The following is a 114515-nucleotide window of genomic DNA, read 5'->3' on the forward strand; positions in this document are numbered from 1 at the left end:
ATACAAAACCTTCACTTCCGCACGTCTCGCATATCCTTGTACCAAGTTTCAATTCCTTATAGGTACGATACAAACTCCAGGGTCGCGTGATTGATGATGCGAAGAAAGGAACGGGTTTCAATTCCTTATAGGTACGATACAAACTACGAGAGCTTGAAGAGCTCCATACCTATGACCTTGGTTTCAATTCCTTATAGGTACGATACAAACTAATCCCTTCCGCCATCGCCAACTCATAAGCTAACCGTGGTTTCAATTCCTTATAGGTACGATACAAACGGGAACTTGGATTCCCTCATCGACCAAATCACAGAAGTTGGTTTCAATTCCTTATAGGTACGATACAAACCCACGCAGATGGCAGACATTAACATACCAATACATCAGGTTTCAATTCCTTATAGGTACGATACAAACCCCCAAAAAGTGTTGATAAATCAATGTGTGGAAAAGCTATATAACAACATTATACATACATCCGAAAATTCAGTCAATAGTCTCCATGCGTTGATACGTCTAAAAAACTTGCAAAAAGCAAACTGTCGTCGATCCCCCGGGGTTTTTGCAAGATTGGAGGTCGACGACAGTTGTGAAATAATACACAAATTACTTATTCCTTCTCTAACAACTTCTGTATTTCTTCTTCCTCAAGGTCTGTGACGTTCGCGATATCTTTGACGCTCATTCCTTTTCTTTTCATCGTCTGTACGAGATGCTTCATACCTTGTATCATCCCTTGTTTGATCCCTTGTTTCATTCCTTCTTCTCTTCCTTTTTCCAACGCCTTTTGTTCATACGAAATCATGAGTTCCAACACTTGTTCTTTTTCTTTCGTCTCCATTTCATTCACCTCGCTTCGTAGTCTTCGTTCTTCTTCATCTGATAGTTTCACATATGTTTCAAAAAAGCCAAACAACAACCGTTGTTTCGCTTCGTCTAATTCCATCCGCACAAGCATGCGTAAAAATTGCTTTTTCAATTCTACCCGTTCACTTTCAGTATACCCCATTTTACTGAGCAGTGCAGCGGCGATCGGGTTGTCTTGGCGAATGTAGTTGCGCCAGTTTTGTTTACGAAGTTCCACGGTGAAAAAATGAAAATCAAGCACATGACCAAACGGAAATTGGAGGGTAAATGTCGATGGTTCATCGCGGATCGTATCGTAGCTAAAGACGGCAATCGGTACGATGTGTTTACGGTGTTTTTCAAACAAACGGCTAAAGTAAATAAACATTCGTTCGGGAAACGACGGTTGGACGTAGCTTTGATTTTCGATATGAACGATAATTAAGCTATCCTCCCCTCTCAGTTTCGTTTCGACCAACAAATCAACGCGATATTTCTCCCCTGCCACTACATCGGTAAATAGCTCCTCCGATAAAAACGATACGTGGTGAAAGTCGATATGCTCATGCATCGTCGGGAAAAAGAGAACGATAAACTCCTCAAAAAACGTCTGAATCAACTATTTAAACAACCGATCGTGGTCAATGGACATACATTCACCTCGCGTACAATAGTTTTAATGTTTTTATTCGACAACATCGATCATTTTCCTGCATACGGAAACATTTGCGCCAGTCGAGAAAAGATGCTGAATACAACGAAAAACCCCGAGCTCTCTAAAAGAACTCGGGGTTTTTGATGATTCCGACTGGGCTCGAACCAGCGACCTCCACCCTGTCAAGGTGGCGCTCTCCCAGCTGAGCTACGGAATCGCGTGTTGTCCTATCGAACACATTTTTTATTATACTGACGGCCATCCACATTGTCAAATACTTTTTTAAAAAATTTTTTAGCCATCGCATACGCAATGGCTAATGGCGAATAAAATCGATGTGCGTGCCTTGGAATAGGCCGTCTTTATATTCATATGTGACGATTAAGCTGCCGATGTATTCGCCTTTTTTCCTTTCAAGCAATAAAACGGCCTTCAGCTTTTGTTTGTCGATCGCATACTTTACAAAGCGATCGAATGTCACTTTTATTCCTCTTTCGCCTTGACGATTGTACGGAATGAGGGCGTGAACATGATCGATGACAAGCTCTGTTCCTTCGTCTGTCTCTTTCATTTTCACACTTTTTAATACAATGGTGCGCGGATCTTCGACGATGACTTCTTCCATGCCGCTTTGGCTATGGGTGAATACGTGCACTTCGTTTTTATATGTTCCGTTGCCGCGCGCTTTCACGAGAAAAACAACGACATCTTCTTTTCCATCTTCCGTCACGTCAATGGAATATAATTGCGGAATGGCTTTTGGGTCGTTCACGTGTTCCCATTCTGGAAACGCATACGTCTCTTTGCCGACGTGCAACATAAAATGGCGCACCCAATCTCCATCTTCTTTTCCACACAATTGCACGTTTGCTTCATCCAATTTTTTCGTGCAAGCATGCCCATTGAACGAAAACGCTGTCATCATTGATAACAATAATGATAAAAACATATGCGTCCTCCAAACCTTTTTTCACTTAGTATGAAGGAAAAACAGAAAAAATATGTATTGCCTTTTATAAAGAAGACATGATATGATAATTAGAAAAACATTCGAAAGGGATGGTGAGCTATGAGACGTGTCACATTAACTGACATCTTCCTTCACCCCATCACCCAAAAATATTTAAAACGCTCAGGCGTCGCGCACGCCATTGCGACCGCATATCATGCGTATCGCCTCGCCTTGCAGTATGGAGTAAACGTCGATTTGGCGACGAAAGCGGCATTGCTTCACGATATCGGTCATTACGAATGGTATTCAAACGGAACATGGGACTATGAAACATACAAACAAAACGACATTCATGCGATCAAAGGGGCAGAGCGAGCGCATAAACTGCTTATTCGACTCGGAGAACATCCTCAGCACGCGAAAGAAATTGCCCTCGCTATTTTGCTTCATACCGACTCGTATCTTCCAGAAGGAGAATTAAAACGAAAGCCGCTCCAGACGATCGTCAAACTTGCTGATGAGGCAGATGAAGAACCGGGTGGCAAACATCATTATCGCCAAATCGATGATGAACTGGCCTTAAAAAAAATCCAACAACTCGATCGCATGGTCGAGCAACAACTACAACGACATGCCCTCGACCAAATTAGCTAAGGCTAGGTACTGACCTAGCCTATACATATGATAACGCCTGTTCAAAGTCGGCAATTAAATCATCAATGGCTTCAAGTCCAACACTCATGCGCAACAAGCCGTCGGTAATGCCGCGGCGGTGGCGCTCCGCTTTCGGCATCGCTGCGTGCGACATTTTTGCCGGATACGATAAAATCGACTCAACTGCTCCTAAACTGACCGCAAATACCGGAACGTGCGCATGTTTGACAAACGTCCGCACCGCTTGTTCATCTTCCAACTCAAACGACAACACCGCACCAAACCCTCGCGCTTGTTCACGATGAATGACGTGCCCGTCATGATGCGAAAGCCCCGGATAATACACGTGTGCCACTTTCGGATGACGATGTAAAAACTGCGCGAGTTGTATGGCTGAACGAGACGAATGTTCTAACCGAACATGAAGCGTTTTTAGCCCACGCAACACAAGCCACGCATCTTGCACGCCGAGCACCGCACCAAACGAATACTGCAGTTTCCGAAGCTCTTTTGCGAGCCGCTCGTCTTTCACGACCGCTAACCCGGCCACAACATCGCTATGCCCCGCTAAAAATTTCGTTGCGCTATGCAAAACGACATCGACACCGAGATCAAGCGGCCGCTGCAAAATAGGCGTCGCAAACGTATTATCTAAAAACGTCAAACAGCCATGTGCTTTGGCGAGCTTCACAACCCCACGAATATCTGTAATTTTCAAGAGCGGGTTCGATGGCGTTTCTATATAAATGACTTTCGTATTCGGACGAATGTGGCGCGCTACCGCATCTAAATCGGTCATATCGACAAACGTATGTTCAATGCCAAATCGGCTTAATACATCGGTGATGATGCGATACGTTCCGCCATATACGTCATCAGTAACGAGCACATGATCACCTTTCGACAACAATAAAAATGCCGTAGAAATCGCCGCCATGCCGGAGGCGAACGCAAAGCCACTGACGCCCCCCTCTAGTTCTGCAATCGTTTCTTCTAACGCCTCGCGCGTCGGATTGCCCGAACGGCTATAATCGTACTTTCCGAACGTATCAAAATCAAACTGATGAAACGTTGACGCATGATGAATCGGGACGCTCACCGCGCCCGTTTGCGCATCAATTTGCCATTTATTATGAACGAGTTGCGTTTGCACATCCATCCTCTACACCTCTTTCATGCGTTGAAACGCTTGTGTTAAATCAGCAATTAAATCGTCAACATGTTCGATACCGACCGAAAAACGCAACAGTCGATTACATACCCCGTTGGCGATACGAACGTCTTCTGGAATATCCATATGCGTTTGCGTCGCTGGATACGTAATAAAACTTTCGACACCGCCTAAACTTTCCGCAAACGTAATAAGCTTTAAGCTTCGTAAAAAGGTATTCACCCACCGTTCGTCGCCCACGCGAAACGACAACATGCCTCCTTTTCCCGGATAAAGCACATCGGTCACGTCTTCATGTTGCGCTAAAAATTCATAAATCGCTTTTGCGTTTTGTTCATGTTGGCGCATGCGAAGCGCGAGCGTTTTCATGCCGCGAATTAACAACCATGAATCAAACGGCGACAACACCGCACCGATCGCGTTATGATACATTGCCAATTGCTCGCACAACGCTTTTCCTTTTGCGACAATGAGCCCAGCAAGCACATCGTTATGCCCGCCTAAATATTTCGTCGCGCTATGAATGACGATGTCTGCTCCTTTTGTTAATGGCTTTTGTAACATAGGTGTGTAAAATGTATTATCGACAATGAGAAGGAGATGATGTTGTTTCGCAAACGCTGCCACCGCTTCAATGTCCGCTTCTTGCATGAGCGGATTTGTCGGCGTCTCTAAAAAAATCCCTTTCGTTTTGTCCGTCACATGTGCCTTCACCGCATCGAGATCGCGAAAATCGACGTATGTAAACGACAGCCCGTATTTCTTCCACCCTTTTTCAAATAGTCGATACGTTCCACCATATAAATCCGCGGAAACGAGAAAATGATCGCCGCTTTCAAACAACGCAAACAACGTTTGAATGGCAGCCATCCCCGAGCTACATGCGAAGCCTTGATCCCCTTCTTCTAGCTCGGCGATCGCTTCTTCGACAATACGTCTCGTCGGGTTTCCTGTCCGAATGTAATCGTACCCTGTCGATTGTCCGATCCCTTCATGACGATATGCTGTTGAAAAATACACAGGCGGGTTGACCGTTCCTGTCGTCGTTTCGCTTCGATTGCCGATTTGCGCTAATACCGTTTCGATATGACTCATGCCCTCTCTCCCTTTCCGAAAAAATAAAAAGCCTTCTAAGAAGAAGGCTTTTTGTCCATAGACAACGACTTCTTCTTATCTTCCGAATTGAACACCAATTCGCTGGATTTAGCACCTGACCGTTTTCGGCTGGTTGCTGAAGGTTCATCGGGCCAGTCCCTCCCCTTCTCTCGATAAGAATGCACAAGTATTGAATTTTCTGATTTTTAATTAATGTACCGTATTTCCAAAAAAATTGCAACTGTTTTTTATCGTCTAAACATGACAAACTTGCTGTACATCGAGGGAGACTCATTCCTTTTCTAACAACTCACGCACTTTTTCTTCGGAAAGATCGGTAACGTTCGCAATATCTTTGACGCTCATTCCTTTTCTCGCCATCGTTTGTATAAGATGTTTCATACCTTGTTTTATTCCTTGCTTCACTCCTTCTTCTCTTCCCTTTTCTAACGCCTTTTGTTCATACGAAATCATGAGTTCCAACACTTGTTCTTTTTCCTTTGTCTCCATTTCATTCACCTCGCTTCGCAGTTTTCGTTCTTCTTCATCTGATAGTTTTACATATGTTTCAAAAAAGCCAAACAGCAACCGTTGTTTCGCTTCGTCTAATTCCATCCGCACAAGCATGCGTAAAAATTGCTTTTTCAATTCTACTCGTTCACTTTCAGTATACCCCATTTTACTGAGCAGTGCAGCGGCGATCGGGTTATCTTGGCGGATGTAGTCGCGCCAGTTTTGTTTACGAAGTTCCACAGTGAAAAAATGAAAGTCGAGAACATGACCAAACGGAAATTGGAGGGTAAATGTCGATGGTTCATCGCGGATCGTGTCGTAGCTAAAGACGGCAATCGGTACGATATGTTTACGGTATTTCTCAAACAAGCGGCTAAAGTAAATAAACATTCGTTCAGGAAACGATGGTTGGACGTAGCTTTGATTTTCGATATGAACGATAATTAAGCTATCCTCCCCTCTCAGTTTCGTTTCCACAAGCAAATCAACGCGATATTTCTCCCCTGCCACTACATCGGTAAATAGCTCCTCCGACAAAAACGATACGTGGCGAAAGTCGATATGCTCATGCATCGTCGGGAAAAAGAGAACGATAAACTCCTCAAAAAACGTCTGAATTAACTGTTTAAACAAACGGTCGTGGTCAATAGACATACATTCACCTCGCATACAGTTATTTCGACGTTTTTATTCGACAACATCGATCATTTTCCTGCATCATTGAAGTGCATCAAAAAGCTACACTTAAATTTTCATGCATTCAAAAAGACTTGAGGATCTCCCCCCAAGTCTTTCATCGTTCAGCCGCAAGCGCATCGGCTTTTGTTGGATGGACGGTTCCAGCAGGATGTTGTGGCGGCGCATAAATAGAATATAGCTTGAGCGGAATATTTCCGGTGTTGATTACATTATGCCACGTTCCGGCAGGCACAAAAATGGCAAAGCCATCGCTGACTCGTCGTTCAAACGTCCATTCATTTTTCCTCTTCCCCATCCGTACGATGCCTTCGCCTTGTTCAATACGTAAAAATTGATCGACACCGCGATGAATTTCTACACCAATATCTTCCCCGACACGAAGGCTCATTAACGTCACTTGTAAATGCGGTCCTGTCCATAACGTCGTACGAAACATGTCGTTTCGTTTCGTCGCGTCTTCCATTTGGACAACAAACGGGTTCGGTCCGTAATCTTTCGTGTTTTCTCGCGGAAGCGGATACATCGGATACGGATACATCGGCACATACACATAAGTCGGATAGTAATAATACATGTTCCCACCTCTTTCTTTATCGTCATCGCTATGTTATGCATGAACCATAAAAAATGCGCCTATGTGTAAACAGAACGATCCGTCAACCGATTGACTTTTGCTTATCGGGAGACTTTGTTATACTAAAACATAAACATCGCATACGGAGGTTTGTTATGTGGCACGAGTTTAAAAAATTTGCGGTACGTGGCAACGTCATCGATTTGGCTGTCGGGGTCATTATCGGCGGAGCGTTCGGGAAAATTGTCTCTTCTCTCGTCAACGACATCATTATGCCGCTTGTCGGTTTGCTTTTAGGGGGCATTAACTTTAGCAATTTATCATGGAAAGTTGGCGAAGCCGAAGTAAAATATGGCGCGTTTATTCAAACTGTCGTAGATTTTTTCATCATCGCCTTTTCCATTTTTTTATTCGTCAAACTTTTGAACAACTTATACGAACGCGTCAAAAAACAAGAAGAAGCAAAAGAAACCGCACAAACGCTCACGAAAGAAGAACAATTGCTGATAGAAATTCGCGATCTATTGAAACAACAAAAAGACATGTTGTAACCCTTCACTCCTTGAAAAAGTGGAGGGTTTTTTATGTTCACAAACCATTTATTGGGATATAATATATATCATCATTTTAATTTTATTTTAACTTTATTTTCATTTCATTTGAACTTTTTATCCCATCCTTATACAATAAAGACAAGGAGAAAGACAAGGAGGTGGTTCAGGTGACAACCGTTATGGACCGCGAAAAAGCAAAATGTTGGGTAGAACGAATGAAAGCACAACTACATGACGAAAAAGTAGAGGAACTTGCTTCTTTTTTGAAGTATTTAACAAACGTCTTAGAACGAGTGGAACCTCACAAAACTGAACAGCTTATGTCACGCCTTCATCAACCGCAAAACGTAGACGAACTTGCTTCTTGTTTTGAACAGCTTTGTGAATTAGTCATCGATGTAGGGGAAAATCATCATTTAACAAAAGTATATAAAACGAGCGAAGTAGCGAAGTTTATGGGGGTCACCGTCGCCACTGTGAACAATTGGATTAAAGAAGGAAAAATTAAAGGCGCGCATAAGGCGGGGAAAAACGCGCATGCCAAAATACCTGAAACAGCACTCTATATTACCTCATCGAACGAAGTTATGACGATTAAAGAAATTGCCTACCTTTATGAAAAAGAACAAAAACAACATCTTCCACAAGTAGAAAATGAACTGCTAGAAACCATTCAATTTTTCAATAAAAAATATAACGGCACTTACTTTGAAACGTTGGCTAAAAAAGATGTTTTAACGCCTGAAGAACAACGAGATGCTTCAGAGTGGACATATGCCTTAAAAAAGGTCGGTTTGTTTGATGAGTAAAGAACGGAAAAGAACCTCTGTTGCGAACAAACAAAGGCGAGGAAAAGGGAAAACAAAGCGATCATACCCTAATCCACGCCAACCAGCCAGCGTTTTTTCTTTTCTCGAGCGAGACTTTGCCGACATCATTTTAGAAATCCGAGAAGGCGGCGCTGACGGGCGCCCTTCCACCAAAAATTGCGCTCGAAAAACGATCATCTTTCGCAATGACACGAAATTATACGTTATCGAATACAAAACTTCTGACGGTTGGATCGACTACTATTACTACGATTGGGTCACTTCAGATGGGAAAACCATTTTAAAATGGCATTCGGAGCCTCACAATGCAGATGAGCGGTATCAAACAACGACTGAGCCATACCATATTCATCTTCCTGCATCCGAGACGTTACATAACATGTATCGACTAGCAAACTTTGAACACCAAACATTACGAAGTATTATTGAATTTATTTTGTTATTCGACAAAGCCCTTCCTTCTTTTCAAAACTATACAACAAAAAAGCCGTAAACCCATCCGGATTTACGGTCTCCTTTTTACGCATTCAACGCAGCTTCTTCCTCGTCGCGCAAGTTATGGGCAAGACGACCGGAGGCGCTTGCGGCAACGCTTGCGACTAAATCGTCTAAAAACGTATGCACGCCTTTGCCACGTTTTGTATCGAGCTGCTTAATGATTCCGACTTTATTTTTATCGAGATGACCAAATGTGGTTACCGCAATGCTTCCGTATCCGAGCACTGCCCCTAACGCTAACGTTTCATCGACGCCAAACAATCCTTCATCCGTTTCAACAATCGTTTGAAGCGGTTCGGAAAGCATGTTTTGTTCTGCTAGTTTATCAAGTTCAATGCCAACTAAAATCGCATGTTGTACTTCGCGCTTTTGAAGCACTTTTTCGACACTTTCAATACACTCCGTCATCGTTAAATCCGAATTGTACGGACTTTGCATTTCATATACAATCTCAGCGATCGCTGGAATCGTCACACCACGTTCCGTCAATAGCTGCAACGTTCTTTCATACACTTCTTTACTTGATATACGCTTCATGTGTCATTCCCCCTCTCGTTCTCTCATTATATCACGCAACGACAAAAAATGCAGAAATGTGGTACGATAAAAAAGAACAACGTCGAAAGCGGAGGGCATCACACCGACAGTCCTTCGCCTCGAAAAAGACATATATAAGGATGGGAGAACATGCAAGAGTTAAAACTTCACAGCCAACATTTAGACGAGGAACTAGCGCTACCTGTATATTGTTCAAAACCTGTCACGCCGCTTTATAAACATCTCGTCATTATCGCGCAAGACGGACAAGATTATTTTATGTTTGGCAAAATCGGACGCGTCATCGACGAGCTTGGTGTGCGTGCTGTCGTCATCGGCGTACCGTATCGCGATGTATTCGATCGCTATGAAAAATATCATCCGAACGGAAAAAAACGCGAAGCGTACATGCGCTTCCTCGCCAACGAACTCGCGCCACTTGTCGACGAGCAATTTTCAACATATCAAATGGGGACCACTCGCATTCTCATCGGCGATTCGCTTGCAGGTACGGTTTCGCTACTTACCGCGATGACATATCCGCATACGTTCGGAAAAGTCGTCATGCAGTCGCCATACGTCAACGACGAGGTCATGGCACATGTCCAATCATTTACCGATTGGCATTTGCTTGCGCTGTATCATTCGATCGGCATACATGAGACAGAAGTGAAAACGACAGACGGAGCTGTCCGTAACTTTATTGAACCAAATCGTGCGCTATCTCACGTCCTTCAAACAAAACAAGTTCGCTACCATTATCACGAGTTTGACGGCGATCATTCATGGACATACTGGCAGCCAGATTTACCAATCGGATTAAAAAAAGTTATTGAAATGTAACAGTATTTTCCGAAAATTTGTTATAATATATAAATATAATGATGAAAGGAGGAAACGTCGCATGAAATGTGGCATCGCGATTTTTCCATCGAAAAAAATTCAAGATTTTGCAAATGCGTATCGCAAACGGTATGACTCTCATTACGCTTTAATCCCACCGCACATCACGTTAAAATATGCGTTTGATGTGGAAGAAGACAAACTTGAGGAACTCGTTCAACAACTGCGCAACGTCGCTCGCGAAACAGAGCCATTCACGTTGCGCGTCACGAAATTTAGCTCGTTTTATCCGGTCAACAACGTCATTTATTTAAAAGTAGAAAAAACAGAGCCACTCGTTACGCTACATGAAAAATTACATCGTCCACCGTTCGTCGAACAAACAGACTATGCGTTCGTACCGCACATTACGATCGCACGTGATTTGTCAAACGACGAATATTCCGACGTATTCGGACGGTTCAAGATGCAATCTGTCCATTTTGAAGAACAAGTCGATCGCTTCCATCTGTTATATCAGCTTGAAAACGGATCATGGTCCGCATATGAAACATTTCATCTCGGAAAGGAATAATCATATGGACGTAAAACTTGGACAAGATGAAGCGCTTTGGCACGATGCCCTTTTCGTTCGTCGTGCTGTCTTTATTAACGAACAAGGCGTATCAGAAGAAGAAGAAATTGACGCATTTGAAAATGAGTCCGTTCATTTCGTCATATATGATAACGACAAACCGATTGCGGCAGGTCGCTTTCGAACGATTGATGGCATCGGTAAAATCGAACGCATTTGCGTCCTTCCAGCTTATCGCGGACGTGGCATCGGCAAGCGCATCATGGAAGCGATTGAACAATACGCCAAACAGCACGTCTCAAAAGTAAAACTAAACGCTCAAACACATGCTGAACCGTTTTACAAACAGCTTGGCTATGAAACGATATCCGACGTCTTTCTCGACGCAGGCATTCCACATGTGACGATGATGAAAACAATCGACATGCGATCATAACGGTCGCATGTTTTCTTTTTCGCTTGGCATACTAACACAAGAAGCGAAAAAAGAAAGGATATCGTTATGAACGCATTCGGACAAATTGCGCTCGAATTAGTTATCGGTTATATCGCTTTATTTATTATGGCGAAAATACTAGGGCGAACGCAAATTACGCAAATTACACCGTTTGATTTTATTTCCGCCCTCGTGCTCGGCGAACTCGTCGGCAACGGGCTGTACGATGCGGACGTCGGGCTTTCGAAAGTGCTATTTGCGATCGCACTTTGGGGGCTGTTAATTTACGCAACGGAAATGATTACGCAAAAGAAAAAAGAACTGCGCGAATTGTTAGAAGGAAAACCGGTCATCGTCATTTCGAAAGGGAAAATTTTGTATGAAGCATTAAAACAAACGAAGCTCGACCTAAATCAACTACAACATTTACTTCGCGCTCGCAACGTCTTTTCCGTTCGCGAAGTCGAATACGCCATTTTAGAAACAGACGGAACGGTGAGCGTCATGAAAAAATCCCCATACGAACAACCGACGCGCCAAGACCACAACATATCTGCATCTGAAGCGGTATTGCCTGTGACGGTCATTATCGATGGGGAAGTCGTTTGGGATAATTTACGCGAAAACGGTTGGGACGAACAATGGTTAAAAAAACATATTCGCCACGCTGGTTTTGAAAACTATACAGACATTTTATACGCCGAATGGCAAGATGGAAAAGGAATGCATGTACAGGCATATTAACGTTTTTTCAACGAACGATCTTGAGGTCGTTTTTTCTTTTGTGGCGTTTGTTGTTTTTTCTCGTTTGTTGCTCGTTGTATGCTCGTTATGCGCGGAACGGTGAGTGAAGTTGGACGAATCATATAGTCTCCCCCTTTGTTTATATATTCGCTCGTCAATAAAAAACTCCTTTTCTCTTATTGTATGATTTGTTAACATAGACGTTGACGTTAGACGAAGGAGTTTGACCGATGAACAAAGCACGATATAACGGCAAGTTATTTGATATTCATACGTTACCACGAGAAAAATATGAGCTCGTTTACGAACAAAGTTTACGGAATAAATGGACGTGCCCGATGTGCGGTGGAATCGTTCGCTTTCATTTAGCGATTGAACATGCCCCGCACTTTTATCATGTTTCGAATGCTTGTATAAAAGAAGAACGAAAACAAGCCGACATCATCTCGATCCAACCGAAACAACCATTTCAAACGAAAGACAAAAAACAATTGACCGTATGCGGCGTTTCGCTCGATGCCGACCAATACGAAGCGGTGCGCCACGTCGATGGACCGCTTCTCGTTCTAGCAGGTGCCGGAAGCGGGAAAACACGCACGTTAACGACGCGCGCCGCAGCAATGGTCACAACCCATCACATCAAAGCGACAAACATCATGATCGTCACGTTTACGACAAAAGCAGCGAAAGAGCTATCCGAAAGACTTCAGTCGTACAACCTTGCGGGGATACCGACAATCGGAACGTTTCACAGCTTATTTTATCGCATGTTACAACATGCCGATCCGTTCCGTTGGCGTCATGAGCGGCTCATTCGCGACTGGCAGAAGGAAAAGATGATGAAAGAAATCGGGCGCGACATCGGCATTGATGAACGCGATTTTCCGTACGATGAAGCGATGCAGCGCATTTCATATTGGAAAAACACGCTCACCTCCCTTGACGACATCACAATTGAAAACGAATGGGACGAGCGCGTTGTACAATTGTATGTGCAATATGAAGAACGAAAACGACAACTCGATGTATTTGATTTTGATGATATGTTATATGCGTGCTATGACATGTTGCGAACGGATGAAAAACGATTACGACAATATCACGAACGATTTCATTATTTTCTTATCGACGAGTTTCAAGACATTAACCATGTACAATACGAAACGATGAAACTGCTTGCGTCCCACACGCATCACATTTGTGCCGTTGGCGATGACGACCAAGCGATTTATGCGTTTCGCGGCTCCGATCCATCATTCATTGACCAATTTCAAAAAGATTTTCCGAATACGAAAATCGTCAAGCTGACGGAAAATTATCGCTCATCGCATCCGATCGTCTCGCTCGCCAACCGCATCATTTCGAAAAGTCGCACGCGCATTCCAAAACAAATGAACGCTCAAACCGACAGCATGCATTGTCCGACGTTTTTCTTTCCGTACGATGAAGAAGAAGAAGCGACGATGATTGCCTGTGACATTGAAGAGCGATTGAAACAAGGCGTCAAACCGAGCGATATCGCCATTTTATGCCGAACGAACGCATCCGCGCGTGCCGTATTTGAACGGCTTTCACAACTTCGTTTTCCTGTCACAACAGACGGCGACTCGTTTTACAACCGGCGCATCGTACGCTATATATTAAGCTTTTTTCAACTTGCGATCGATCCAAACGATGAACAAGCGCTTGCGGATGTCGCAGCCGTATTGTTTTTGAAGCAGACGGTCATGAACGACTTAAAAGCGATCTCGATTTTACAAGATTGTTCGCTCGTTGAAGCGCTTGCCAAACTTGACGGCATTCAACCGTTTCAAAAACAAAAATTGCGCACGATCGCTCCGCTTTTTGCGAAAGTGAAAAACATGAAACCCATCGACGCTATTGACTTCATCGAAAAAGAGATGGGCTTTGGCGACTTTTTAAAAAAACGTGGCAACGAAGGGAATGCGATCGAAAAAGGATCGGACGATGTGCGCGATGTCAAAGTTGTCGCGCGGAAATTTAAAACGATTCAAGCGTTTCTATCTCACGTCAAACGCGTTCAAGCATACGCCAACCAAACGTGCGCAGACGGCATTCAACTCATGACCATTCACCGTTCCAAAGGGTTAGAGTTTCCGATCGTCTATATCATCGGAGCCGTCGACGGACTATTGCCACATGACTATGCGCTTGAGGCGTACCGAAACGGCGATGTCGCTCCTCTTGAAGAAGAACGCCGCCTTCTTTACGTCGCGATCACTCGCGCAAAAGAACGTCTGTTTATTTCCGTTCCGTCCATGCGCCGATTAAAAAAAGCAAACGCCTCGCGCTTGCTCCCTCTCCTTGAAACAAAAGCGAAAAGCCTCGTCTAAGACTTTTCGCTTTTTCATTATTTTTTATTCAACATGTTGGCAATCGTATTAAAATCAATTTGTTTTCCGTTATTGACGATCGACTGCACAATTTTATCTTCTAACTCTTTCGGCACGTTGCGATTCGCAATTTGAGCGACGCGTTTAACGATGCCACGCACCGTTTTTTCGTCTTTAAAGTTCGCATGTTGTAAAGAATTCGCAAGGGCAAAAATATCTTGCATATTGACGCCCGTTTTCTTTTCGATGTTTTTAAAAAAATGTTGATCCATCTTTCCCCGCCTCCTTCGCTTTTCTTTTTCAGCATATGAAAAAGAAAAAAAAACGTTCCAAAGGTATGCCCTTTGGAACGCCTCTTCTTAGTGAACGAACGCTGCACCAACGATAATCAATAAGATGAACAACACAACGATTAACACGAATGTTGAACCGTATCCGCCGCCGTAGCCGTAGCCACCGTAACCATATCCGCAATATCCGAAGCCCATGAGACTCCACCTCCTTGAACGTTGTCGCTTACATCATATGCGCAAAAATGCATTTGGTATGGGCGCTTATAAAAAATGCTGAAACATCCGCGCGAACTGCTTTTCTTTTTTCGCAAAAAACGCTTCAGCATCGCCCATGTTTGCTTCAAATTGTTGAAATAGCTTACCGTTTATGTTTTCGAGTTTGCTTAGCGTTGCTTCTACTTCTTTCCCCCATGCTTCAAACGCTTTCATGAGCGCATCGTGCTTTGCGTGTTTGGCGCGCGCGTACGATTGCAATTCTTTTTCCAAACGATCCATCCTCTTCCCCCCTTGCTTTTTCATACGTAACGAACGTAAAAATGTGCTAAAATAAAACACGAAACAAAAAGAAAGGACGTGTCATATGAAACGACTACAAGACGCACAACAATTTGAACAAGCGATCGCATCAAGCACACCTGTTATCGTAAAATTTTTTACAACATGGTGCCCCGACTGCGTGCGCATGGATCAATTTATCGACGAAGTGATCGCCGCTTATCCACAATTTACATGGTATGACATTAATCGCGACGATGTGCCAGACATCGCCGAAACGTACAACGTCATGGGCATTCCGAGCTTACTTGTGTTCCAAAACGGCGAAAAAATCGCCCACTTACATAGCGCCAACGCCAAAACACGCGAACAAGTCGAGGAGTTTCTGCAAACGATAAAAGGCTGACAAAGGATGTCAGCCTCTTGTTATGGCATCTCGACTTTTCCTGTACGCTTCACACCGTCTAATATAACAAACAACCGTGAATAACAGTCTTGGATCGTCTTTTTATGTTTCATGTTGTTGTATTCATCTTTCACAGAAGAAATGGCTGTAAGTTTTGAATAAGCTGCTGCATTTGTTTTGCTTGTTGTTCGTACATTTGTTTGGCTTCGGCATCATTTGTTTGCAAGGCGAATAGTTCGAAGTCCGCTTCTGCTTTTTTCATCGATGCGAGCAATAGTTGCTTTTGTTGCGGCTCTGGTACTTGAATGCGGTCGTCGTATAAATCGACGGTCAGTTGACCGTACGAATCGACTTGCGCTAAAAAGACGTTTTCGACAGCAACACCCATTTGATCGAGTTGCTGCTTTAACCACCCGCGGTTTAAACGGGCTGTCGCAAGCGGTTCATCTAAAATTTCACCGTCCATAATGACCGTTTGTGGTTCTTTTTCCTCTGGAACATATCGCTGAATGTCCCCGATCGTGAGAGGCTGTTTGTCGCGTTTTAATAAAACGCTTAAGTCGCCGTTTGCTTCGAGCGTCGCAAATTCGACGTCGGCGACGCGAAAGACATCTTTTTTCCGCAACTGTTCGAGCAATTCATCGGCTGTATATTTTTCTTTTTTCAAATTATCTTCTAAAATTTTTCCGTTTTTAATAAAGACGGTGGAATTGCCTTCAACGAAATCGCGAAATTTTTTACTGCGAAGCGAAATAATCGAAATGGCGACAGGGAAAAGCGACCAAATTAAAATGCTCGTTATCCCTTCCGTTAACCGAATATCTAAATCCATCGACATCGAGCCGGCAATATCCCCGATCGTAATGCCGACGATATATTCAAAAAATGATAGCTTCGACAACTGTTTTTTCCCTAATAATTTTGTAATAACAAACAGTCCAATTAAAATACAAATCGAGCGAATCGCAACTTCTAACCATGCTGGCATACTTACATCCCCTTATATTGCGGCTCTTCGCGCTCAAGCGTTGCAATGCGCCCTTTGAGCGCCGCAATCATTTGTTCCGTTTCAAGCATCGCTTCATGAAACGCACGCTGCGCCTCGTCGTTCGATGAAGTAAGCGCAAACTCTTGTAACGTCGCATGAATCGCTTTCATATTCGCTAAACTTTGTTTTACTTGTGAACCGATCGTCATGTTCCTCTATCCTTTCGGTTTGAATAATAATGCTCCGATAAAACCGAACACAATGGCGGCCGAAATGCCGGCGCTTGTCACTTCAAACATGCCCGTTAACACCCCGACGATGCCGTGTTTTTCTGCTTCTTGCATCGCCCCATGCACGAGTGCGTTGCCGAAACTTGTAATCGGAATCGTTGCCCCAGCACCGGCAAAATCGATCAGCGGCTCGTACAATCCAAATCCGTCTAAAATCGCACCAGCAACAACGAGTGCGCTTAACGTATGCGCAGGTGTCAACTTAAATACATCAAACATCACTTGTCCGATGACGCAAATAAGCCCTCCGACGACAAACGCCCAAAAAAACATCGCCATCATAAATGATCGCCTCCATACTCAATCGCTACCGCATGCGCGATGCACGGGATCGTCTCTCCTTGTTGAAACGTCAGCGGCGATAAAAGCGCCCCTGTTGCTACGACGAGCATGCGTTTAAATTCTCCACGTTTCATTCGATTGAACAAATGCCCGTATACAACGGTCGCCGAACATCCTGCCCCACTTCCGCCCGACAACACCGGTTGCCCTTCGCGGTAAATGAGTAATCCGCAATCTTGATACCTCTCCTCTTCAATCTCCATCCCGTTTTTTCGTAACAAATCGAGCGAGACGGTGCGCCCGATTTTTCCTAAATCACCTGTCACGATCAAATCGTAATACGACGCATCGATTTGCATATCGCGTAAATGGGCTTCAATCGTATCGACAGCCGCTGGCGCCATCGCTCCGCCCATATTAAACGGGTCAGTTAATCCCATATCGACGACGCGCCCAATCGTTGCGGAAGTAATGCGTGGGCCATCTCCTTCATTCCCGACGACCGCCACACCCGCTCCTGTCACCGTCCATTGCGCCGTCGGTGGCTTTTGCCCTCCGTATTCGGTCGGGTAGCGAAATTGCTTTTCAACCGCAGCATTATGGCTCGCAGCACCTGTTAATATGTACTTCGCCCCACCATAGTTGACGATAAATGCGCTTAACGCGAGCGCTTCCATCGACGTCGAGCAGGCGCCAAATACGCCGAGATACGGCGTGCTAAGCGTGCGCGCCGCAAAGCTTGACGGCGTCATTTGATTAATCAAATCTCCTGCAATAATAAACTGCACTTGTTCTTTTTCGATGCACGCTTTTTTCATCGCCTGAAAAAACGCTTCTTCAAACAGCACTTTATGCGCTTTTTCGTACGAATCTTCTCCGAGCCAAAGGTCTTCATGCAATAAGTCAAAATCATCAGCAATGTTGCCGTTCGCTTCAAACGGTCCGCCGACTGTCGCAGTGGCGACGATGATCGGACGGTTTTCAAATACCCACGTACGATGTCCTTTCATCATCCGAGTCCACCCCATTTGATCGCAATCGTTTTAATGAGCGCCACGACAAAGGCAGAAAACGTGCCGAATAAAATGACTGAACCTGCTAGTTTAAACATATTCCCGCCAACACCGAGCACAAATCCTTCCGTCCGATGTTCAATCGCAGCCGAAATGACAGCGTTACCAAACCCGGTGACAGGCACCGCGCTCCCTGCCCCAGCAAATTGTGCCAATCGGTCGTACACACCAAAACCAGTTAACAACATTGCAAGAAACACCATGGTAGCCACCGTTGGATTGCCGACTGTTTTTTCCGTAAAGTCGAAAAAGTACATATAAAAATAGGAAATGGCTTGACCAATCGCGCAAATGAATCCACCAACAAAAAAGGCACGCACACAGTTTTTCAACACCGGGCGCTTCGTTTCCCGCGCTTGTTCAAACTGATGATACTCTTGTTGAACGGGTGTTAAATTTTTTCGTTTTTCGTTTGCCATCCTCTCACCTCACTACGTTTGTTCTTCACTTAATTTTTGAATGACCGTCACTTCTTTTTCGATCGCTTGTTCACTTATGTTTTTCGTTTCGATTTTTTGTTTTAACGCTTTCGTTTTCCAAAAAATTTTTAAATCGTGCGATGCGATCACTTTTTCGCGAAATTGTTCATTCAGCGCTTTGCCTACCTCTTTTTCAATTTGTTTCATGCGAAAGCGATGCAAATGTTTCACTTGATACGCAACTAACAATCGACCGTTTGCTTGAACGGCAACCGCATCTTTCACATCTTCGCGTGCCTTTAACATCTGTACTGCTTTTTCGGCATGTTGTTGGTCGCTTCGTTTCGCGCTTCCATCATGGCTGACGTTTGTGATGTTTTCTTGTTGAAGCGATTGTTGTTGTTCTTTTTGTTCATGCGCACAACTCATGAGTAAAAAAACGGAAATGAGTACAAACCATTTTTTCATGGCGTTCACCTTTCTATTCATGTAACGAAAGGGCGTCCGCATGGGACACCCGATTCACTTATTGTTTATATTGTGGCTCTTCTTGTTCAATTTCTTGCAGGCGTGGCGATAATAAATCAACGATAGCTTGCGTTTGTTGTGCTGCTTGTTGATACAATTGCTTCGCTTTTTCATTTTCTGTTTGCAACGCAAACGTTTCAAAGCTTGCTTGCGCCGATTTTAATCCCGCTAACGTTTGTTTCACAGAACTGGCGACAGTCATAATGACAACCTCCTTTGTTTTTTCACACCATAGCATGCACCTATGCGAAAAAGTTATACAAAAAAAATAGCCCCTAAAAGGAGCTACGGTTTATCACGAAATCCATTTCCGATCGACGGATTATTCAAAATCCCAGCCATCACTAAAATACTTAAAAACGCATTCCATAATTGCTCATATTTTCCTAAATCTAAATCGACCCCAAACGTTTGAAGCAAAAGTGGAATAAATGAACCGATCGCAAGCCATAACCCATAATTTTTAAAACGCTCCATGTTTCTCTCCCCTATGCTATTGTTTTTTCATCTTTTTCCCACATCCGCAACCACCTGTTTTTTTCACAGGTGCTGGTGAGGACGTATATACTTTCGCTGTTTGCGATCCACCGAGGACAATCGGTTTTTTCTTTTCCATTTGCAACCCCTCCACATGTGTAAGATACAATAGCATATGAAAAAGATGGAGCGCACGACTATGCGTTTTCCCTATTTCTTTTTTTCCGCAAATGAAAATGGAGTCGCCATCGGCAATTGTCCGCTATGCTTTAACGTTTGTTGTCGCTTAATATTGTGCATAAACCATGAATCTGTTCCTTGTGCAAATACTTGTTTTGTTATTTGTTCGAGCTGCTTTTTTAACTCTTCGTTTTCTTTTTTTAACCGTTTAATTTCTTGATAACGTTGTTCGCTTAACGCTGCTAATTCTTTTAACAACACATTTTCCGCCCGCAACACGTCTAGCTCATTTTGCATATGCCCACCCCTTTCTACTACATAACAATTCAACATGGCGCTCATTTATGACAAAAAAATTCCGCACATATCCCTGCACACTTACCTACCTTTCTCATACTATACAGTAGTCCCGATACATGCGACGGGAAAAACTGAAATAGGAGGAACGAGGCATGACGCATCATAAAGAGCGTAAAGAAAAAGTGTGTATTAAAACACGCAAAGTGTATGACTGGGTTACTCGTCAAGTCGATGTGCCGTTGCGTAGTTTTTCAAATGGGGATTTGGAAAATATTTTTCCTGAAAGCAAATGTCCACGCCATGGGCAATCGGTTTGCGACTTTTTCGCATCAAACGGCTTAAGTGCTGGCGATTTCTCGATTCGCTGCTTCTTAACAGACGATGAAGGAAACCGCATCGACCAAACAGTTGACAACAATGCACTCATTTGCCAAGAAATTTTACAACCAAATGGACGCCAACCTGTTCACGTCACACTTCCATCAGGCGATACAGTGACATTACAAAAAGTGAAAGTGCTTGTGAAAGGTCACGTTGTCGTGCAAGTTGTCAATGCGAACGGTCACGTCGTTTGCGAATCTTCTCCAATCCCATTTGCGACGGCACAAACGTTTATCTTATGCGCACCAGAAGGCACAATGCTCGATTGCCACATTTCGTTTTTCGAATGTGACGCAAGTTTAATTTGCACTGACAACTTCTCACAGCTTGATGTATCCATTACATTATGCTTAGAGGTGCAAATGGAAGCAGACGTGAAACTTGAAGTCGAAGCACGCTACTGCCAACCGCGCGAAGAAATTTTAGAAGCAACACTTTGCCCAACAGACAAATTCCCACCACAATGCCCAGAAGTATTCCCAGCACATTAATGAATGAAGCAGGCTCACATACAGCCTGCTTCTTTTATATGTTCAACATGTAGCTGATTACCGTATATGTGCAAGCCATCCAAAAGGAATAAGAACGATAGCACGTATTTTTCACTTCTTCTGAAGACCTATTCCACATATATCCACTTCCATGTATATAAAAAAGAAAACTTGTGGCCATCACACCGACGAGAAACGTCCATTCCATATATGGCACGCCTGTTTTTTCACTTGCTGCATATGGAACAAAAAATAAAAATACGATTGTAGTCAAAATAGAAAACGATGTTCTCATTCAATCACACCTTTATTTTGGTATATATGACATATGATAAAATAAAATGAATATTGAAACAACAAAAGGAGAGGATGACATGAAATGACGAAAAAAATATGGGTCGTATTTTTCATTTGTTCGATGTTTATCGTTCCACCAAGTCATATGACTCCAAATGGTTGGCAAGGATGTCCAGAATGCTTATAGGGGGGAGGAGATGAACAACCAACATATTCAACTGCAACAAAAAATTATTCATTATCGCTCGGAAGTAGCAAAATATAAGCAACTATTGCAGCTTGTCGAAACCGAACTAAAACGCGAGCAGCTACGCAATCAATACGTCCAAAAGCAGCTCGAACAACTAGACGAATACGAACGAACGATGGAGCATCTGAAGCAGCAACTTCTTTTTTACGAAGTGGCGCTTGAAGAAGAAAAAAAACGAAAAAAAGAAACAAAAAAAGAAGACATCGTGCGCGCCAACGCCTATTTTGCATATGCGGTCATGATCCCAGAAGAAAAAGAAGAACATGTGACGATTATTGGCGATTTCGTCATTGACAATGCCGGCAATATGCCACTCCATGACCCGATCATTTGCCTTCGTCTCCGCCCTGCCGATCACGCTCAATTAAGCGGAAAATTTTCATTTCGCCAACTGCAAGAGGAAGATGGCTGGACGTTTGCGGTCGAAGATTGGCGCCAGAAAATAAAAGACGGGGAATATTGGCTAAAACCGATCGATGAAACGACGCTTTTACCAAATGAACAACTGCGTTTTCCGTCATTTGAATTGCGCGTCGTACAAACAGTTGTCGTCGAAGGGTTCGTTTATTTCCGCCAACTGAAACAAGGGGTATCATCTTTTAATCATATCGTTATTAATAAATAAGCAGGCATTCGCCCGCTTTTTTTATTGGCTCGATTTTTGAACAACGACCTCAATAAACGCCGCACATCCTGCAATGGCTAACACGGAAACAATCGGCATGACGATCGGCGCCATATATGTCGCTCCGACATACAATGCCGTTGCACACCATATGCCTGTGCACCAATGACAGCTTAACAACTCCCCGATCCACTTTTTTAGCCCCGTTCCTTTCACGACAATATACGTCTCTCCATCTTGTTCGAACTCATCATGAAACGGCGCACGCAAAAACGATGTAATGCGATCATATACGAGTAAGCGCGTCAAACGAAATGAAGCGATACATAAAAGAAAAAAGTGAAAAACATCCATTTTTTCGCCTCCTCGCTTCACTTTATGTTGCTTATGTAAAAAACATGCAGTACGTTCGCCTATTCCGTTTTTTATTGTTTCACATATAATGCAATGAGTCATTTCACAAAAAAGGATGTGAAACTGTGTATAACATTTTTTTCAGCAAAGACTTTTTAGCTCGCCAACGTCACGTACAACATATATGCGCTACGCTTACGACATTAAGCGAAGGAACAGAACTGCACGTGCATACGAACAAAGAAACATACTATAACGCTCAACTCGTTCAACTAGACACAACATCGAAAACATTAACCATCATCGTTGACCCATTTTACGAAAGCGGTGGAAAATCAATGATCATCAACTGCCGTGACATCGTCGCAGTGGAGTTTCCAACCGAAGCGCTCGTTGCGGCAACTGAACAAACAACAACAATTGGAACGAAAAAAACAGAAGACGAAGACGAATAAAGGAAGTGAACTTATGAACGTTTGTATGATTGGTGCCGGTTATGTCGGATTAACAACAGCAGCTGTTCTTGCTAAACTTGGGCATACCGTTCATTGCATCGATGAAAATGAACAAAAAATTGCCGCCTTACAGCGCGGGAATGTTCCGATTTACGAGCCGGGTTTAGCTGAGTTGTTAACCGACTATAAAAGTCGGCTTTTTTTTCATCACAACGAACAACATATAAAAGAAGCAGACGTCATTTTTATTTGCGTCGGCACACCGCCTGACTTAAAAGGAAAACCAGACGTCTCGTACGTCCATCGCGCCATGGATACGCTTACTCCATATATAAGCGATCATCAAACACTTGTCATGAAAAGTACTGTCCCGATCGGAACGAACGAACGCATATATAAACGCTTAAAAAATGAAGGAAAACATGTGCGCATCGTCTCGAACCCTGAATTTTTGCGCGAAGGCTCTGCCATTTACGATTCGTTACATCCCGACCGTATCGTCATCGGCTTACGTGACGATGATGATCGTTCCCTTTCCGTTATGCAAACATTATATGCCGGCATTCACGCGCCATATGTCGTCACAAGTTTAAATGGTGCTGAAATGATAAAATATGCCGCCAACGCCTTTCTAGCAACGAAAATTTCGTTTATAAACGAAATGGCACGCCTTTGTGAAGCGTACGGCGTCGACGTTGTCGATGTCGCAAAAGGCATCGGGCTTGACGAACGCATCGGGCGACATTTTTTACAAGCGGGTATTGGGTACGGTGGCTCTTGTTTCCCGAAAGATGTGACAGCCCTCATACAAATGGCATATGAACAAATGGTGCGCCCGTATATGTTAGAAGCGACAAAAACGATTAACGACACGCAAATCCATTGGTACATTCAAAAAATGAAACGAACGTTAGGTGCACTTGCCGGCAAACGGATTGCCGTCCTTGGCATCGCCTTTAAACCGAACACAGACGATATTCGTGAATCGCCTGCTTTGTCGTTTATAAAAAAATTGCACGCCCTCGGTGCCGATGTCATCGCCCATGATCCGAAAGCTGTTGTTCCAAACGACGTCGCTGTAAAACAAGCAAAAACGATACAAAAAGCCATTCAACAAGCCGATGCGCTTATCGTTGCGACCGATTGGGATGCGTACAAACAACTAAACTGGGAAGAAGTAAAAGGAATGATGAACGGAAACGTCGTCATCGATGGACGAAATAGCTTGCCTCGTGAGGCGATCATGAACGCAGGACTAAACTATATAGGGGTGGGGCGCGGATGAACATACTTGTTACCGGAGCAGCTGGCTTTATCGGCTCGCACGTATGCGAAGCATTGCTACAGCATCATCACGTCATCGGCATCGACTCATTCACCGGCCCGACGCCAAAAGAATGGAAAGAAAAAACGATCGACACGTTAAAAAAACATGACCGTTTTACATGGCTCGAAGGCGATTTGTTGTCGTTGCCGCTTGACGACATCGTCAAACAAGTCGACGTCATTTATCATTTGGCTGGCATGCCGGGGGTGCGCACAAGCTGGGGAACGTCATTTGATTTATATACGACACATAACATATTAGCGACACAACGATTGCTTGAAGCGTGTAAACAACACCGCCCAAAACAGTTCATTTATACGTCAACGTCATCCGTTTATGGCGAAAAACATGGGCGCGTGCATGAAAACATGACTCCGACTCCGCTTTCACCGTACGGCATAACGAAGCTTGCTGGTGAACATTTATGCCACGTATATGGCTCGGAGTTTGGCGTGCCGACGACGATTTTGCGTTATTTTACCGTGTACGGTCCACGCCAGCGAACTGATATGGCGTTTCATCGTTTTATTCGCCAAATGCTGTTTGATGAGCCGATGACAATTTTCGGAGACGGCACACAAACGCGCGACTTTACGTACATTTCCGATTGCGTCAATGGCACGCTCGCTGTGCTTGGCAACGACAAAGCGATTGGCGAAACGTTCAATATTGGTGGAAAAGAGCGCGCATCTATTAACGACGTCATCGCCACCCTTGAAGAAATGATCGGTAAACAAGCAAACAAACAATATATGAATCAAGCGATCGGTGAACCGAAACATACGTGGGCGGACATTTCGAAAGCGGAACGCATCCTTTCGTACGCTCCAAACGTATCATTGCAAGAAGGATTACGCCGCGAAGTCGAATATATTCGCTCGCTTTATGGGAGGTAGTTATGCGCATCGCCTTCATTTGTACAGAAAAATTGCCGTCGCCTGCAGTGAAAGGGGGCGCCATTCAACTTATGATTGATGGCATCGCCCCGTTTTTTGCCGAAAAACGTTCGCTCACCATTTTTTCCATTACCGACCCTTCGCTTCCGATATACGAAATACGTGATGGCATCGAATACGTACGTGTACCAAAAGAACAGTACGAACAACATATCGTAAACGAACTAAAAAAGCGCACGTTTGACGTCATTCACGTGTTTAACCGTCCCGCAAACGTGTTATTTTACAAACAAGCGGCACCAAACAGCCGCTTTGTCACAAGTTTGCATAACGATATGTTTTCACCGATGAAAATGAAACGTGACGTTGCCGAACGAGTCATTGCGGAAGTGGATCTCATCACAACCGTCAGCGCGTATATGAAACGCACCGTCACAAAACGATACGATGTGCCAGACGATAAAATTCAAGTCGTCTACTCCGGCGTTGATGTGACGCGCTACACGCCGCCATGGACAGACGAAGGAAAACAAATGCGCACCACTATGCGACAACGCTTTATTGCCGAAGACGATGACGTCATTTTATTTATCGGACGATTAAGTGAAACAAAAGGGGTACATGTACTCATTGAAAGCATGAATCACGTATTAATCCACCATCCAAAAGCAAAACTCATCATCGTCGGCGGGAAATGGTTTAGCGACAACCGCCCGAACGAATACGTTCGCTTTCTTCATCGGCTCGCCAAACCTTACAAAGACCGCATTCAATTTACGAACTATATTCCGTCTGAACATATTCCACACATATTCACGATGGGCGATGTGTTCGTTTGCAGTTCGCAATGGCACGAGCCGCTCGCTCGCGTGCATTATGAAGCAATGGCCGCAGGCGTTCCGATCATTACGACAAACCGCGGCGGAAATAGCGAAGTGATTGAACATCACAAAAACGGGCTCGTCATTGACGACTATGCGTCGCCAAAAGCGTTCGCCCGCGCCATAAACGAACTATTGCACGACAAAGAAAAAGCGCTCGCCCTTGCTTACGAAGGACGAAAACGAGCAGAAACGATGTTTTCCTTCGCAAACACAGCCGAGCAGCTTGAACGTTTATATATTACGATTTGCCAATAAGCGATACCGATACGATATGTTCGAGCGGGATCGTGATCGTTTTTTCTTGATCGTTTAATGCAAAAACGACTTTTTTCTTATCGCACGTTTGAATAATGCCCTCATACGTGCGGTTTTTCGTTTTCAACTCACACGTCACCGGTCGAAGTTCATTCGGAAGCGTCGCTAAAAATTCAATACGCTCAGTCGTATCCATCTCGCGAAAATTCGCAAATGACGGCGGCGGATACGACGGCTTTTCTTTTTTCGTTCGAAACGTTTGTTGCATATAGCACGTTTTTGGACCTAAATTTGGCTGAACGATATACAACAACGGCGCATTTTCCACACGTTTTTTCATTCCCACACCCCTCCTTTTTACGACTACTATATGCGCAAAAAGAAACGGGCATGCTAAAAGCTTGATTCCGCCAGTCGAAAAAATGAAATTAACCATTCAAGTTGTCGCTATAGAAGCACAACGAGCTGTGATTAATCTTTCTTCCTCTGTTCTGTTAATAAGTGAATAATCTGTTCATTTTGTTTAATGCGTATATCGCTATTTTTCTTTAGATGGTACAAACATTTCAAAATAAAAAATAATGAAAATACAATAATGATAATAACTACAAGAGAAAAGTAACCCATTAGAAATCATCCTCAATCTATTCGTTTTAAGTAGTAAATTTCACATTCTTGTGCTTATAGTAAGCAAGTTCCCAGACAAAGTTGCCTTGACATAAACATTTGCACCACCAAGTCCACCCAACCATGATACATCAGCAGAAAACTTAGCTGTTTTTTCTGTATAGCTTAAAGAAATATTATTGAGAGTTCCACCGATAATCCAGTAATCATAAGAATACGCTTTAATAATTCTAGATTCTTCAATATTGTTAGGAACATTTACATCAATAAAATAACTAATTCCCATATATGGAGTCGCTGCTTTTACTTGATAAGTTGATTTCCCGTACGGAAAAAGATGCTGATATGAGGGTCGATTTATTCTTCCATAATCCTCTCTTTCGGATAACATAATCGGTTCAATAGTAATAGTCATTTCTTTTCCAGATTCATCGACAACTATGATTTCGTGTTTTTCTTGATCCTTCAAATCAAACTGAACTGTAATTTCTTTAGCATCTTCTGTTGCGTTTTTTTGGACAGGCAGTTCTGAAGCATGTGAGAAAGATTCATAAAATCCAAATACAAAAATGTTAGTGAGTAATACTGTGAGAATCCAAATTTTTCTCAATTAACATTCCTCCCTTCTCCTCCATTTCTAATAAATACTAATCGTATTATAATAAATAACAGTGTATAATTCTATAAATTTCATATAATTGTAAAAAAATTAAAAGCTGTTTGGCAAATGCCAAACAGCTTTTAAATTATCGCGCTAAAATGTGATAGCCGGAGTCGACGTGAATAATTTCGCCTGTGACACCGCGCGATAAGTCGCTAAATAAAAATAGTGCCGTATCGCCAACTTCTTCTTGTGTCGTTGTGCGACGCAGTGGTGCGCGCTCTTCAATTTCTTTTAAAATCGAATTAAAGTCGCCGACGCCTTTCGCAGATAACGTGCGAATTGGACCGGCGGAAATGGCGTTGACGCGAATGCCGTATTTTCCTAAGTCGTTCGCTAAATATTTCACGCTCGCTTCTAACGACGCTTTCGCCACACCCATGACGTTATAGTTTTGCACGACGCGCTCGCCGCCTAAATACGTTAATGTGACGATGCTGCCACCTTCTGTCATTAACTCTTTCGCCGCTTTCGCCACAGCTGTTAACGAATACGCGCTAATATTGTGCGCAAGTAAAAATCCTTCGCGATCGACGTTCATGTACTCGCCTTCTAAATGTTCTTTATTCGCAAATGCGATACAATGGGCAAGACCGTGAATGACGCCAACTTGCTCTTTGATTTGCGCAAAGCATGCCTCAATTTCGTCATCTTTCGTCACATCGCAAGGTAACACAAGCGCTCTGTCATCTTCTAACGTCGCAACTAATTTTTTTACCTCATTTTCAAAACGCTCACCTGCATATGTAAAAATTAACCGCGCCCCTGCCGCATGAAGCGCGCGTGCAATGCCCCAAGCGATGCTTCGTTTATTCGCCACACCCATCACGACGTACGTTTTCCCTTGTAATGATAATTGCATATTCGTTCATCCCCTTAATTTTATGATTTGTTATTAGAACCTAGTATTAATATGATTATAACAAAAAATTCCCTACTTTCAAATAGGGAATTTATAATAAATAGTCCATAAACATCGTCGCTAAACCGAAATAAATGAGAATGCTAATTAAATCGTTAATCGTCGTAATAAACGGACCAGAGGCAACAGCAGGGTCGATGCGCAGTTTATGCATAAAAAGCGGAATGAGCGCCCCCGCAACTGTCGCAACCGTCAACGTTGCAAATAACGCTAATCCGACGAGCACACCTAAGAAAAACTGTTGTTTCCATACATACACGACAATCGTAATGACGACGCCACACGATAGCCCAATAAGCAATCCTGTCAACGCCTCGCGCGCAATCATACTCCACTTTCCTTCTTTTTCTAAATCGCCCATCGCAAGACGACGTACAGCGACCGCTAACGACTGCGTCCCTGTATTTCCTGACATGCCGGCAATGAGCGGAATAAACACGGCTAAAATCGCTACTTTTTGTAGTGTATCTTCAAAACGGCTAATTAAATTCGCGGTCATCATCCCTAAAAACAATAAAATAATCAGCCATGGCAACCGTTTTTTCGCCGCTTCGAACGGGGTGTATTGAATATCGACATCAGGAACTCCTGCCAGTTTTGAATAGTCGTCTGTTGCTTCTTCCGAAATGACGTCAACAATGTCATCAACGGTAATAATACCGAGTAAATGATTGTTTGCATCGACGACAGGAAGGGCTAAAAAGTTGTAATTTTGCATTTTACGGGCCACATCTTCTTGATCTTCATCAACAAATACGGACACGACACGGTCGTTCATAATGTCGACAATCATTTCATCATCATCCGATGTCAATAGTTCACGAAGCGACAATACGCCGACGAGCTGACGCTGTTCATTCACGACGTACAAATAATAAATCGTCTCCGCTTGCGCTGCTTCTTTTTTTAAAATTTGCATCGCCGAACGCACCGTTTGATTGGCATGAATGGCGATATATTCCGTTGTCATAATGCTTCCGGCCGTATATTCTTTATAATGAAGCAACCCTTGAATATCTTTCGCCGCTTCATCATCCATAATTGTTAAATAATTCGCCACTTCTTTTTTATCGAGCTCATTTAATACGTCCGCGGCATTGTCCGCATACATGTGCGCGAGCATTTGCGCGACAAATAGCGGATCCATTTCCGATAAATAAATTTTATATTCATCTTCTTCAATGTCGAGATGGTCAAAAATTTCCGCCATTTCCGCTGGTGATAAATATTCATACATCCGCTTTCTTACTTCTGGGCTTTGTTCGACGTAAAACTTCGCCCGATCATACGGATGCAATTTTAAAAACTGTCGGCGAAACTCTTCCATCTTTTCATCATATAACGCCTGTAACATAATACCCCTCCTCTCGACAAAAATCGCTTTTTTTATTATGCGCGAATCTTTGCCAACTTGCAACTGACAATGTAAAATGATAATGCACGATGAAATGCAGGGGGAACAACAATGGAAAATGAAAAAACGTCTCAAACGAAAATAGATTATCATTTATTGTTTATTTTATTTTTAATCGCAGTTGTGAGCGCCATCGCCATCGAAAGTGCGCGCGAGACGCTTCCTGTTAAACTGCAACATATTAACTTTGCGCAAAAGCAGCTCATGTGGTACGTCATTGGTGCCGTCGTCATTGCTGTAACGATGCTTTTCGATTACGATCGACTATTTAAAATCGCTTGGTATTTATATGGCTTCGGAATCATTCTTTTACTTGGATTAGAATTAAACGTCCCGGGTACAGTAACGATTAAAGGGGCAACGAGCTGGTACAGCCTGCCGGGCGGAAACTTTCAGCCGTCTGAGCTGATGAAAATTTTTATGATTATCGTCATTAGCCGTATGATCGTCAACCATCGCGAGAAGTACCATGATCCGACGTTACAAGACGATTTAAAATTGCTTGGTAAAATCGTATTATCGCTCGTGCCGCCACTTTTTTTACTTGCGCGTCAACCAGACATGGGGATGTCGATGGTGTTTATGGCGATTGCTGGTTCGCTCATTCTCGTGTCCGGCATTCGGCTGCGCATTATCGCTGCCATCGTCGGTCTCGCTGTACTCGGAGCGACAGCGTTTATCGTGGCGTTTTTATATTTCCCAGATGTGTTAAAAATTCAACAATATCAATTAAACCGTTTTTACGGTTGGCTGAATCCGTATGAATATTCAAGCGATCAAGGGTTTCAGCTCATTAAATCGCTGCTTGCAATCGGCTCAGGAGAGTTATATGGAAAAGGATATAAAAATTTAGACGTCTATTTGCCAGAGTCGCATACCGATTTCATTTTTAGCATCATCGGAGAACAATTCGGCTTTATTGGCGCAAGCATCGTCGTATCGCTCTTTTTCTTATTAATTTACCGCATGATTCAAATTGCGTTAGAATGCCACGACCCATTTGGGAGTTATTTATGCGCCGGTGTCATCGGCATGATTACGTTCCAAGTGTTCCAAAACGTCGGCATGACGATCGGGTTACTACCCATCACAGGCCTTCCGCTTCCGTTCGTCAGCTACGGCGGAAGCTCGCTTGCCACATACATGCTTGCGATCGGGCTTGTCTTAAACGTCCGTTCTCGCACACAAAAATTTATGTTTTCTGCTGAACAATAGGGGAGGTTTAGAATTTGTCACCTCCCCTATCGTTTTTGTCCCCCCTCAAATATACGATGACGCACTAACACAATTACGGTAAATAATACCTATTGAAACAATTTTTACTTACATGTTAAAATTATTCTTGATTTATAAAATTTTCTTTTAGAAAAAAAGGAGGTTTCCATATGAGAAATATTTTCATCTCCACTCTTTTTATTTTGCTTTTCTTTTCCATTCACCCTGTTTCCGCTACTTTTGCCCATAACAACAATATAAGCGAGCAAGAGAAAAATAAAGTTGTTCAAGAAGCTTTAAAAGTTATTGAAAAGAGATACAACTCTCTTATTTCTCAACAACAAGAAGAAAGTAAAATACTTCAACTGAAAAACACTAAGTCGCAATTGAGATTGGAAAGTATTATAAAGAGAGATAAAAGTTATATAAATGAATTAGGTGCATCATACAAAAAAATAGAAATTTTAAACGTGGATGATGTGCAAATAGATAAAATGAATGAAGCAATCAAATTGAGCTTACGTGTGGAAGTAGCTAAATACTACCAGTACAAAAATAAAAAACGGATGGAGGAACATCCATGGCTCGAGACAAGAACACATGAGTTTGTTTTCTCTTTTAACGAAAACAAAAGAAGCGATTCATATTTATTAGTTGACTACAAATTCGAGGATGAAATGGACTACTTAGACGAACAATTTCCAAACCACAACTTACCTACAATCGAAGAGATGGCTAAACAGCACACTGCTGTTAAAACATTTAACGATATAAGTATCATGTCCACACAGCATTTGTACGATCGATCAGGTGCTAAATCATACGCATACAATTGGTATAACAAAAATAACCCTGACTTTAGAGTCTTTGCAAACAACTGCACGAACTTTATTTCACAAGCAATTAACCGTGGTGGTGGGGTAAATATGGATTGGTGGGGTGATTTGCGTTGGTGGTATCAAGGTAATCAAAACACTACAAGTTGGTCTGTTGCCCATGATTATGTATATTATGCAAGAAGAAACGATGATGCAGGCGGATTAGGTGCTTATTATATAAGTAATGTAAAAGATTTGAAAGTAGGCAGCCTTGTTGGATATGACTTTGACAACGATGGTTATTTCGATCACCTTTCTATTGTAGTGAATTATGATAGCAACGGAGAACCTTTAACTGCTCAACATACTCCAAGTGACTATAATCGCCCTTGGAAGTCAGTCAATCCGTCAGCAAAACATTACTTTATTCAAACAAATGATTACTGGTGTTCTAATTAGTGAAGTTTAAAGTGAGGAGAAAACATTGAAGAAGTGTATATTGTTATTTATCTTGTTAAGTTTGTTGATAGGATGCAATAATAAAGAGATCCCTATGTATAATGGATTTCCAATTCCTGAAGGAGCAAAAGTTATAAAAATAGATAGCGATAAAAGGAAGGTACATCCTGTCTTCATCGAACAAGCTATGTTCCAATTAAAAGAACCTATGTCACCTGACTTAATACCGTCTCATCCTTTCTATCAGATAATTGTGAATGAGGGTTGGAAAGATGAAGAAGCGATAAAGAAGATTGGTGAAAATCGTTATATGTTTAGTAAGGATGATCGACTTATTCAAGTAAGTATTTATAACGACAAAATGACAATTACGGAATATGATCCAAAAATCTTTTGGCAAAAAAATGAGTAGTCCCCAGCGCGTATTGCCCTGGGGATTTGTTGTACATAATGAATAGTAAAAAAGGAAGATCAATAGATGATATACGACATTATCGGCGATATTCACGGCTGTTTTCACGAATTGATGTTATTAACAAAAAAGCTTGGCTACGTCTGGGAAAATGATGTCCCGATTCATCCGAACGGGCGAAAGCTCGCCTTCGTCGGCGATTTAGCTGATCGCGGTCCGCAGTCGTTACGAGTCATCGATACAGTCGTTTCACTCGTTAAACAGCACGGGGCGGTGTACGTCCCGGGCAATCATTGCGACAAATTGTATCGTTTTTTTCTCGGACGAAATGTGCAAGTGACACATGGGCTTGAAACGACGGTTGCTGAATGGGAACGAGCCGATGAAAAAACGAAAGCACGCATTCGCACACAGTTTATGAACTTATACGAAAACGCACCGCTTTACGCCGTATTAGACGATCGCAAACTCGTCATCGCTCATGCGGGCATCCGGGAAGACTATATTGGCAAATCGAATCAAAAAGTAAAAACGTTCGTCTTATACGGCGATATTACAGGAGAAAAACATCCAGACGGCTCCCCCGTTCGTCGCGATTGGGCAAAACATTACCGAGGAGATGCGCTCATCGTATATGGGCATACGCCCGTTAAAGAACCGCGCTGGCTAAATAACACGGTCAACATCGACACCGGCTGCGTATTCGGCGGACAACTCACAGCCCTTCGCTATCCAGAAATGGAGACCGTTTCTGTTCCATCAACGATGCCATATGTTGCAGAAAAATTTCGCCCGTTTGACTAAAGCAAACGGGCCATGTCATGAGGGAGCGGCGCATGAAACGTCATCGTTTTTTCGAGAAACGGATGAAAAAACGCCAGCTCACAACTATGCAACGCTTGGCGGTCGATTTGCTCCCGAAAACCGCCATATAAATCATCGCCGACGAGCGGATGACCGAGATAAGAAAAATGGACGCGAATTTGATGCGTGCGCCCCGTTTCTAATTGAATCGACACGTGCGACATCTCGTTTTTATATTGTAATACGGCGTAGTGTGTCACGGCGCGCTGACCGTCTGGTCGCACTTCCCGCTCAATAATGCTTTCTCCTTTTCGCCCAATCGGCGCATCAATCGTCCCAACAAGCGGGGTCACATACCCATGACAAATCGCTTCGTAGCGCCGCTTCACTCCACCTTGTTTTTGTTGTTCGCTTAATATATGATGCACGTGGCGATGTTTTGCGACAAGCACAAGTCCAGATGTGTCGCGGTCAAGCCTTGTGACGACATGCACCGTCGCTTGCAAATGTTGTCGTTCATAATGATACAATAGCGCATTCGCAAGCGTCCCTTGCGGATGTTCACGCGACGGAATCGTTGCCATATGTGGCGGTTTATTAATAACAATCACGTAATCATCTTCATACACAATCGAAAGCGGAATCGGCTGAGCGACCATATGGGCACTTTTTTGTTCTGGGGGAAACGAAACGCACACTTCATCGCCTGCTTTTAGCACGTAACGAACAGTCACAGGCATATCGTTCACTTCTATTCTTCCCCCTTGAAATTTAATATCGGTGAGCGCTGTTTTTGAAATATGTTGTTGTTTTAAAAATTCACGAACGAGCATGCCGTCTTGTTGTTGTGTAACGATCCAACGAAGTTGAAACATACAAATCCCTTTCTACTGAATAAATGATTCGCGTACACGCTTCCAAAACGGGAACGGACGAAAACGAGCAAAGCGAATTTTTTCATCGGCGACGCGGCATTGAATCGACTTCACATCTTTATGCAATAGCGATAAATGATCAATCGTAATTTGAAAATCGACGTCATTGACCGGCTTTAACATACACGTATGATGCGCTGGCAAAATAAGCGGTGAGCCGATCGTCCGGAAAATGCGGTTGTTTATGGACGCCATTTCCGCCACTTGAATCGCTTCCAGCGACGGATGTAAAATGGCACCGCCAAGCGCTTTATTGTATGCTGTGCTTCCCGATGGCGTCGAAATGCATAACCCATCCCCGCGAAACGTTTCAAACAATTCTCCCCGAATTTCAACATCCATCACAAGCGTGCCGCCCACACTTTTTACTGTACATTCATTGAGCGCTAAATATTTTGCCTCACGTCCGCCGCTCACATATCGAATCGTTACCTCAAGAAGCGGATATTCGACGACTTGATACGGCGTTTTCGCAATGGCGATGACGAGCTTTTCAATTTCATCAGGCACCCAATCCGCATAAAATCCTAAATGCCCCGTATGTACCCCGACAAACGCTGTTTGCTCCAACCGACTTCGATAACGATGAAACGCATACAATAACGTCCCATCCCCTCCGACCGAAATAACGATATCCGGTTCATCTTCATCATACGTCAGGCGAAAATCGGTTAAATATGTACGAATTTTATACATACATTCGTTTGATATCGCATCCCCTTTTGATATGACCGCAAACTTCACGCGCCTCACCCCTCATTATCTTTTACTTCTTGCTTGCGCGAAAACGCCGCTTGTGCCTCTTGAATTTCAAAACGAATTTTCGACATTTCTTCGTCTAGCAAATATGCGGCTTCCGCAGCCCGCTGTAATCGCTGTCGAATATCTTCTGGAAACTTGCCGCTATACTTATAGTTTAACGAATGTTCGATCGTCGCCCAAAAGTTCATCGCCAGCGTGCGAATTTGAATTTCGACTAAAATGTTTTTCTCACCATAAATCATTTGCACCGGATAACGAATGACGACATGATACGAACGATAACCGCTATCTTTTTTTTGCGTAATATAATCACGTTCTTCGACAATGGTAAAATCGTTTCGCTTGCGCAACAGTTCGACAACCGTTTGAATGTCGTCAACAAATTGGCACATCATACGCAATCCCGCAATATCTTGCATTTGTTGTTCGAGTTGATCGAGCGGAATATTTTTCTTTTGTGCCTTATCTAAAATGCTCGCAATCGGCTTCACTCTTCCTGTCACAAATTCAATCGGTGAATGAATGCCTTGCATTTCAAATTGAGTACGCATCCCCTTGAGCTTTACTTTCAACTCTTCAACCGCTTGTTTGTACGGTGCTAAAAAAAACTCCCAATGTCTTTCCATTCAACCACCTACTTATGCGAAAAATGCCGTTACCGCCTGTTCCATTTCTTCACCGTAATTTGCATTTCCTTCAATATTTTCAATTAAGTACGCCACTTCTTCATGAATGCCTTCTAGCTCGATCGTTGCATCACTCCCGACAAGAAACATCGGCTCGTTTGTACGAAGCGCTTCTTTCATCGCCCCCCATACGTCTTTAGGCATGACGACATAAACGAACGCATCACTCGCTTCTAATATGTATACAAACGCACACGCATCAGAATCAACAAGCATATGTTGTTTTGGCTTTAAGCCTTGAAGCGACGCCTCACATGTGACGTACCATCCATGTTCTTTTTTTTCTGCTGTATGCACATATATTTTCATTTTCTGTCCTCCGTCCATCTATGATGTCCGCCTTTATTTTACCACATTTCGCCTAGCGATGTTCACTAGTTGCACTTTTTCGCGTACATGTTGATAATAAAAGTAGAATGACGTGAGGAGAAGAAAACATGAAACACGAATTTGAAATTGAATTTAAAAATATGTTAACGGCTGAAGAATTTTCTCGGTTCACCCATTCGTTTGCGGTGCGTGATGATGAATGGGACGTGCAACAAAATTATTATTTCGACACCCCCGACTTTCAATTGAAGCAACAAAAAAGCGCATTACGCATTCGTTTGAAAAACGGCACATATACATTAACATTAAAACAACCATATGAAGACGGGCTGTTAGAAACGCACGAACCATTATCAACCGAAACAGCGACAGCACTTATTTCGGGCGCAAAGTCACTTGAAGGCGACATCGCAAACATATTGCAGTCGCTTCATATTGATCCGACAGCGATCGTCTGTTTTGGTGCACTAACAACTCGCCGCGTCGAACGACCTTATAAAAACGGCACGCTCGTCCTTGACTATAGCGAATATATGAACGTGTCGGACTATGAAGTCGAATACGAAGCAAGCGAGCGAACAGAAGGAGAAAAGGTGTTTTCAGCGCTGTTACAGTCGTTTCATATTCCAAAGCGACAAACGAAAAATAAAATTGAACGATTTTACGAAGCGAAATACGAAACGGAGCGATCGTCATGAACGTGCAACAAATCAAATTGCTTTTAGAACTACAAGCGTTGCAACATTTACAAGGAAAAAAAGAAGAAGCGACAACATCGTTTCACGATCTTTTTCGCGAGTTAGTCACAGCTGAAGAGAATGAACAAACTGACATTCGTTCGTCACTTCCCATAATGACAAGCGACAAAACGAACGTACCAACATATAAAACAAATGAAACGAGCGCACCTCTGCAAACACATACCATTCATCAATGGATTGACGAAGCTGCTACCAAATATGATGTCGATCCGAAACTCATTTATGCGATCATTCGTCATGAGTCTAATTTTAATCCGCAAGCAAAAAGTCGCGTCGGCGCGATGGGGCTTATGCAGTTAATGCCGAGCACGGCGCGCATGTTAGGGGTAAAAGATGCCTTCGATCCACAACAAAACATTGAAGGTGGGACGAAATATTTACGTCAACTTCTCGATCGGTATGACGGCAATATCGCGCTGGCGCTTGCCGCATATAACGCAGGACCAGGCAATGTCGAAAAACATGGAGGCATTCCACCGTTTCGTGAAACGATGAACTATGTAAAAAAAGTGATGCAAACGTACTATTCCACAAGTCACATCGTTTGAGATGAAACAAAGTCATTGTTACAATATTGATATATTTCGGCAAAGGAGTTTTTCATATGTTTCAATCCCCTTATGAAGCGATTGGAGGCGAACAAGTTATCGCCAAGCTCGTCGATGCATTTTATGAACGGGTAGCGAAACATCCCGACTTGTCGCCTATTTTCCCAAAAGATTTAACAGAGACGGCGCGAAAACAAAAGCAATTTTTAACGCAATATTTAGGCGGACCACCGCTTTATACAGCTGAACACGGACATCCGATGTTGCGTGCGCGCCATTTGCCTTTTCCGATTACGCCAACGCGCGCAAAAGCATGGCTTGCCTGTATGCATGAGGCGATGGATGAAATCGGACTAAACGGGCCTGTTCGTGATGAATTGTATCAACGGCTCATTTTAACTGCTCAACATATGATTAATACACCAGAGGACGAGCGAAAGGAGCATGAAGGTGAATGGTAAGCAAGAAGGAACGACAAAACAACTAGAAATTTATTTATTTGTCGATCCTCTCTGCCCAGACTGCTGGGCGCTTGAGCCTGTGTTAAAAAAGTTATGGATCGAATACGGACAATATTTTACGTTACGTCACGTCTTAACCGGCCAACTCGATCGACTCAATGGCGTAAATTACAAACGAATTGATCGACATGCATCGCGCATCGGCATTGCTTGTGAAGACCGGGTGTTTCTTGAAACACCGCTACCGATTCCATATGTTGCATCGCTCGCTGTGAAAGCAGCGGAATTGCAAGGGCGACAAGCAAGCATTCGCTTTTTACGTCAACTACAAGAAATTGTATTTATTCAAGGCAAAACGATTACAGAGACGGACACGCTCATTCAATGCGCTATTGCTGCTGGTTTAGATGTGCAAGAATTTATGAATGACTTATCTTCACCAAGTGCAGTCAAGGCGCTTCAATGCGACTTAAAAATTCGTGCGGAAATGGACGTTCGGGAAGTTCCGACGCTCGTCTTTTTCAACGAAAATATTGAAGATGAAGGCATTAAAATTTCAGGCTGTTATCCGTACGACGTATATGTCGACTTAATCCATGAAATGCTCGGGTTTCATCCTCAACCATCTCCGCTTCCACCAATTGAACAGTTTTTACATCACGCTCAATTCGTTACAACCGATGATATTGCGATGGTGTACAACATCCCGCACAGCAAAGCTGAATGTGAATTAAAAAAATTGCGTTTAAAACAAAAAGTGGAGAAAATCGGCTCATTTTGGCGCTGGATCGGATAAAGAAAAAGGACTCGGGGGATGCCGAGTCCTTTTTCTTTGTCATAAAGACAACAAAGGGGATGGGAGAAATTTTTCACGGTCAAACAAAGGGGTATAAGTTTGTTTGATTGTGATTCACTTCACGTTTATATATTAACAAATCCCTTCATGTCTTGACAAGTGTTTTGTTTACTTGTTCACACATTTGTCATAATTATTTTCTCTCTTGCTTACTATGAATAAATAAGGGGGGATTCGATGTTTGTCGCACATATCATTTGGATTATTGTCGCACTTATCATTCACTTTTTCGCATTAATGCGCTTATTTCCGTTATTCATATCTATTCCGTTTTTATTTCTTTCTTTTTTTTCCTTTTTCACTTATTTGAACAACCGCCATCGCTTTCGCGGATTTCATTAAAAAAAGGCGACGCACGGTCGCCTTTTACAATAGTTGCTCAAGCTGTTGTAATTTTTGTTCAAACACTTGACACGCCTGTTCGATTGGCTCTGGAGATGTCATATCGACCCCTGCTTTTTTCAACACTTCAATCGGATAATCAGAGCTTCCTGCTTTTAAAAACTCAATGTAACGCTCGACCGCCGGTGTACCTTCTTCTAAAATTTGTTTGCTTAATGCGGTCGCTGCGCTAAATCCTGTCGCATATTGATACACATAATAGTTGTAATAAAAATGCGGAATGCGCGCCCATTCTAAACCGATTTCCTCATCGATGACAATGCCATCGCCGAAATATGTTTTGTTTAGCTCATAATATTTTTCCGTCAATACTTGCGCTGTGAGCGCCTCACCGTTTTGCACCATCTCGTGAATCATATGTTCAAACTCCGCAAACATCGTTTGACGAAACACAGTGCCACGGAATGTTTCTAAATAATGGTTTAATAAATATAACCGCTTTTTCTCATCATCGATCGTTTGTAATAAATAATCGTTCAATAGCGCCTCGTTGCACGTCGATGCAACTTCAGCGACGAAAATCGAGTAGTTTCCGTACGGATACGGTTGATATTTGCGCGTATAATAACTATGCACGGAATGACCAAACTCATGCGCAAGCGTAAATAGGTTGTTCACATTATCTTGCCAGTTCATTAAAATGTATGGATTCGTTCCATACGAACCAGACGAATACGCTCCGCTCCGTTTGCCGCGCGTTTCTTGCACATCGACCCAACGGTTATCAAATCCTTCTTTGACAATCGAAATATATTCATCACCTAGTGGCGTAAGCCCTTTTAACAATATGTCTTTCGCTTCTTCATACGTCACTTTCATATCGGCTTGTTTCACAAGCGGTGTATACAAATCGTACATATGCAACTCATCTAGCCCTAACACGCGCTTGCGCAATTGAACGTAACGATGCAAAAGCGGCAAATAACGATGAATCGTTTCAATTAAATTGTCGTACACCGCTTCAGGAATTTGATTTTTACTTAATGCAGCTTCACGCGCTGAGCGATAATTGCGAACGCGCGCAAAAAAAGTATTGCGCTTCACCGCTCCACTTAACGTGCTAGCAAACGTATTTTCATATTTGCGATATGTATCGTATACCGCTTTAAACGCATCGCGACGAACACGACGATCTTCGCTTTCAAGAAAACGAATGTAACGACCGTGCGTCACTTCCACTTCTTCTCCGTTTTCATCTGTAATCGTCGGAAAGCGCAAATCGGCATTATTTAACGCTCCAAACGTATTGCTGGACGCATTCATGACATCTGCCGCTTGCGCAAGGATCGCTTCTTCTTTTTCCGATAACACGTGCGGACGTTGGCGATTCATTTCATCTAATTCGTGCTCATACAGCCGAAGCGGTTCGTATTGTTGTAAAAACGTGCGCACGACCGATTCATCAAGCGCTAAAATTTCTGGCACGATAAACGCCATCACTTGACCAGCTTCAGCATATAAACTTTCCGCTCTCGTTTCAAGCGCTTGATAAAATGCATTCGCTGTATCTTCATCATGGCGCATATGCGCATACGCATATAATTTCCCTAGTCGCATCAACACATGGTCGCGATATTGCAACGCTTCGTATAACGTTTGTGCGCTTTCCCCTAATCTTCCTTTATACTCCGAAAATTTCGGAAGAAGTGCTTGAATTGCTTGAAATTCTTGTTCCCAATGTTCATCTGTCGCAAAAATATCTTCAAGACGCCACGTATACTCTACCGGAACGTCTTTACGTGTCGGCAACGTTTTTGCCATGTTCATCACCTCTTACATAAAAATGTTTACTTATATATTATTCTCGTTTTGTGAAAAAATCCTCTTTTTTGCTTACAATTCGCTCAAGTACTTGTTGATCTCCTTTCATCGCCTCCTCTATCGTACGTGGGAGCGACCATGACCGAATGCGCTGAAACGTACTTTTTCCGACTTTTTTCAACAATTGAAGCGACACGAGCGCATGTAAATAGTCCATGAACGCATACGAATAATGGCTTTTTGTCATAAGTGGCAATCGGCGAATATGAACGAGGTTTTGACGAATGAAATGTTGCATTCGCTCATATAATTGATGAAACGAAAACGTCATATGAGATGGAATACGCATGATCTCAAGCAACATATACGTTTGCCAAATAAACGGAGGCGTCTTTAACCAATACGAATGTCGAAGCGGAATGCCGGCTTCATGCGGAAATAACGATGGGGGCATATGCTCATTATAAACGATGCGACAAAAGGAGCGATTCGTTCGATAATACAACGGAGACAGCCGCCATTGTTTCTTTTTCATTTGCCATGCATGAAACAAACCATCGTGTTGTCGTTGAGGCGTTTGTTGGAAAGAAGAAAATGACATCGTATCGAGCGGAATCGTCGTCCATTCTCCGTATGCCATCGTTGCGGATAGCGGGATGAGATGATGAAGAAACCATACTTCGCGACGTTCGGGGCAATAAAGCGGAATCATCTCGTAACTATTGAAAAAAAGCCAAGAAAATGAAGATAGTTGAAAAAACAAACCGCGGCGCTGCACATGTGATGAATGAAGCAACCAAATTGGGACAATATGTGCGTTTACGTACGCGTTCGTTCGTTTCACGAATAAAGAAGATGGAATGATAGAACATTGATATTCGACTGCGTACATCTTTTTTTCATGCATGACAAATACATCCGGACGTTGACGAATATGCGGTAAATACTTTTCGACTTCCGCTTCGATCTTCTCGTTGATGAGCCATTCATATAGCTGTTGTTTCCCTTGTAAATGGGCGATTGTTTCGCGCTCTGTTTCGATCGTGCATGTCGTTTCGTGTGCAAAATGCGACATTCGTTTTTTTCCAATTTTCAATTGCACTCGCTTCAAACAAACAGGGCAAAAAAACGACTGCGTCGCTCGCAATACATGTAGCTGTTCAACCGTCCAATCGTCTAATAACGAACATGTTTCTCCATTTTTCAATAATGCAACAAACATGCAACCTCCCCTTTCTCCACATATTTTTTTCACCAACATCGCCTTTTTTCCTGCAACAAATACAAAAAATAGGGGAACAACTAAATTTATTGAATTAGGCGTTTTTTATTTCCCTTCTTTCACATTTTGTCATACAATAGAAGTACAAGATGTGGAATGATGGGCGAACGCTCAGGGGTAAATTCCCTTCCTGAATGGATAATCATAGAAGGGAGATGAAAAACATGGAAATCGAACGCATCAATGAATATACGTTAAAGCTATATATATCGTACGGAGATATTGAGGAACGCGGCTTTGATCGCGAAGAAATTTGGTACAATCGCGAGCGAAGCGAAGAATTGTTTTGGGAAATGATGGACGAAATCAATCAAGAAGTGGAAATTTATTTAGAAGGACCGCTTTGGATTCAAGTGCATGCGCTTGAAAAAGGATTAGAAGTGTTCGTCACAAAAGCCCAAATTTCAAAAGACGGAAGCAAACTGGAGTTACCTATTCTCGATGAACGATTCAAAGACTTACCGGTCGATGAAAAAATTGAACATATATTAGACCAACATTTTAACATTATTAAATCGTCGTCGACACAAGCGCCTGATAATCCGCTCCAGTTCGTCATCCGCTTTAAAAACATTGAGGACGTCATCGCTCTTGCTCATCGTCGCGATTTTTCAACATTACACAACAAGTTATTCGCATTGGAGAATAACTATTACTTGTACGTCGAATTTACAGAAGAAGATACCGATCGCGACATTGATAATATGTTAAGCATATTACTTGAATACGGGCAAGATTCTCAAATGACGATTCATCGCCTTGAAGAATATGGGAAAATCGTCATCGCAGAACAAGCATTAACGATGATCGCAAAACACTTTCCAAACTCATAACGCCGATTTCAACCCATTGAAATCGGCTTTTTTCTCGCGAGGTCAGGTGAACAACAAATGAGAAATGCGTTAAAAGTTGCACTATTTATACTTGCTTTCATCGGCTTTTTAGCAGTGACAAAAGATTATTGGGAAGGCTGGCTACTCGGAACGTTCAGCTTATTCGTCACATTGTCAGTTATTTTTATTTCGTTTGTCATCTTTTTAGAAAATCGCCACCCGACGAAAACGCTCACATGGCTCGTTTTATTTAGTAGCTTTCCGCTCATCGGCTTTATTTTTTATTTTTTACTCGGTCAAAACTATCGGAAAAAACGATTATTTCGAAAAAAAGCGCTACTCGATGAACAAACGTTTCGCAAACTAGAACGGAATGACGCGAATCATGAACGAAAATTATATATGAAACCACATCAACAGCCGTTGTTACAACTAGCTAGACGAATGACGAAAGAATCGATTTCAACCGCGACAAAAACGCGCGTGTTAACAAACGGGGAAGAAACGTTCGCTGCCATTTTTGCGGAATTAGAAAAAGCAGAGCATCACATTCATCTTGAATATTACATCGTACGTGATGACGATATCGGCGAACGGCTAAAACAAATATTAATCGCCAAAGCAAAAAAAGGGGTACACGTCCGCTTTTTATATGATGCAGTCGGAAGTTGGAAACTGTCGAAAACGTACATACAAGATATGCGCGAAGCAGGCGTCGATATGATCCCGTTCTCTCCTGTTCGCTTGCCGTTTTTAAACAATACCATCAACTTCCGTAACCATCGCAAAATTATCGTCATTGACGGAAAAGTCGGTTTTGTTGGCGGCTTAAATATTGGCGATGAATATTTAGGGAAAAATGAATATTTCGGATTTTGGCGCGATACGCATTTACTCGTGTATGGCGAAGCGGTGCGCACGCTGCAACTAATTTTTTTACAAGACTGGTATTACATGACTGGTCAACAATGGTTGACAATGAACTATTTACACGCGCCGACCGTTGAGGATGAGACGCTCGGAGGGGTCCAGCTTGTCGCTGGTGGACCAGATACGAAATGGGAAGTCATTAAACATTTATTTTTTGCGATGATTACATCAGCCCAGCAATCGATTTGGATCGCCTCACCGTATTTCATTCCAGATGAAGATATTTTAACGGCATTGAAAGTAGCCGCATTAAGCGGTATTGATGTACGACTTCTCGTTCCGAAGCGACCGGATAAAAAAATTGTGTTTTACGCTTCCCGCTCTTATTTTCCTGAACTACTCGAAGCAGGAGCGACCATTTACGAATACGAAAAAGGGTTTATGCACAGCAAAATTATCGTCGTAGATGGGGAACTCGCTTCGATCGGCACGGCGAACATGGACATGCGCAGCTTTCATTTGAATTTTGAAGTGAATGCGTTTTTATATCAAACGCCAAGCGTACAAACGCTAGTCGATGACTTTATAAACGACTTCGAGCATTCATCAAAAATTGATATGCATCAATTCAAACGCCGGCCACTTTGGATGCGCATCGCTGAATCGACAGCGCGCCTTCTTTCACCACTACTATAAAAGGCTTAGCATTTACGCTAAGCCTTTATTGTTGACGAGCTGTTGTGCTTGACGCAATTGATACGTCCGCACTTTTCTCGGTAAAAAGCGACGAATTTCATCTTCGTTGTAACCAACTTGCAGACGCTTTTCGTCCATAATAATTGGACGACGCAACAAGCCTGGATGTTGGCGAATAATTTCATATAAATCTTGCAGCGGTAACGAATCCACTTGAATATTTAACTTTTGAAAAATTTTCGAACGAGTTGAAATAATTTCGTCCGTTCCGTTTTCCGTCATACGCAAAATGCTTTTAATTTCTTCAATCGTTAACGGCTCGGCAAAAATATTGCGCTCTTTATACGGAATGTTATGCTCTTCTAACCACGCTTTTGCTTTTCGGCAAGACGTACAACTTGGCGATGAATATACGATCACCATATGTGAATCACTCCCTTATGGGTTGCTTTATTCGCTTTCTGTATTAAAACACATCTTATTTTAAAATGACTTTAAAAAACTCTACAACGTACATTATACAACAAAAAAGTTTAGAAAGATACACCTTTTTTCAATTTTACCCAACATATTATACGGTTGTCCGATCAAAATGGTTTCATTTTTCGTTGCTTTCGTTTCGAATTTTCTCTACAATAAAAAGAGACATGGCAAACAAAGGGGGAGACGTATGGCACAATTTTTTATCGACTTTACGATCGTCGCCGTTTTCGTGATTGGCATCACAGCGCTTATGGGCGTCATTTTAAACGGTATTGGTGAAAACATATTTGGCGGACGGAAAAAGCGATTACATACTGCAATGAGCGAACAGGTGCAAACGGGCTGGAAAGCGGTTGGTGGAAAAAAAGCTTCGAGATAATCTCGAGGCTTTTTTTAAAAACGAAATAGTCAAACGAATCAAAATATTGTATAATACTTTAGTACATCAAACGAAAAAAGCTAATCTCTCGTTCGAGAGATTAGCTGTACATCGCCTTATATTTTTCGTACTCTGCTTCGGAGCAGTAAACGAAATGACCTGGCGTAATTTCGCGCATGCGCACATCTTCGCCTTCTTTATAATTATGTTGCGATGGATCGTAAATGATACGTTTGCGCGTCCGTTCTGTTTCTGGGTCTGGATGTGGAATCGCTGAAAGAAGCGATTTCGTGTACGGATGAATTGGATTGCGGTACAACTCTTCCGCATCCGCAAGCTCAACCATTTTTCCGAAATACATGACGCCAATTCGGTCGCTAATGTATTTGACCATTGACAAATCGTGGGCGATAAATAAATACGTCAATCCTTTTTCACGTTGCAACTTTTTCATTAAGTTGACAACTTGTGCTTGGATCGATACGTCAAGTGCCGAAATTGGCTCGTCCGCGATAATAAATTCCGGCTCAACCGCAAGCGCGCGTGCAATGCCGATCCGTTGACGCTGTCCGCCAGAAAACTCATGCGGATAACGGTTCGCGTGTTCACGGTTCAGTCCGACCGTCTCAAGCAATTCATACACGCGATTCATGCGCTCTTCTCTCGACGACGCTAATCCGTGAATATCGATACCTTCCGCAATAATATCTGCAACCGTCATACGCGGGTTTAACGATGCATACGGGTCTTGGAAAATCATTTGCATTTTCCGTTTTAATTCTTTCGCTTCTTTCGCAGACTTTTTCCGATGCACACTTAAACCGTTAAACAACACTTCGCCGCCTGTTGCTTCATATAATCCAATAATCGTACGTCCTGTCGTTGACTTTCCGCATCCTGACTCACCAACAAGACCGAGCGTTTCGCCTTTATAAATGTCGAACGTCACATCGTCAACCGCTTTGACAACTTGACCTTTCCCGACTTTAAAATATTGTTTTAAGTTTTTCACTTCGACAAGTTTTTGTTTTTCGCTCATCACTTATTCCCTCCTTTGTTGTTCGTTAGTGTAACGAATTTTTTCATCCGTTCACGAACGACTTTCGGAGGTTCGACTTTCGGTGCATTCGGATGAAGCAACCATGTAGCAGCATAATGCGTATCAGAAACTTTGAACATTGGCGGTTCCATTTCATAGTCAATCTTTAACGCATACGCATTACGAGGCGCAAACGCATCTCCTTTTGGCGGATTTAACAAATCAGGAGGCGTTCCTGGAATCGAGTACAATTCTTCATCACCATGTTCTAGGCTCGGCATTGACGCAAGTAAGCCCCACGTATACGGATGTTTCGGATTGTAGAAAATTTCATCGACCGTTCCTTTTTCAACAATTTTCCCTGCATACATGACCGCAACGCGATCCGCCACATTTGCAACGACGCCGAGGTCGTGGGTAATGAAAATAATGGATGTTCCCGTCTTTTTCTGAATATCTTTAATTAATTCTAAAATTTGCGCTTGAATTGTCACGTCTAACGCCGTCGTCGGCTCATCGGCAATTAACACTTTCGGATTGCATGCAAGCGCAATCGCAATAACGATACGTTGACGCATTCCGCCTGATAGTTGATGCGGATATTGTTTAAAACGAAGCGCTGGCTCCTTAATGCCGACGAGGTCAAGTAGCTCAATGGCGCGCGCTTTTGCCTCTTCTTTTGTCATTTGTTGATGCTTTAACAACACTTCTGTAATTTGCTTTCCGATTGTCATCGTTGGATTTAACGCTGTCATCGGGTCTTGGAAAATCATCGAAATTTCCGCACCGCGTACACGCTGCATTTCTTTTTCCGAAAGCTTTGTGAGATCGCGACCTTCTAGTAAAATTTGTCCTTGCTTAATTTTTGCAGGTGGCATCGGTAGTAAACGCATAAGCGCTTTAGACGTGACCGATTTTCCTGAACCAGACTCTCCAACGATCGCCAGCGTCTCCCCTTTATATAAATCAAACGATACACCACGTACAGCTTGTACTTCACCGCCGTATACGTCAAACGAAATATGCAAATCTTTTACCTCTAGTACCTTTTCCATCATTCCACCCCTTTCACCCGTTATTTACGCATTTTTGGATCGAGCGCATCGCGCAATCCGTCCGCTAATAAGTTAAAGCTTAAAATGAGTAAGCTGATCACAAACGCAGGAATCATCATTAAATGAGGGAACGTTTGGATCGATTTGTAACCGTCGTTGACGAGTGAACCGAGCGATGCTTGAGGTGGACGAATACCGAGTCCGATGAAGCTTAAAAATGCCTCTGTAAAAATCGCACTCGGAATCGTAAACATCGTCGTAATAATAATTGGACCAACGACGTTTGGTAATAAATGTTTAGCGATAATACGAGAGTCAGATGCACCGAGCGTACGAGCAGCTAAAACGTATTCCATATTTTTTAATTTTAAAATTTGTCCCCGCACAATACGCGCCATCGTCACCCAGCCAGTAATAACCATTGCGACAGTAATCGAAATAATTCCTGGCTCAAACACAAGAATAAACAAAATAACAACGATTAAGTTCGGGATACCGACTAACACTTCAATAATACGCTGCATGACGTTGTCGACACGACCGCCGTAAAATCCAGAAATCCCGCCATATGCAATCCCGATTAACAAATCAATCGCCGCCGCCAATACACCGATATATAGAGAGATGCGTGCCCCATACCATGTACGCGTCCATAAATCACGACCGAGGTCATCTGTTCCAAACCAATAGTATTCTTTCACTCCACGTTTTTCATACACATTAATTCCATTCATATCTTTTCCGTTAAACGGAAGCCAATCTATATTTTCCAACACCGGAATGCGCGGTGGTAATTTCGCATGTTTTAAATTTTGCTCTTTATACGTATGGTTGCTAAATATTGGCGCAAAAATGGCCATAAGCGTAATGATGATAATCATGACTAATCCGAAAACGGCTCCTTTATTTTTACGCAAACGAATCCAAGCGTCTTGGAAAAACGTTAAGCTTGGACGATTAATTTTTTCCATATCACCTTGGCGGTCTGTCGCTAATTCAAACAACTCAGGAGATAATTGTTTTTCTGTCATCATTTTTTCCCTCCCGCTAAACGAATTCGCGGATCAATTAAACCGTAAAGCAAGTCCACAATAAAAATAACGAGAATAAATAACGCACTATAAAAAATCGTCGTCCCCATAATGACTGGATAATCGTTTAAGTTAATCGAACGAACGAACTGCTCCCCTAAGCCCGGAACAGCGAAAATTTGCTCAATAACTAACGTTCCCGTCATTAAGTTAACGGCCATCGGACCAAGAATTGTAATAATTGGAATCATTGCGTTTCTTAATCCGTGTTTAAAAATAACGCCAAAGCCACTAATTCCTTTCGCACGCGCGGTTAGAATGTAATCTGAACCGAGCACTTCTAGCATTTCTGTACGCATAAAGCGCGCGATGCTTGCAATAACAAATACCGATAATGCCAACGTTGGCATAATTGTATACTCAAATCCTTCCCAAAACGCAACAGGAAGTAGTTTCAATTTTACGCCGATGTAATATTGTAACAATCCACCAAATACAAATGACGGAATGGAAATACCTAAAACAGCTAATACTGTTGCTCCATAGTCAATCGCTGTATTGTGACGAACAGCAGCGATGACACCTAGCAAAATACCGACAATGGTTCCGAATACAAGCGCTTGAAAACCAAGTTGTGCAGATGGGCCGATGCGATCGCCAATCAATTGTGAAACTGGACGATTATCATACTGGAAAGAAACCCCTAAATCTCCTTTCGCCAAGTTGCCTAGATAGCGAATGTATTGTACTGGCACCGGATCGTTTAATCCATATTTTTCTAAAATGATTTTTTGTTGTTCTGGCGATAACTTCTCTTGATTTTGGAGAGGGGAACCTGGGAGAAGCTTCATTAAAAAGAACGTTGCCGTTGCGATAATAAACAACGTAATCAACATGTAAACAAAACGTTGTAACGTATATCGTGCCATATTGCACACCTCCTTACAAAATTAAAAACTTTTTGAAATTTTTCGGATTAGCAGGCAAAAGGAGAGTATATGCTTGTCGCACATATACTCTCCTTTCTTTTCGATTACTCGATATATGCCCACTTGTAGCTGTTGTCTGGACCGAATGGATGATCAACAATACCTTTGACGTATTCACGCTCAAGGTATGCTGCACCACGTTGATACATTGGAGCGATAACTGCTTCATCTAACAAGATTTTCTCAGCTTTTACCATCGCATCCCAACGAGCTTGTAAGTCAGAAAGAAGCGTTGTTTTCGCATCTTGTACAAGCTTGTCGTACTCCGCATTTGACCAACCTGTTTGGTTGTGAGCACCGTTTGTCACAAACATATCGATGAATGTCATTGGGTCTTGATAGTCTGGACCCCAACCAGCAAATGATAACTCATATTGCATTTTGCTTTCAAGATCAAGTTTTTGCTTAAATGGTTGTTGTTTAATATTCACTGTTAAACCTGGTAAGTTTGTTTCAAGTTGCTCTTTTAAGAATTCACCAATTTTCTTCGCGCTTTCAGAGTCATAGTTTAACAATTCAAGTGTCACTTTGTCTTTACCAAGCTCTTTTTTCGCTTGTTCCCAATATTTTTTCGCTTCTTCTGCGTTAAATTTCACTAAATCGCCATTTTCTTCACGGAAATCTTTTCCGTTTGGACCAGTAACGAATCCTTCTGGTACGAAGTAGTTCGCTGCTTTTGAACCGTTATTTAAAATTGTCGCAACCATTGCTTCTTTATCGAAGCCCATCGCAATCGCTTTACGCGCATTTACGTTTTTCAACACTTCGTTCTTTTGATTCATGCGGATGAAGAACAAGACAGGCTCTGATTTTGTTTTAAAGTTTTTGTCGCTGCTATACTTGTCAACAAACTCTGCACTTAAACCAACACGGTCTGCTTTGTTTGTTTCATATAAGTTTACACCAGTCGCAACGTCTTTAACAATGTTGAAGTTAATTGTTTCAAGTTTGACTGTTTGTGCATCCCAATATTGCTCGTTTTTCTTTAATTGGAAGCTTTGCTCATGTTTCCACTCGCTTAATACGAACGGACCGTTGTAAATTGTTGTGTTTGCTTCAAGACCGTACTTGTCCCCTTGCTCTTTAACGAATTTCTCGTTTTGTGGATAGAACGTTGGGAACGCTAATAAGCTTAAGAAATAAGGAATTGGGTTTTTCAATTCAACTTGTAATGTTTTGTCGTCAACCGCTTTTACACCTAATTGGTCAACAGGTACTTTTCCTGTGTTTACTTCTTCAGCGTTTTTAATGTCGTACATAATGTACGCATACTCAGCACCTGTGTTTGGATCAAGCGCTTTTCTCCATGCATATACGAAATCGTTTGCCGTCACAGGCTCACCATTTGACCATTTCGCATCGCGAAGTTTGAACGTGTACACTTTTCCATCTTCGCTCACTTCGTAGCTTTCAGCCATTCCAGGCGTTGGCTCATTGTTTTGGTCTAAACGATATAAACCTTCAAATACGTTGTTCATGACGCGGAATGATACGCTGTCAGTTGCTAACGTAGAGTCTAAAGAAGGAATTTCTGAAGTTTCAAGCAAGTTTAACACTTGCTCTTTTGCTGGCGCTTCTTGAGCCGGCTTTTCGCCCTCATTGGCAGTCTTGTCTTCTTCTTTTTTGCCGCCACACGCTGCTAGCACCGTGGAAGCGACGAGAAGAAGCACGAAAAAGATAGACAACTTTTTCTTCATGCGAGTTTCCCCCTCATCTTTTTTATTGTATTTATTTCCATCTTCTGATTTATCAGAAGATTTGAAACACAAGGACATTATATAACGAATTAGTATACTTGAAAAGATTTTTTTAAAACTTTTTTTAAATTTTCTAACATCTTAAATAAGTGTAAGGTTTTTTTACATTTCCGATAAAATCAGCTTGTTGACTATTTTATTTGTTTTTTATTCGTTTGTAAATAGAAAATTTACACTTTTTTTAGTATAATACTTTACAGCGATTAAGCGCGAAAGGTGGATAAATGGTGAAAAATACAGTCATGACAAGTGTTTTCGTATTTTTAGTTGCGCTAACGGTTGCACTTTTTTCTCAAAACAAATGGTTAACATTTATTAATATTTCTTTTTTGCTTGCACAGCCACTTGTTATTATTGGTGGATTTCGATTCATATATGAAAAAGGATTTTTCGATGTGACCATTTCTAGCTTTAAACGATTGTTTCGTTCTCCCGTTGAACGGTATTATGCCGATGATCAAAATGATGATGGACAAAAAAAACAATGGGGAGCGACGCTTTTTTTTGCTGGGCTGGTCGTCACAGGTGCAACGCTCATTTTTTCATACATGAATTGACAATCGAAGTGGAAACTCATATAATGTTTTCAAAAACCGATGCGATGACGAAGAATAGTACATATGACGAGGCGTTCAGAGAGCTTGTGGACGGTGCGAACAAGCCGCTAGTTGTATGGAATGGGCTTTCGAGCATTCAAGCTGAACAAAAAGTAGGCTTGGACGTTTGCCTTACGTTACAAAGGTGCCATGCATGCGCATGGGCAAAGTGATTGTCGTATCGGCAATAACTAGGGTGGCACCACGGTTCTATCGTCCCTAAAGATGATAGAGCCTTTTTTATTTGGAAAAATAAAAAAAGGAGTGATTTCATGAAGACGATTTTTTCTGGCATTCAACCAAGCGGCGTCATTACGCTCGGCAACTATATCGGGGCGATGAAGCAATTTGTTGAATTGCAAGACGATTACAACTGCTACTTTTGTATCGCTGATCAACATGCGATTACCGTTCCGCAAGATCGGCTCGTGCTTCGGAAAAACATTCGCAGTTTAGCGGCCTTTTATTTAGCGGTTGGCATCGATCCGAACAAATCAACGTTGTTTATTCAATCAGAAGTGCCTGCGCATGCGCAAGCGGGTTGGATTTTGCAATGCATCGCCTACATTGGCGAATTAGAGCGGATGACGCAATTTAAAGATAAATCAGCTGGAAAAGAAGCGGTCAGCGCTGGGTTGTTAACGTATCCGCCGCTTATGGCAGCCGACATTTTACTTTACTCGACAGACATCGTTCCTGTCGGTGAAGACCAAAAACAACATATTGAGTTGACACGCGATTTAGCGGAGCGATTTAATAAACGATATGGGGACATTTTCACGATCCCGGAGGCGCGCATTCCGGAAATCGGAGCCCGCATTATGTCGCTTACTGATCCGACGAAAAAAATGAGCAAGTCCGATCCAAACCAAAAATCGTACATTACACTACTTGACGATGCGAAAACGATCGAGAAAAAAGTAAAAAGCGCCGTGACGGACTCCGAAGGCATCATTCGTTACGATAAAGAAAAGAAGCCGGGCGTATCGAACTTATTGACGATTTACTCCATTTTAGCGAACGAATCGATTGAGCAATTAGAAGAGCGCTACGCAGGAAAGGGATACGGAGAATTTAAAGCGGACGTCGCTCAAGTGATCATTGACGCATTGACACCAATCCAAGAAAAATATTATGAGCTTATGGAAAGCTCAAAACTAGATGACATTTTAGACGAAGGAGCAGAAAAAGCAAACCGCGTCGCAAATAAAATGTTGAAGAAAATGGAAAACGCCATCGGGTTAGGAAGAAAAAGACGATAAAAAACTCAGCTCCATAAGGGCTGAGTTTTTTAATTCACTTTCGGCTCTTGTTCCATTTCCCATAGTTTTTCAAAAAACGGTTGTCCTTTCACAAGCCGTTCGCATAAATGCGCATGGCGGTCCGACCATCCGTATTTCGCTTCTTCGTACAAGCCGTTCCACGCTTCTTCAAACGACATTTGTTGAATGTATGCATACTTTTCTGGCGCCCACTCCGTATACCAATAGCGCACTTCAGCGACATTTTTCGTTCCGTACAATTGATCAAGCGCCATAAATAACAGCTGCTTCAATTGTCGCTCTTTGCGCGTCAATCCGCTCATGAGCGCAGGATGGGGCGATAAAATATGATATTCTTTTTCACTTTGTTGAAACGGATATATGCGCACATCTTGCTCTTTCATCATCTCATAAACGAGCTGTTCTTGCCGTGGAATGAGGCGGCTTTTACGAATCGGAATGTGATAGCCAATCGTATCAATCGCAACGATGCCATAGCCATCTGTGGCAATAAAACAATAATCAAGCTGAATGCGTTCATGATTTTTGCGCACATACGCTTTTTGATACACATCTTCAAGCAACGGTTTAGGAATTTCCGATAGACTATTTTCCAAGTAGTAAAACAGTTGTGGGCTCACTTTTAATACTGGAACTTGATCTAATAACTCAATCGCATCATCTTTTCTCCACTCATAAAAGTGGCAAACGTTATATCCATTTTCTTCTCCTTCAAACCAATTTACCCAAACATCGTGAAGATATAACATGCATAACCCCTCACTTCAAACGATTTGTTCACAGTATGGTCAGAGGTCGTTCATTTTATTCCATTTCACCCTAAATTTAACCATCATCACGAAATGGGAAAAAAATACTTAGCCACGTCATGAATAAGCCGATAGGTAAAAAATAACATTCCACTTTTGTGCTAATAAATAACAAATATTCTTTCCAATCTGCACGCGATGCCATAATGTTTAAATACGCAATCATCGTCGTTCCACCAATGACCGACATCCCAAACCCAAGCAAATAAAAAAAGAAACGCATACATTTGTCCCCCTTGTCCACTACTATATGTATGAACAAACCGGGAAACGATGCGTTACATAAAAAAAATTTGTTCTGATTCCATTGTCAATAATTCGATTATCGTCTTTTTTTCCAACGCTCGCTTCACGATGTCATACCCTACCGCATAGCCGAGCATGCGCGGATAAAAGGTTGAACCGTATAAAAGCGGACGGTAACGAGCATCGTCTGGACGAAGCGATATGTTTGGCACGATCCATTTTTTCGTAAACTGCTTTAGTTGTTCCTCCGTGTAATATGTCGTCCATTTCGCGACATATTTGCTCCCAAGTCGCTCATACACCGCGTTTTCGGCTAATCCTTCCATGACGATGCGGTCAAGGAGCGTATAGTCGCGCTCATTTTTCGGATCCACATGTAAACGGCAAACGTGATTGTATTCGTGAATAAGGAGGGCGTAAATATGTTCATTCGGAACATGAGGAAGCAAAAATAAAAATAGTTGATCGCGAAAAGCGACGCCTGACTTTCCGCCAAATTCATGTTGGAGCGAACGGTTGGTAGCATCGGCAGGAAAAATATAAATCGGCACATCTGGCCCATTCCACTCTTTTTTTAGCTCCGCAAACTTTTTGGCGACAAATGCCCATACGTTTTTTTGTTCAAGCTGTTTCATGATGTCATGTTGATTGCGCCGCGCCATCCCATGCGCAAATAAATGGCGCTGTACGTCTTCTTTTATTTTTTCTCGCCATTTGTCATGTTCAAACCAGTTTTTTGTGTTAATCACTCCCATGACACTCCCTCCTTTCGTTATCGCATTGTACGACAAACGAAAGGAAAATGTGAAAAGGATGAGGAGAGACTCATCCTTCATATTTTTTGAAAATAATTGTCGCATTATGTCCACCAAAACCGAGCGAATTGCTTAATACGGCACGCACGTCTTGTTTGCGCGCCACGTTTGGCACGTAATCTAAGTCGCATTCTGGATCTGGCGTTTCATAATTAATCGTCGGCGGAATGACGCCGTCGTAAATCGATAAAACGGAGAAAATCGCTTCGACCGCGCCAGCTGCGCCAAGCAAATGACCAGTCATTGATTTTGTCGAGCTGACCGCTAATTTGTACGCATGTTCACCAAATACTTCTTTAATCGCCATCGTTTCATATTTATCGTTATACTCTGTGCTCGTTCCGTGTGCATTAATGTAATCGATGTCTTCTGGTTGCATATTCGCATCACGAAGCGCTTGGCGCATCGCGCGTACACCGCCTTCTCCGCCAGGTGCTGGTGCCGTAATATGATACGCATCCCCTGTCGCACCGTAGCCGACAATTTCTGCATAAATGCGCGCACCGCGTTTTAGCGCATGTTCTAGTTCTTCCAAAATAATAATGCCAGCCCCTTCGCCCATAATAAATCCATCTCGATGTTGATCGAACGGACGGCATGCTGTTTTCGGGTCTGGATTAAACGAGAGCGCTTTTGCGGCGCTAAATCCTGCAAACGCCATATGCGTAATCGGCGCCTCTGTTCCGCCTGTAATCATGACGTCCGCATCACCGCGCTCAATAACTTTAAACGCATCGCCAATCGAGTTCGTTCCTGTTGCACAAGCGGTCACTGTACATGAGTTCATTCCTTTTGCGCCAAGTATAATCGACACTTGCCCTGCCGCCATATCTGGAATCATCATCGGAACGAAAAACGGGCTCACGCGGCGATACCCTTTTTCTAAAAACGTCTTTAGCTGTTCTTCGTACGTTTCCATCCCACCGATGCCTGAACCGATCCATACGCCGACGCGTGCAGCGTTATCTTCTGTAATTTGTAAATTCGCATCTTTTACGGCCATCATCGAAGCCGCGACTGCGTATTGTGTGAAGCGATCCATTTTACGCGCTTCTTTTTTATCCATAAACTGTTCAACTTGAAAATCTTTCACTTCCGCTGCCACTTTCGCAGGAAAATCGTCCGCGTTTAATCGTGTGAGCGGACCGATGCCTGATTGTCCGGCAACGATATGTTTCCACGTCGTTTCAACATCATTTCCTAACGGCGTCACTGCTCCTAACCCCGTGACAACCACTCGTCTTTTCGTCACCACACATCACTCCTTTGTTTCATCATACATCGTTATTTGCCCCAGCGCAACGCAATAGCGCCCCAAGTTAATCCACCGCCGAAACCGACCATAATAATTAAATCGCCATCTTGAATGCGTCCAGCTTCTACTTCTTCGACGAGCGAAATCGGAATGGATGCAGCGGATGTATTTCCGTATTTATTCACGGTAATCGACATGCGGTCAACTGGTAGCTCTAACCGTTCGCGCGCCGCTTCCATAATGCGAATGTTCGCTTGATGCGGAATTAAAAAGTCAACGTCCGCCTTCGTCAACCCTGCTTTTTCTAGCACACGAATGCACGACTCTCCCATTTGACGCACGGCAAATTTAAATACTTCCCGTCCGTTCATCACGACATAATCGTCTTCGTATAAATATTTTCCGCCTGTTCCGTCCGCACCGAGCTCAAACGACACGATGCCACGACCTTCCGAAACTTTTCCCATCACAACAGCGCCTGCACCGTCTCCAAACAACACCGCTGTGTTCCGATCCGTCCAATCGACGATTTTCGATAATTTTTCTACCCCGACAACGAGCACATATTTGTACGTGTCCGTTTCGATAAATTGTTTCGCCGTCACCATCGCATACATAAATCCTGCACATGCTGCGCTCACATCAAGCGCCGCCGCGCGCACTGCGCCAAGCTTTTCTTGCAGCATACATGCAACAGACGGAAACGCGCGATCTGGTGTGACCGTTGCTACTAAAATGAAATCAATTTGTTCGGGAGAAATACCCGCATCATCAAGCGCGCGCTTCGCTGCGATATATGCCATATCGGACGTATCCATATCGTCTGAAGCAATGCGCCGTTCTTCAATGCCTGTTCTCGTCCGAATCCATTCATCAGACGTATCCATTCGTTGTTCTAATTCTTTATTCGTCACAATACGCTCTGGCAAATATCGTCCAATTCCAATAATTCCTGCATTCACGGAAATATCGTCTCCTTTTATTATCAAACTTTATTACTTGGTACTAATTTTACTTTCTTTTCTCGTTTCGTGCAATAAAAAAATGAGGAGGGATTCCCCACCTCACTCATTTGGCAATTTCCCCGTTTTTTTATATCGTTCAATGGCTTCTGTTATTTTTTGTTGGAACGATTCATCGACAAGCGGGCTAAACGTGCCGAGTTCAACGACACCGTCTTGAAAATCAACATATGTCGTTCCTGACGTTAACTCTTTGTCGATAAACTTTTGCGCAACGAGCTCATATAATGCATCGACATGTTGGACGGTGCTCGTTAGTACCGTTCGTTCCCCTAAATCTGCTTGGTCTGTCACATAGCCAATCGCATATAGCCCATGTTCTTTCATTTTTTCAATGATCGGTACGCTAAATGTATCGCCAGCAGGATATACGACATCGACCCCATCAGCGATCATTCGCTCAACAATCTCCATCGCTGCATCAATATCACCCCAACTTTGCACATATTCTACATCAACGTGAACGTTTTCGTTTTCATATAACGCTCCTTCAAAAAAACCGTCCACTTCCGGTTGCCATTCAAACGCAGCAATAACGCCGATTTTATTCGTTTTCGTCATATGTCCTGCGACCATACCGCCAAAAAAGCCCATCGCATGTCCTTGAAAATTTAAGCTCGTGACGTTTTTCTTTTTCGCTTCTCCGTTAAAAAACACAAAATGGACGTTCGGATATTTTTCTGCGATGTCATCAAAATATTCTCCATATTCGTTCCCATGCCCGAAAATTAAATTGACGCCTTTTCGATGAAATTCTTTTACCGCTTGTTTAGTCGCAGCCTTTGAGTTTACCCCTTCACGATAAAACACATCGACACCAAATTTCGCTTGAATGCGTAGCAATCCTTTATACCCTTTCGTTCCCCACACTTGATCATCAATCGTATCAGGAACAAGCAGCCCAACTTTTTGTACATTCCCCGACGATAATTGAGCAGGGGCGCAAGAAGTTAAAATAACAAGTAGTGCAAAAATCAAATATGTATATCGCCACATCAACATGCAACACTCCTTTTCCCGTCTCATTTTTTATTTTACTTGTTTCCTTTCTTATCGGTAAAGAAAAAATCCCCACGGGTATGGGGACTATACGTCACTATATTGCTCATAAAAGTCATGAATCGCCTGCGCAAACATATACGTTTTTTCCGGCAAATGATACGATACAGGAACGTGAAACGTTTGAGCATATGCTCGTGCGTGGATCGTTGACGGATATCGGTTCACCCCTGATACTTGCCAAATTTTCATCGGCACAACGGGCGGACAGAGTGGAAGGATGCATCGTTCAACTTCTTCTTGCCCATATGCTTGTTTTAGTTGGCGCAACAGTCGCTTATAAAAAAATTTATGCTCTTTTTCATATTGCAACTGTGCTTGTAAAGATAAACAAGGATTTAATAGCGCGATGGCACGTATTTGGTCGTTCAATTCGTTCATCAATTGTAAAGCGACAAGCGCCCCCATCCCTTCTGCCAACACGTAAATGCGCTCATTTAAAATTTCCGTTTTTAATACGTAATGAATAAGCTGTTTCGCTAGTTTGACGGCTTTTGGACTTCCCCAATTGGCACCGTACAAATGGGAATAGAAAATCGTATACCCATGTTGTAATAAATCGTGTAACAACTTGTTTTTTCCAACATGTTGCATCCATAAGCTCGTCTTGTCATCAACAAAATGAGATACATCTCCTAAAATAAGTAATGCAAATCCGTTCGGGCGCTCTGGCACATGAATCGCACACCATTGCTCGCTAAATTGGAAAAATCGTTGCTTCTCTGTCATAACCGTCCACCTTAAGCACATCATTGTACAATATATCGTATGCGATTTTCTTTTTCGTGTACTAGGCGTTGTAATTTTTCGTTTTCGCTCATCCACTATTTATGTTAAGATAAAAAAGAGTGTAAAGGAGGGAGTTACATGCGTATTTTTTGGACGTTTTTTTGGACGTTTTTATTAGTAAACATGGTGACATACGTCGTTAGCTCGATGATCGGGGTCACTTATCATTTCGCAACAGGGGCTACATTAGCGATCATTGCAACCGTTCTCATTTTGTTGATTGCGCAACTCATTCCAAACGAGCCTGTGCATCATTAAAAAAGGATAAACGGCATTTGTCCGTTTATCCTTTTTTTACGACCAATTCATCGCCTTCGACATCGATTGTCACCGCACTGTAATCTCCAATGCGCCCTGCAACAATTTCACGCGCAAGCTTTGTTTCAATATGTTTTTGAATGAATCGTTTCAATGGACGCGCACCATATACATGGTCAAACCCGTGTGTCGCAATGTACGTTTTCGCTTCTTCTGTTAGTGTGACTGTCATATGACGTTCCGCTAACCGTTCTTCTAATTGTTTGATGAACTTCTCGACAATACCTTTTACTTCACGTACGGTTAACGGTTTAAACAATACAATATCGTCGATGCGGTTTAAAAACTCTGGTCGGAAATGCATACGCAATTGTTTCAACACTTGTTCGCGCGCTTCTTCGTTTACCTCGCCATGCGCATCGACCGCTTCTAACAACGTATGTGATCCAATATTGGACGTCATAATGACGACTGTATTTTTAAAGTCGACCGTTCTTCCTTGCGAGTCCGTCATGCGACCGTCATCTAACATTTGCAGTAAAATGTTAAACACTTCTGGATGCGCTTTTTCAATTTCATCAAGCAAAATGACCGAATATGGTTTTCTGCGCACCGCTTCGGTGAGTTGACCGCCTTCTTCATAGCCAACATATCCCGGAGGCGCTCCAATTAAACGAGACACCGCATGTTTTTCCATATATTCGGACATATCGATGCGAATCAGTTGTTGTTCACTATCAAAAAGCGCTTCCGCTAACGCCTTCGCCAGTTCTGTTTTCCCAACACCTGTCGGACCGAGGAAAAGAAATGAACCGATCGGACGATTCGGATCTTTCATGCCTGCACGCGCACGCAATACTGCATCACTCACTAGCTCGACCGCTTCATCTTGCCCGATGACGCGCTCGTGTAAAATGTCGGAAAGCCGCAACAATTTTTCCCGTTCACCTTCGACGAGCTTTGTCATCGGAATGCCCGTCCATTTCGACACAATCGTTGCGATTTCTTCTTCTGTCACTTCTTCTCGTAGCAGTCGCCGCTCTTTTTCGCTTTGTTCGAGTTGTTTTAATTGCTTTTCAAGCTGTGGAATGCGTCCGTGGCGGAGTTCCGCCGCTTTATTTAAATCGTAATTGTTTTCTGCTTCTTCTAACTCGCGCTTTGCTTTTTCTAACTGCTCACGCAATGTGCGCACATGTTGAATCGCTTCTTTTTCTTTTTCCCATTGCGCTTTCATCGCATTTGCTTTTTCGCGCAAATTCGCCAGCTCTTGCGATAACGCTTGCAAGCGCTGTTTGCTCGCTTCATCTTGTTCTTTTCTGAGCGCTGCTTCTTCAATTTCAAGCTGCATCATTTTGCGCATCACTTCGTCCAATTCTGTCGGCATCGAATCGATTTCTGTGCGAATCATCGCGCACGCTTCATCAACTAAGTCGATCGCTTTATCAGGTAAAAACCGATCGGAAATATAACGGTCTGATAATGTTGCCGCCGCCACAAGCGCACCGTCATGAATGTTGACACCGTGATGAATTTCAAATCGCTCTTTTAATCCGCGCAAAATCGAAATCGTATCTTCGACCGTCGGCTCTTCGACGAGTACTTGTTGGAAACGACGTTCAAGCGCTGGATCTTTTTCAATATATTGACGGTATTCATCAAGCGTCGTCGCTCCGATACAATGCAATTCCCCACGAGCAAGCATCGGCTTTAACATGTTGCCGGCATCCAATGCACCGTCTGTTCGTCCTGCCCCGACGATCGTATGCAGTTCGTCAATAAATAAAATAATGCGTCCTTCACTTTTCTTTATTTCATTTAATACTGCTTTTAACCGTTCTTCAAATTCGCCGCGAAACTTCGCACCGGCAATAAGAGCACTCATATCGAGTGCAAAAATCGTTTTATCTTTCAATCCTTCCGGCACGTCTTTTCGGACGATGCGTTGCGCAAGCCCTTCGACGATCGCTGTTTTACCGACGCCCGGCTCTCCGATTAACACAGGATTGTTTTTCGTCTTGCGCGATAAAATGCGAATGACACGACGAATTTCGCTATCGCGGCCGATGACCGGATCAATTTTCCCTGCTTTCACTTCCGCCACTAAATCGCGACCGTATTTTTGCAGTGCTTCATATGTAGCTTCTGGATTCGGACTAACCACGCGCTGATTCCCCCTTATTCCCATAATCGTTTGTCGTAGCTTCTCTCGGTCCATGCCATAGCGCGACAAAATCGGTTGCGCTTCTTTGTCAGCAACGAGTGCAAGCAACAAGTGTTCAACGGATATATATTCATCATTCATTTGTTTCGCTTCTTGTTCTGCGCGCACAAGCCATTGTTGCAAACGACTTGTTACATATATTTTCCCTGCCTCTGAGCTTGAAATGACTTGTGGTTTTTTGTTTAGCTGTTTATGCCATTCATCTAACAACGTCGCGACGGAAACTGACATTTTCTCGCATATTCGCCGAGCAAGCCCATCTTCTTGCTCGAAAAGCGCGACACATACATGTTCCACATCGACTTCTTGATGTTGTTTTTCTACCGCTAACGATTGAGCTCGCATGAGTGCTTCTTGCACTTTTTCCGTCATTTGTTGCATATTCATGGCGCTCCCCCCTTTTGACTTTGACTTTATTTGACCTTTATCTATTACGTATTATAACGAGAAAGCCACCCTTATGCAAGGATGGCTTACGGTTTTGGAAAGTACGTCCAAATGCGGTTATGATTTGACGTTTCAGGGAAACGGTCACCTGCTTTTAGTTTTAATTTCTTCGGATTTTTTACTTGATCCCCTGTCTCACCAATTTCAATATATATCCCGTTGTTTGGCGCTTTTTGCCCCGGGCGGAAATGTCTACTTTGTCCCATCCGTATCCCTCCTCATCGTCTAATCATTTTATAATATGTCCGTTTTGCTTCGTAAACATGATGAGAAATAACGGATGGACATCCAACTGTTACAGTAATGAAACGAGCAACGCTTTTTGTGCATGAAGGCGATTGCCTGCTTGTTGGAAAATGTACGAATGTGCTCCATCAATGACACCTTCCGTCACTTCTTCCCCCCGATGCGCTGGCAAGCAATGTAAAAATATAAAGTCTTGTTTCGCTTGTTGAACGAGCGCTTCATTCACTTGAAACGGGGCGAAAATATGCATGCGTTCGTTCGCTTCCGCTTCTTGCCCCATGCTTGCCCATACGTCTGTGTATACAACATCCGCATGCGCGATGGCTTCGTACGGATCGTTTGTCACAACGATCGTCGCTCCGCTTTCGCTGGCGATATATTTTGCTTTTTTTACGATCGTTTCTTTCGGTTCATATCCTTTCGGTGAAGCAATGGCACAATCCATGCCCGCTTTTGCCGCCGCAAGCATTAACGCATGTGCCATATTGTTTCCATCGCCAATGTAAGCAAGCTTTAACCCTTGTAGCTTTCCCTTTACTTCATAAATCGTCAATAAATCGGCAAGCGCTTGACACGGATGATCATCATCTGTTAGCCCGTTAATGACCGGAATCGTCGCATAATGCGCCAGTTCTTCTACTTTTTCATGCTCAAATGTGCGAATCATAATCGCATCGACATATTCCGATAATACGCGCGCTGTATCTGCAATCGTTTCTCCCCGCCCAATTTGCAAGTCGCGACTGCTTAAATGAAGCGCATGCCCACCTAGTTGTACCATCCCCACTTCAAATGAGACGCGCGTTCTCGTGGACGGTTTTTCAAAAATCATCGCCAACGTTTTGCCACTTAACGGCGTATAACGTTCGCCGTTTTGTTGCTTTTCTTTTAATTCAAGCGCTAAATGAAGCAAATACTCGATTTCTTCTTTTGAATAGTCCGCTAATGTTAAAAAATCTTTCCCTTTTAATTGAATCGTTGCTGTCATATTCATTTTCTCACCACTTCACGTAAATTTTTTAACCAATCTTGAATCGAACAAACAGAAAAATCTTGGACAGAACACGCTTGTAAAAACAATTGAGCCGTTTCTTCTTCCGTTAACACGAGCACATGGTGAGCGAGCGCTTGTTTTCTTCGCCACGCACTTTGTTCATCACGCATCAAGCTAACAAACGCCAGCGCTTGTTTTTTCGCGACCCATTGTTCGAACGGTTCATCTGTTACGACCGTTAATCCTTGTTGTCGCACTTGTTCAATCAGCGACTTCGCACGCTCTGGCGCATCGACGTATATGTCGTACGCTTCTTTTTTCTTTATGAGATATGGATAAAACGCTTTTAATGCTGCTTCTTGCACCGTTTTTGCGATGCTAATGCCTTCGCCTGTCGATTTCATTTCTGGTCCAACGAGCGGATCGACACCAGGCAGTTTATATGTCGAAAATATCGGATATTTCAAGACAACATACGGGAGTAAAACGGTTTGTTTGACGTCTTCCGACAAATATTTCCCAAGCAATACGTTGGTTGCATGTTGAACCATCGGCACGCCTGTTACTTTACTTACAATCGGAACAGTTCGACTGGCGCGCGGATTCACTTCTAATACGTACACTTCCCCGTCTCGTACAATAAACTGAACGTTCATTAATCCTTTAAAATGAAGCTTTTTTGTGATGCGTTTCGTATAGTCGATCATTTTTTCTTTTTCTTCTTCCGTAAACGATTGGGCAGGCAATAGCGCATAACTATCGCCAGAATGAACGCCCGTTTTTTCGACATGTTCAATGATCGTTGGCACAAATACGTCATATCCATCACATATGGCATCAAGCTCGCCTTCTTTTGCACGCATATACTCGTCAATTAAGACAGGATATACAAGACCTTGCTCGACAAGTTCCAAAAGCTGTTGTTTATCGTAAACGATATGCATCCCTCGTCCACCAATGACATACGATGGACGAAGCAACAGCGGATATCCAATTTCTTCTACTTTTATTTGAAGCTCTTCCTCATTGTTTGCCATCGTTCCTTTTACATGTGGGATGTCAAGCGATCGAAGCAACGTATAAAAACGTTCGCGATCTTCTAACTGATCGATCGTATCGCTATTCATGCCGATGATCGAAACGCCGTACGCTTCAAGCTTATTTGCTAAATTGATGGCCGTTTGACCGCCAAATTGCACGATAACCGCTTCAACGTTTTCGGCTTCTGCAACATTCAATACATCTTCAACGGTAAGCGGTTCAAAATATAAACGATCCGCAACCGTAAAATCGGTGCTTACTGTTTCTGGATTGTTGTTCATTAAAATGGCTTCATAGCCTGCTTGTTGCAGAGCGTACACACAATGAACGGAACTGTAATCAAATTCAACACCTTGACCGATGCGAATCGGACCTGAACCGAGAATAAGCATTTTCGGCTTTTCGCTCGTTTGCACTTCGCTTTCACCGAAATACGTCGAGTAGTAATACGATGTTTCTGCCGAAAATTCCGCTGCACACGTATCAACCATTTTATAAGCTGGTACAATGCCGTATGCTTTTCTTTTTTCACGTACGTCTTTTTCGTCAACGTTCCATATATGAGCTAAATACGCATCAGAAAAACCTTTTTCTTTCAACGTTCGAAACGTTTGTTCATCAATAAGGGAAAACGTCGTTTCTTTCGCCTGTTGTTCAAGCGCAATAAGCTGGGCAAAACGCGCTAAAAAGTATAAGTCGATTTTCGTCCATTCATATATTTGTTCCGTTGAAATACCGCGTCGAAGCAGCTCTAATATCGCGAAAAAGCGCCGATCGTCTCCCTTTTTTACGATGTTAATTAATGCCTTTGTCGGCTGTTTCGCAATGGTTGGTGAATATAAACCAATATGGTCTAACTCAAGCGAATGAAGTGCTTTTTGCAACGCTCGCTCGAAATTGCGGTCAATCGCCATCACTTCTCCTGTCGCTTTCATTTGTGTGCCGAGACGACGATCGGCAAACGAAAATTTATCAAACGGAAAGCGCGGAAATTTGACAACGACATAATCGAGCGCAGGTTCAAAGCTCGCATACGTATGTCCGGTCACTGGATTCATGAGCTCTGCAAGCGTATAGCCGACCGCTAATTTCGCTGCCATTCTAGCAATCGGGTAACCTGTCGCTTTCGATGCGAGCGCAGATGACCTGCTCACGCGCGGATTCACTTCAATTAAATAATACTTTTTACTTTTCGGATCGAGCGCAAATTGAATGTTACATCCTCCAACCACACCAAGTGCCGAAATAATTTTAATGGCGGCTGAACGCAACATATGATATTCGACATCGGTCAATGTTTGCGACGGAGCAACGACGATCGAATCGCCCGTATGAATGCCGACAGGATCAATATTTTCCATGTTACAAATCGTAATGCACGTATTTGTATGATCGCGCATCACTTCATATTCAATTTCTTTAAAACCAGCAACGCTCCGTTCCACTAAACATTGCGTAATCGGACTTTCATGCAATCCTTTCGTCACAATGTCGACGAGCTCTTCCATCGTTTTGGCGATTCCGCCACCTGTTCCACCAAGCGTATATGCCGGGCGGACGATAATCGGAAACCCAATTTGTTTTGCAAATTGCACCGCTTGTTCAACAGTCGTCACAATTTCGCTTTCTGGCACAGGTTCATTTAATTCGTACATCAACGCACGAAACGCTTCACGGTCTTCCCCGCGCTTAATTGATTCAATCGGTGTGCCGAGCAAACGAACGTTATATTTTTGCAAAATACCACGTTCATGCAGCGCAAATGCTAAATTCAGTCCCGTCTGACCACCAAGCGTAGCCAACAACCCATCGGGTCGCTCCTTTGCGATAATTTTCTCCATGCTTTCAACGGTGAGCGGTTCAAAATATACAGCATCCGCATGCACCTCATCTGTCATAATTGTCGCAGGATTGTTGTTCACTAAAATGACGCGATATCCTTCTTCTTTTAATGCCAAACAACCTTGCGTTCCTGAATAGTCAAACTCCGCTGCTTGCCCGATGACGATCGGCCCTGAACCGATGACAAGAATCGAGCGAAGCGTTGTATCTTTAGGCATACACTTTCTCCTTTCTCGCTGCTTTCATCATGTCGACAAATTCGGCAAAAATAAATTGCGTATCATTTGGTCCCGGATGCGCTTCTGGATGATATTGCACGCATAAAATCGGCTTCGTTTCATGACAGACGCCTTCCACCGAACCGTCGTTCACGTTAATAAAGCGAACGGAAAGCGGCGTATCTACTAAACTTTCCGCTTTTACGACATAGCCGTGATTTTGTGACGTCATCACAACTTTTTTCGTTTTCGCATCATATACCGGCTGATTCGCTCCGCGATGCCCAAACGGCAATTTTTCCGTATCCCCACCGTAAGCAAGCGACACGAGCTGATGTCCAAGACAAATCGCAAGCGTTGGGTAGCGTTCAATGACCGATAAAATGTTCGGCAAATGATGTGACAACTGTTTCGGATCCCCCGGTCCGTTTGACAACAGCACCCCATTAGGCTCGAGTTGTTCTACCGTTTGTAACGTCGTATTGTACGGAACGACGGTTACGCGACATCCGTGCTCGATTAGCGACTGAACAATTGATTTTTTGTAGCCAAAATCAAATAAAACAACATGCATATGACCTTCTCCGTACGTTTGTATTTTCGATGTGCTAACAAGCGGAACAGGTGCTTGTTCCTCCATATGCACGACCGCTTGTCGACTTGTTGAAATGACGGCAGGCATCGCTCCATGCTCACGAATTTGCTTCACAACCGCCCGCGTATCCACGTGAGTGAGAAGCGGAACGTTCCATTTTTGCAAATATTGTTTGAAACTATATGTCGCTTCGTAATGAAACCCTGTCTCCTCTGCCTCGTAAACGATAACTGCCTTCACATGCGGCTGTTTGCTTTCAAAGTCGACTTCATTAATCCCGTAATTTCCAATGAGCGGATACGTAAAAACGATGATTTGATTTTTATACGACGGATCGGTTAACACTTCTTGATATCCTGTCATCCCTGTAAAAAAAACGACTTCTCCCGTAACATCTCCCGTCCATGTTGTTTCTAACTTCCCCATAAACGTTTTGCCGTTTTGTAAATGTAAATACGCGTCCATTTCAACACCCCAAACGAATGTTTATTAAACAAATAGAATTTTTATTCATTTATACGTATAAAAAATGGCGTTCATATGATGTTAACGCTTCTTGTAATATGTCGGTTGCTTGATCCAGCTCTTGTTTCGTCACAATGAGCGGTGGCAATAAACGAATGACGTTCGATCCCGCTGCTAAGGCAAGCAACCCTTTTTCATGAATATGAGGCAAAATGTTTGCGACTGGTTCGCTACATACGATGCCGATCATTAACCCTAAACCACGCACATCTTGAACAAGATGAATGTCTTTTAATTGCTCGGTTAATTTCTTCTTGAAATATATTCCTTTTTCCTGCACTTCTTGTAAAAACGAAGGCTCAGTGACGATCTCAAGCGTTGCTTTCGCTGCTGCCATCGCTAAGGCGTTGCCTCCAAACGTCGAACCGTGCACACCCGCGCTAAACGTTGCAATGACATGTTTTTTTCCGATCATCGCTCCAACAGGAAATCCGCTTCCTAACCCTTTTGCAACGGTAATGACATCTGGTGAAATGTCAAATTGTTCGTAGGCAAACAACGTTCCTGTTCGACCGATGCCCGTTTGTACCTCGTCGACAATGAACAACGCACCATACGTTTGACAAAGCTGTTCTGCCGCCTGCAAAAATGATTTTTCTCCGACGACAACACCGCCCTCACCTTGCACAACTTCAACCATGACAGCTGCAACTGTTTCATCCATTTCTCTCTGAAGAGCATCTATATCGTTAAACGGAACATACACAAACGTCGGTAACAAAGGGCCGAATCCGTCGTGAATTTTCGCCTGCCCTGTCGCTGACATCGTCGCAAATGTGCGTCCGTGAAACGACTGTTCACACGTAATGATTTTCGACCGTCCTGTATGTTTACGTGCGAGCTTGATCGCCGCTTCGTTCGCCTCCGCCCCGCTATTGCAAAAAAACACCGCATCGCCAACGGAATGTTGAACAAGAAGGGAAGCGACTTGTTCTTGGATTGGGAGATGAAATAAATTAGATACGTGCCATACTTCGTTTAACTGTGCTTCTAACGCTTGTTGCACAGCAGGATGACGGTGACCAAGATTGCATACTGCAATACCGGCGACAAAATCGATATATTGTTTTCCATCCGTCGCGATCACTTTCGTTCCTTCCGCTTTTGCAACCGTAATCGGAAAACGTTGATAAGTAGGAAAAATCATACATACACCTCTTTCTTCATCATCGTTCCACGCCACGTTCCTTCTTTATAAAATGGAGCTTTTCCGCTTACAATCGCCACTTCTTGAACCGAGTGGAGCGCATGAAGGGCGGCTTTTACTTTGGGAATCATTCCACCTGAAATCGTTCCGTCGGCAATCATCGCTTCAATCATTTGGGCTGTTGCTTCTTTGACGACCTCTCCATTGTTTAAAATGCCATCGACATCTGTGACAAAAACGAGTTTATCAGCCGAAAGCGCCTGCGCGATAGCGGCTGCTGCTGTATCTGCGTTAATGTTATACGTTTGCCCACGTTCATCTACACCGATTGGCGCAATGACGGGCACGTATCCGTGACGCAACAACGTATGCATAATTTTCGCATGAACGTGCACCACTTCCCCAACATATCCAAGCGTATTTACATCAATTGGTTTCGCTTGCAACAAGCCATCATCCACACCTGATAACCCAACTGCGCGGATGCCGTTTGTTTGCAAAAGAGAAACAAGTGTTTGATTTATCTTTCCATTTAAAACCATTTCAACAACATCTAACACGTCTTTTGTCGTTTTCCGCAAGCCGTTGACAAATTCAGATGGAATGTTGAGCGCCTTCAACAACTGCCCAATGTCCGGTCCTCCGCCATGAACGATAACAACATCAAGCCCGCTTTCTCTTAGTTGCTTTACGCTCGTAAAAAACGATGGAGATAACTCATGAAGTACGCTGCCGCCACATTTAATGACAATCACAACCGTCCCCCCTACGTGCGATAGCTCGCATTAATTTTAATGTAGTCGTACGTTAAATCGCAGCCCCATGCAATACCTTCTCCTTCACCGAGATGTAAATCGACTGTAATGACGACAACATCTTCCATTAAAGCTGCTTTCGCTTCTTCCTCTGAAAACGGTATCGGTTGACTTTGCTTTAACATTTGAATGGAACCGATCCATACGTCAACACAATCTGGATTAATCGTTGCACCACTATGACCAATCGCACCGATAATTCTTCCCCAGTTGGCATCTGCCCCATACACCGCTGTTTTCACTAAATTCGAACCGACAATATGTTTAGCTGCCCATTTTGCTTCTTCATCTGTTTTTGCACCTTTCACACGCGCTTCAATTAATTTCGTTGCGCCTTCACCGTCACGCGCAATTTGTTTCGCTAAATGCTCACACGTTTGACGAAGCGCTTCATAAAAATTTTCCCAATCCGGATGTTGAGGAGAAAGCGGTTCATTGCCTGCTAATCCGCTCGCCATGACGATGACCATATCGTTCGTCGACGTTTCTCCATCAACAGTAATTTGGTTAAACGACACATTTGTAATCGAACGAAGCGCATCTTGTAACACGTCTGACGGAACGTTTGCATCCGTCGTAATAAAAGCAAGCATCGTCGCCATATTCGGATGAATCATCCCCGATCCTTTTGCCGCTCCTGCAACAGTCACCACTTGACCGTCTACGATCGTTTCATAGCACGTTTTTTTCATCACAAGATCGGTCGTTAAAATAGCTGTTTGAAAATCAACCGCATCCGTCCATTCCGTCGTCGGTTTCAGTTTTGGAATGCTCGCGCGAATTTTTTCCATCGGCAAACATTCACCGATCACCCCTGTCGATGCCACAGCGACAAGATGCTCACGGAGCCCGAACGTCTCTGCACACAATTTTCTCATTTCGTACGCATCTTTTAATCCTTGTTCGCCTGTACATGCGTTGGCATACGCGCTGTTGACGATGACAGCTTGCAGCTTGTTTTCAACAGCGATGCTTTGTTTCGTTACTTGCAATGGAGCGGCTTGAAACACGTTTTGCGTATATACTGCCGCACATGATGCGGGCACGTCACAAACGATCACCCCTAAATCTTTTTTCGTATAACGTAAGCCCGCATGCACACCTGCTGCTTGAAATCCTTTTGGTGTGACAATCGTTCCATCGGCTATATATTTTACTTTTTTTTCTTTCACTTTCACTTTTCTCCCCCCATTTACGGATACATCGGCATTGACGTCAATCCCGTTTGTTCATCAAATCCGCATATCACATTTGCATTTTGAATAGCCTGCCCCGCTGCCCCTTTCACTAAATTGTCGATCACGCTCACAATCGTGATGCGGTTTGTTCGCTCATCGTAAGCAAGCCCAATATCGCAATAGTTTGAGCCGTACACGTCTTTCGTACACGGGAAAGACCCTGCTTCTCGAACGCGCACGAACGGGCAATGTTTATATGTTTCTTTATATAACTCTATCATTCTATCAAGCGATACGATGCACGCCGCTTCCACATATATCGTCGCCATAATGCCGCGCGTCATCGGAATTAAATGCGTGCTAAACGTCATCGGTCCGATATGTTCGTTCCAATCACCTAACATTTGTTCAATTTCTGGGATATGCTGATGTGTATTGACTTTGTATATTTTTACATTTTCATTCGTCTCTGCAAAATGAACGCCAAGCGAAACGCCTCGTCCTGCGCCAGATACGCCTGATTTCGCATCAACGATGACGGAATGCGGCACAATCCATTTTTCAATGACAAGTGGCGCTAATCCGAGCAACGTTGCTGTCGGATAACATCCAGGATTGGCGATTAAATTCGCCTTCGCAATGTGTTCACGATTCCATTCCGTTAAACCGTATACTGCCTGTTTCAACACTTCTTCGCTCGGTGGCGTTTTTTTATACCACTTCGCATATACGCTTCCATCGCGCAAACGAAAGTCTCCAGATAAATCGACGACTTTATATCCTGCCGCAAGCAATTTTGGCGTCCATTCGCTCGATACGCCCGGCGGCGTCGCTAAAAAAACGAGCTCTCCTTCCACTTCGTCGATTCGGATATCGCGCAATACAAAACGTTCTTTCATATGCGGATATACATCATGTAGCGAAACACCACTTTGTGAAGATGAATGGACAGAAGCGACACGCATATACGGATGATGCTGTAATAAGCGAATGAGCTCAATTCCCCCATAGCCTGTCGCCCCAATAATGGAGACTTTCATCAAACCGTTCCCCACTTTCTGTATATTTTATAAATTTAGTTATCATTATAATACTGCATAAAAATAAAATCAAATGTATATTTAAATATTTTTCGTTTTTCCACTTCCTTTATTGACGCCATATATATTTTTCTTTTTAATGGAATTAGATAACAACAGAAGGTGGTTAGCGTATGACAATTCAACCGATCTCCTTATCCGAGCTTCTTTCCCTCCCTCACCATATCATCGACATACAAAAAGGAGAATATATTTTTCGCGAAGGGGAAACGACAAACGAGCTATATATTGTATGCAAAGGAAAAGTACAATTAAGCAAAACGACCGAGGAAGGACGCGAACTGTTGCTTCGCATTTGCGAACAAGGTGATGCGTTTGGGGAGATCGTTCCGTTCCAGTTGACGTGCACATGTACCGTCAGCGCAAAAACGATGGAAACAGGAACGTTAGCTGTGATTAACAAGCAGCAACTCGAAGAAAAATTGTTGATAGATCATGTGTTTGCGTTGCAATTTATGCAATGGATTCATTTACAATTACAGCGGATGCAAACGAAAATACGCGATTTAATTTTACACGGAAAAAAAGGGGCACTGTATTCCACACTTATTCGGTTAGCAAATAGCTATGGGGTCGAAACAGACGACGGCATTTTAATCGACTTCCCAATGACAAACCAAGAGCTTGCCAACTTTTGCGGCAGCGCCCGCGAAGTCGTCAGCCGCTTATTAAAAGAATTAAAAGAGCTTGAGATCATTTCCGTCGAGAAAGGGAAAATCACGATTCACGATGTGCAATTTTTAAAAGATGAAATTCGCTGTGAAGGCTGCCCCATTGATATATGTAACATGAAATAAACGGGTGTCCGAAAAAATGAAGACACCCGTTTTGCACGATATTAATAAACGATCATGATAACAAGCGCAAAATAAACAGCATTTACAATTTCATAAATACCCATGTTTTTGTGACGCTCATCACATATTTTTATAAATGTGTGACAAACCATTGAACCGTTTGTAAAAACGCCTCGCGCGTCACTTTATGCCCCGCATGTTCATCAACTAGCATTGTAAGCGGCTGATGAAACGGCTCGATTTGTTTATAAAAGGCGTATGTATACTCAAACGGAACGACGTCATCTTGTTTTCCGTGCCAAATGAAAAGCGGACGACCGTTTAATTTTTCTGGTTGTAGCGATAAATCGTATGCCGTTAATGTGTTGCGTAACGCGTCGAGTTGCTGTTTAGAGAGCGGCAACGTCATCCCTTTTCGCTCGGCAAATTGCAATTGCAAATCAAAAAACGTTTGATAGCACGGGCTTCCCATAAGCGAACCTGCTACGCGAATCCAGTCATATTGCGTCAACGCACCGAACGTCACAATGCCCCCCATCGATGTCCCAACGACGCCAATGCGCTTTGGATCAACAAGTTCTCGCGCCACAAGCTCATTTTTTATTTGTTCTAATTCGCGAATAGTCGTTAACACAATATCCCAAAACGACAAATGTAATTCATTGTCAGAAAGCGGATTTGGACGTTCCCCATGATACAACGCATCCGGCAAAACGACACGATATCCAGCTTCGGCAAGCAAATAGCCGAAATGAAGATTATGCTCTTTCGCGCTCGTAAATCCATGAATAAAAATGACAAGTGGGCGCATATGATGTTTATCATCTTCTTTCACTACATGCAAACACGGAACGTTTGCGATCGACTCACGAATAATGGATACCATGTTCTCATCTCCCAGTTTATGTTTTAACATTATCTTACCATATAGACAAATATTTTGGAAAAACGATACACTAATAACGAACGATTTTAACGAAAAGGGGAACGACGATGGAACAACATTTAATTGCGCTTGATTTAGACGGGACGTTATTAAGAGAGAATAAAACGATTTCTGATCGTACATACGATGTCATTCAACAAGCAAAACAAGCGGGTCATATTGTCGTCATTGCGACGGGACGACCGTATCGTGCCAGCAAAATGTATTATGAACAACTCGGCTTAACGACGCCGATCGTCAATTTTAACGGCGCATTCGTCCATCATCCGAAAGACGACAGTTGGGGGATGTACCATACGCCATTGCAGTTAGAAACGGTAAGAGAAATTGTTGAAGTAAGCCGAAAGTACAACGTACGCAACATTTTAGCCGAAGTGATGGACGATGTTTATTTTCACGAACATGACGAACAGTTGCTTGATTTATTTAATTTAGGGAACCCAAACGTATATATCGGAAACTTGCGTGACATTTTACGCAAAGAGCCGACAAGCATTTTAATTTTATCTGACGAACAAAACGTCGATCGTATTCGCACATATTTGTCAGAAGTGCACGCAAACGTCATTGACCACCGCAGTTGGACAGCCCCGTGGCACGTCATCGAAATCGTCCGTACGGGCATTCATAAAGCGGTTGGGCTTGAAAAAATCGCTTCTTTTTACGGCATTCCACGCGAGCGCGTCATCGCCTTTGGCGATGAAGATAACGATATCGAGATGTTAAAATGGGCAGGGGTAGGCGTTGCGATGGGCAACGCGATTGAACCGCTTAAAGCCGTCGCAGATGATATAACAAAAACAAATGAAGAAGACGGTGTCGCCGTTTATTTGCAATCATTATTAAAGTTATAAAAAATTCCCTCACGTATTGTAGCGTCATATGTGCAAACTATATGCGACGCCATATGCGTCACAAGCGGCAAATAAGGGGGAATGTCGTGTGGGTAAACGAAATAAATCAAAACGTTTCGTTCAACAAGGTGCCGATGCCGTGTATAAACATGATGAACGCATTCCGTATCATATGACGTATGAAGAAGCGGAACGACGCAAAGCAGAAAAAGCGGATCATGCAAATCTTGGGGGCTTTTAATATGGGGAATCCGTTATTTCAACAAGCGAAAAAAGCGGTTGCCAAAGCAAAAGAAGAGCGCACTGAACGTGCCATCGCTGTCGCCAAAAATACGCTCTCATCCGCTTTTGCGAACGCCAACGACGCCGAGCGAAGACAACTACACGATTTACAAGATGAACTCGATACGTTGTAAAAAGCTGCGCAGCGTGCGCAGCTTTTACTCTTTTCGGAAAAACCCGACGACTTCTGTCGTTTGCATGATGTTCGTGAACGCCTTCGGGTCGACTTCTTTAATAATGCGTTTTAAATCAAACAACTCATAACGTGTAATGACAATCATTAACATATCTTTATCCTCATTTAAAAATGCACCTTTTGCTGGAATGACAGTAATGCCTCGAATCATTTGCGATTTGATCGCTTGTTTCATCTCTTCCCCTTTTGTCGTAATAATAAGCGCGGTTAATTTTTGATGGCGCGTATGAATCGCATCAATGACGCGCGTTGTCACATATAACGTCACGAGCGTATATAACGCCTTCTCCCAACCGTACATATATCCAGCCGTTAAAATAATAATCGAGTTGAGCGCAAAAATGTACGTCCCAACAGATCGATCGTTTACGCGCGACAACACGAGTGCAATAATGTCTAATCCTCCTGTCGACGCCCCCCATTTTAACGTCCAACCCGTTCCGACAGCCGCAATGACCCCACCGAATACCGCATTTAATAAAATGTCTTCAGAAAGCGAACGAACGGGAATAAGTTCGAGAAATAGCGACATAAATACAACACTCAAAAAGCTATAAAACGTAAAGGACTTCCCTACTTTTTTCCATCCTAAAATAGCGACAGGAATGTTAAATAAAAAAAGCAACAAACCTGTCGAAATCGCATAAGGTGTGTAGTCGCCGACAACTTTAGAAATAAGCTGTGCAGCTCCAGCAAACCCACTCGTATATACGTTCGCTGGAATTAAAAATAAATTCATGCCGATGGCGTTTAATAATCCACCGATGATCACGACAAATAGTTTTTTTACGTCCACAGAACATCCTCCTACAAAGCACTAAGATTGTTTTTTTTCATCATAATCGCTACACTTAAAATAAGTACATACATAGGGGTGATGGAAATGAATATTAAAATTATAGCGGATAGCGGGTGCGATTTGCCACTTTCTTTTATACAAGAAAAACAAATTGCTTTTTTACCGTTAGCTGTACATATAAACGACCGCGACTACGACGACCAACTAACCGTTCAACCAAAGCAAGTGTACGATGCGATGCGCAATGGAGACGTGCCGAAAACGTCGCAGGCGAAACCGTCACAAATGGAAGAGCTATTTACGACATTCGCCAAAGAAAACATCCCTGCTATTTATATTGCCTTTTCCTCTGCTTTATCTGGTACGTATCAAACAGCTGCCATGATAAAAAACGATGTGCTTGAACAATACCCTCACGCAAAATTGACGGTCATCGACTCGAAATGCGCCTCACTCGGGCTTGGACTTGTCGTAAAAAAAGCGGTTGAACTAGCTGAAAGCGACATGTCGTATGAACATGTCGTGACAACCATTGAAACGTATTGTCGCCATATGGAACATATTTTTACGGTCGATGATTTGCAATATTTAGCACGTGGCGGGCGCGTCAGCAAAACAGCCGCGTTTGTCGGTGGAGTATTAAACATTAAACCTCTTCTTCACGTCGAGGACGGAAAATTAATTCCGATTGAAAAAGTACGCGGACGGAAAAAAGTACTGAAGCGCATGGTCGAACTCATGCAAGAACGCGGAGCAGACGTGCAAAACCAGCTCATCGGCATTAGTCACGGCGACGATGAACAAACGGCGCTCGAACTAAAAGCGATGATTGAAGAAACGTTCGGTTGTAAACAATTTTTCATTTCTGAAATTGGCGGCGCCATCGGAGCGCATGCTGGTCCAGGCACGATCGCCCTCTTTTTCTTGAATAAACAACTCGAGCAATGATTACACTACTTTTCAAAGGGGGCAAGAATATGACGAGCGATAACGACAAAAAAGCAAAAGACAATAATGCCAAACGACACGAAAAAAATATGGAGCGCGAAAAAAACCGTCAATCTGGCAAACGCGCCTACTCAAAAGAAACGAATCATTTGTAAAGAAAAAGATGCTCGCGCGGAGCATCTTTTTCTATTTCATTTGAAACTTTGCCATCGTCCGTTGTAAATCATCGGTAAGTTGACGCAACGTCGTCACTTTTTCGCTCATTTTTTTGAACGCTTCTAACTGCTCCACCATCGACGCGGCAATTTCTTCGCTGCCTGCTGCCGATTGTTCAACGACCGCACTAATGCTTTCAACGTTTTGCAAGACGTTTTTGCCAAGTTCTTTCGATTCATTCATGCCGATGACAAGCGCTTGAATATCAGTCGTAATATGGTGTACTTTGTTCTCAATGGCACTAAACGCCTCCGTCGTCGTTTCAATGGCTTTCGTTTGTGCTTCAGCAATATCTACCCCACGACGAACGGCTTCGGTGACGTTCGTTAACCCCGATTGAATGAGATGAACCATCTCAAAAATTTGGCTTGTCGCTTTCGATGATTCTTCCGCAAGTTTGCGCACTTCTTCAGCGACAACCGCAAACCCTTTTCCTGCTTCTCCTGCCCGCGCTGCTTCAATCGCCGCATTCAACGCCAATAAGTTCGTTTGCGTCGCAATGTCGGATACTGCTTTTGCCATATCTTCGATTTTTCTTGCATACGTCGCAAACTGTTCCGTCGATTGTTCAATGGAGGCAGTCGCTTGTGCATTTTCGTCAATAAACGCTTTTTGTTCCGCTAACGCCGCTTGACCGTGAACAATCGCTTCGACCGCTTCATCGCTATAACGAGCCGTTTGTTCGGTGCGCCCTACGTTTTCTTGTACAGTATGTTCCATTCGTTCAATGAGTTGTACCGCATGTTGTAAGTCTTCAGAAATGCTTTGCGCTCCAGCGGACAATTCGTTTGTTGATACAGCTACTTGATTATTAATTTCTGTTAACGTTTTTGTTTCCTCATCAATTTCTTTCGCAAACGTCTCCACTTGCTTGCTTACTGTATCAACCGATTGAAGCAAGCTATTCAGCTGATCAGCCATCGTTGCAAATGCCTCATTTAAATCAGCAAGCTCGTCTCTCCCGCTATACTTCACAGTCTCAATGCGCAAATCGCCGCTTGCAATTCGTTTCGCATTTTCAGCGATTTTTCTTAGCGGCACCGTAATTTTTTGTGTTAGTCTAAATCCGCTAAATCCTGCAAACAATAACACCACTGCAATCGCAACAATTGAAATCGTAATGACGCCTGAAATTTGTTTTTGTAACGTTTGTTGCATGTACGTATAATATTCGCTCACATATGCGTTGACGACATATATGTCGTTCAATACCCCTTCTGCTCGCATCGATTGGCGGCGAATTTCTGCTACGTTCCGCGCATCAAGTGCCGCTTTCGATTCTTTTGCTAGCACGTCAAATTTTTTATTCGCTTGTTCAAGTGCAGCACGAATGTACGATTGAGTCAGTCCTTTATTTAATACGCGAAGCAACTTTTCTGATTCTTCAAGATGAATGAATACTTCTTGTTTATTTCCTTCTGTTGGACTATACGCATAGTTGCTTAAACTTTGTTTCGTTGCTTTCAGCTCTGCTTGCAAATGTTGCGCCTTCATCATAAGCGGCACGAAATCTTGGTTGGACGATTGAATCGAAAGCATATTTATAATAATAAACACAATAATAGCGCCGGCAATGACTGGCGTTGCTAATGAATGAAATAATAATCGTTGTTTAATCGACATCGTATCCCTCCTTTATTGCGTGATGCCGTTTGTCGCTTTTTCTTTCCATTTTTCAAGCGTCGCCTGTTGCTCTGGACTGAGCGTCACGACACGAATCGGTGCTAAATCGACGCCGTTTTCTTTTAACCCAAGTTCGACCGTTCCTTTTGGCACTTCTTTCTTTTCAACATACTGTTTAATGACCGTATATAAAGCAACATCTACATTTTTTAACATCGATGTGACCACCGCTTTTTCCGCATAAAAATATTGGTCGCTATCGACACCGATCGCGTACTTTTTGTTCATCTCCGCCTCGCGTAGCACCCCGACACCTGTAAACCCAGCCGCCGCATACAACACATCTGCGCCGTTGGCAATCATTTGTTTGGCAATTTGTGCTCCAAGCTTGTCATCACCGAAATTGCCGGCATACACTTCTTGCACGTTTGCTTCTGGCTTCACCGCTTTTACCCCTTGAATAAAGCCGTTCGCAAACTTCCGAATCAATGGCACATCCGCTCCACCAACGAAGCCGACGTTGTTTGTTTTCGTCAGCATGGCTGCGACAACACCTGCTAAAAAGCTCCCTTCATCTTCTTTAAACGTAATGGACGTAATGTTTGGGAGGTCAGATACCGCGTCAATTAATATAAATTGCTGTTTCGGATATTTTTTGGCGACTTTTTCTAAATCTTGTTGCACCATAAAACCGAGTCCGATGACGAGATCGTTTCCTGCTTCAACGAGTTCTGTTAACCCTTTTTCATACGTTCCTGTTTCTTTTAACTCACGGTAGTCAAAAAAGATGCCGAGCTCATCTCTCGCTTTCATTAACCCTTGAAATGCCGAGTCGCTAAACGATTGATCGCCAAGTCCAACGTCTGATAACATAATTCCCACTTTTATTCGCTCTTTCGGCTGAAAGGAGCTCGTTTGTGAACACCCAGCGGCAAGCAACAAAACAAATGCCATCATGAGTGAAATCATTTTTTTCATAAAATTCCCTCATCTCCTTATCTTTCGATCAAATCTCACTTCATTTATTATATCGACAACATTCGACAGTTTGTTTACTTTTTATATATAAAGATTTTGTAAAGTTGTTCATATGTCAACAATCGACTATAATGGAAACACAACGAATTTATATTGAGGTGATGTATATGTCAAAAGAAAGTTCATTTGATATTGTGTCGAAAGTCGATTTGTCAGAAGTAACAAACGCCGTCAACATCGCGTTAAAAGAAATTCAAAACCGCTATGATTTTAAAGGAAGCAAAAGCGACATTTCACTTGAAAAAGATGAACTCATTTTAATTTCTGACGATGAATTTAAGCTCGAGCAACTCAAAGACGTGCTCATCGGCAAGCTCATTAAGCGCGGTGTGCCAACGAAAAACATTCAATACGGAAAAATTGAACCCGCCTCTGGCGGAACGGTGCGCCAACGTGCCAAACTCGTTCAAGGCATCGACAAAGACAATGCGAAAAAAATTAACACAATCATTAAAAATACAGGTTTAAAAGTAAAAAGTCAAATTCAAGAAGACCAAATTCGCGTCAGCGGCAAAAGTAAAGACGATCTACAAAAAGTGATTGCCGCCATTCGCGAAGCAGACTTGCCAATCGACGTCCAATTCGTCAACTATCGTTAAGAAGGCGCACAGCCTTCTTTTTTAAAAAGATAAATAAGTTAGAAATTTCAGATATATAAAACTGTCTAGCTCCAAGCGCCATCGGCTCGAATCGCTCCACCCCTTCTTTCGGCGGCAACACATTGAGTTTGCGTCCTTGAAATATCCCACGCAAGCCAAAGCTTTGATTTGGATGAGCCTCCTCGGTGGGGCTTGTGCGCTCTTCGTGGAGCCAAGGATGGCGACATTTCGCCGTTGCCCGCAGGATGCGGGCTGCCTTTAGGCGAAATTGGGGCGCTTTGCGCTTTTCCGATTAAAAATAGTTGAATATTTCTAAAAAATCAGTTACATTTATGAGTAACTTCATATAACATCTTATCGAGAGAAGGGGAGGGACTGGCCCGATGAACCTTCAGCAACCTGACGATCGTCAAGGTGCTAAGTCCAGACAAGCGATTCGCTTGGAAGATAAGAAGGAGCGCACAACGTCTTCTTCTTATGGAGAAGACTTTTTTAGTTTGAAAAAGAAACGGAGGAATGGACGTGGGACTGTTAGACGATTTAAAACAACGCATCGTCATCGCCGATGGAGCGATGGGGACATTATTATATGCGCACGGCATCGATCGTTGTTTTGAAGAATTAAACGTAACAAAACCGGAAGAAATCGTTCATATTCACGAAGCGTATATCGAAGCAGGCGCTGAAGTGATCCAAACGAACACATATGGCGCCAACTATGTAAAACTTGCTCGCTACGGCTTGCAAGACGATGTCAAAGAAATCAATAAAGCGGCTGTCCAACTTGCCAAACAAGCCTCAAAAGGACGCGCCTACGTGCTCGGTACGATCGGAGGATTGCGCAGCACAAACAAAAGCACGATTTCGCTTGAAGAAGTGAAACGGACGTTCCGTGAACAGCTGTATGTGTTGTTAGACGAAGAAGTTGACGGACTTTTACTTGAAACGTATTACGATTTCGAAGAATTGCAAACCGTTCTTTCCATCGCTCGGAAAGAAACGACGTTGCCGATCATCGCCCACGTCACGCTTCATGACATTGGCGTCTTGCAGCACGGCATACCGCTTGCTGAAGCGCTTCGTCAGTTAGAACTACTTGGCGCCGATGTCGTCGGCTTAAACTGTCATCTCGGTCCATATCATATGTTGCGTTCGCTCGAAGAAGTGCCGATTCCAACGCGCGCCTTTTTATCGGTGTACCCGAACGCGAGCTTGCCACAATACCGCGACGGACGATTCATTTACGAAACGAGCGAACAATATTTTGAAGAAACAGCCCGCGCGTTTCGTGATCAAGGAGTACGACTCATTGGTGGCTGTTGTGGCACGACGCCAAAACATATTGCCGCGATTGCTCGCGCCCTTCCCGATCGCACACCTGTATATAAAAAAGAAGTAAAACAACGACATACAATCGTCGTTCAAGAAGCAGAACAAACGAAAGAGCCTTCCCTCGCCGACATCGCACGCACACGACGTTCGATTATCGTTGAGCTCGATCCGCCAAAAAAACTCGGCTTAACGAATTTTTTAGAAGGCGCAAAAGCGTTAAAAGAAGCACATATTGATGCGCTAACGCTTGCCGACAACTCGCTTGCGACACCGCGCATTAGCAACGTCGCCGTCGGAACGATCGTCAAACAACAGCTAAATATGCGCCCACTTATTCATATTACATGCCGTGACCGCAACTTAATCGGCTTGCAGTCGCATTTAATGGGGCTTCATACGCTCGGCATGACCGACGTGCTCGCTTTAACCGGTGATCCGTCCAAAGTCGGCGATTTTCCAGGCGCAACGTCCGTATACGATTTATCATCATTTGACCTCATTTCATTAATTCGGCAATTTAACGAAGGGCTTTCGTATTCAGGTAAACCGCTCGGACAAAAAACGAACTTTTCCATCGCTGCGGCCTTTAACCCGAATGTGCGCCATTTAGATAAAGCAGTGAAACGGCTAGAGAAAAAAATCGAATGCGGTGCGCACTACTTTTTAACACAACCGCTGTATAGCGAAAAACAAATCGAAGACGTATATGAAGCGACAAAACATTTACCAACGCCGATTTACATCGGCATTATGCCGCTCACAAGCGCGCGCAACGCGGACTTTTTACATCATGAAGTGCCAGGCATTACGCTGTCAGACGACATTCGTGCCCGCATGGCTGCGTGCGCCAACAATCCTGTTCAATCAACAAAAGAAGGCTTGGCGATCGCTAAATCACTCATCGACGCCGCATTCGATTTATTCCGCGGTATCTATTTAATTACGCCATTTTTACGCTACGACATGACGGTCGAACTCGTTCGCTACATTCATGAAAAAGAGCGGCTCACAAAAGAAAGGACGGTTTACTATGGCTAGTTTGTTTGAACAGCTGGAGAAAAAGATTTTAATTATTGACGGTGCGATGGGAACGATGATTCAATCGGCAAACTTAACAGCGGACGATTTTGGCGGTGAAGCGTACGAAGGGTGTAACGAATATTTAACACTCACTGCCCCGCACGTCATTTCACATATTCATGAAGCTTATTTTGCCGCAGGAGCAGACATCGTTGAAACGAATACGTTCGGAGCAACACGCATCGTCTTAGACGAATACAACCTCGGCCATTTGGCGCTTGAATTAAATATCGAAGCCGCGAAACTCGCGAAACGCGCGGCAGAAAAATATGCGACGACTGCACACCCGCGCTTTGTCGCTGGCTCGATAGGTCCGACGACAAAAACGCTGTCCGTCACAGGAGGAGCAACGTTTGCTGAACTCGTTTCTTCCTACGAAGAACAAGCGCGCGGCTTACTGCTTGGCGGCGTCGATTTGTTGTTGTTAGAAACGTGCCAAGATACGTTAAACGTGAAAGCTGCTTTTCTCGGCATTACCGAAGCGTTCAAAACGGTTGGAAAGCAAGTGCCGCTTATGATTTCTGGAACGATTGAACCGATGGGAACAACGCTTGCCGGACAAACGATCGAATCGTTTTTTATTTCCATTCAACATATGAAACCATTTGCGGTCGGTTTAAACTGCGCAACAGGTCCTGAATTTATGACCGATCATTTGCGCTCACTCGCTTCATTAGCGAACACCGCCGTCAGCTGCTATCCGAACGCTGGTCTTCCTGACGAAGAAGGACATTATCACGAAACGCCAGACATGCTCGCAAAAAAAATTCGCCAATTTGCCGAAAAAGGATGGCTAAATATCGTCGGCGGCTGTTGCGGCACGACGCCACAACATATTCAAGCGATTGCCGAAGCTGTACGCGACATTCCACCGCGTGCGATCCCGAAACAGTTTGCGATGCACGCTGTCTCAGGCATTGATGCACTTATTTATGACGAAACGATGCGACCGCTCTTTGTCGGCGAACGAACGAACGTCATCGGTTCGCGCAAATTTAAGCGGCTCATCGCGGAAGGCAAATACGAAGAAGCGGCAGAAATTGCCCGTGCCCAAGTAAAAAATGGGGCGCACGTCATCGACATTTGTTTGGCGGACCCTGACCGCGATGAAAAAGAAGATATGGAGCAATTTATTCAACAAGTCGTGAAAAAAGTGAAAGTGCCGCTCGTTATCGACTCGACCGATGAAGACGTCATCGCCTGCGCCTTGTCGTATTCGCAAGGAAAAGCAATCATCAACTCCATTAATTTAGAAGACGGCGAAGAACGCTTTGAAAAAATTGTTCCGCTTCTTCATCAATACGGGGCAGCGGTCGTCGTCGGCACGATTGACGAACAAGGGATGGCGATTGACGCGAAACGAAAGCTAGACATCGCCCTTCGTTCATACGATTTGCTTGTTAACAAATATGGCGTCTCACCACACGATATTATTTTCGATCCGCTCGTTTTTCCGATCGGCACAGGAGACGAACAATACATCGGCGCAGCAAAAGAAACGATCGAAGGCATTCGTCTCATCAAACAACATTTGCCAAACTGTTTAACGATGCTCGGCATTAGTAACGTGTCCTTCGGTTTGCCACCTGTCGGACGCGAAGTGTTAAACTCCGTCTTTTTATACCATTGCACACAAGCGGGACTTGATTATGCAATCGTCAATACAGAAAAATTAGAGCGATTCGCTTCCATTCCAGAAGAAGAAGTGCGCTTAGCCGAAGCGTTGTTATTTGACACAAACGATGAGACGTTAAACGCGTTTATTCAATTTTATCGCGATAAAACGAAACAGCCGAAACAAAAAGACGTCCATATGACGTTAGAAGAACGGCTCGCCACATATATCATTGAAGGAACGAAAGATGGGCTGATCGAAGATTTGACGCTCGCCTTACAGACGTACAGCCCGCTTGACATTATTAACGGTCCGCTGATGAACGGAATGGACGAAGTCGGTCGCCTATTTAACGATAACCAGCTTATCGTTGCCGAAGTGTTGCAAAGCGCAGAAGTGATGAAAGCAGCCGTCGCCTTTTTAGAGCCATATATGGAAAAAAACGAAACGAGCGTGAAAGGAAAAGTGTTGCTTGCGACCGTCAAAGGCGATGTGCACGACATCGGCAAAAATTTAGTCGACATTATTTTAAGCAACAACGGATTTCGCGTCGTCGATTTAGGCATTAAAGTAACACCCCAACAGCTCATCGAAGCGGTACGTCACGAACAGCCCGATATGATCGGCTTATCGGGGTTGCTTGTGAAATCGGCTCAACAAATGGTGCTCACCGCCCAAGACTTAAAACAAGCGGGCATTTCGCTACCGATTTTAGTCGGCGGTGCAGCGTTATCGCGCAAATTTACCGATACGAAAATTGCCCCGGAATATGACGGCATCGTTTTATATGCGAAAGACGCGATGGAAGGACTTTCGCTTGCGAATCGCATCGTCCAACAAGACATCGCCTATGAGAAAAAAGAAAAAATCGAACATGTCACAAAACGACAAAGCGCCGTCGCCGTTATGACAAAATCGAACGTGAAGCCAGCGCCTGTTTATGTTCCGACCGATACAGAGCGACATATATTGCCACACATTCCGCTTTCCCATATTGAACCGTACGTCAATTGGCAAATGCTTCTCGGTCACCATCTCGGTTTAAAAGGAAACGTTAAAAAACTGCTGGCGGAAGGAAATGAAAAAGCGACGATGTTAAAAGAGTTGATCGACGAACTGCTCGCTGAAGCCAAACAAACAACGTCACTTGCACTAAAAGCGGTATATCAATTTTTCCCAGCAAAAAGCGACGGCGATACGGTCGTCATTTACGACCCGCGCGATCAACAAACAGTTATCGAGACATTTACGTTTCCAAGACAAACGAAAGCACCGTATTTATGTTTAGCCGACTATCTTTCTCGTGAACAAATCGACTACGTCGGGCTATTTGCCGTCACCGCTGGCCGAGGCGTGCGCGATTTAGCCCAACGTTTCAAAGAAGAAGGGCAGTTTTTAAAAAGCCATGCGATTCAAGCGTTAGCGCTTGAACTCGCAGAAGGATTAGCGGAGCGCGTTCATCAAATTATGCGCGACCGCTGGGGCTTTCCTGATTCGCCTGATTTTACAATGGAAGAACGGTTTGCAGCAAAATACCAAGGACAACGTTTTTCTTTCGGCTACCCTGCTTGTCCAAATCTGGAAGACCAAGAAAAGCTGTTCCGCCTTTTACGCCCAGAAGAAATCGGCATTCATTTAACGGAAGGCTATATGATGGAACCAGAAGCGTCCGTTTCAGCGATCGTCTTCGCCCATCCCGAAGCAAGATACTTTAACGTGTTGTGAAAAAGCTGATCGCCATCAGCTTTTTCACAATATCCATTCTTTATAAATCAATCCCTTTCATCGCTTGAACGCCTTGATGATAGTAATGTTTCACTTCTTTCATTTCCGTCACTAAATCAGCAAGTTGAATGATGTCCTCTTTTGCGCCTCTTCCTGTCACGACAACATGCGTATGCGCTGGCTTATTCAGCAACGTATGCACAACATCTTGAAGTGGCAAAACATCATCAATCGGAAACGATGTAATCGCTAACGCGACGTTTAGCTCATCTAAAATAACGATATCGTACTCTCCTGACAGCACACGTTCTTTCGCGAGCGCCCACCCTTTTTGTAACGCTTCGCGATGCTCGGTCGGCGTTTTCGTCCATGTAAATCCTACACCTGTTTGATGCACGCCAATGCCGAGCTGCTGTAATACTTTCGCCTCACCATATGGACGGTGCGGCGACTTAATGAATTGAATGACAATCACTTTTTTTCCATGTCCTGCCGCGCGAACAGCAAGACCGACTGCTGCAGTCGTTTTCCCTTTTCCGTCTCCCGTATAAACAATCACCACGTTTCTTCCACCCACTTTAACCGATCATGCAGCTTCACAACATCCCCGACGACAATAATGGCAGGAGAAGAAAGTTTTTTCTCTTGTACGATGTCAACAATCGTTTGTAACGTGCCAACGACCGTCCGCTGCTTATTTGTCGTTGCCCATTCAATTACTGCGACAGGTGTATGGCCATCTTTTCCATGACGTTGCAGCTGTTCACAAATGTAACCGATATTTCCCATCCCCATATAAAATACAATTGTATCCGTCGCATGACTGAGCGCATCCCAGCGAATGCGATCACGTTCCCCGCTTTGGTGTCCCGCAATAAACGTGACTCCACCCGCATAGTTGCGATGCGTCACCGGAATGCCCGCATATGCTGGCGCGGCCACACCAGCTGTCACACCCGGCACGATTTCATACGGAATGCCATGTGCTCGTAAATATTCTGCTTCTTCGCCGCCGCGACCGAACATAAACGGATCACCACCTTTTAACCGAACGACCGTTTTTCCTTTCATTGCATATTCCACAAGCCATTTGTGAATTTGTTGTTGAATGTTTCCGTGCTTTTTTGGCTCTTTGCCACAATATAAAAACTCTGTTTCTTCTTTCGCATAAGTTAACAACTGCGTATTGACGAGCCGATCGTAAATAATAACGTCCGCCTTTTCGATACACTCCCGTCCATATAAAGTAATCAGCTTCGGATCACCAGGACCTGCACCAACAATGTATACTTTTCCTTTATTCATGATGATCGCTCCCAGTTGATACGTTAGCTGACGAAAATGTCGCCATACGAAGCATCGCCATTGCCATATTGACAATCGGAAAGGCGACCGCTGCTCCGCTTCCTTCGCCAAGGCGCATATGTAAACGAACGAGCGGCTCTTTGTTTAACAACTGAAGGGCGATGCGATGCCCTGGCTCCACAGACTCATGACTAGCAATCATATAATGAACGACGTCTTCATCAAAACGTGTCGCAACAAGTGCGGCAACGGTACAAATAAAACCGTCAAGCAAAATTGGAATGCGCCGCTCCGCCGCTGCCATCATCGCCCCTGCCATCGCTGCAATTTCAAGTCCGCCGATTTTTGTCAATAAATCAATCGGATCAGACGCGTTCGGCTGATGAAGCATAAGTGCTCGTTCAATGACTGCCCGTTTATGTTTCACCGCCTCATTATGAATGCCTGTTCCTTTCCCGACAAGCTCTGCAACGTGGCGACCGCTCATTGCCGCTAACAATGCACTTGCAGTTGTCGTATTTCCGATTCCCATTTCCCCAACGATCAAACAACGAATACCGCTGTCAATCATTCGGTTTCCTTGCCGATATCCGACTTGCACTGCTCGCTCTGCGTCTTCTTTCGTCATCGCTTTTTCGTACGCAAAATTGTTCGTTCCGTACGCCACTTTTTCATTGATGACGCTTTCTTCATGAATATCAACCGCCACACCAACATCGACAACTGCAAACGTGGCGTCAATTTGTTTACTAAATACGTTAATTGCGGCTCCGCCACGTGCAAAATTAAGCACCATTTGCGCCGTTACTTCTTGCGGATAAGCAGACACCCCTTCTTTTGCGATGCCGTGATCGGCTGCAAAGACGAGCACGCCCGGCGGTGTCACGCGCGGAAAACGTTCCCCTGTCATTTTCGCAACCTCGATCGCTAGTTCCTCAAGCCGTCCAAGACTGCCACGCGGTTTTGTTAGTTGATCAATATAGTTGCGCACTTCTTCCCCGATTTGTTTATAAAGCATGATCCTCTCCCCCTTGAAATGCGATCATTTTTTGTTCAATCGCTTTTACATCGACATGTGTTTCAATGCAATTTGCCAGATCATCGAATGCTTGCTCACGTAATTGCCGATAAAGCGGTCGCTCCACTAGTGGTGGAAGCTGTTTTTTGCACCGCATATCATTTAACAAGTGATGACGAAACGCATCGTTATGAAACAAATCGTGCATATACGTTCCAATCACGCGCTCATCTTTCGTTTTACACCCATCTGTTTTTCCGTTGAGCAAAATAAGTGGCTCACCGTGTTTCACAATCGAACGTCCCATATGAATTTCATATCCTTTTACATGAAACGTTTTGTTTTTATAGGTTAATCTTCCTTCACATAACACCGTCGTTTTTTCACGGGCAAGCGTCGTTGCCACCGGCAGCAAACTTAATCCATCAATATGATTGAGCAGTGTTTCGACGTGAAATGGATCTTTAATGCATTGTCCGAGCATTTGATAGCCGCCGCAAATGCCGATCATTGTCACATCTGTTCGCTCATACAAACGCTGAATCGCAGAAAACAGTCCTGTTTCTTTTAAAAAGCGAGCGTCTTCAATCGTATTTTTACTTCCTGGCAAAATGAGCATATCGGGCTCGCCTAATACCGAAGCATCCGTCACAAACCGCACCGAACAATCCGGTTCAGCAAACAACGGATCGATATCTGTAAAGTTCGAAATGCGCGGATATTGGATGACCGCAATATCAATCGCTTTCGTATCATCTCTTTTTGTCGCATAGCGAGAAAGCGTCACCGAATCTTCAGCATCGATTCGCATAGGCACATATGGCACAACGCCGAGCACCGGCACGCCTGTATATTGTTCAAGCCAATGCAGTCCGGGCTGAAGAAGCGAACGGTCGCCACGAAATTTATTAATAATGACCCCGATGATACGCTTGCGGTCTTGTTCCTCTAACAGTTGCAACGTACCGACTAAACTCGCAAACACTCCACCACGCTCAATATCACCAACAAGCACGACAGGCGCATTCGCCATACGCGCCACGCGCATATTCACGAGCTCGCGATCATTTAAATTCACTTCCGCCGGACTGCCAGCTCCTTCAATGACAAGACGATCGTATTGTTGCATCAATGTGTCGAGCGACTGACGAACGAGTTCAAGCCCGATATCAAAAAACTCGTTGCGATAAGTGGTTGCTTTCATATTTGCATACGGTTTTCCATGCACGACAATTTGCGCTTCTTGATCGCGGCTCGGCTTAATTAAAATCGGGTTCATATGCGTCGTTGCCAACACACCTGCCGCTTCCGCTTGTACCCCTTGCGCGCGCCCAATTTCTTTTCCATCGATCGTTACATATGAATTAAGCGACATATTTTGCGATTTAAACGGTGCCGTCTTCCAGCCGTTTCGTGCAAAGATGCGGCAAAAAGCGGTCGCAATGACACTTTTTCCAGCATCTGAATGCGTTCCTTGAAACATAATCGGAAGCGCCTTACGCATCGCACTTCACCTCGCCACACGTTTTCAGCCATCGCTCAACAATCGAAGGGTTGGATGGAAAATAAAAATGAACGTAACCAGCGACGAGGCGTTTGTTCATATAACCATCTTTTTTGCATCCGCGCAACCCTTTTGCTTCATACGCAAACTTCCCTTCCGTTCTCGGAATAAATGTTGAATAATGAAATTCGTGCCCTTTCGCTCGATCTTGTTCAAACAAAAAGTTTCCTTCTGCTCCCATCACTTCGCGATAGCCGAGCGCCGCAAGCGTTCGTTGCATGCGCACATGCCCAGGAATGACGCCGACCATTTCGTAATATTGCCCAGCTGTCGTCACGATCCCTTCTGTTAAATACATAAATCCCCCGCACTCCGCAAGCGTCGGCAAACCACTTTCAATCACTTCGACAATCGACTGTTTTACTTCTTCATGACGCGCCAGTTCCGCGGCAAATTCCTCTGGAAATCCCCCCCCAATGTACAAACCGTCAACGTCATCTGGTACACGTTCGCCGGCAAGCGGTGAAAAGTACACGAGCGTCGCTCCATACGCCTGAAGCATCTCCAAATTTTCTTCGTAGTAAAAATGAAATGCGGCATCTTTCGCGATGGCAATACGCACGTCATACGTTTGCTTCGGTTTAAAAAAAGGCGCGCTTGATAGATCATTCGCCTCCGCCAATTCCCATATTGCATCCAAATCAACCGTTTTAGACGTTCGCTTGCCAAGCTCATCAAAAAACGGCTGAAGTTCTCCTCGTTCGACAGATGGAACAAGACCTAAATGGCGCTCTGGAATCGTTACATCGCTCTCTTTTTGCAAATAGCCGACGACAGGAATGTGACATTGTTGTTCAATCGCTTCTTTCACAAGCCGAAAATGTCCTTCGCTTCCGACCCGATTCGCAATGACGCCAACGATTCGAACGCGCTCATGAAACGATTGAAAGCCGCGTACAATCGCTGCGGCGCTACGCGCCATTCCTGAACAATCAACAACTAATAATACAGGGCTTTCGGTCATGATGCTAATTTCCGCAGTCGATCCTTCATTTGTTGTCGCCCGCTTTCCATCAAATAGCCCCATAACCCCTTCAATAATGGAAAGATCCGCTCCTTCGCTTCCTCTTTTGCATACGTCGCGCACAACGTTTTCATTCCCCATCCAACTATCTAAATTGCGTGATCGCCTTCCCGTCACCGCTGTATGATATGTCGGATCAATGTAATCTGGCCCACATTTAAATCCTTGAACAACATATCCTTTTTGTTTAAATGCGCTCATTAATCCGAGCGTGACCGTTGTTTTCCCAACACCGCTTCCCGTTCCCGCCACGACAATTCTTCTCACCGCTCTCCCTCCCATAGCGCAATCGAAATCGTCACGTTACCGCTTTTTTTCTTCGTTAAAACAAGTTGTTGTTGTCCGCTATATCGCTTCGCGGCAGGTTCGCTGACGCCGTATGCCCCTACATAACGAAACACTGTTTCAGACGGTTCATCGATCGGGACAGCGTTTAATTGTTCTGCCGTGTAAAAAATAAGTGGCCACTTATATTTATTTGCGACAGCTAATAAACCTTCCTCGTCCTTTTTTAAATCAATTGTGCATAATGCTTTCACGCTTTTCATAGAGAAGCGGAGCTGCTGCAACGTATCGCAAATCACTCGTTCAATCTCTTCTGCACTCGTTCCGCGATTGCATCCGACGCCGATGACGATCACTTTCGGACGATACAACACCCCGTTTTGTAAAATTGCTTCTTCTTCTTTTTCAAGCAAGCGATGCGTCACAACGAGCGCCGCATCCGGCTCCGCTTCAAGCGCTTCGGCAATCGAAGCATATTGCCGAATGTTTGATGGAATCGGCGTATCATACGTCCACCAGTTGCGTTCTCCTGATTCTTGTACAATCGCGACGTGTTGTTCGTTGACGACAGCAGCGCTCACAGGCGTCAAATTGTTTTCATTTTCCCATTCCCATCCGAACGAGCGACCGAATAAATCAACCGCAATCGTTTGCTGCACATCGGATGCTGTCGTAATGACCGGACGAGCGCCAAGTAAATTCGCCACTTTTCTTGTCAGCTCATTGGCTCCTCCTAAATGACCAGATAATACACTAATGACATGTTCTGCTTTATCATCAATCACAACAACGGCAGGATCTGTTTTTTTATCTTTTAATAGCGGAGCAATCATGCGCACAACAGCACCGAGTGAAATGATAAGAATGAGCCCGCGATATGCGGAAAACAATTCCGCCAACAGGAAGCGAACGTTTCCCGAAAATAAATGAATGCCTTTTTTCGCTTCGTCGCCTTTTGCAAATTTATCAGTGTAATAAACGTGCGCATGCGGAAGTTGGTCATACAGTTTTCTTGCGATTTCTACCCCATGTTTCGTAATCGCTACAACGGCATACATTTTACTTCTCTCCTTTACGATAGCCGTGTGTAAATGTTTCATCGTACAATTTGGAACGACATGATTCATCAAGTTCGTTAGAAAGGGCCCAACCTGCTAAAATAAGGGCATGTTGTCGAATGCCATGGCGCTGCATATCTTCATGAAGCGTACCAACAGTCGAACGCACGACTTTTTCGTCCGGCCACGTCGCTTTATATACAACAACGACAGGGGTATGCTCACTCCAGCCAGCTTCAAGAAATGCAGCCGTCACTTTTTTTGTTAACGTTGCACTTAAAAAAAGAGCAATCGTACAGTGATGTTCAGCAAGCAAAGTGAGCTTCTCCTTTTCTGGAACCGGTGTTCTTCCTTCCGCACGTGTTAAAATAACCGTTTGCGTCAAATTAGGTACGGTCAACTCCACTTGCGCAGCAGCGGCAGCAGCGAATACAGAACTAACTCCCGGAACAATTTCGACGTCAATGCCTTCTTTTTTCAAAAGTACGATTTGTTCCATCGTTGCTCCATAAATTGCTGGATCACCTGTATGAAGACGAACGACCATCTTCCCGCTTCTCACTTCTTCACACATAAGTGAGACAATTTGCTTTAAATGCATGCCCGATGTCCGAAAAATGCGCGCGTCTTTTTTTGCATATGTAAGCAATTCATCATGGACAAGCGAATCCGTATAAAAAATGGCATCCGCTCGCTGCAACAACTTCATTCCTCTGACTGTAATTAAATCGCTCGCTCCCGGACCAGCTCCCACAATATATATTTTCACTTTCTCACCACCATTAACGTTAAATATGGCAACGACACATGTTCTAATTGCTCAATGTCCCATATGACCTCTTCATGAGACGTCACTTTTGTCACGACTGCCGCTTGCTTCACCAAATTCATCTCTTTTAAAAGAGAGAGAAGGAGCGGCATGACTTTTGCTACTTTTAAAAATACGACGCACTCGTGCTCTTGAATCGCTTTTTTCATCGCATCATAATCATCGCGTGCGGGAACGATAGCGATCGTTTCATCGCCGTCCGCTAGCGGCAACTGCAGGCGTGCTGCTGCGCCATTTATAGATGAAATGCCGGGAACAATTTCAATTGACACGTCTGGATATTTTATTTGCATCGTGCGCATAAAATGAATAAATGTGCTATATAAAAGTGGATCGCCTTCTGTCACAAACGCCACATGTTTCCCCTCACGCAAATAAGTCCATACCGTTTCGACTGTTTCATTCCATTTTTCACGCAATACATTTTCGTCTTTCGTCATTGGAAAAACGAGACCAAGCATCTCTTTTTCCGCTGAAGAAAAGTACGCATCAACAATTTGTTGCGCATAACTTTTACTGCCATTCGTCTTTTTTGGATAAGCAATCACGTGCGCTTCTTTCAATCGCCGAAATGCTTTTACTGTCAATAGTTCTGGATCGCCCGGTCCGACACCAATGCCATATAACGTACCGATCACTTGCTTTCCCCCTTTCGTGCTGAAATAATATATATCGGGTTTAATGCATCAAACCGTGTCAATTGTAAAATTGGCTTGCTTCGCGAAAACTGAGCGAGCAAAATATCGACATCGTAACCGTGATGACGTAACGCATCTGTCGCTTCATATAACGTTTCGATTGTGACCGCATTGATGACGATGCGTCCCCCTTGTTTTAACCGCGTGCAACAAACTGCAATAATATCCCGTAAACTTCCTGATGTCCCCCCAATAAAGACGGCATCTGGATCAGGAAACTGCTCTAAATGTTCTGGCGCTCGACCGTGCACGAGTGTAAAGTCTGTGCGGAATTTTTTCATATTTTTCCGACATATTTCAATATCTAACGCGTTTTTCTCAACAGCAAATACCGCTCCTTCCCGAGCGATTTTCGCCGCTTCAATAGCGACCGATCCTGTGCACGTACCAATGTCCCATACGACACTTTTTTCATGGAGGCGAAGTGCTTGCAAGCTTAATACACGTACTTCTTTTTTCGTAATGAGCCCTTTTTCTGGTTTCCTCTGAAAAAACTCGTCATCCTGTATACCAAACGTCCAACTCGGTCCTTTATGAACACGTCGTAAAACGACGATATTTAATGGGGAAAACGATGCATGCATCATATCCTCTAATGTAAAAAAGCGACAACGCTCGTTCTCCCCACCGAGATTTTCGCCAACAAACGCCTCATATTCCGTCATTCCATATTCTAAAAGATATGAAGCAATCGCACGCGGATCGTTCGTTTCATCTGTTAAAATAGCTACTTTTTCTTTTCCATCTATACGCTGAGCAAACCCTTTCATCGAACGTCCATGTAAACTAACAACGTACGCATCATGCCAACTTTCCCCTATTTTCGCAAACGCCCATTGGAGTGAACTGATAGAGGGATATACTTCAATCGGAACTTTTTTCGCTAAATAACTACCGATTCCGTAAAATAACGGATCACCTGATGCTAAAACGACCGTTTTTTTCGGCTCGTTTACAAGCGTTTCAAAAAGTGATGATAAGTTGCTTCGAATAACAATTTTTTCCCCTTTGTAGTGAGGAAAAAAAGACAGCTGCCTTTCTCCGCCCACGAGCCGCTCGCTCTCATGAATCCATCGTTCATACAGGGAAGGAAGAGAATCTGTCCCATCAGCTCCAATTCCGATTAATTTCATTCGCTCCATCGTTTCGCACCGCCCTTCCTAACCGTTGTCCTTTTAACGTATAAAGCGTCGTTTCAATGACCATTCCACCATGCACTTCCCGCAACGCATGTTGACAACAATAATCACATAACAAATCGAAAAACGACATATATCCTGCTGCGTACATCATATCTCCAACTTGTGACGCTGTATTCGCTTGTTTCACCGCTTCAATGAGAGGTGGCGGAGCACCTGCTTGCTTCGCAACATCTGCTAAAAAATGAAAATCGACAGGAGCACTTTTCGAGTGCACCATCATTACTCCTTGAGCGACTTTTGAAAATTTCCCCATCATCCCAACGAGCGATATAGTTTTCATACCGAGACGCTTACATTGTTTCAGCGTAAAACCGACGAAATCTCCCATCTCAATAAACGCTTCTTCTGGAAGATGGCTATATTGCATCATCGCATATTTTTCACTTCGTCCTCCTGTAGTAATAACCACATGGTCACAACCACACGCGACGGCAACTTCAAGAGCACGCACAATACTTGCTCGATAAGCAGATGTCGAAAACGGGACGACGATGCCGCGGGTGCCTAAAATAGAAATGCCGCCAATAATGCCGAGACGACCATTTAACGTTTTCTTCGCAATTTCTTCTCCGTTCGGTACGGAAATAACAATGCGTACCCCACGCTTCACACCGTATTCCGTAAGCAACTCGTGAACAACATCGGTCATCATTTGCCGTGGTACCGGATTAATGGCCGCTTCGCCAACTGGAACGGGAAGTCCGGGCTTTGTTACTCTACCGACCCCTTCTCCTCCATCAATAAGAATGCCTTCGTCGATCCAGCTAACTGTCGCAACAATGGAAGCACCGTGCGTCACATCAGGGTCGTCCCCCCCATCTTTCACCACGGTCGCACTCGCTCGATCTTTCTCCATTTCACAAGAAACGATCGGGAAAGTGACTTCCCGCCCGATCGGCAACATAATTGTCGCTTCTGTTTGTTTGATGCCGGTAATAAGCGCACATAACGCCGCTTTTGTCGCAGCCGTTGCACATGCCCCGGTCGTATACCCCTCACGTAATTTTCCCTTTTCCATACTTATCCTCGCTCCGCTAAAATAGACAAGGCATTTAACGCGGCCACTGTCACCGTACTCCCTCCTTTTCTTCCGATGTTCGTAATAAATGGAATATCTAGTTTCGCTAACTCTTCTTTCGATTCCGCTGCTGAGACAAAGCCGACAGGGAGACCGATAATTAAACCTGGGCGTGCCTCTCCTTCTTTCACTAATCGAATTAATTCAAGCAAAGCGGTTGGTGCATTGCCAATGGCAAAAATGCCTCCGTCCGCTTCTTTCACCGCTTTGCGCATCGCAACAATCGCACGCGTCGTGTTTAATCGCTTCGCTTCTTTCATGACATCATCATCAGAAATATACACGTGCACACTCCCACCATATTTTTCAAGACGTGCTTTGTTTATTCCAACTTGTACCATTTGTACATCAGCAACGACTTTTTTTCCCGCGCGAATCGCTGAAATGCCCGCTTCAATCGCACGAGGATGAAATAAAAGACTCTTTCCTAACTCAAAATCGGCGCTTGCATGAATGACGCGTTGAACGATAGCGTATTGCTGTTCAGCAAATGAGTGCTCTCCTATCTCATCATCAATGATTTGAAAGCTTTTTTGTTCAATTTGTTCTGGCTGAACAGTTAATGGGCGAAACGTTGTTCGAAAATCCATTTATTTTTCTCCTTTCTCTTTCATTTCTTCCAACGCACGAATGACGTCAGAAAACTCATGATAAACGACGGGATAAGAAAGTTTCGGACGGCGGATGACAACCGTTTCAATGCCAAGTTGTTGCGCTGCTGCAATTTTTTCATCGACAAATCCCACTCGTCCGCTTTCTTTCGTTACAAGGAGCGTCACACCAAAATGTTTCATCAAAGCCATATCTAGTTGCTTCGTAAACGGTCCTTGCATCGCAATAATATTTTCTTGCGGAAAGCGTAATTGTTCGCACTTTTCCATATTGTCTTTCCGTGGCAACATACGTGCAATGAGACGAACATCAGGAAGCGGGAGCAACTTTTCTGCAAAAATATGCAACGTTTTGCTTCCTGTCGTAAGCATGATGACCCCTCTTTTTTTCGCTGCGTACTCTGCTGCCGCTTCGTAGCTATCGACGAATGTAACGCGATCATACATAATGACGCTTTCTTTTCGTTCATAGCGGATATACGGAACGTTCGCTTCCTCTGCTGCTTGCATCGCTTGTTGCGACGCTTCTTCTGCAAATGGATGGCTCGCATCAACGATCGCTTTCGCTTTATGTTGTTTTATGATCTCAACCATTTCATGCGCGTTTAAACGTCCGATATGCGCACGCAATCCGACATATGACATTTGTTCTGCGGCGTGTTCGGTGACAACTGTAGCCAATACGTCATACCCTGCGTCACGAATGGCTAACGCTAATTGCCTTGCATCGCTCGTTCCCGACAACATAATAATCATTCATCTCACCTCAATGATCATGATGATGGTGGTGGTGATGTTCAGCCATATGAAGCCGATATTGGCACGTATCACAATTCATATGAACCGAATGACTAAGCACTTCTTGTAACCGATCAAGCACAATCGTTTGTAGCGACGGATGAAAGCCAAAATAATGCGCCAATACAAATGACATATGCGGATACATGCTTTGAAACTCAGAAACTTTCTTTTCTAATCGCTTAATAAGCACGCCTGTAAATAAAAAGTAAGGTAAAACAACGATTTTTTTTGCTCCGAGCTTAACACATCTTACGACAGCCTCATCTAATGACGGATTTGTGACACCCATAAACGCAGGTTCAACGATCGCCTGTTTATTTCGCTCCCAAAATAAGCGAGCAATTTTATATAAATCGCTATTCGCATCGGGGTCGCTTCCTCCGCGTCCAAGCAAAATGATTGCTGTTTGCTCATCCGTAACAACTCCTGCTTCTTGCAGTCGGTCGTTTAAAATCGTAAACGTATCATTATGAATACCAAGTGGTCGCCCATACGTAAATGAAACGTGTGGATAGCGCTCTTTCGCCTCGTCAATCGCTGCCGGTATGTGCAGCTTGGAATGTCCAGCTGGAAGTAAAATGATTGGAATGACAATAACATCTGTTGCCCCTTGTTCTACACAATGGGCAATGCCATCAATGACTGATGGAACACCAAATTCTAAAAAACATGTATGCACATAAAACGTCTCATCAATTTGTGGACAAATGGTTTGAACAAACTGACGTACTTGTTCGTTTCCTTCTTCATCTCGACTTCCATGTCCAACAAATAAAACAGCTTTCATTTTCATCACTCCCCACATGCCGCAGGCTCTGCTTTGATCGTTTGTCCATAAGCAAAGCCACCGACCTCTTTTTTTCGCTCAAAAAACTTATGAAATCGCTCGTTTGCATATCCTTCTTCTTTATATTGCACAATAATACGAGCGATCGTTTCCACAATGTCATCTGGACGAATACCTTCGGCGACAAGCTGTCCAGGATGTGCATTTCTTCCTACTGTTTTCCCACCTAAAAATAAATCAAACGCCCCTTTACGATAAACAATTCCGATATCTTCATGGACAGCCCCGTAACATGCCATGCCACACCCGTTAAATCCAAGGCGCAGTTCTTTTGGCAAATCCATGCCGCCAAATTGTTTATGCAGTTGCTCGACATAAGGAATCGCATCTTTTTTTTCTCCCTCACAAAAGTCACACGCTTTTATAACACACACATTTCCCGTTGGTGCAACCGTTAAACCTGCTTCTAAAAGTTCACGGACGATGTCGTCTGGTCGTTCTGTTTCCACCGTTACTTTTAAATAATGATCCGCCGTATACGTAATCATCCCTTGCTCGCCGACGATGCGAGCGAGATCCATCATTTGCTTTGGCGTAAATGTTTTATTTACCACTCCCGGACTAACTGCTACTTCCAACCGTTCCGTTGTTTGTTTCTTTGGAGCAGCCACTTTTTCATACGCTTCTTCCGCTAATGAGCGCATGTTCGTTAACGCCCATGGTTCCGCTTCTGGTCGCAATCGCTCGTGCAGTTTTAACGGTTGGACAGCGCTTGATAGCTTATATTTTCGCTCATAGCCACGAGGGGTAATCATCAGACCGTCATGAACGAACGTGGAAGAATTTCCGATAATGACCGTCGTTAACATGCCGATGTCATGCTCTAACATTTCCCCTAAACTCGTTAATACAATATGTTGCCGCTCGCGGTACGCACTTTTCACAAGACCAACGGGCGTGTCTGGTGAACGGTATGTTAATAAAATACGCTGCGCCTCGACAATTTGTTGCGTACGGCGACCGCTCTTCGGATTGTATAGCGCAATAACGAAATCCGCTGCGGCAGCTGCTTCTATTCTTTTTGCAATGACGTTCCATGGCGTTAAATGGTCGCTTAAACTAATCGTGCATGAATCGTGCATAATGGGTGCCCCTAATAAAGCGGCGCAAGAATGAATGGCTGAAATACCCGGAATAATCTCCACTTCAATGCCTGTTTCTTTTTCCCATCCTTTTTCAATTAACACTTCGTAAATGAGCCCCGCCATACCGTACAACCCTGCATCTCCACTTGATATGACAGCCACTTTTTTACCACGTTCCGCCTGTTTAATCGCCTCTTGAGCCCGGCTCACTTCTTCTGTCATTCCCGTGCTAATGACTTCTTTTCCATCGATGAGATCCATGACTAAATCGACATACGTTTTATAGCCGACAATAACATCGCTTTCTTCAATCGCCTCGCGAGCTCGCTTTGTCATATGATCGACACTTCCCGGACCAAAGCCGACAACAAACAATTTTCCAGCCATCCTTTTCACTCCCTTTTCCATCGTTCAATCCATTCAAACAATTGCTGTTCTGTACACATCTTGTTTTCCTTCAGCCATATGCGTAAAAGAAGTGGAAGCGGCAAACCAAGCTCATAAAATATGTTCGTTTTTGTAAATACAAAGGCCGGTGTTCCATGCAAAACGATGCGACCATCATGCATAACAAACACTTCATCCGCCCATTGCCAAACGAAATCAAGATCGTGCGTAATGACAACGGGCGTTGTACCCTCTTTATGCAGCTCATTTAGTTTCATGACTAAGCGCTCGCTCTGCGAAACATCTAAATAAGCAGATGGTTCATCGACAATAAGTAAATGAGGCTTGGGCGCCATCGCCACCGCAAGCGATAACCATTTTTTTTGTCCAAGACTTAAATGATGTATCGGTATATCGCGCCACTTCTCAAGCGAAAATTGTTTCATAATTTGTGCCATTTGCTCGTGATTTCCTTCTAAACTAAGCGCTAGTTCTTCCTCAATCATCGGTGCTAAAAATTGATGTTCTGGGTTTTGAAAAACGACACCAACATGCTTTCGCAAATCTCGCCATTGCTGACGATCTGCTACTTTCTCTCCTTCCCAATACACATCCCCTTTGGTCGGTCGGTAAATACCGTTTGCATGAAGCAACCACGTCGTTTTCCCACAACCGTTTTTTCCGATGAGCGCATATTTTTTTCCTCGTTCAATTGTAAGTGATACTCCTTTTAACACGTATGCGCCGTTCCGATACGTATAATGAACATTATGAAACCGTAGCATATAAGCCCTCCAAAATAAATAGAACAACAATTCCAATAAACGCTTCGATGACATACCTTCTTGGCAACTGTTCATCTGCACACATTGGAACAGCAAAAGAAACGTTGCGCGCCTGTTGTGCAATCATCATCGCCTCATAATGATGTAATGTTTGACGTAACAACTGTGCAACAGCTAGTGAAGCAAAGCGCCAATCCCGCTCCCCACGTTTTATTTGCACCGTAACAAACAGTTCTTTTGCTGTTTTTTCTACTATAAAAATAAAACGATACGTCAACAACAACAGTTCAATAAATGCTTTAGGAACGTGCCATTTGCTTAATGCGTGAGCAATACGAAAAAATGGTGTTGTTGCTGCAAGGAAAAAGAGAACAAGCGAACTTGTAAACGCCCGTAAAAAAACTGTACTTACATATGAAAAGCTTTCACTTATGAAGTGAATTGCGCCATCAAATGAAAAAAGAAGCGGTATGCTACTTCCGAGAATAACGAGCGCTATGAGCATACAAACGCGTAAACAAACACTCGAAGGCAAACGTGCATATCCAAGCAACCAAACGAGCAACCAAACGATAATGATTAAGCGGACAACATTCGTCCCAAGAAGCGCCCATATGAGCAAAATAAGCGCAAATATTAGCTTAAATGTAGCATTTAATTTCGAAAGGCGATTCCGATACGCCCATTGATCAAGCCAACTAATCATTTCTTTTTCTTCCCTTGTATAAACCGATGATGTAGCCGATTACCCCAGCACCAAGCGCAGCTTGTAAAGAAAATAATAACGTCTCTACTTCTCCACTCGGCGGTTCAAATACGACATCAAACCAAGGTTCATAATGTGGTGCGATTTGTTGAATCATTTTTTCCGCAAGCGTATCCGCTCCAGCAAACTCCGTATTTTTCACAATAAATAGCGGCAACACGATCAACAATGCGGCAATGAACAACAATATACGATTGCTCATTTAAAAAACACTCCCCTCTCCTCTAACACATCTAACTCTCGCTCCGAGTACGTATGCAAAAAGTTCCATACGACAACAGTAAGGAGTCCTTCCGTAATTGCAAGTGGTACTTGTGTCACCGCAAAAATTGACGCGAATTTTAAAAATGCGCCCCATACTCCACTCGTTACATCTGGAAATGCTAGGGCGAGTTGAAACGACGTCATGACGTATGTCGCCAAATCAGCCATCATCGCCGCTAAAAAGACGGACATACGCAATGATATTCCACACTTTTTACATAAAACGAACAAGCCGTACGCAACGAACGGACCGACCACCGCCATCGAAAATGCATTCGCCCCAAGCGTCGTCAATCCACCATGCGCAAGCAAAAGCGCTTGAAACAATAATACTGCTGTACCGATGACCGTCATAACAAACGGTCCGAATAAAAGCGCCCCGAACCCCGTCCCTGTCGGATGCGAACTACTGCCTGTGACAGATGGAATTTTTAATGCCGACAAAACAAATGTAAACGCTGTAGCGAGTGCAAGGAGTAATTTCACCTCCGGCTTTTGTTTCATCAGACGCGTCATTGTACGTAAACCAATAAAGAAAAACGGTAAAAATAGCAACCACCAAATGAGCGCCCATTGCCAAGGTAAGAACCCTTCCATAATGTGCATCGCATATGCGGAAGGTGAAAGTGCAAATAAAATATAGACCGTAGCGCACATACTAACAATCCAAAACAACGGTTTCTTCACTTTTTCTTCCCCCTTGTCGCAACGCTATATTTAGGCATGACAAAGCCTTCATCGTATGTGTACGTCACATATTCATGCAACATTTCACCATCGCGTACATGTTTTCGTACGATGTCCTTTCCGATCTGCTCATCAACGGCACGATACCAAATTCCTTCAGGATAAACGATAACGACGCACGCATCTTCACAGCGACCGTTACATCGTGTCCGCGTTGTATGAACGTACTCATGTAGTTGTAGCCTGTCAATTTCATCACGAATCGCTTGTGTCACCTCCTCTCCACCTTTTCGCATACAACTCCCTCCGTTACAAATCAACACATGATGTTTCGTTCCTTGTAAATCCCATGTCGCCATATATGTCGCTCCTTTTTTAAAAATAAAAAAGCACCTCTAGGTAGAGGTGCAGAAAAAACGAAAGATTCAAACAATAAAACTTTCACAATTGTTGTTTATTTTTCATCGTCCCCGCACGTCTACCTATATTCCCGTAGGCAGCCGACGTATCGCAAGCAGGCAGGTCTCCTGGCTTAGGTTCATCATCTCGTTGCGCCTTCCCCAAAAATCAGTGGCATATTGCAACGAAACTCCCCATCACAGTGGCGGGTACCGCGACGGCTTTGCACCGTTCTTCCCTTTTAAGCATACGGACGTATGCACCGTACTTGCTTCATCGTATATTGTTTTTCAAAGAGCACGAATGTTAAGAATATGATACACCATTTTTTTCTTCTCGCCTAGCCTGTTTTATAAAAAAGCACCTTCTTATTCAGAAGGCGCTTTGTAGTAATCGCACGAAAATCGTTTCACGATCGTATGTGGGATGATGATTCGTTTAATCGGCTCATTCGGGTTTTCGATTTGTTGAATTAAATTTCTTGCCGCTTCAAAGCCAAGTTGAAAAATATGAATGTCTACCGATGTAAGCGGTGGACGAGAAATTTCCGATAAAAGCACGTTGTTAAAACTGACAATCGATACATCTCCCGGCACGCTTAATCCCATTTCAGCAAGCGTATTTAATACCCCAAGCGCCATTAAATCGTCCGCCACGACGAGTGCGGTTGGCGGCTCAGCAAGTGAAAGCAACTCTTTCATCGCCTCTTGTCCGCCTTCTTTTAAAAATTCTTCATGCACAATGTAATCTTTACGATATACAAGACCTGCAGATTTTAACGCTTTTTCATAACCGCGCAAACGATCCATCGTTACAATGAGATTGACGTTTCCACCGACAAACGCGATGCGCTCATGACCAAGTTCAATTAAATATTCTGTCGCCTCACGCGCCGCCCGAACGTTATCGTTATCAACGTGCGTAATTTCTTCCGCTTTTTTATGCGGTTTTCCAATGACAACAAACGGCACATCTTCTTTCTGTAAATACGCCATAATTTTATCGTTCGCACGCGAATACAGCAAAATGACACCATCGACGCGCTTTCCTTGCACCATATGCACGACCCCGTCGTAAATTTCCGCTTCCGTTTCTCCCGTCGATAACTGTAACGCATATTGCCGATCATGCACCGCTTTGCTAATGCCGCGGATAACTTCTGGGAAAAACGGGTTTTGAAACGCTTTATCTGCTGAACTTGGCATAACGAGCCCGATCACTTGCGTCGACTTATTCGCTAAACTGCGCGCGATGAAATTCGGATGATAGCCAAGCTCTTTCATCGCCTCGCGCACTTTTTTCTTCGTTTTCTCGCTAATGCGCGGGCTATCTGCGATGACGCGGGAAACGGTCGATGGCGCCACATTTGCTCGCTTCGCTACATCTTTAATCGTTACTGTCATAAAAATCCCCCATCTCTTACAAAACAAACGTGTTTGTCGCTTCATCGATGACTCGTTGTTCCCCATTGACAACAATCGTTGTCGGCACGTCCCCAACAAACGAGACATGCAATTGCCATGTTGGTTGGTACGTCCCATCTGTTTTTACGTCAAAATGAACGGTATGATCAACAAACGTCGCTCGAATATGCATGCGGATATATTCCCCTTTTTCATACGCAAACGTTGCGCCGTCATCATCATAAAGCGTGTATGTCGATGTTCCTTCTTTCATTGTATACACGTGCAATGTGATCTGTTCATCAGCCGTAGCGGTCGATAGCTTTACATCGGCGTGAGCGATCATCGCCCCTTCTTTCACATATATCGGCAAACGATCAAGCGGTGCTTCGACAATATACCGCTGACCACCTTCAAATTTTTCTTTCGTCCAATAATCAACCCAACGTCCTTCTGGGAAGTACACGATACGATGCGCTGTATACGGACGCATCACCGGAGCGACCATTACTTCATTTCCAACCATAAATTGATCTGAGATATTCCACGTTTCGCGATCGTTCGGATATTCCATCATCAGTGGGCGCATCATCGGCACACCTGTTTGATACGCTTCAAAGCATAACGAATATAAATGTGGCAACCATTCGTATCGCAATTCAATATATCGTTTTACGATTTGTTCGTATGTTTCCCCAAATGCCCACGGTTCTTGCCGAGCAAAACCGATCGCACAATGATTGCGGAAATATGGGAAAAATGCCCCAACTTGCGTCCATCGAACGAGCAGTTCTCCATTCGCATCATGTGCAAATCCACCGACATCTGCCCCGCAAAACGCCACTGCGGATAATCCTAAGTTTAAGCACATCGGTATCGACAGCTCAAGATGCTCCCAAAAGCTACGATTATCGCCTGTCCATACAGCTGCGTAGCGATGAATACCGGCAAATCCTGCGCGCGTCAACACAAACGGGCGTTTTCCTTTCAGTTGCTTTTTCAATGCGTGATACGTCGCCTCTGTCATCATCATCCCATATACGTTATGCACTTGGCGATGCGTTTTCCATCCGTCATGGACGACTTGTTCATCCATCGTTTTTGTCTCGTTAAATACCGATGGTTCATTCATATCGTTCCAAATTCCTTCAATGCCGATGTCCGTATAAAACGTATGCTGCTCGCCCCACCATTTGCGCACTTTTTTCTTTAAAAAGTCTGGAAACACGCTCGTCCCCGGCCAAACGTCTCCTTTGTACAACGTTCCGTCAGCATATTTACAAAAATAATCTTTTTGCACTCCATCACGATACGTATCATACTCCGCGTCAACTTTCACGCCCGGATCAACAATCGGCACGATATGAACCCCTTGTTCCTTTGCATATTGAACGAGCGATTGCGGATGTGGAAAACGTTTTTGATCAAACGTAAAAACACGATATTCATCCATATAATGAATGTCTAAATATACCGCATCAAGCGGAATATGTTTCCCCCGAAACGTATCGATAAGTTCACGCACTTCCTGCTCCGTTTCATAACTGTAGCGCGACTGATGATACCCGAGCGCCCATTTCGGTGGCAGCGGCATGCGTCCAACAAGATGCGTATATTGCGCTAACACATCTTTCGGATGCGGCCCAGCAAACACATAATAATTAAGCGCCCCACCATCTGATGTAAACGTATAAAACGATTCATGGCGTAAATCAAACGTCGTTTTATACGTATGATCGAAAAAAATGCCGTGCGCATGCCCGTTTTTTAACACCATCATGTACGGATGCGACTGATATAACGGGTCTGTTTCTAAATTGTGCGGCGCGTACACATCCGTATTCCACATCGTCCATACTGCACCGCGCTTATTTAACACACCTGTTTTTTCTCCTAATCCATATACGACATCGGTCGGGGTGAGCGCGTGTGCACAGCGCATACGCCCTTTTGCTTGAAAACATACAGGTTGTTCATCGCGCACAAGCAGCGTTCCTTCATTGTCGTATATCGCTAACCGAAACGGGCTTCGCTCGATGACGACCGTTAATCGTTTTGTCTGCAACTCCCAGCCATGTTCTCCTTCACGAACGTGCACGTCTACTTTTTCTGGCGTTGCGATGACCGCTGGGCTAACCGAATCGTACTTCCCATCGAACGGATCGATCGTCACCCGAACGATATCGCCACGATAAAAATGAATATTAACAACTGCTTCGTCGCACGTCAATGCAAATATTTGTTTTTTTCCTTCAATTTTTTGCACATCTCTAATCGGTTGCCACACTTCTTTTTCGTCCGCTTGGTCGATCGGTCGAATCGCAAAACTCGTATCTTCTAGCATGTTCTCTCCCCCATCATCATCATGCTTTTCGTTTTTTCGCTAAGTATAAAAACAGTCCAAATGCTGTATATACCGCAAGAAGTGCCGCGATAAACGGAATGTTTACCCCTGTTTTTGGCGCAAGTACGTAAATTTCTGCAGTTTCACGATCTAAAATGATGTCATACTTCTCATTTTTGCTGCGCACTAAATCGCCTGCAAGCAACCCGCGCAATTCCTTTCCTTGTTCCAGTTCGTCATCGAGCGTCACTTTTTGCGTTTTTGACGTGTTATTAATCGCAATGACCGTTGTTTCGTTTTCGTACGTTCGTTTAAAGAGCGCCATGCCGTCTTTTTCATAAAGCAACTCAAAATCACCTCGGCGAAGCGACGGAAGCTTCTCACGTAATTCACCGAGCTTTGTAACATAGTCAATGAGCTCTTTATCGGTACGGAAGTTCATTAAACGACGGTTGTCTGGATCTTCCCCACCATCAAGGGCAATTTCTGTTCCATAGTACATAATCGGAATGCCTGGTGCTGAAAACAAATACGTCAATCCAAGCTTTAAACGCGTCACCGGATTGATGCGATTTTGCAATGCTAACCGTGTAAAACGAACCGTATCATGATTATCTAAAAACGTGCCAAGTAAATACGGACGGTCATAAAACGCCTCGTTTCGCTTCCATACGTTGTAAAGCGGTTCAAGCGATTGATCGACGTTTGAAAAAATGGCTGATGCTTCTTTATAAAACGGAAAATCAATTAATGCATCGATGCCGTGCTTGCCATATTCCGCAACGTAGCGCGGATCGTCATGCCACACTTCACCGAGAAGGAAAAAGTCTTGTTTCACCGATTTCACTTCTTTAGAAAACTCGTCCCAAAACCACTTTGGCACATGTTTGACCGTATCTAAACGATAGCCGTCAATGTCCGTTTCTTGAATCCACCATTTCGCGACATCCAATAAATACGCTTTCACTTCCGGATTTTCTTGTGCTAAATCAGGGAGACCAAATAGCCAGCCGTTTTCGACTTCTTGTTGATTCGCCCAATTGAAAATGTCTTTTTTCTCATGAAACCAATCTTTTTTCGCTGGATCGTTCAGCCACGGATGATTGTATCCTGTATGATTGACGACAAAATCTAAAATGACTTTCATATCGCGCTTATGCGCTTCTTTTACAAGCCGTTTAAAATCATCGAGCGTGCCGAAATGTTCTTCCACTTTGTAAAAGTCTTCAATCCAATAACCGTGATACCCGCCTTTTTCATTCGCAAAAATCGGGGTCAGCCAAATCGCTGTAAAACCCATCTCTTTTATGTAGTCAAGCTTGTCAATAATTCCTTGCAAATCACCGCCATGATACGCTTTCGGGTCATGTACGTTCACTTCATAGTCATTTTTCGGATTGCCGTTATTAAAACGGTCGACCATAATAAAATACACGCGTTCATCTTGCCATGTGCGCTCCGTTTTTGCGCTTGTTGGCAACGCAAATGAAAATAAAAAAACAAAAGCAAGTAGCGCACGAAATACATATTTCATCTTATTCACTCCCCATTCATTCCAAAGCTTCTTATGATAATATATCTCGAAATAGTAAGAAAGGAAAGAACCTAAGCGATTCTTTCCTTCCGTTTCTCATCCTTTTGTTCCACCTGCCGTTAAGCCAGAGACGAAATACTTTTGGAATGAAAGGAAGAGAATAGCGATCGGCACAGCAATTAAAACGGATCCTGCCGCAAACGTTGTAAATTCACTACCAAACTGTTTTGCAACTAAATCGTACAATCCGACCGCAAGCGTATATTTTTCTTTACTGCGCAGTAACACGCTCGCTAAAATAAAATCCCCAAACGGCGCAATAAACGTAAAGAGCGCCACAACCGCGATAATCGGTTTCGCAAGCGGTAAAACAATTTGAAAGAAAATACGCAAATGCCCTGCTCCGTCAATTTTCGCTGATTCATCAAGCTCTTTCGGGATCGTATCTAAATATCCTTTCATCAGCCACGTATTCATTGGAATGGCCCCACCGACGTATACGAGAATTAGACCTAAATGCGTATCCACTAGCCCAGTTAAAAGTGCCAAAATGAAAATCGCAATGAGTGCTGCAAAGTTTGGGATCATTTGCAAAATTAAAAACGTCATTAACCCATTTTGGCGTCCAATAAACCGATAACGCGAAAACGAATATGCTGTTAAACTAACTAAAATGACGGAAAAAATCATCGTTAACGTCGAAATTTTTAACGAGTTCCAATACCAAGTGAGATAATCGCTTTGCGATGTATCAAACAACTTCTTATAATGGGCAAGCGTGGCGTTATCTGGAATCATTTTCGACCCTGATAAGCTTTGCCCCGGGTTAAATGACGAGCCAACGACCCAAAGAAGCGGATAGACGATAATGATCGTCATCGCTATAATGACTGCATACGACAACGTCAACCGAATGAGTTTTTGTCTTTTCATATCCATATTACATCATATCCTCTTCTTTAAATGATTTTGTTCTTCTAAACTGCCATAATGCCACAGATACGACAACGAGAGAAAGCAATAACGTAATCGCTGCTGCTTTCGAATATTGCGCAGACGTCATCGTTAAACGATAAATCCACGAAATTAAAATGTCTGTCGCACCTGCATTTTGCCCAGATACCGCAGGGCCGCCACCATTAAACAAGTAAATGATGTTAAAGTTGTTGAAGTTAAACGTATATTGCGTAATTAAAATTGGCGCTGTCGCATACAACACGAGCGGAAGTGTAATTTTCGTAAACTTTTGCCAACTTGAAGCGCCATCGACTGTCGCCGCTTCATACAATTCGTTCGGAATCGCTTGCAATACCCCTGTTGTCATGGCAAAGACGAACGGGAAGCCGAGCCACGTTTGAATGAGGATAAGTGCTACTTTCGTCCAAAACGGATCTGTCATCCATTCAATCGGCCCGATGCCGAGCGATGCTAAAATCGTTTTATTAATCACACCGAACGATTCGTTAAACATACCTGAGAAAACGAGAATCGTTACAAACGCTGGAACGGCCCACGGTAAAATGAAAATCGTCCGAATGATCGCTTTTCCTTTTAAATCTTTTTGGTTCACGATAATGGCTAGGAAAATACCGAGCGCAATTTGTAACGTTGTTGCCCCAAACGTCCAAACGATCGTCCAAGCAAGTACATTAATAAACGTTTTCCGCCAAAGATCGAGCTTCACTAAGTCAATAAAATTTTGAAATCCAACCCAATCAACAAGTTTTGCTGGCGGAGAATGATACAAATCATAGTTTGTAAACGCCAATAACACGACGAAAATAATCGGAAAAATGACGACAAACACAAGTAAAATGAAACCTGGTGAAATCATTAAATATGGAAAGCCGTTGTCCACGAGCGCGCGATATTGCTCACGCAACGAGCTAATTTTCAACCCTAAATCGCGCTTTTGCCCATTTTTATAGGCGTCGCGCAAATTAAACGCATAAAACCCAAGTCCAAATACCGAAATAATAACCGCTAAAATCCCTTCAACAAGCAAGAAAATGGAATGGTCACGTCCGACAACTTCACCGAGCGTAAAGATTCCCCACCATCCCATATTTAATAAATCTTTAAAAACGATAAAAAACGAAGCAGCTAAAATAAAAAATGAGATACCTTTCACGTATTGACGATTATACAGTTGTCCAAATCCCGGAATAAGTGATAAACCGAGGGCAATTTTCCGATGGTTCGATTGATACATTGGTGTTTCCATTGATTTTGTCTCCTTTCTAAACAATGGCGAGGAGCGCACTTGAATGTGAATAACTAAACAAATAAAAGAAAGTTGAAGCAGTACCTCTACAAGAGAGGTACCGCTTATTTCTTACTTGCTTGGATGGTTTGTTTCAATGTTCGTTTTAATTGTTTTTACAGCTTCATCAAGCGCTTGTTTTGGCTCCGCTTTTTGGTTTGCCACAAGTTGAAGTGCTGTCGCCATTGGTCCCCATACTTCTGCCATTTCAGGAATGTTTGGCATTGGAATCGCGTATTGAGATTGGATCGCAACCGCTTTTGCCCCTTCATCTTCTGCGATTAACGGATCGTTAATGAGCGACTTCACAGGCGGAATTTCACGCGTTAACTCGAAACGTTTTTTCGCATTTTCTTCGTTTGTAATAAACTCGATTAGTTTTGTTGCCCATTCAGGATGTTTAGAGAACGCAGATACGTGCCATCCTTTTACACCCATAAATGTTTTCACAGGCTCACCGTTTGGCAATTTCGGCATTGGTGCGACACCGATATCGATGCCTGCATCACGCATACCTTGGAATGCCCACGGACCGTTCATGACAGATGCTGCTTTTCCTTCGTTGAATAAGCCGTCCATCGCTGAACCGCCGTTTTCACCGATAATACCTTTCGGGAACAATTCTTTATACCATTTTTGAATATATTCTGTTCCTTTGACTGCTCCTTCATTATTTAAACCGATGTCGTTGCGATCTAACGCACCGTTATTGTTTTTAAATACGTAACCGCCCATACCAGCGATCACACCGTGTGCAAAATAGAAGTTATCCCAAAGCGCTAAGAAACCGTATTGTTCGCCTTTTGTAAATTCTTTAGAGAATTGATACAACTCATCCATCGTTTCCGGCGCTTTGTCCATTAATTTTTTATTATAAATGAATACAGGAGTTTCTACCGCTTTTGGAAGTCCGTATAACTTTCCATCATACATTTGCGCTGCGATCGAAGATTCTGTAAACGTATCTAATACCGATTGATCGACTTGAATTTCGCGAATAAGTCCTTCTGTAACGAGCTGACCGATTTGGTCATGTGGAACAGTAATGACGTCAGGACCTGTGCCAGCCGGGCCGTCTAAACGCAGTTGATCGCGCTGTTTTGTCGCCATTTCCACTTCTTTGTACTCGACTTTAATACCATACTTTTCTTCGAACGCTTTAATCGCTGGCTCTAACGCCACACCGCGCTTCACGTCTTCCCAAACGACAAGTTTTTCTGGTTTTGGCGGCATGCCGTCTTCTGATACTTCTGTTTTTCCCTCATTTTCATTTTCTTTCGGCTTTGCCTCATCTTGTGGACCACAACCTGCCATCACACCTGCAAGTAATGCAAGCGATGAAAAAATGGATACCGTCTTTTTCATTTCGACCCCTCCTGTGTTTTAAGCAATACGTACAAACGCTTTCATTTTTGCGAAAACGATTGCACAACCTTTATCTTCATTATACAATCATTTTCCGTTTTGACAACTATTTTTTTCATCTTTTTTTGAATGAATGTTGACTTTTTAGTTCCGTTCATTTTACGCTTGACATAAGCAATGTATCCGCTTCCTTCATTCAAAACAGAAAGAGTGTACAAATATGTGATAAAAAGCGCAATCGATTGCGCTTACAGTTGAAAGGAGTGTTTGAAACATGTTAAAAGAAGCGATTTACCACCGTCCAAAAGATGCGTTTGCTTATGCATACGACGAGCGAACGCTACATATTCGTCTGCGGACAAAAAAAGATGATGTCGATATAGTATACTTATTATTTGGTGACCCGTACGTTTGGAAAGACGGCGCATGGCAATTTGACAAACAATCTATGCAAAAAAGCGGTTGTGACGCTTTGTTTGATTATTGGTTTATCGCTGTGCAACCCCCGCATCGCCGCTTGCGCTATGGGTTTGAATTGCACGCAGGAGAAGACGTGCTTATTTATACAGAAAAAGGCTTTTATAAACAAGCACCGACAGACGATACAGCATACTATTTTTGTTTTCCATTTTTAAACCGCATCGACGTGTTTCATGCGCCTAGCTGGGTGAGAGACACCGTTTGGTATCAAATTTTCCCTGAACGGTTCGCTAACGGCAATCCACACTTAAACCCACCAAATACATTGCCATGGGGAAGCGTGGAACCAACGACAACGAGCTTTTTTGGTGGCGATTTTGAAGGCATTATTGAACGATTAGACTATCTTGTCGAACTCGGCATTAACGGCATTTATTTTACACCTATTTTCAAAGCGCCATCGAACCATAAATACGATACGATCGACTATTTCGAAATCGACCCACAATTTGGCGACAAACAAACATTTAAACGGCTCGTTGAAGCATGCCATGCAAAAGGCATCCGCGTCATGCTTGATGCAGTATTTAACCATAGCGGCTATTATTTCGCCCCGTTTCAAGACGTATTAAAAAACGGCGCGAAATCACGCTATAAAGATTGGTTCCACATTCGTGAATTCCCGCTTCAAACGGGACCGATTCCAAATTACGATACGTTTGCGTTTGTGCCAGAGATGCCCAAATTAAATACAGAAAACCCGGAAGTGAAACAATATTTATTAGATGTCGCGACATATTGGATTCGCGAATTTGACATTGACGGCTGGCGTTTAGACGTTGCGAATGAAGTCGATCACCAATTTTGGCGCGAGTTTCGTCAAGCGGTAAAAGCGATCAAACCGGACATTTATATTCTCGGGGAAATTTGGCATGATGCAATGCCGTGGCTTCGCGGAGATCAATTTGATGCGGTTATGAACTATCCGTTTACAAACGGGGCGCTCAACTACTTTGCGAAAGAAAACGTAAAAGCGAGCGAATTTGCTCATACGATCGTGAACGTGTTGCATAACTATCCGAACAACGTAAATGAAGTGGCGTTTAACTTGCTCGGTAGCCACGATACACCGCGCATATTAACCCAATGCGGTGAACGAAAAGAAAAAGTGAAACTCATGTTTACGTTCCAGCTTTCTTTCAGTGGATCACCGTGCATTTATTATGGGGATGAAATCGGCTTAACAGGTGGGCAAGACCCGCTTTGCCGAAAATGTATGGTATGGGAAAAAGAAAAGCAAGACCGCGATATATTCGCGCACGTACAGACGCTTATTTCATTACGCAAACAATATCGCGCCTTGCGTTTTGGAGAATTTCATATGTTAGAAACAAACGACACAACAAATCATATCGCTTACGTGAAAACGTACGATGATGAAACGATCGTTTGCGTGTTAAACAATGCAGACACATCGCTGACATGGACCGTTCCATTTTCACTGAAAGACAAAACGGTCATCAACCTTTGGACAAACGAATGCATGAGTGAACAAACGATAAATATTGAACCATACGGGTTTCTCATGCTGCTTGTACAGCCTACGTCCGCTGTATAAAACGACGATATTCGCTCGGTGTCATCCCTTCCATTTTTTTAAATACGCGCGAAAAATATGCGCCATCTTCAAATCCGACTTGTTTTGCAATCGCCGCGACCGTTTCATTCGTCGCGGCTAATTTTTTCTTCGCTACTTTCAATCGATAATCGTTTACATATTGCAGCGCACTCATTCCGATCGTTTTTTGCATACAGCGCGAAATGTAGTCCGGATGAAGTCGGAGGGCATAAGCAAGATGCTCCATTTCAAACGGTTCATCATAATGACGATGAATATATTCCATCGCCTCCCTACACACATGTTCAGCGGCTGATGGAATATGGAGCGTTTGTTTTTGCAGTTGAACGATCCACTGTGCAAATAACAACTGTTGCGACAGCGAATGATCAGGTGTTTGCTGTTCATGTACGATATGTTGAAGCATCGTTTCCATTCCTGTTTGATTCAACTTCCCATATTGCGGAATGAATAAACGATATTGCGCATAATCGACATATGTAGCCTCTCTCTCAATAATATCGCTCCATCCGTACGGCTGTTTTTCAACACGCTCGTATTGTGGTGCAGAAAAATGAACCCAAATAAAATATGTATCTTC

General features: G+C 43.4%; 127 protein-coding genes, 1 tRNA gene, 1 CRISPR repeat array, 3 riboswitches and 1 other annotated feature (1 of these 133 cut by a window edge). Of the genes, 41 read left to right on the plus strand and 87 right to left on the minus strand.

Translation table 11 applies throughout. The annotated features are described in order from the left end of the window. The first annotated feature begins 43 nt into the window (after positions 1-43). Positions 44-417: a CRISPR direct-repeat array (repeat unit 32 nt; unit sequence TGGTTTCAATTCCTTATAGGTACGATACAAAC). Between the two features lie 193 nt (positions 418-610). The 3 genes from HNQ84_RS01580 to HNQ84_RS01590 all read right to left on the minus strand — a co-directional run bounded on the left by HNQ84_RS01580 (position 611) and on the right by HNQ84_RS01590 (position 2450). Further along, complete coding sequence (locus tag HNQ84_RS01580; RefSeq protein ID WP_435620908.1) at positions 611-1465, minus strand: Rpn family recombination-promoting nuclease/putative transposase; 855 nt, start codon at positions 1463-1465, stop codon at positions 611-613. Between the two features lie 180 nt (positions 1466-1645). Then, positions 1646-1718: transfer RNA gene (locus HNQ84_RS01585), tRNA-Val, on the minus strand. A 99-nt stretch (positions 1719-1817) separates the two neighbouring features. Further along, complete coding sequence (locus HNQ84_RS01590) at positions 1818-2450, minus strand: hypothetical protein (RefSeq protein WP_435620909.1); 633 nt, start codon at positions 2448-2450, stop codon at positions 1818-1820. 120 nt (positions 2451-2570) lie between these two features. Here HNQ84_RS01590 and HNQ84_RS01595 point away from each other — a divergent pair, with 120 nt between their 5' ends. After that, the gene (locus HNQ84_RS01595) at positions 2571-3107 is read left to right on the plus strand and encodes an HD domain-containing protein (RefSeq protein WP_055440368.1); all 537 of its coding nucleotides are present in this window, start codon (positions 2571-2573) and stop codon (positions 3105-3107) included. Positions 3108-3126: 19 nt separating this feature from the next. On the opposite strand, the gene metC is transcribed toward HNQ84_RS01595, so the two are convergent. From metC to HNQ84_RS01615, 4 genes are all read right to left on the minus strand, one after another. Beyond that, positions 3127-4266, minus strand: a complete 1140-nt coding sequence (gene metC / locus HNQ84_RS01600; RefSeq protein WP_435620910.1) for a cystathionine beta-lyase — start codon at positions 4264-4266, stop codon at positions 3127-3129. Between the two features lie 3 nt (positions 4267-4269). Continuing rightward, the gene (locus HNQ84_RS01605; RefSeq protein ID WP_435620911.1) at positions 4270-5373 is read right to left on the minus strand and encodes a methionine biosynthesis PLP-dependent protein; all 1104 of its coding nucleotides are present in this window, start codon (positions 5371-5373) and stop codon (positions 4270-4272) included. Positions 5374-5445: 72 nt separating this feature from the next. Beyond that, positions 5446-5553: riboswitch (SAM riboswitch) on the minus strand. 111 nt (positions 5554-5664) lie between these two features. Further along, positions 5665-6540, minus strand: coding sequence for an Rpn family recombination-promoting nuclease/putative transposase (locus tag HNQ84_RS01610; protein WP_435620912.1), 876 nt, complete (start codon positions 6538-6540; stop codon positions 5665-5667). A 139-nt stretch (positions 6541-6679) separates the two neighbouring features. Continuing rightward, positions 6680-7159 (minus strand): cupin domain-containing protein, encoded by a 480-nt coding sequence (locus HNQ84_RS01615; protein ID WP_435620913.1) that lies wholly within the window; start codon positions 7157-7159, stop codon positions 6680-6682. 155 nt (positions 7160-7314) lie between these two features. On the opposite strand from HNQ84_RS01615, the gene mscL reads away from it, so the two are divergent. From mscL to HNQ84_RS01630, 3 genes are all read left to right on the plus strand, one after another. Beyond that, positions 7315-7710 carry a large conductance mechanosensitive channel protein MscL gene (mscL, locus tag HNQ84_RS01620; RefSeq protein WP_435620914.1) on the plus strand — a complete coding sequence of 132 codons (396 nt, stop codon included), beginning with the start codon at positions 7315-7317 and terminating at the stop codon, positions 7708-7710. Positions 7711-7880: 170 nt separating this feature from the next. Further along, the gene (locus HNQ84_RS01625) at positions 7881-8522 is read left to right on the plus strand and encodes a helix-turn-helix domain-containing protein (protein WP_435620915.1); all 642 of its coding nucleotides are present in this window, start codon (positions 7881-7883) and stop codon (positions 8520-8522) included. Further along, entirely contained in the window at positions 8515-9036 is a 522-nt protein-coding gene (locus HNQ84_RS01630) for a toxin-antitoxin system TumE family protein (protein WP_435620916.1), read from the plus strand. The genes HNQ84_RS01625 and HNQ84_RS01630 overlap by 8 nt, the downstream gene beginning before the upstream one ends. Before the next feature lie 26 nt (positions 9037-9062). Here the strand turns inward: HNQ84_RS01630 and HNQ84_RS01635 are convergent, their stop codons facing one another. After that, the gene (locus HNQ84_RS01635; RefSeq protein WP_435620917.1) at positions 9063-9578 is read right to left on the minus strand and encodes a phosphatidylglycerophosphatase A family protein; all 516 of its coding nucleotides are present in this window, start codon (positions 9576-9578) and stop codon (positions 9063-9065) included. Between the two features lie 150 nt (positions 9579-9728). On the opposite strand from HNQ84_RS01635, the gene HNQ84_RS01640 reads away from it, so the two are divergent. The 4 genes from HNQ84_RS01640 (at position 9729) to HNQ84_RS01655 (ending at position 12175) form a co-directional block, all read left to right on the plus strand. Further along, complete coding sequence (locus HNQ84_RS01640; RefSeq protein ID WP_435620918.1) at positions 9729-10421, plus strand: alpha/beta hydrolase-fold protein; 693 nt, start codon at positions 9729-9731, stop codon at positions 10419-10421. A 61-nt stretch (positions 10422-10482) separates the two neighbouring features. Next, entirely contained in the window at positions 10483-10995 is a 513-nt protein-coding gene (locus HNQ84_RS01645; protein ID WP_435620919.1) for a YjcG family protein, read from the plus strand. Positions 10996-10999: 4 nt separating this feature from the next. Then, positions 11000-11431: a GNAT family N-acetyltransferase gene (locus HNQ84_RS01650; protein WP_435620920.1), complete on the plus strand. Its 432-nt coding sequence runs from the start codon at positions 11000-11002 to the stop codon at positions 11429-11431. A 66-nt stretch (positions 11432-11497) separates the two neighbouring features. Continuing rightward, positions 11498-12175 (plus strand): DUF421 domain-containing protein, encoded by a 678-nt coding sequence (locus HNQ84_RS01655; protein WP_435620921.1) that lies wholly within the window; start codon positions 11498-11500, stop codon positions 12173-12175. Here HNQ84_RS01655 and HNQ84_RS01660 read toward each other — a convergent pair. Further along, positions 12172-12297, minus strand: coding sequence for a hypothetical protein (locus HNQ84_RS01660; RefSeq protein ID WP_435620922.1), 126 nt, complete (start codon positions 12295-12297; stop codon positions 12172-12174). The genes HNQ84_RS01655 and HNQ84_RS01660 overlap by 4 nt on opposite strands. A 108-nt stretch (positions 12298-12405) precedes the next feature. On the opposite strand from HNQ84_RS01660, the gene HNQ84_RS01665 reads away from it, so the two are divergent. Then, positions 12406-14529, plus strand: a complete 2124-nt coding sequence (locus HNQ84_RS01665) for an ATP-dependent helicase (protein WP_435620923.1) — start codon at positions 12406-12408, stop codon at positions 14527-14529. Between the two features lie 17 nt (positions 14530-14546). On the opposite strand, the gene spoVIF is transcribed toward HNQ84_RS01665, so the two are convergent. From spoVIF to HNQ84_RS01680, 3 genes are all read right to left on the minus strand, one after another. Further along, positions 14547-14801 (minus strand): sporulation-specific transcription regulator SpoVIF, encoded by a 255-nt coding sequence (spoVIF, locus tag HNQ84_RS01670; protein ID WP_006322845.1) that lies wholly within the window; start codon positions 14799-14801, stop codon positions 14547-14549. A gap of 87 nt (positions 14802-14888) precedes the next feature. Beyond that, on the minus strand, positions 14889-15017 hold the full coding sequence (locus HNQ84_RS01675; RefSeq protein WP_009362140.1) for a YjcZ family sporulation protein: 129 nt from the start codon (positions 15015-15017) through the stop codon (positions 14889-14891). A 66-nt stretch (positions 15018-15083) separates the two neighbouring features. Next, entirely contained in the window at positions 15084-15317 is a 234-nt protein-coding gene (locus tag HNQ84_RS01680) for a hypothetical protein (RefSeq protein WP_435620924.1), read from the minus strand. A gap of 85 nt (positions 15318-15402) precedes the next feature. On the opposite strand from HNQ84_RS01680, the gene HNQ84_RS01685 reads away from it, so the two are divergent. After that, positions 15403-15723, plus strand: a complete 321-nt coding sequence (locus HNQ84_RS01685; RefSeq protein ID WP_435620925.1) for a thioredoxin family protein — start codon at positions 15403-15405, stop codon at positions 15721-15723. Positions 15724-15853: 130 nt separating this feature from the next. Here HNQ84_RS01685 and HNQ84_RS01690 read toward each other — a convergent pair whose 3' ends face one another. The 10 genes from HNQ84_RS01690 to HNQ84_RS01735 all read right to left on the minus strand — a co-directional run bounded on the left by HNQ84_RS01690 (position 15854) and on the right by HNQ84_RS01735 (position 20257). Then, complete coding sequence (locus tag HNQ84_RS01690; protein WP_435620926.1) at positions 15854-16711, minus strand: DUF421 domain-containing protein; 858 nt, start codon at positions 16709-16711, stop codon at positions 15854-15856. Between the two features lie 2 nt (positions 16712-16713). After that, positions 16714-16920 (minus strand): DUF1657 domain-containing protein, encoded by a 207-nt coding sequence (locus HNQ84_RS01695; RefSeq protein ID WP_435620927.1) that lies wholly within the window; start codon positions 16918-16920, stop codon positions 16714-16716. A 6-nt stretch (positions 16921-16926) separates the two neighbouring features. Next, a complete protein-coding gene (gene spoVAE, locus HNQ84_RS01700) occupies positions 16927-17283 on the minus strand; it encodes a stage V sporulation protein AE (protein ID WP_012575626.1) in 357 nt (118 codons plus the stop codon). Next, positions 17280-18296 (minus strand): stage V sporulation protein AD, encoded by a 1017-nt coding sequence (gene spoVAD, locus HNQ84_RS01705; protein ID WP_435620928.1) that lies wholly within the window; start codon positions 18294-18296, stop codon positions 17280-17282. Before spoVAD ends, spoVAE begins: the two co-directional genes overlap by 4 nt. After that, entirely contained in the window at positions 18293-18775 is a 483-nt protein-coding gene (gene spoVAC / locus HNQ84_RS01710; RefSeq protein ID WP_183249363.1) for a stage V sporulation protein AC, read from the minus strand. Before spoVAC ends, spoVAD begins: the two co-directional genes overlap by 4 nt. Before the next feature lie 12 nt (positions 18776-18787). Beyond that, positions 18788-19243, minus strand: coding sequence for a YhcN/YlaJ family sporulation lipoprotein (locus HNQ84_RS01715; RefSeq protein ID WP_183249360.1), 456 nt, complete (start codon positions 19241-19243; stop codon positions 18788-18790). A gap of 58 nt (positions 19244-19301) precedes the next feature. Beyond that, a complete protein-coding gene (locus tag HNQ84_RS01720; protein WP_003395336.1) occupies positions 19302-19505 on the minus strand; it encodes a DUF1657 domain-containing protein in 204 nt (67 codons plus the stop codon). Between the two features lie 83 nt (positions 19506-19588). Beyond that, entirely contained in the window at positions 19589-19780 is a 192-nt protein-coding gene (locus HNQ84_RS01725) for a phage holin family protein (RefSeq protein WP_183240342.1), read from the minus strand. A 16-nt stretch (positions 19781-19796) separates the two neighbouring features. After that, the gene (locus tag HNQ84_RS01730; protein WP_281380819.1) at positions 19797-19919 is read right to left on the minus strand and encodes a hypothetical protein; all 123 of its coding nucleotides are present in this window, start codon (positions 19917-19919) and stop codon (positions 19797-19799) included. A 71-nt stretch (positions 19920-19990) separates the two neighbouring features. After that, positions 19991-20257: a hypothetical protein gene (locus HNQ84_RS01735; RefSeq protein ID WP_055440388.1), complete on the minus strand. Its 267-nt coding sequence runs from the start codon at positions 20255-20257 to the stop codon at positions 19991-19993. Between the two features lie 155 nt (positions 20258-20412). On the opposite strand from HNQ84_RS01735, the gene HNQ84_RS01740 reads away from it, so the two are divergent. Then, positions 20413-21132 carry a BMQ_0737 family morphogenetic spore coat protein gene (locus HNQ84_RS01740; RefSeq protein WP_032100720.1) on the plus strand — a complete coding sequence of 240 codons (720 nt, stop codon included), beginning with the start codon at positions 20413-20415 and terminating at the stop codon, positions 21130-21132. Between the two features lie 34 nt (positions 21133-21166). Here HNQ84_RS01740 and HNQ84_RS01745 read toward each other — a convergent pair whose 3' ends face one another. Continuing rightward, positions 21167-21427, minus strand: a complete 261-nt coding sequence (locus tag HNQ84_RS01745; protein ID WP_032100721.1) for a hypothetical protein — start codon at positions 21425-21427, stop codon at positions 21167-21169. A gap of 199 nt (positions 21428-21626) precedes the next feature. Here HNQ84_RS01745 and HNQ84_RS01750 point away from each other — a divergent pair, with 199 nt between their 5' ends. Next, positions 21627-22304, plus strand: coding sequence for a hypothetical protein (locus HNQ84_RS01750; protein ID WP_435620929.1), 678 nt, complete (start codon positions 21627-21629; stop codon positions 22302-22304). A gap of 21 nt (positions 22305-22325) precedes the next feature. On the opposite strand, the gene HNQ84_RS01755 is transcribed toward HNQ84_RS01750, so the two are convergent. After that, entirely contained in the window at positions 22326-22658 is a 333-nt protein-coding gene (locus tag HNQ84_RS01755; RefSeq protein ID WP_183240347.1) for a DUF1360 domain-containing protein, read from the minus strand. 125 nt (positions 22659-22783) lie between these two features. Between HNQ84_RS01755 and HNQ84_RS01760 the strand changes: the two genes are divergently transcribed. From HNQ84_RS01760 to HNQ84_RS01775, 4 genes are read left to right on the plus strand one after another with little or no spacing between them, the layout of a single operon-like run. Then, complete coding sequence (locus HNQ84_RS01760) at positions 22784-23113, plus strand: hypothetical protein (RefSeq protein ID WP_435620930.1); 330 nt, start codon at positions 22784-22786, stop codon at positions 23111-23113. A gap of 13 nt (positions 23114-23126) precedes the next feature. Next, positions 23127-24398: a UDP-glucose dehydrogenase family protein gene (locus HNQ84_RS01765; protein ID WP_435621019.1), complete on the plus strand. Its 1272-nt coding sequence runs from the start codon at positions 23127-23129 to the stop codon at positions 24396-24398. After that, complete coding sequence (locus tag HNQ84_RS01770) at positions 24395-25336, plus strand: NAD-dependent epimerase/dehydratase family protein (RefSeq protein WP_435620931.1); 942 nt, start codon at positions 24395-24397, stop codon at positions 25334-25336. The genes HNQ84_RS01765 and HNQ84_RS01770 overlap by 4 nt, the downstream gene beginning before the upstream one ends. 2 nt (positions 25337-25338) lie before the next feature. Then, entirely contained in the window at positions 25339-26475 is a 1137-nt protein-coding gene (locus tag HNQ84_RS01775; protein WP_435620932.1) for a glycosyltransferase family 4 protein, read from the plus strand. Here HNQ84_RS01775 and HNQ84_RS01780 read toward each other — a convergent pair. The 4 genes from HNQ84_RS01780 to mgtE form a co-directional block, all read right to left on the minus strand. Then, positions 26459-26815 carry a CotO family spore coat protein gene (locus HNQ84_RS01780; RefSeq protein ID WP_435620933.1) on the minus strand — a complete coding sequence of 119 codons (357 nt, stop codon included), beginning with the start codon at positions 26813-26815 and terminating at the stop codon, positions 26459-26461. The genes HNQ84_RS01775 and HNQ84_RS01780 overlap by 17 nt on opposite strands. 327 nt (positions 26816-27142) lie before the next feature. Then, on the minus strand, positions 27143-27712 hold the full coding sequence (locus tag HNQ84_RS01785; protein ID WP_183249349.1) for a DUF5626 family protein: 570 nt from the start codon (positions 27710-27712) through the stop codon (positions 27143-27145). 136 nt (positions 27713-27848) lie between these two features. Further along, positions 27849-28625, minus strand: coding sequence for an enoyl-ACP reductase FabI (gene fabI, locus HNQ84_RS01790; RefSeq protein ID WP_032100729.1), 777 nt, complete (start codon positions 28623-28625; stop codon positions 27849-27851). A gap of 91 nt (positions 28626-28716) precedes the next feature. Beyond that, the gene (mgtE, locus tag HNQ84_RS01795; RefSeq protein WP_435620934.1) at positions 28717-30039 is read right to left on the minus strand and encodes a magnesium transporter; all 1323 of its coding nucleotides are present in this window, start codon (positions 30037-30039) and stop codon (positions 28717-28719) included. A 111-nt stretch (positions 30040-30150) separates the two neighbouring features. On the opposite strand from mgtE, the gene HNQ84_RS01800 reads away from it, so the two are divergent. The 4 genes from HNQ84_RS01800 to prpE all read left to right on the plus strand — a co-directional run bounded on the left by HNQ84_RS01800 (position 30151) and on the right by prpE (position 33807). Continuing rightward, on the plus strand, positions 30151-31314 hold the full coding sequence (locus HNQ84_RS01800) for an FtsW/RodA/SpoVE family cell cycle protein (RefSeq protein WP_435620935.1): 1164 nt from the start codon (positions 30151-30153) through the stop codon (positions 31312-31314). 170 nt (positions 31315-31484) lie between these two features. Then, the gene (locus HNQ84_RS01805) at positions 31485-32591 is read left to right on the plus strand and encodes an amidase domain-containing protein (RefSeq protein WP_435620936.1); all 1107 of its coding nucleotides are present in this window, start codon (positions 31485-31487) and stop codon (positions 32589-32591) included. A gap of 94 nt (positions 32592-32685) precedes the next feature. Next, positions 32686-33003 (plus strand): hypothetical protein, encoded by a 318-nt coding sequence (locus tag HNQ84_RS01810; RefSeq protein WP_435620937.1) that lies wholly within the window; start codon positions 32686-32688, stop codon positions 33001-33003. A gap of 66 nt (positions 33004-33069) precedes the next feature. Continuing rightward, positions 33070-33807: a bis(5'-nucleosyl)-tetraphosphatase PrpE gene (gene prpE, locus HNQ84_RS01815; RefSeq protein WP_435620938.1), complete on the plus strand. Its 738-nt coding sequence runs from the start codon at positions 33070-33072 to the stop codon at positions 33805-33807. Here prpE and HNQ84_RS01820 read toward each other — a convergent pair. Genes HNQ84_RS01820 through HNQ84_RS01835 form a run of 4 tightly spaced genes read right to left on the minus strand, consistent with a single transcriptional unit; the run spans position 33804 to position 36499 of the window. Further along, complete coding sequence (locus HNQ84_RS01820) at positions 33804-34682, minus strand: RluA family pseudouridine synthase (RefSeq protein ID WP_435620939.1); 879 nt, start codon at positions 34680-34682, stop codon at positions 33804-33806. The genes prpE and HNQ84_RS01820 overlap by 4 nt on opposite strands. Before the next feature lie 12 nt (positions 34683-34694). Then, on the minus strand, positions 34695-35486 hold the full coding sequence (locus HNQ84_RS01825; protein ID WP_435620940.1) for an NAD kinase: 792 nt from the start codon (positions 35484-35486) through the stop codon (positions 34695-34697). A 5-nt stretch (positions 35487-35491) separates the two neighbouring features. Next, a complete protein-coding gene (yjbM, locus tag HNQ84_RS01830; RefSeq protein ID WP_435620941.1) occupies positions 35492-36130 on the minus strand; it encodes a GTP diphosphokinase in 639 nt (212 codons plus the stop codon). A gap of 12 nt (positions 36131-36142) precedes the next feature. Beyond that, on the minus strand, positions 36143-36499 hold the full coding sequence (locus HNQ84_RS01835; protein ID WP_435620942.1) for a UPF0738 family protein: 357 nt from the start codon (positions 36497-36499) through the stop codon (positions 36143-36145). A 128-nt stretch (positions 36500-36627) separates the two neighbouring features. Between HNQ84_RS01835 and HNQ84_RS01840 the strand changes: the two genes are divergently transcribed. The 5 genes from HNQ84_RS01840 to HNQ84_RS01860 all read left to right on the plus strand — a co-directional run bounded on the left by HNQ84_RS01840 (position 36628) and on the right by HNQ84_RS01860 (position 39488). After that, positions 36628-37218: a CYTH domain-containing protein gene (locus tag HNQ84_RS01840; RefSeq protein WP_435620943.1), complete on the plus strand. Its 591-nt coding sequence runs from the start codon at positions 36628-36630 to the stop codon at positions 37216-37218. After that, complete coding sequence (locus tag HNQ84_RS01845) at positions 37215-37829, plus strand: lytic transglycosylase domain-containing protein (RefSeq protein WP_435620944.1); 615 nt, start codon at positions 37215-37217, stop codon at positions 37827-37829. Before HNQ84_RS01840 ends, HNQ84_RS01845 begins: the two co-directional genes overlap by 4 nt. A gap of 56 nt (positions 37830-37885) precedes the next feature. Continuing rightward, complete coding sequence (locus tag HNQ84_RS01850; protein ID WP_032100738.1) at positions 37886-38290, plus strand: globin domain-containing protein; 405 nt, start codon at positions 37886-37888, stop codon at positions 38288-38290. After that, complete coding sequence (locus HNQ84_RS01855) at positions 38274-39086, plus strand: ClpXP adapter SpxH family protein (protein ID WP_435620945.1); 813 nt, start codon at positions 38274-38276, stop codon at positions 39084-39086. The genes HNQ84_RS01850 and HNQ84_RS01855 overlap by 17 nt, the downstream gene beginning before the upstream one ends. Before the next feature lie 237 nt (positions 39087-39323). Further along, a complete protein-coding gene (locus tag HNQ84_RS01860) occupies positions 39324-39488 on the plus strand; it encodes a hypothetical protein (protein WP_032100740.1) in 165 nt (54 codons plus the stop codon). Between the two features lie 24 nt (positions 39489-39512). Here the strand turns inward: HNQ84_RS01860 and pepF are convergent, their stop codons facing one another. Then, entirely contained in the window at positions 39513-41309 is a 1797-nt protein-coding gene (gene pepF / locus HNQ84_RS01865) for an oligoendopeptidase F (protein ID WP_435620946.1), read from the minus strand. Positions 41310-41346: 37 nt separating this feature from the next. Beyond that, the gene (locus tag HNQ84_RS01870; RefSeq protein WP_435620947.1) at positions 41347-42531 is read right to left on the minus strand and encodes a competence protein CoiA; all 1185 of its coding nucleotides are present in this window, start codon (positions 42529-42531) and stop codon (positions 41347-41349) included. Between the two features lie 224 nt (positions 42532-42755). On the opposite strand from HNQ84_RS01870, the gene mecA reads away from it, so the two are divergent. Both mecA and cls read left to right on the plus strand, forming a co-directional pair. Beyond that, a complete protein-coding gene (mecA, locus tag HNQ84_RS01875; protein WP_435620948.1) occupies positions 42756-43424 on the plus strand; it encodes an adaptor protein MecA in 669 nt (222 codons plus the stop codon). A 57-nt stretch (positions 43425-43481) separates the two neighbouring features. Continuing rightward, on the plus strand, positions 43482-44990 hold the full coding sequence (cls, locus tag HNQ84_RS01880; protein ID WP_435620949.1) for a cardiolipin synthase: 1509 nt from the start codon (positions 43482-43484) through the stop codon (positions 44988-44990). 12 nt (positions 44991-45002) lie between these two features. On the opposite strand, the gene spxA is transcribed toward cls, so the two are convergent. Next, positions 45003-45413 carry a transcriptional regulator SpxA gene (gene spxA, locus HNQ84_RS01885; protein WP_006318801.1) on the minus strand — a complete coding sequence of 137 codons (411 nt, stop codon included), beginning with the start codon at positions 45411-45413 and terminating at the stop codon, positions 45003-45005. 247 nt (positions 45414-45660) lie between these two features. On the opposite strand from spxA, the gene HNQ84_RS01890 reads away from it, so the two are divergent. After that, a complete protein-coding gene (locus HNQ84_RS01890) occupies positions 45661-45852 on the plus strand; it encodes a hypothetical protein (protein WP_032100745.1) in 192 nt (63 codons plus the stop codon). Between the two features lie 100 nt (positions 45853-45952). On the opposite strand, the gene HNQ84_RS01895 is transcribed toward HNQ84_RS01890, so the two are convergent. The 5 genes from HNQ84_RS01895 to HNQ84_RS01915 all read right to left on the minus strand — a co-directional run bounded on the left by HNQ84_RS01895 (position 45953) and on the right by HNQ84_RS01915 (position 51663). Further along, on the minus strand, positions 45953-46891 hold the full coding sequence (locus HNQ84_RS01895; protein WP_183240409.1) for an ABC transporter ATP-binding protein: 939 nt from the start codon (positions 46889-46891) through the stop codon (positions 45953-45955). After that, positions 46891-47946, minus strand: a complete 1056-nt coding sequence (locus HNQ84_RS01900; RefSeq protein ID WP_435620950.1) for an ABC transporter ATP-binding protein — start codon at positions 47944-47946, stop codon at positions 46891-46893. Before HNQ84_RS01900 ends, HNQ84_RS01895 begins: the two co-directional genes overlap by 1 nt. 20 nt (positions 47947-47966) lie before the next feature. Further along, positions 47967-48980: an oligopeptide ABC transporter permease gene (gene opp3C / locus HNQ84_RS01905; protein WP_435620951.1), complete on the minus strand. Its 1014-nt coding sequence runs from the start codon at positions 48978-48980 to the stop codon at positions 47967-47969. Then, positions 48977-49906 carry an oligopeptide ABC transporter permease gene (opp3b, locus tag HNQ84_RS01910; protein WP_435620952.1) on the minus strand — a complete coding sequence of 310 codons (930 nt, stop codon included), beginning with the start codon at positions 49904-49906 and terminating at the stop codon, positions 48977-48979. Before opp3b ends, opp3C begins: the two co-directional genes overlap by 4 nt. 104 nt (positions 49907-50010) lie before the next feature. Next, complete coding sequence (locus HNQ84_RS01915) at positions 50011-51663, minus strand: peptide ABC transporter substrate-binding protein (RefSeq protein ID WP_435620953.1); 1653 nt, start codon at positions 51661-51663, stop codon at positions 50011-50013. Positions 51664-51947: 284 nt separating this feature from the next. Between HNQ84_RS01915 and HNQ84_RS01920 the strand changes: the two genes are divergently transcribed. Together HNQ84_RS01920 and trpS are read left to right on the plus strand one after the other, a co-directional pair. Beyond that, positions 51948-52280 carry a DUF3899 domain-containing protein gene (locus HNQ84_RS01920; RefSeq protein ID WP_435620954.1) on the plus strand — a complete coding sequence of 111 codons (333 nt, stop codon included), beginning with the start codon at positions 51948-51950 and terminating at the stop codon, positions 52278-52280. Positions 52281-52315: 35 nt separating this feature from the next. Further along, positions 52316-52543: a binding site (T-box leader), on the plus strand. A gap of 48 nt (positions 52544-52591) precedes the next feature. Then, positions 52592-53581, plus strand: a complete 990-nt coding sequence (trpS, locus tag HNQ84_RS01925) for a tryptophan--tRNA ligase (RefSeq protein WP_435620955.1) — start codon at positions 52592-52594, stop codon at positions 53579-53581. 29 nt (positions 53582-53610) lie between these two features. Here the strand turns inward: trpS and HNQ84_RS01930 are convergent, their stop codons facing one another. The 7 genes from HNQ84_RS01930 to HNQ84_RS01960 all read right to left on the minus strand — a co-directional run bounded on the left by HNQ84_RS01930 (position 53611) and on the right by HNQ84_RS01960 (position 59537). Continuing rightward, positions 53611-54351 carry a YjbA family protein gene (locus HNQ84_RS01930; protein ID WP_183248561.1) on the minus strand — a complete coding sequence of 247 codons (741 nt, stop codon included), beginning with the start codon at positions 54349-54351 and terminating at the stop codon, positions 53611-53613. A gap of 76 nt (positions 54352-54427) precedes the next feature. Further along, positions 54428-54634, minus strand: coding sequence for a YuzI family membrane protein (locus HNQ84_RS01935; RefSeq protein ID WP_183240430.1), 207 nt, complete (start codon positions 54632-54634; stop codon positions 54428-54430). Positions 54635-54689: 55 nt separating this feature from the next. Next, a complete protein-coding gene (locus HNQ84_RS01940; protein WP_435620956.1) occupies positions 54690-55412 on the minus strand; it encodes a DUF2268 domain-containing putative Zn-dependent protease in 723 nt (240 codons plus the stop codon). A gap of 70 nt (positions 55413-55482) precedes the next feature. Next, positions 55483-56724 carry a beta-ketoacyl-ACP synthase II gene (gene fabF, locus HNQ84_RS01945; protein WP_435620957.1) on the minus strand — a complete coding sequence of 414 codons (1242 nt, stop codon included), beginning with the start codon at positions 56722-56724 and terminating at the stop codon, positions 55483-55485. 32 nt (positions 56725-56756) lie between these two features. Beyond that, positions 56757-57689: a beta-ketoacyl-ACP synthase 3 gene (locus HNQ84_RS01950; protein ID WP_183248554.1), complete on the minus strand. Its 933-nt coding sequence runs from the start codon at positions 57687-57689 to the stop codon at positions 56757-56759. A 102-nt stretch (positions 57690-57791) separates the two neighbouring features. Beyond that, the gene (locus tag HNQ84_RS01955; RefSeq protein WP_435621020.1) at positions 57792-58745 is read right to left on the minus strand and encodes a BMP family ABC transporter substrate-binding protein; all 954 of its coding nucleotides are present in this window, start codon (positions 58743-58745) and stop codon (positions 57792-57794) included. A gap of 90 nt (positions 58746-58835) precedes the next feature. Then, positions 58836-59537 carry a hypothetical protein gene (locus HNQ84_RS01960; protein ID WP_435620958.1) on the minus strand — a complete coding sequence of 234 codons (702 nt, stop codon included), beginning with the start codon at positions 59535-59537 and terminating at the stop codon, positions 58836-58838. A 138-nt stretch (positions 59538-59675) separates the two neighbouring features. Here HNQ84_RS01960 and HNQ84_RS01965 point away from each other — a divergent pair, with 138 nt between their 5' ends. Further along, positions 59676-59855: a YjzD family protein gene (locus HNQ84_RS01965; protein ID WP_435620959.1), complete on the plus strand. Its 180-nt coding sequence runs from the start codon at positions 59676-59678 to the stop codon at positions 59853-59855. Positions 59856-59880: 25 nt separating this feature from the next. Here the strand turns inward: HNQ84_RS01965 and clpB are convergent, their stop codons facing one another. From clpB to argC, 9 genes are all read right to left on the minus strand, one after another. Beyond that, positions 59881-62463: an ATP-dependent chaperone ClpB gene (gene clpB / locus HNQ84_RS01970; RefSeq protein ID WP_435620960.1), complete on the minus strand. Its 2583-nt coding sequence runs from the start codon at positions 62461-62463 to the stop codon at positions 59881-59883. An 86-nt stretch (positions 62464-62549) separates the two neighbouring features. Next, positions 62550-62729, minus strand: a complete 180-nt coding sequence (locus tag HNQ84_RS01975; protein WP_003395421.1) for a YjzC family protein — start codon at positions 62727-62729, stop codon at positions 62550-62552. Positions 62730-62818: 89 nt separating this feature from the next. Then, complete coding sequence (gene argF, locus HNQ84_RS01980; RefSeq protein ID WP_435620961.1) at positions 62819-63763, minus strand: ornithine carbamoyltransferase; 945 nt, start codon at positions 63761-63763, stop codon at positions 62819-62821. After that, a complete protein-coding gene (gene carB, locus HNQ84_RS01985) occupies positions 63760-66864 on the minus strand; it encodes a carbamoyl-phosphate synthase (glutamine-hydrolyzing) large subunit (protein ID WP_435620962.1) in 3105 nt (1034 codons plus the stop codon). The genes argF and carB overlap by 4 nt, the downstream gene beginning before the upstream one ends. Beyond that, on the minus strand, positions 66857-67924 hold the full coding sequence (locus HNQ84_RS01990; protein ID WP_435620963.1) for a carbamoyl phosphate synthase small subunit: 1068 nt from the start codon (positions 67922-67924) through the stop codon (positions 66857-66859). Before HNQ84_RS01990 ends, carB begins: the two co-directional genes overlap by 8 nt. A 49-nt stretch (positions 67925-67973) precedes the next feature. After that, a complete protein-coding gene (gene argD / locus HNQ84_RS01995) occupies positions 67974-69131 on the minus strand; it encodes an acetylornithine transaminase (protein ID WP_435620964.1) in 1158 nt (385 codons plus the stop codon). Continuing rightward, positions 69128-69886, minus strand: a complete 759-nt coding sequence (gene argB / locus HNQ84_RS02000; RefSeq protein WP_435620965.1) for an acetylglutamate kinase — start codon at positions 69884-69886, stop codon at positions 69128-69130. The genes argD and argB overlap by 4 nt, the downstream gene beginning before the upstream one ends. Before the next feature lie 11 nt (positions 69887-69897). Continuing rightward, positions 69898-71124 (minus strand): bifunctional ornithine acetyltransferase/N-acetylglutamate synthase, encoded by a 1227-nt coding sequence (gene argJ / locus HNQ84_RS02005; RefSeq protein ID WP_435620966.1) that lies wholly within the window; start codon positions 71122-71124, stop codon positions 69898-69900. Positions 71125-71138: 14 nt separating this feature from the next. Beyond that, positions 71139-72164 (minus strand): N-acetyl-gamma-glutamyl-phosphate reductase, encoded by a 1026-nt coding sequence (gene argC, locus HNQ84_RS02010; protein WP_435620967.1) that lies wholly within the window; start codon positions 72162-72164, stop codon positions 71139-71141. A 173-nt stretch (positions 72165-72337) separates the two neighbouring features. Between argC and HNQ84_RS02015 the strand changes: the two genes are divergently transcribed. Further along, positions 72338-73021 (plus strand): Crp/Fnr family transcriptional regulator, encoded by a 684-nt coding sequence (locus tag HNQ84_RS02015; protein WP_435620968.1) that lies wholly within the window; start codon positions 72338-72340, stop codon positions 73019-73021. A gap of 130 nt (positions 73022-73151) precedes the next feature. Here HNQ84_RS02015 and HNQ84_RS02020 read toward each other — a convergent pair whose 3' ends face one another. Then, a complete protein-coding gene (locus tag HNQ84_RS02020) occupies positions 73152-73907 on the minus strand; it encodes an alpha/beta fold hydrolase (RefSeq protein ID WP_435620969.1) in 756 nt (251 codons plus the stop codon). A gap of 107 nt (positions 73908-74014) precedes the next feature. Here HNQ84_RS02020 and HNQ84_RS02025 point away from each other — a divergent pair, with 107 nt between their 5' ends. The 3 genes from HNQ84_RS02025 (at position 74015) to HNQ84_RS02035 (ending at position 75237) form a co-directional block, all read left to right on the plus strand. Further along, the gene (locus HNQ84_RS02025) at positions 74015-74821 is read left to right on the plus strand and encodes a Cof-type HAD-IIB family hydrolase (protein WP_435620970.1); all 807 of its coding nucleotides are present in this window, start codon (positions 74015-74017) and stop codon (positions 74819-74821) included. Between the two features lie 88 nt (positions 74822-74909). Further along, positions 74910-75062, plus strand: coding sequence for a hypothetical protein (locus tag HNQ84_RS02030; protein ID WP_167338088.1), 153 nt, complete (start codon positions 74910-74912; stop codon positions 75060-75062). 1 nt (position 75063) lies between these two features. Beyond that, the gene (locus HNQ84_RS02035) at positions 75064-75237 is read left to right on the plus strand and encodes a DUF3813 domain-containing protein (protein ID WP_183240475.1); all 174 of its coding nucleotides are present in this window, start codon (positions 75064-75066) and stop codon (positions 75235-75237) included. A gap of 24 nt (positions 75238-75261) precedes the next feature. Here the strand turns inward: HNQ84_RS02035 and HNQ84_RS02040 are convergent, their stop codons facing one another. After that, positions 75262-76095, minus strand: coding sequence for a YitT family protein (locus HNQ84_RS02040; RefSeq protein ID WP_183240477.1), 834 nt, complete (start codon positions 76093-76095; stop codon positions 75262-75264). An 87-nt stretch (positions 76096-76182) separates the two neighbouring features. On the opposite strand from HNQ84_RS02040, the gene HNQ84_RS02045 reads away from it, so the two are divergent. Together HNQ84_RS02045 and HNQ84_RS02050 are read left to right on the plus strand one after the other, a co-directional pair. Next, on the plus strand, positions 76183-77046 hold the full coding sequence (locus HNQ84_RS02045) for a DegV family protein (RefSeq protein ID WP_435620971.1): 864 nt from the start codon (positions 76183-76185) through the stop codon (positions 77044-77046). 29 nt (positions 77047-77075) lie between these two features. Next, the gene (locus HNQ84_RS02050) at positions 77076-77201 is read left to right on the plus strand and encodes a DUF3941 domain-containing protein (protein ID WP_435620972.1); all 126 of its coding nucleotides are present in this window, start codon (positions 77076-77078) and stop codon (positions 77199-77201) included. Between the two features lie 31 nt (positions 77202-77232). On the opposite strand, the gene HNQ84_RS02055 is transcribed toward HNQ84_RS02050, so the two are convergent. Continuing rightward, the gene (locus HNQ84_RS02055; RefSeq protein ID WP_435620973.1) at positions 77233-78885 is read right to left on the minus strand and encodes a methyl-accepting chemotaxis protein; all 1653 of its coding nucleotides are present in this window, start codon (positions 78883-78885) and stop codon (positions 77233-77235) included. 12 nt (positions 78886-78897) lie between these two features. Then, positions 78898-79863, minus strand: coding sequence for a BMP family lipoprotein (locus HNQ84_RS02060; protein ID WP_435620974.1), 966 nt, complete (start codon positions 79861-79863; stop codon positions 78898-78900). 167 nt (positions 79864-80030) lie between these two features. Here HNQ84_RS02060 and HNQ84_RS02065 point away from each other — a divergent pair, with 167 nt between their 5' ends. Then, a complete protein-coding gene (locus HNQ84_RS02065; RefSeq protein ID WP_004891900.1) occupies positions 80031-80522 on the plus strand; it encodes a YajQ family cyclic di-GMP-binding protein in 492 nt (163 codons plus the stop codon). Here HNQ84_RS02065 and HNQ84_RS02070 read toward each other — a convergent pair. Continuing rightward, positions 80509-80676 carry a hypothetical protein gene (locus HNQ84_RS02070; protein ID WP_435620975.1) on the minus strand — a complete coding sequence of 56 codons (168 nt, stop codon included), beginning with the start codon at positions 80674-80676 and terminating at the stop codon, positions 80509-80511. The genes HNQ84_RS02065 and HNQ84_RS02070 overlap by 14 nt on opposite strands. 197 nt (positions 80677-80873) lie before the next feature. Beyond that, a riboswitch (SAM riboswitch) is annotated at positions 80874-80976 on the plus strand. Between the two features lie 68 nt (positions 80977-81044). Here HNQ84_RS02070 and HNQ84_RS02075 point away from each other — a divergent pair. Continuing rightward, positions 81045-82892, plus strand: a complete 1848-nt coding sequence (locus HNQ84_RS02075; RefSeq protein WP_435620976.1) for a bifunctional homocysteine S-methyltransferase/methylenetetrahydrofolate reductase — start codon at positions 81045-81047, stop codon at positions 82890-82892. Beyond that, the gene (gene metH, locus HNQ84_RS02080; protein WP_435620977.1) at positions 82885-86274 is read left to right on the plus strand and encodes a methionine synthase; all 3390 of its coding nucleotides are present in this window, start codon (positions 82885-82887) and stop codon (positions 86272-86274) included. Before HNQ84_RS02075 ends, metH begins: the two co-directional genes overlap by 8 nt. A 40-nt stretch (positions 86275-86314) precedes the next feature. On the opposite strand, the gene cobO is transcribed toward metH, so the two are convergent. From cobO to HNQ84_RS02205, 25 genes are all read right to left on the minus strand, one after another. Continuing rightward, positions 86315-86836, minus strand: coding sequence for a cob(I)yrinic acid a,c-diamide adenosyltransferase (gene cobO / locus HNQ84_RS02085; protein ID WP_080730293.1), 522 nt, complete (start codon positions 86834-86836; stop codon positions 86315-86317). Continuing rightward, positions 86830-87579, minus strand: coding sequence for a uroporphyrinogen-III C-methyltransferase (cobA, locus tag HNQ84_RS02090; RefSeq protein ID WP_183248515.1), 750 nt, complete (start codon positions 87577-87579; stop codon positions 86830-86832). The genes cobO and cobA overlap by 7 nt, the downstream gene beginning before the upstream one ends. Then, positions 87572-88597 carry a nicotinate-nucleotide--dimethylbenzimidazole phosphoribosyltransferase gene (gene cobT / locus HNQ84_RS02095; protein ID WP_435620978.1) on the minus strand — a complete coding sequence of 342 codons (1026 nt, stop codon included), beginning with the start codon at positions 88595-88597 and terminating at the stop codon, positions 87572-87574. Before cobT ends, cobA begins: the two co-directional genes overlap by 8 nt. Beyond that, complete coding sequence (locus HNQ84_RS02100) at positions 88587-90101, minus strand: cobyric acid synthase (RefSeq protein WP_435620979.1); 1515 nt, start codon at positions 90099-90101, stop codon at positions 88587-88589. The genes cobT and HNQ84_RS02100 overlap by 11 nt, the downstream gene beginning before the upstream one ends. Further along, the gene (locus HNQ84_RS02105; RefSeq protein ID WP_435620980.1) at positions 90094-91467 is read right to left on the minus strand and encodes a cobyrinic acid a,c-diamide synthase CobB; all 1374 of its coding nucleotides are present in this window, start codon (positions 91465-91467) and stop codon (positions 90094-90096) included. Before HNQ84_RS02105 ends, HNQ84_RS02100 begins: the two co-directional genes overlap by 8 nt. Further along, complete coding sequence (locus tag HNQ84_RS02110; protein WP_435620981.1) at positions 91449-92528, minus strand: cobalt-precorrin 5A hydrolase; 1080 nt, start codon at positions 92526-92528, stop codon at positions 91449-91451. The genes HNQ84_RS02105 and HNQ84_RS02110 overlap by 19 nt, the downstream gene beginning before the upstream one ends. Position 92529: 1 nt before the next feature. Continuing rightward, positions 92530-93297, minus strand: a complete 768-nt coding sequence (gene cobM / locus HNQ84_RS02115) for a precorrin-4 C(11)-methyltransferase (RefSeq protein WP_435620982.1) — start codon at positions 93295-93297, stop codon at positions 92530-92532. After that, entirely contained in the window at positions 93294-93995 is a 702-nt protein-coding gene (gene cobI / locus HNQ84_RS02120; protein WP_183248503.1) for a precorrin-2 C(20)-methyltransferase, read from the minus strand. The genes cobM and cobI overlap by 4 nt, the downstream gene beginning before the upstream one ends. Beyond that, positions 93992-95197 (minus strand): precorrin-6y C5,15-methyltransferase (decarboxylating) subunit CbiE, encoded by a 1206-nt coding sequence (cbiE, locus tag HNQ84_RS02125; protein ID WP_435620983.1) that lies wholly within the window; start codon positions 95195-95197, stop codon positions 93992-93994. Before cbiE ends, cobI begins: the two co-directional genes overlap by 4 nt. Further along, positions 95163-96275, minus strand: a complete 1113-nt coding sequence (locus tag HNQ84_RS02130; protein ID WP_183248499.1) for a cobalt-precorrin-5B (C(1))-methyltransferase — start codon at positions 96273-96275, stop codon at positions 95163-95165. Before HNQ84_RS02130 ends, cbiE begins: the two co-directional genes overlap by 35 nt. Positions 96276-96277: 2 nt before the next feature. Next, the gene (locus HNQ84_RS02135) at positions 96278-96925 is read right to left on the minus strand and encodes a precorrin-8X methylmutase (RefSeq protein WP_055440511.1); all 648 of its coding nucleotides are present in this window, start codon (positions 96923-96925) and stop codon (positions 96278-96280) included. Continuing rightward, a complete protein-coding gene (cobK, locus tag HNQ84_RS02140) occupies positions 96926-97702 on the minus strand; it encodes a precorrin-6A reductase (protein ID WP_183248497.1) in 777 nt (258 codons plus the stop codon). A gap of 10 nt (positions 97703-97712) precedes the next feature. Next, on the minus strand, positions 97713-98534 hold the full coding sequence (locus HNQ84_RS02145; protein ID WP_183248495.1) for a sirohydrochlorin chelatase: 822 nt from the start codon (positions 98532-98534) through the stop codon (positions 97713-97715). Positions 98535-98539: 5 nt separating this feature from the next. Next, positions 98540-100066, minus strand: coding sequence for a precorrin-3B C(17)-methyltransferase (gene cobJ / locus HNQ84_RS02150; protein WP_183248493.1), 1527 nt, complete (start codon positions 100064-100066; stop codon positions 98540-98542). A 5-nt stretch (positions 100067-100071) separates the two neighbouring features. Beyond that, the gene (locus HNQ84_RS02155; protein ID WP_183248491.1) at positions 100072-100851 is read right to left on the minus strand and encodes an energy-coupling factor ABC transporter ATP-binding protein; all 780 of its coding nucleotides are present in this window, start codon (positions 100849-100851) and stop codon (positions 100072-100074) included. Beyond that, positions 100835-101557: a CbiQ family ECF transporter T component gene (locus HNQ84_RS02160; RefSeq protein WP_435620984.1), complete on the minus strand. Its 723-nt coding sequence runs from the start codon at positions 101555-101557 to the stop codon at positions 100835-100837. Before HNQ84_RS02160 ends, HNQ84_RS02155 begins: the two co-directional genes overlap by 17 nt. Continuing rightward, entirely contained in the window at positions 101550-101819 is a 270-nt protein-coding gene (locus HNQ84_RS02165) for an energy-coupling factor ABC transporter substrate-binding protein (protein WP_435620985.1), read from the minus strand. Before HNQ84_RS02165 ends, HNQ84_RS02160 begins: the two co-directional genes overlap by 8 nt. Next, on the minus strand, positions 101816-102568 hold the full coding sequence (locus HNQ84_RS02170) for an energy-coupling factor ABC transporter permease (protein ID WP_435620986.1): 753 nt from the start codon (positions 102566-102568) through the stop codon (positions 101816-101818). Before HNQ84_RS02170 ends, HNQ84_RS02165 begins: the two co-directional genes overlap by 4 nt. Beyond that, positions 102565-102927, minus strand: a complete 363-nt coding sequence (locus tag HNQ84_RS02175; RefSeq protein WP_183248483.1) for a (2Fe-2S) ferredoxin domain-containing protein — start codon at positions 102925-102927, stop codon at positions 102565-102567. Before HNQ84_RS02175 ends, HNQ84_RS02170 begins: the two co-directional genes overlap by 4 nt. A gap of 141 nt (positions 102928-103068) precedes the next feature. After that, positions 103069-103250, minus strand: a riboswitch (cobalamin riboswitch). A gap of 85 nt (positions 103251-103335) precedes the next feature. After that, the gene (locus HNQ84_RS02180) at positions 103336-104370 is read right to left on the minus strand and encodes a LacI family DNA-binding transcriptional regulator (protein ID WP_055440504.1); all 1035 of its coding nucleotides are present in this window, start codon (positions 104368-104370) and stop codon (positions 103336-103338) included. 16 nt (positions 104371-104386) lie between these two features. Continuing rightward, the gene (locus tag HNQ84_RS02185; protein ID WP_435620987.1) at positions 104387-106714 is read right to left on the minus strand and encodes a glycoside hydrolase family 31 protein; all 2328 of its coding nucleotides are present in this window, start codon (positions 106712-106714) and stop codon (positions 104387-104389) included. 19 nt (positions 106715-106733) lie between these two features. Beyond that, positions 106734-108248: an alpha-amylase family glycosyl hydrolase gene (locus HNQ84_RS02190; protein WP_435620988.1), complete on the minus strand. Its 1515-nt coding sequence runs from the start codon at positions 108246-108248 to the stop codon at positions 106734-106736. Between the two features lie 96 nt (positions 108249-108344). Continuing rightward, a complete protein-coding gene (locus tag HNQ84_RS02195) occupies positions 108345-109187 on the minus strand; it encodes a sugar ABC transporter permease (RefSeq protein ID WP_183248477.1) in 843 nt (280 codons plus the stop codon). 1 nt (position 109188) lies between these two features. Next, positions 109189-110472 (minus strand): carbohydrate ABC transporter permease, encoded by a 1284-nt coding sequence (locus tag HNQ84_RS02200; protein WP_183248475.1) that lies wholly within the window; start codon positions 110470-110472, stop codon positions 109189-109191. Between the two features lie 111 nt (positions 110473-110583). Next, positions 110584-111876, minus strand: a complete 1293-nt coding sequence (locus HNQ84_RS02205; protein ID WP_183248473.1) for an extracellular solute-binding protein — start codon at positions 111874-111876, stop codon at positions 110584-110586. Between the two features lie 274 nt (positions 111877-112150). On the opposite strand from HNQ84_RS02205, the gene HNQ84_RS02210 reads away from it, so the two are divergent. Further along, positions 112151-113914, plus strand: coding sequence for an alpha-glycosidase (locus HNQ84_RS02210; protein ID WP_435620989.1), 1764 nt, complete (start codon positions 112151-112153; stop codon positions 113912-113914). Here HNQ84_RS02210 and HNQ84_RS02215 read toward each other — a convergent pair. After that, positions 113898-114515, minus strand: the 3' portion of a protein-coding gene (locus HNQ84_RS02215) for a helix-turn-helix domain-containing protein (protein WP_435620990.1). It continues 231 nt past the right edge of the window; only the last 618 of its 849 coding nucleotides appear in the window; the start codon falls outside the window, past its right edge; its stop codon occupies positions 113898-113900. The genes HNQ84_RS02210 and HNQ84_RS02215 overlap by 17 nt on opposite strands.

The sequence above is a fragment of the Anoxybacillus eryuanensis genome (genome assembly GCF_051200995.1).
In the GTDB taxonomy this organism is placed as follows: Bacteria; Bacillota; Bacilli; order Bacillales; family Anoxybacillaceae; genus Anoxybacillus; species Anoxybacillus tengchongensis.

Bases quoted from the DNA above. Each gene is read 5' to 3' on its own strand.
- HNQ84_RS01590 (WP_435620909.1), bottom strand. From the start codon at position 2,450: ATGTTTTTATCATTATTGTTATCAATGATGACAGCGTTTTCGTTCAAT.
- HNQ84_RS01595 (WP_055440368.1), top strand. From the start codon at position 2,571: ATGAGACGTGTCACATTAACTGACATCTTCCTTCACCCCATCACCCAA.
- metC (WP_435620910.1), bottom strand. From the start codon at position 4,266: ATGGATGTGCAAACGCAACTCGTTCATAATAAATGGCAAATTGATGCG.
- HNQ84_RS01605 (WP_435620911.1), bottom strand. From the start codon at position 5,373: ATGAGTCATATCGAAACGGTATTAGCGCAAATCGGCAATCGAAGCGAA.
- HNQ84_RS01610 (WP_435620912.1), bottom strand. From the start codon at position 6,540: ATGTCTATTGACCACGACCGTTTGTTTAAACAGTTAATTCAGACGTTT.
- HNQ84_RS01615 (WP_435620913.1), bottom strand. From the start codon at position 7,159: ATGTATTATTACTATCCGACTTATGTGTATGTGCCGATGTATCCGTAT.
- mscL (WP_435620914.1), top strand. From the start codon at position 7,315: ATGTGGCACGAGTTTAAAAAATTTGCGGTACGTGGCAACGTCATCGAT.
- HNQ84_RS01630 (WP_435620916.1), top strand. From the start codon at position 8,515: ATGAGTAAAGAACGGAAAAGAACCTCTGTTGCGAACAAACAAAGGCGA.
- HNQ84_RS01635 (WP_435620917.1), bottom strand. From the start codon at position 9,578: ATGAAGCGTATATCAAGTAAAGAAGTGTATGAAAGAACGTTGCAGCTA.
- HNQ84_RS01640 (WP_435620918.1), top strand. From the start codon at position 9,729: ATGCAAGAGTTAAAACTTCACAGCCAACATTTAGACGAGGAACTAGCG.
- HNQ84_RS01645 (WP_435620919.1), top strand. From the start codon at position 10,483: ATGAAATGTGGCATCGCGATTTTTCCATCGAAAAAAATTCAAGATTTT.
- HNQ84_RS01650 (WP_435620920.1), top strand. From the start codon at position 11,000: ATGGACGTAAAACTTGGACAAGATGAAGCGCTTTGGCACGATGCCCTT.
- HNQ84_RS01655 (WP_435620921.1), top strand. From the start codon at position 11,498: ATGAACGCATTCGGACAAATTGCGCTCGAATTAGTTATCGGTTATATC.
- HNQ84_RS01660 (WP_435620922.1), bottom strand. From the start codon at position 12,297: ATGATTCGTCCAACTTCACTCACCGTTCCGCGCATAACGAGCATACAA.
- HNQ84_RS01665 (WP_435620923.1), top strand. From the start codon at position 12,406: ATGAACAAAGCACGATATAACGGCAAGTTATTTGATATTCATACGTTA.
- spoVIF (WP_006322845.1), bottom strand. From the start codon at position 14,801: ATGGATCAACATTTTTTTAAAAACATCGAAAAGAAAACGGGCGTCAAT.
- HNQ84_RS01675 (WP_009362140.1), bottom strand. From the start codon at position 15,017: ATGGGCTTCGGATATTGCGGATATGGTTACGGTGGCTACGGCTACGGC.
- HNQ84_RS01680 (WP_435620924.1), bottom strand. From the start codon at position 15,317: ATGGATCGTTTGGAAAAAGAATTGCAATCGTACGCGCGCGCCAAACAC.
- HNQ84_RS01685 (WP_435620925.1), top strand. From the start codon at position 15,403: ATGAAACGACTACAAGACGCACAACAATTTGAACAAGCGATCGCATCA.
- HNQ84_RS01690 (WP_435620926.1), bottom strand. From the start codon at position 16,711: ATGCCAGCATGGTTAGAAGTTGCGATTCGCTCGATTTGTATTTTAATT.
- HNQ84_RS01695 (WP_435620927.1), bottom strand. From the start codon at position 16,920: ATGACGATCGGTTCACAAGTAAAACAAAGTTTAGCGAATATGAAAGCG.
- spoVAE (WP_012575626.1), bottom strand. From the start codon at position 17,283: ATGATGGCGATGTTTTTTTGGGCGTTTGTCGTCGGAGGGCTTATTTGC.
- spoVAD (WP_435620928.1), bottom strand. From the start codon at position 18,296: ATGATGAAAGGACATCGTACGTGGGTATTTGAAAACCGTCCGATCATC.
- spoVAC (WP_183249363.1), bottom strand. From the start codon at position 18,775: ATGGCAAACGAAAAACGAAAAAATTTAACACCCGTTCAACAAGAGTAT.
- HNQ84_RS01715 (WP_183249360.1), bottom strand. From the start codon at position 19,243: ATGAAAAAATGGTTTGTACTCATTTCCGTTTTTTTACTCATGAGTTGT.
- HNQ84_RS01720 (WP_003395336.1), bottom strand. From the start codon at position 19,505: ATGACTGTCGCCAGTTCTGTGAAACAAACGTTAGCGGGATTAAAATCG.
- HNQ84_RS01725 (WP_183240342.1), bottom strand. From the start codon at position 19,780: ATGGAGCGTTTTAAAAATTATGGGTTATGGCTTGCGATCGGTTCATTT.
- HNQ84_RS01730 (WP_281380819.1), bottom strand. From the start codon at position 19,919: ATGGAAAAGAAAAAACCGATTGTCCTCGGTGGATCGCAAACAGCGAAA.
- HNQ84_RS01735 (WP_055440388.1), bottom strand. From the start codon at position 20,257: ATGCAAAATGAGCTAGACGTGTTGCGGGCGGAAAATGTGTTGTTAAAA.
- HNQ84_RS01740 (WP_032100720.1), top strand. From the start codon at position 20,413: ATGACGCATCATAAAGAGCGTAAAGAAAAAGTGTGTATTAAAACACGC.
- HNQ84_RS01745 (WP_032100721.1), bottom strand. From the start codon at position 21,427: ATGAGAACATCGTTTTCTATTTTGACTACAATCGTATTTTTATTTTTT.
- HNQ84_RS01750 (WP_435620929.1), top strand. From the start codon at position 21,627: ATGAACAACCAACATATTCAACTGCAACAAAAAATTATTCATTATCGC.
- HNQ84_RS01755 (WP_183240347.1), bottom strand. From the start codon at position 22,658: ATGGATGTTTTTCACTTTTTTCTTTTATGTATCGCTTCATTTCGTTTG.
- HNQ84_RS01765 (WP_435621019.1), top strand. From the start codon at position 23,127: ATGAACGTTTGTATGATTGGTGCCGGTTATGTCGGATTAACAACAGCA.
- HNQ84_RS01770 (WP_435620931.1), top strand. From the start codon at position 24,395: ATGAACATACTTGTTACCGGAGCAGCTGGCTTTATCGGCTCGCACGTA.
- HNQ84_RS01775 (WP_435620932.1), top strand. From the start codon at position 25,339: ATGCGCATCGCCTTCATTTGTACAGAAAAATTGCCGTCGCCTGCAGTG.
- HNQ84_RS01780 (WP_435620933.1), bottom strand. From the start codon at position 26,815: ATGAAAAAACGTGTGGAAAATGCGCCGTTGTTGTATATCGTTCAGCCA.
- fabI (WP_032100729.1), bottom strand. From the start codon at position 28,625: ATGCAATTATCATTACAAGGGAAAACGTACGTCGTGATGGGTGTGGCG.
- mgtE (WP_435620934.1), bottom strand. From the start codon at position 30,039: ATGTTACAGGCGTTATATGATGAAAAGATGGAAGAGTTTCGCCGACAG.
- HNQ84_RS01800 (WP_435620935.1), top strand. From the start codon at position 30,151: ATGGAAAATGAAAAAACGTCTCAAACGAAAATAGATTATCATTTATTG.
- HNQ84_RS01805 (WP_435620936.1), top strand. From the start codon at position 31,485: ATGAGAAATATTTTCATCTCCACTCTTTTTATTTTGCTTTTCTTTTCC.
- HNQ84_RS01810 (WP_435620937.1), top strand. From the start codon at position 32,686: ATGTATAATGGATTTCCAATTCCTGAAGGAGCAAAAGTTATAAAAATA.
- prpE (WP_435620938.1), top strand. From the start codon at position 33,070: ATGATATACGACATTATCGGCGATATTCACGGCTGTTTTCACGAATTG.
- HNQ84_RS01820 (WP_435620939.1), bottom strand. From the start codon at position 34,682: ATGTTTCAACTTCGTTGGATCGTTACACAACAACAAGACGGCATGCTC.
- yjbM (WP_435620941.1), bottom strand. From the start codon at position 36,130: ATGGAAAGACATTGGGAGTTTTTTTTAGCACCGTACAAACAAGCGGTT.
- HNQ84_RS01835 (WP_435620942.1), bottom strand. From the start codon at position 36,499: ATGAAAATATATGTGCATACAGCAGAAAAAAAAGAACATGGATGGTAC.
- HNQ84_RS01840 (WP_435620943.1), top strand. From the start codon at position 36,628: ATGAAACACGAATTTGAAATTGAATTTAAAAATATGTTAACGGCTGAA.
- HNQ84_RS01845 (WP_435620944.1), top strand. From the start codon at position 37,215: ATGAACGTGCAACAAATCAAATTGCTTTTAGAACTACAAGCGTTGCAA.
- HNQ84_RS01850 (WP_032100738.1), top strand. From the start codon at position 37,886: ATGTTTCAATCCCCTTATGAAGCGATTGGAGGCGAACAAGTTATCGCC.
- HNQ84_RS01855 (WP_435620945.1), top strand. From the start codon at position 38,274: ATGAAGGTGAATGGTAAGCAAGAAGGAACGACAAAACAACTAGAAATT.
- HNQ84_RS01860 (WP_032100740.1), top strand. From the start codon at position 39,324: ATGTTTGTCGCACATATCATTTGGATTATTGTCGCACTTATCATTCAC.
- pepF (WP_435620946.1), bottom strand. From the start codon at position 41,309: ATGGCAAAAACGTTGCCGACACGTAAAGACGTTCCGGTAGAGTATACG.
- HNQ84_RS01870 (WP_435620947.1), bottom strand. From the start codon at position 42,531: ATGTTTGTTGCATTATTGAAAAATGGAGAAACATGTTCGTTATTAGAC.
- mecA (WP_435620948.1), top strand. From the start codon at position 42,756: ATGGAAATCGAACGCATCAATGAATATACGTTAAAGCTATATATATCG.
- cls (WP_435620949.1), top strand. From the start codon at position 43,482: ATGAGAAATGCGTTAAAAGTTGCACTATTTATACTTGCTTTCATCGGC.
- spxA (WP_006318801.1), bottom strand. From the start codon at position 45,413: ATGGTGATCGTATATTCATCGCCAAGTTGTACGTCTTGCCGAAAAGCA.
- HNQ84_RS01890 (WP_032100745.1), top strand. From the start codon at position 45,661: ATGGCACAATTTTTTATCGACTTTACGATCGTCGCCGTTTTCGTGATT.
- HNQ84_RS01895 (WP_183240409.1), bottom strand. From the start codon at position 46,891: ATGAGCGAAAAACAAAAACTTGTCGAAGTGAAAAACTTAAAACAATAT.
- HNQ84_RS01900 (WP_435620950.1), bottom strand. From the start codon at position 47,946: ATGGAAAAGGTACTAGAGGTAAAAGATTTGCATATTTCGTTTGACGTA.
- opp3C (WP_435620951.1), bottom strand. From the start codon at position 48,980: ATGATGACAGAAAAACAATTATCTCCTGAGTTGTTTGAATTAGCGACA.
- opp3b (WP_435620952.1), bottom strand. From the start codon at position 49,906: ATGGCACGATATACGTTACAACGTTTTGTTTACATGTTGATTACGTTG.
- HNQ84_RS01915 (WP_435620953.1), bottom strand. From the start codon at position 51,663: ATGAAGAAAAAGTTGTCTATCTTTTTCGTGCTTCTTCTCGTCGCTTCC.
- HNQ84_RS01920 (WP_435620954.1), top strand. From the start codon at position 51,948: ATGGTGAAAAATACAGTCATGACAAGTGTTTTCGTATTTTTAGTTGCG.
- trpS (WP_435620955.1), top strand. From the start codon at position 52,592: ATGAAGACGATTTTTTCTGGCATTCAACCAAGCGGCGTCATTACGCTC.
- HNQ84_RS01930 (WP_183248561.1), bottom strand. From the start codon at position 54,351: ATGTTATATCTTCACGATGTTTGGGTAAATTGGTTTGAAGGAGAAGAA.
- HNQ84_RS01935 (WP_183240430.1), bottom strand. From the start codon at position 54,634: ATGCGTTTCTTTTTTTATTTGCTTGGGTTTGGGATGTCGGTCATTGGT.
- HNQ84_RS01940 (WP_435620956.1), bottom strand. From the start codon at position 55,412: ATGGGAGTGATTAACACAAAAAACTGGTTTGAACATGACAAATGGCGA.
- HNQ84_RS01955 (WP_435621020.1), bottom strand. From the start codon at position 58,745: ATGTGGCGATATACATATTTGATTTTTGCACTACTTGTTATTTTAACT.
- HNQ84_RS01960 (WP_435620958.1), bottom strand. From the start codon at position 59,537: ATGACAGAGAAGCAACGATTTTTCCAATTTAGCGAGCAATGGTGTGCG.
- HNQ84_RS01965 (WP_435620959.1), top strand. From the start codon at position 59,676: ATGCGTATTTTTTGGACGTTTTTTTGGACGTTTTTATTAGTAAACATG.
- clpB (WP_435620960.1), bottom strand. From the start codon at position 62,463: ATGAATATGCAACAAATGACGGAAAAAGTGCAAGAAGCACTCATGCGA.
- HNQ84_RS01975 (WP_003395421.1), bottom strand. From the start codon at position 62,729: ATGGGACAAAGTAGACATTTCCGCCCGGGGCAAAAAGCGCCAAACAAC.
- argF (WP_435620961.1), bottom strand. From the start codon at position 63,763: ATGAATATGACAGCAACGATTCAATTAAAAGGGAAAGATTTTTTAACA.
- carB (WP_435620962.1), bottom strand. From the start codon at position 66,864: ATGCCTAAAGATACAACGCTTCGCTCGATTCTTGTCATCGGTTCAGGG.
- HNQ84_RS01990 (WP_435620963.1), bottom strand. From the start codon at position 67,924: ATGGACGCGTATTTACATTTACAAAACGGCAAAACGTTTATGGGGAAG.
- argD (WP_435620964.1), bottom strand. From the start codon at position 69,131: ATGATTTTTCCTACTTATCAACGTTTTCCGATTACGGTTGCAAAAGCG.
- argC (WP_435620967.1), bottom strand. From the start codon at position 72,164: ATGAAAGTCTCCATTATTGGGGCGACAGGCTATGGGGGAATTGAGCTC.
- HNQ84_RS02015 (WP_435620968.1), top strand. From the start codon at position 72,338: ATGACAATTCAACCGATCTCCTTATCCGAGCTTCTTTCCCTCCCTCAC.
- HNQ84_RS02020 (WP_435620969.1), bottom strand. From the start codon at position 73,907: ATGGTATCCATTATTCGTGAGTCGATCGCAAACGTTCCGTGTTTGCAT.
- HNQ84_RS02025 (WP_435620970.1), top strand. From the start codon at position 74,015: ATGGAACAACATTTAATTGCGCTTGATTTAGACGGGACGTTATTAAGA.
- HNQ84_RS02035 (WP_183240475.1), top strand. From the start codon at position 75,064: ATGGGGAATCCGTTATTTCAACAAGCGAAAAAAGCGGTTGCCAAAGCA.
- HNQ84_RS02045 (WP_435620971.1), top strand. From the start codon at position 76,183: ATGAATATTAAAATTATAGCGGATAGCGGGTGCGATTTGCCACTTTCT.
- HNQ84_RS02050 (WP_435620972.1), top strand. From the start codon at position 77,076: ATGACGAGCGATAACGACAAAAAAGCAAAAGACAATAATGCCAAACGA.
- HNQ84_RS02055 (WP_435620973.1), bottom strand. From the start codon at position 78,885: ATGTCGATTAAACAACGATTATTATTTCATTCATTAGCAACGCCAGTC.
- HNQ84_RS02060 (WP_435620974.1), bottom strand. From the start codon at position 79,863: ATGAAAAAAATGATTTCACTCATGATGGCATTTGTTTTGTTGCTTGCC.
- HNQ84_RS02065 (WP_004891900.1), top strand. From the start codon at position 80,031: ATGTCAAAAGAAAGTTCATTTGATATTGTGTCGAAAGTCGATTTGTCA.
- metH (WP_435620977.1), top strand. From the start codon at position 82,885: ATGGCTAGTTTGTTTGAACAGCTGGAGAAAAAGATTTTAATTATTGAC.
- cobA (WP_183248515.1), bottom strand. From the start codon at position 87,579: ATGAATAAAGGAAAAGTATACATTGTTGGTGCAGGTCCTGGTGATCCG.
- cobT (WP_435620978.1), bottom strand. From the start codon at position 88,597: ATGCTTTATAAACAAATCGGGGAAGAAGTGCGCAACTATATTGATCAA.
- HNQ84_RS02100 (WP_435620979.1), bottom strand. From the start codon at position 90,101: ATGCGTAAGGCGCTTCCGATTATGTTTCAAGGAACGCATTCAGATGCT.
- HNQ84_RS02105 (WP_435620980.1), bottom strand. From the start codon at position 91,467: ATGGGAGGGAGAGCGGTGAGAAGAATTGTCGTGGCGGGAACGGGAAGC.
- HNQ84_RS02110 (WP_435620981.1), bottom strand. From the start codon at position 92,528: ATGTATGCCGTTGTAGCGATTACGAAACATGGGGTAGAAATCGCAAGA.
- cbiE (WP_435620983.1), bottom strand. From the start codon at position 95,197: ATGGAGCGAATGAAATTAATCGGAATTGGAGCTGATGGGACAGATTCT.
- HNQ84_RS02130 (WP_183248499.1), bottom strand. From the start codon at position 96,275: ATGGAAAAGGGAAAATTACGTGAGGGGTATACGACCGGGGCATGTGCA.
- HNQ84_RS02135 (WP_055440511.1), bottom strand. From the start codon at position 96,925: ATGGATTTTCGAACAACGTTTCGCCCATTAACTGTTCAGCCAGAACAA.
- cobK (WP_183248497.1), bottom strand. From the start codon at position 97,702: ATGATTATTATGTTGTCGGGAACGAGCGATGCAAGGCAATTAGCGTTA.
- HNQ84_RS02145 (WP_183248495.1), bottom strand. From the start codon at position 98,534: ATGAAAGCTGTTTTATTTGTTGGACATGGAAGTCGAGATGAAGAAGGA.
- cobJ (WP_183248493.1), bottom strand. From the start codon at position 100,066: ATGGCTGGAAAATTGTTTGTTGTCGGCTTTGGTCCGGGAAGTGTCGAT.
- HNQ84_RS02155 (WP_183248491.1), bottom strand. From the start codon at position 100,851: ATGCTACGGTTTCATAATGTTCATTATACGTATCGGAACGGCGCATAC.
- HNQ84_RS02160 (WP_435620984.1), bottom strand. From the start codon at position 101,557: ATGATTAGTTGGCTTGATCAATGGGCGTATCGGAATCGCCTTTCGAAA.
- HNQ84_RS02165 (WP_435620985.1), bottom strand. From the start codon at position 101,819: ATGAGCAATCGTATATTGTTGTTCATTGCCGCATTGTTGATCGTGTTG.
- HNQ84_RS02175 (WP_183248483.1), bottom strand. From the start codon at position 102,927: ATGGCGACATGGGATTTACAAGGAACGAAACATCATGTGTTGATTTGT.
- HNQ84_RS02180 (WP_055440504.1), bottom strand. From the start codon at position 104,370: ATGACAGTAACGATTAAAGATGTAGCGAAGCGAGCAAATGTGGCGCCA.
- HNQ84_RS02185 (WP_435620987.1), bottom strand. From the start codon at position 106,714: ATGCTAGAAGATACGAGTTTTGCGATTCGACCGATCGACCAAGCGGAC.
- HNQ84_RS02190 (WP_435620988.1), bottom strand. From the start codon at position 108,248: ATGAAATATGTATTTCGTGCGCTACTTGCTTTTGTTTTTTTATTTTCA.
- HNQ84_RS02195 (WP_183248477.1), bottom strand. From the start codon at position 109,187: ATGGATATGAAAAGACAAAAACTCATTCGGTTGACGTTGTCGTATGCA.
- HNQ84_RS02200 (WP_183248475.1), bottom strand. From the start codon at position 110,472: ATGGAAACACCAATGTATCAATCGAACCATCGGAAAATTGCCCTCGGT.
- HNQ84_RS02205 (WP_183248473.1), bottom strand. From the start codon at position 111,876: ATGAAAAAGACGGTATCCATTTTTTCATCGCTTGCATTACTTGCAGGT.
- HNQ84_RS02210 (WP_435620989.1), top strand. From the start codon at position 112,151: ATGTTAAAAGAAGCGATTTACCACCGTCCAAAAGATGCGTTTGCTTAT.